Origin of the sequence: Sinorhizobium sp. 8-89, from assembly GCF_030124325.1 — a bacterium.
Lineage (GTDB): Bacteria > Pseudomonadota > Alphaproteobacteria > Rhizobiales > Rhizobiaceae > Sinorhizobium.
Genome location: NZ_JASKLR010000003.1, coordinates 442,021 through 553,541, shown reverse-complemented (window position 1 = coordinate 553,541; position 111,521 = coordinate 442,021). Strand labels below are relative to the sequence as shown.

Genomic DNA, 111,521 nt, shown 5'->3' with positions numbered 1-111,521 from the left:
AGCGGCGGCAGGTTCATGCTCATGTCGACGAGCCCGCCGCCGGATGGGCGACCGGCGCTCCTTCGCCGCACTTTGACATAGGTGCCCTGCCCGACTCGGCCCTCGATCAGCCCCCGCGCCCGCGCCTCGTTATAGGCGCGGCTGACCGTGGTGAAGTCGATGCCGAGCACGCCCGCGAGCGCCCGCTGCGGCGGCAGGCGTGTGCCCTCCTTGAGTGCGCCGGTCGCGATATCCGCGGCCAATGCATCCGCGATCGCCAGATAGAGCGGCCCGTCCGCCTTGCTAAGCGTCGGCTCCCAGGAAAGACTCACACGATCCTTGTCCATCGACAACATCCCAATACGATAATGTATGGATATTGCATGGATAAAGAATGCGTGCAAGCACGCGCGAACGAGTCTCGTTCGTTGACCTAAACCGCCTCGCCGCAAGCGCGGCGGAAGCGGCGCACGGTCTCCGCCATGCCGTATTCCAGCGCATCCGCCGTCAGCCCGTGGCCGATCGAAACCTCGGCGAGCGCCGGGATGTGCTTTGCCAAGAGCGGCAGGTTGGCTACGGTCAGGTCATGGCCGGCATTGACGGCGAGGCCGAGGCCGAGCGCGATCTCCGCCGTTCGGCCGAGTTCGCTGGCGATCCGTTCGGTCTTCTCGGGATCATCGTAGCAGCCGCCATAGGGGCCGGTGTAAAGCTCGATCCGGTCCGCCCCGGTCTCCTTGGCGATCTTCAGCGCCTCCGGATCCGGATCGCCATCGGCGAACAGCGAGACGCGGAACCCCTTTTTCTTCAGCCGCCCGACCACATGCCCAAGCAGGTTATGGTTCTTGCGAAAATCCCAGCCGTGATCGGAGGTCGCCTGCGCCGGATCGTCCGGCACCAGCGTCACCTGCTCCGGCTCGTGCCGCTCGACCAATTGAAGGAAATCCTCGTTCGGAAAGCCTTCCATGTTGAATTCCGCCTGCGGAAACTCGTCGTCGATCAGGTTGCGGATCGGCTGCAGGTCGGAGAACCGGATGTGGCGCTGGTCCGGGCGCGGGTGCACGGTCAACCCGCTCGCCCCCGCCTGCAGCGCGATGCGGCCTAGGCCGGTAACGGACGGCCACGGAAGATCGCGCCGGTTGCGCAACATCGCGACGGCATTGAGATTCACGGACAGTTTTGCTGGCATGTCGAAACTTTCAGAGAGGCGGGCAACGTCATCGGTGCCTGTTCTACCCCAGATTTTACAAAACCGGAATCGCCGTTTTGCAGGTTTTGTCCGCGCCTTTCTGACAAGGGCAAAGCGTTTTGACACAAGTAGATTATGTTGATATCAACGTGTTTAGCCTACTCGAGGCAGGATGAAGGTAAATCGCAGAGAGCGAGAGGAGAGCGATCATGACGACCACACTCATCCCGGCGCAGGAACTGGCGGCGAGGAATCACGCCAGCCTTCCCAACGAAAGTGCGGAGTATCGGCGGGCGCGCAACGCGCTACTTGCAGAGGAAATCGAGCTCAGGCGCCATATCGAGCGCGTGGCCGGCTTGCGCCGGCAATTGCCGCCCGGCGGCGAAGTCACCAGGGAATATCGTTTCGTGGGCGAGAACGGACCCGTCATCCTCGCCGACCTTTTCGGCGACAAGGACACGCTCGTCATCTACAGTTACATGTTCGGTCCGAAGCGCGAAAGACCCTGCCCCATGTGCACCTCTTTGATGGGAGCATGGGAAGGCAAGGTGCCTGATATCGAGCAGCGCGTGGCGCTCGCCTTGGTCGCCCGCTCGCCGATCGAGCGGCTGGTGGAGGCCAAGAAGGCGCGCGGCTGGACTCAGTTGAAGGTCTATTCCGACGGAGACGGCGCCTTCACCCGCGACTATGTCAGCGCCGAGGATGCTGATGTCCCCGGCTACACGGTCTTCACCCGCCGCGACGGCACCATCCGGCATTTCTGGAGCGCTGAGATGAACGACAAGATGGCCGACCCCGGCCAGGACCCGCGCGACGCACCGGACCTCGACCCGCTGTGGACCCTTCTCGACACCACGCCTGAAGGCCGCGGCAAGGACTGGTATCCGAAGCTCGACTACCGCAACGGCGGGTGAATGCCGAACAGCGCGCGCCGCGCATTCCTCGCGCCCAGGCGTTGCGTTCAAGATCGTGAGTCGCGCTCTCGGGGCGGTGCGGGCATGCGGCCTGCCGCCCCCGCAGCATGCGGTGAGTCGCACTTAAGAAAAGTGCGACTTATCGCCATCGAACCTGACAACCGCCATTTTTGGACTTAAGCTCCGAATCAGATTTAGGTTGTTTTTTCCCGGCGATCTCTGTCCCGGCATTCCGCCGCATCCCTTGGAGCAACATCGATGACGCCAGCCGAAAGGCCCTGCGACGAGACGATCCGGCTGGCGCTGCGCCGGATCCTCGACAGCCGCGGCTTTCGGCGGTCCGAAAGACTGCGCGCTTTCCTTGCCTACGTCGTCGAGAAGGAAATGATCGGCGAAGGCGCGCAACTCAAGGGATATTCGATCGGCGTCGACGTCTTCGGCCGCGATCAGACCTTCGATGCAGATGGCGACCCACTTGTCCGCGTCCATGCCGGCAAGTTGCGCAAGCTGCTCAAGACCTTCTACGACACCGACGGCGCCGACGAAAAGTGGCAGATCACCATTCCGAAGGGAACCTATGTCCCGGAGTACCGCCGCGTGCATGGCGCCGCTGCCGAGACGGTCGCGGCTTCGGTCCAGCAGGAAAAGAGCGCCCGCCGACCGTCATCCGGACGCCGTGCTCCCTGGCAGCCGGCCCCCTTCTCTTCTCCATGGGCGGTGCTGAGCGTCCTGCCGCTGCTGCTCTTTGCGCCCCTGCCCTCCCCCGAGATGACGCTGGACATCGACGCGGAGGCCAAGCTCGTCGACGGGCCGATGGCCGCCATCCGCGGCTTGCCATCCGTCCGCGTCAGCGTAACCGGCCCCGAACACAAGGGCACCAGACATTTCGCAAAGGCGCTGCGCGAGGCCGCACTTCGCCATAAGACGCTTGCCCGGGCGAGCGCGGTCGAGGGCGAAGGCGCCCCCGCCTCCAGCAATCAGGCTCTGGCCTTCTCGATCAATCTCACCTGGTACGACGCCCCTGCAGCGGGCATCCGCATCACGCTCTCGCATGACGGCGAAGGCATTCCGCTGCGGCACGATTTCATCACCGCGGAACGGCTGACGAGCGAGCCGGACATTCTCTACGAGAGTACCTCGCTTGCCGCACAGCTTTTTGCGCTTAATGGCGAGATATACGCCCATGCCGCCGCTGAGAAGGTTCAGAGCACGCTCATGGAATGCATGACCGCGACGGCGCGCTACCGCCGGCTGCTCACGCGCGACAGCTTCCAGAAGGCCTGGGACTGCCAGCAGAAGCTCGGTCCGCTCAAGGGCGACGAGCCATTCTTCATCATTTCCGCCAACAGCCCGCTCAAGATCATCGGCCACTAGAGCATCCTGCTTTCAGGTGGTATCGCTGAAAGCAGATGCTCTACATTTGAAGTTCTAGAGCACCCTTTGCGCGTTCCGCTGCACACGCGATGCTTTTGGCTCTGCTGGTGCGACGCGTGAGAGCGCGTTTTTCCCTGCAATATTAAGACTGTTCATTTGCGTGATTCGCACTTACCGTGTGTGCGTGCGTTGGATTTCATGCCGGGTTGCTCACTGGAGCACCGCGCGTTCGGCGAACGCGTAACGGGGTTCCAGCTAGTCGGACCTGCGGCGTCTTGGGTTTGGTCGCAGGCATGCACATTGGTCAGCAGTAACCGCGCCTTGCGCGGATGTGTCCCACGAGCAGCAGGTGTCGAGGTCGGCGACCGGCCGGACGCTTGGCTGGAGGAGAAGGTCTTGATCGGCGGGTTGCTACGCCTTCCAGACGCTCAAGTGGGGGACATTGGACATGCCGCAAGATTCCTGGAAACAGGCGGGCGCCAAGGACGATCCTGTCGGCTTCCTGCCGCAACTGCCCGTTCCATACCATGGCCCGGACGACCGGCTCGCCATCGCCGAGATGGCGGAGGTCTTCGGTGTGACGCACCGGACGTTGCATTTCTACGAAGAGAAAGGCTTGCTGACCGCCGCCCGCATGGGACCGATGCGCGTCTATGGCGAGGATCACATCCGCCGCATGGCGGTAATTAACGCCTGCCGGGAAATCGACATGCCGATCGCCGCGATCCAGGAACTGATGGCGGCACTCGACCGGGCGGAAAACCAGGAGCAGGCCGACGAAATGTTCGACGCCGCCCTGCAGGCGCGCCGCCGCGAGCTCGCCGCCCAGCAATCGATCCTGCGCCGCCAGATGCAGAAGATCGCCGAGTTGCTCGAAGGGAGATCGGTGGAAGGCGACGACGTCGCGACGGCAGCGGAGCATGCCCATCTGTCGCCGATCGAATCCGACTGCCTGGGCTTCATGGCCGAAGGTTATCCGGCCTCGCGCATCGCCCGGCTGATGGACATGGACCTTACCGCGGCGCTCACGCTTGAATCCGGGATCATCCGCAAGTTCGGCGCTCACAATCGCTTCCAGGCTGTCGCCAAGGCGGTTCTCGCCGGGGTGATCGCGTCGGAATAGAGATCGAACGAAGTGATAACGCTGACCACAGACCGATACGGCCTGTCGCAATATTTGACGAGCAGAACAGGCCCGCGCAGTTGTCATCGCCCCTGCGCAGCAGTAGTATTTTGCCCGCAGCCGTGTACGTCTTTATCCACCGACTGCATGTCTTGTCAGCAATATGCTTCTGATCGAGCAGAAGAGCCTCTCGAAATTCGAGAGCCATATTCAGAAGCTTATTTCCATCCGGCGCCAGTAAATGGCGTGTCCGCCGATCTTTATTGAATTCGGCCGGATATACTTGGAGGAAAAAATGAGCAAGCTCACGACAATTGTCATTCTCGCAGGCGGCCTCGCCCTGTCTGGCTGCCAATCTGTGATGACAGGATCGACCGGACGCGCTACCGAGTTCGGTTGCATCGCCGGCACGGTCGGCGGCGCGGTCGTCGGCGGCTTTGCCGGCGCGGCGATCGGTTCGGGAAGCGGTCAGCTCTGGGCCGTCGGCAGCGGCGCCGCGCTGGGCGCGGCGGGCGGCAATGCCTTGACCTGCTATTGATACGAAGGGCCGGAATGATGAAAAGACTCGTCCTGCTGACTGCATTCGCATTCTCGCAGGCCCTTGCGGCCGTGGCGCAAAATCAACCGGCGGCCATGAACCAGGGCCATATGGATCGGCTCGACCGTGACAGGAACGGCGCGGTCGACCAATCCGAATACCAGGCCTTCATGACCTCGGCCTTCACGAGTCTGGACAAGAACAAGGACGGCAGCCTGCGCTCCGAAGAAGTGACGCAGGTTCTGAACACGCAGCAGTTTGCCGCTACCGACGCCAACCGCGACGGCAGGCTCAGCCAAAACGAGTTCCTGAACCGGGTCATGGCCGACTTCAAGACAGCCGACCGCAGCGGCGACGGCAATCTTCAGTAGAAGACGTGCCGGCGCATTCGGCGAGCGCGATCAGCCAACGCTATCGGCCGTTGCGCGCCTACTGCATGTTTCCTTGACGAAGCCGATTTAAGGAAAACATGCAGCAACTCAAAGCGCTACAGCGCCGCGCGTCTGATAAGATGCGCGGCGCTGTAGTGCTAGCCGCCTTACGGCTTCTGGCATTCGGGCAGGCGCCGCGGCTTTTCAAATTTGCCCAGATGCTCCTCTGTAAGACAAAGCGGAAAGCCCGCCAGCCGCATTGTCTCCACAAGGCGCCGATGCTCGGCCTCGTTGTAGCCCGGATCGTTGTTCATCAGCTCGGCGTTGAGGTCTGGAAAAACCTTCAGCGCCTGCTCGACCCAAGACTTCGCCTCGGCGGTTCGCCCGAGAGCGGCTAGGGAGCCCGCCTTTAAGACCCATTTATCGCGGTTGTAGTTGGCCGTCATCAGACGGTCGAGCATGCGGAGGCTGTCTTCGTAACGGCCTGCCATGAAATAGGCATAGGCAAACGGGCCCGAGGCCCACATCGGATAGTTCGGATCGAGTCTTATCGCCTGTTCGATCAGTTCAGCGCCACGCTCGGCTTCGCCAAGCGTTGATGCCAAGCCGATATAGAAAATCAGGATTTCCGCCGCCCCCGGCGCCAGGCGAAGTGCGGTGTCGAATTCGGCCTTCGCGCGCACAAAGTCGCCCCTCCCTCCCAGGCTCATCCCTAGAACCGCGTGCGCTTCGGGGTCGCCCGGGTCAAGTCGAACCGCCATTTCTGCGGCTTCGTCGGCCTTGCGCGTTGCCGTGTCCCAGTCGGCACCAAAGCTCCGCCATATGCAATAGGAGTGGAAGAGCTCCGCCCAGGCGCGCGCCAGCCCGGGATCGATTTCAACGGCGCGCGTGAGGAGCCGGATGGCTTCTTCCACGTCGGCCTTGGTGAAGAGTTCCAGTTTCTCGGTACCCAGCAGATAGAGCTCGTAGGCCGATAGATTTTCCGGTTGTTTGCGGCGGGCGGCATTGCGCCCCGTCTCTTGTATAAGCCCCGCGCCGCCGCCGAGCCGGTTGGCAATTTGTTCGGCGATTTCGTTCTGGATGGCGAAGATATCCTTGTCCGGCCGATCCCAACGATTGGACCAGATGTCTTCGCCGCTGGCCGCATCGATCAGGCGTGCGGCAATGCGGGCTCGACCTGCCTCCCGCTGGATCGAGCCTTCGATGACATAGCCGACATGCAATGCGGCTGCGACTTCCCGCGGATCGACGGCTTTCCCTTTGTAGGCGGCCGTCGAGTTGCTGCCGATGACTGCGTATTCAGGAAAGCGCACCAGATCGGTAATGATGTCCTCGGTGAGCCCGTCGGCAAGGCGCTGGGCGGCCTCGTCGCCGATGCTATTGAATGGCAATACGGCGACCGACGGCACGCGGCTGCGCTGCGCGTCATCACGATCGGGCCTGAGGAGCGGCCAACCGACAACAACGGCGATCATCGCCAAGCAAATCGCCGCAACGGCCGCCTTCCACCTCCACCGTTTCGGCGGAACCCGAGCGGCCTCGGCTTGCGACACAGACAGCATATAGCCCCGTTTCGGCACCGTACGGATGACCGTATGCGCGTTGTCGCCGAACGCCCTGCGAATGTCGGCGATGCATTGCACGAGGCTGTCGTCGGTCACCGCGACACGACCCCACACTGCTTCGATCAGTTCGTCTTTGGTCACGACCCGTCCGGCATGGTCGGCCAGATATCTCAGCACGGCAAAAGCCTGCGGCCGCAACGTCACGTCGCGACCTTGACCATCATGCAACAGCCCCACGCGAAATCCGCGGTTATGCCGTTGCATGTGAAGGCATCAGGTAACCGGGCATCCATGCCGCGTCCTCCGTCTGCCGGGCAATTCTTGGAAACGCCGCGTCCAAATATTAGCAAACACTTGGGCTGCCTGAAATGCCGCCCGATGTGGTGCTTCGGGATAATTTCGGCAATTGATCGGCGCCCCTTCGTTACTTCATCCGCGCAATCGACACAGATTGATTGATCCGGCACATCAGTCCGGATCGAGGGACTCGGATGATCCAAACGCCAACAATGCCTTCTGCCTTGTTCGCAGCCGGAGCCTTTCTTGGCCTCCTCACTCATGTCGAAGCGCATCCGACCGCCAGCGACTGGACCTATCCGCCGGCATGCTGCAAGGGCGATCATTCCACCGGTGACTGCCAGGCCATTCCAGGAAGAGATGTCAGCAAAGGCCGACATGGATTTACGGTGGTACTCCATCCAGGCGACCACCACCTGGTGACGAAAAAGCAGCGCTTCCTGATCCCCTATGGAGACGAAATTCCATCGGGCGACAACGACTATCACATCTGCCTTCACCCCACGGAGGAGCACATGAACTGCTTCTTTGCGCCCCCTGACGGAGTTTGAAGCATTGCCGTGCGTCTTTTCAGACGCACGAAGGACGCTATAGCACTTTGAATTGCTGCATGTTTCTTTAAATCCGTTACGATTTAAGGAAACATGCAGTAACGCGAAGAACCATCTTCGAAGATGAGTGGCAAAACGCCGGAAACAACTTGCGCTCATCTTCATCCGTTTAACGTTAAATCAATATTTTTAGCAAACTCTGGTTGCACAGATCGGGGACGTGGAAGACGCTTGGACGGCTTCGACCGCCTCGCGGTCGGCGCCGCCATCATCATCGTGGCGGCGGCAACCATCGGCTGGATTCGCGACAGGACGGGGGCGACGACTCGGATCGTCACCGCAATGGCCCACGCGGCCACCGTTGCCCTTCTCGTCTTTGCTTTTTCAGGCTCGCCGCTGCAGATCGACATGCATATGTATTTCTTCGCCAGCCTCGCGATCTGCGCCGCCTGGATCGACTGGCGTGCGATCGTCGGCTATGCGGCGCTCGTCAGCGTTCATCATCTGCTGCTCTATTTTGTCTCGCCTTTCGCGGTTTTCCCGCAAAGCTCGGATTTTTCGCGCATGCTGCTCCACGCCGTCATCCTGACGCTGGAAAGCGCGGTTCTCATCGCGATGGTCTTTTTCCCTGGTTTCCGCGTTGGTTTCGGCGGAAAAGGCGACGCACGAAGCCGAAGAAGCCCATCGTCAAAACACCGAGATGGCTGAGCAAGCGAGAGCGGCCGACTTCCAGGCCGAAGCCGAGCGGGTTCGCCTCACGGCGGAAGCGGAAGAGGCCGCGCGCATGCGTCTGCAAGAGGCCACGTCCGGACTTGGCGCCGGCCCTCGCCGGCTGGCAGCGGGCGATCTTGCCTTCCAGCTCACCGAGCCTTTCGCACAGGATTTCGAGGCGCTTCGCCACGATCTGAACGGGGCGGTCTCGCAACTCAGTGCGACCTTGAAAGGCGTGGCGCGGGCTGCCGGCGCCATTGATGGCAACTCGCGCGATATCAGCCGGAGCTCCGGCGAACTCTCGACGCGCACCGAGCGGCAGGCCGCGTCGCTGGAAGAGACCGCAGCCGCCCTCGGCCAGATCACCGTCAATGTCACTCACGCGTCCAAGCGGGCGGAGGAAGCTCGCGTCGTCGCGGCGCAGGCCAATACCAGCGCCTTGCAGTCCGGCAGGATCGTCTCCGAAGCCGTCGACGCCATGGGCCGGATCGAACAATCGTCGACCCAGATCTCCAGCATTATCGGCGTCATCGACGACATCGCCTTCCAGACCAATCTGCTGGCCTTGAATGCCGGCGTTTTGGTCGCGCGAGCCGGCGAAGCGGGCAAGGGATTTGCCGTCGTCGCACAGGAATTGCGCGAACTGGCGCAGCGCTCCGCCCAGGCTGCCAAGGAGATCAAGGAACTCATCCGCAATTCAAGCGCCGAGGTCCAGAACGGGGTCAAGCTGGTCAGCGAGACCGGTGCGACGCTGAGCGCGATCGAAACCTATATCGTGACCGTCAACGAGCACATGGACGCAATCGCGCTCGCCGCGCGCGAACAGTCCTCGGAACTCGCCGGCGTCAACGCCGCCGTCACCCAGATGGACCAGGTAACGCAACGGAACGCAGCCATGGTCGAGGAGGCGACCGCCGCAGGCGCAGCGCTTGCCGACGCGGCGGCGCAGATTCGCGAACTGATCGGACATTTCCAACTGGGGGATACGGCACGGAACACCGCGGCGGCGCACCGCGTCTCCGGGCTCCAGAAGGTCGCCTAACGCTTGGCGATCCCGGCAATGCTTTGTCGGGATCGCAATAAGCCCCCTACGGCGCGGTGCAAAACTGTATTTCAATCAATCGCGATGCCGCCGCGCCTGAAGGCGAGACTGAAGCGCGGTCGAGGCTTGCGAAGGCATTACCGGACGATCGTCAGCCGTTCCGCCGCGCGGGTGATCGCCGTGTAGAGCCAGCGTTCGCGCGTGTCGCGAAAGGCATAGCTCTCGTCGAAGAGCACGACATTGTTCCACTGCGAGCCCTGCGCCTTGTGCACCGTCAGCGCGTAGCCGTAGTCGAACTCGTCGTAGCGCTTGCGGGTGGACCAGGGGATTTCTCCCTCGACATCCTCGAAGACCGCCTTCAGGAGCTTGATCTTCGCCGCGCCGCGATCCATGTCGTCGTCTTCCGGGCGGATCATCAGGTTGATGCCCGGCTTCACGGTTTCCTTCGACGAGCTCATCACCTGCCAGAGCGAGCCGTTGAGCAACCCCTTGGCCGGGTCGTTCCGAAGGCAGACGAGCTTGTCGCCGGATTGCGGATATTCGCTGGTGAAGCCTTTCAGCTCGCGAAGCCGCTGGTTGTAGCGCCGCCGCGTCCGGTTGGTGCCGACGAGCACCTGGTCGGCCTCGAGCACCAGTTCCTGCGTCACCTGCCCGCGCCCTATCACCTGCGCGGTGCCGTAGTCGCCATGCATGATCTCGCTGCCCTCGCGCACCTGCATGGCAAGCTGGATGATCGGATTGTCGCGTGCCTGCCGGTGGATATCGGTCAGCAGATAGTCCGGCTCCTGATTGGTGAAATAGCCGCCGCCCGAAACCGGTGGCAACTGTCCCGGATCGCCGAGAACGAGGATCGGCGTGCCGAAGCTCATCAGGTCCTTGCCGAGCGCCTCATCGACCATCGAGCATTCGTCGACGATCATCAGCGCCGCCTTGGCCACCGGGCTCTGCCGGTTGATCGAGAACATCGGCGCGATCGAGGTCTTGCCGGTTTCCTCGTCCTCCACCTCCTCCTCGCCGCGCGGGCGATAGATCAGCGAATGGATGGTCTTGGCATTGCTCGCGCCCTTGGAGCGCAGCACCTGCGCGGCCTTGCCGGTGAAGGCGGCAAACAGCACCTCGCCGTCCACATGCTCGGCGAAATGGCGGGCAAGTGTGGTTTTGCCGGTTCCGGCATAGCCGAACAGCCGGAAGAGCGGCGAACGCCCTTCCTTCAGCCAGCGCGAAACGGCCTTCAGGGCCTCATCCTGTTGCGGAGCGAACTGCATGGCCCGCAGTGTCAGGATTCGGGGGCCGTGCGCAAGTGCGGAATTCTCATGACCGCTTACCCCCGGGCGGCAAGCCTAAAAAAATCCCGGGGCGACTGTGGCACTTTTTTGCAGTGCGCCTTGAACGTCGGTCGCCAATGCTCCTACTGTACAGTGCAAGGGATGCTGGGCACTTCGAAACCGCGCATATGCTTTTTCCGAAAATCGATTTCCGATTTTCCGGTTATGGGCTACCAACCGTTGCATAGCTGCGCCGCCATGTCGTTCGTCCGCCGCACCCGCCGGAGAACACCCGGAGAAGGCCCTTGAGACCGGAACACCCCGCAATCCCCTCCCCGCAGGAAAATGCAGGGATCGGTCGGCTGCCGTCTGGGCTGCAGTGGTGCGTGCTCGTGCCCCTTTCGCTCGTCTTCGCGGCGATCCTTGAAACGATCGGCATGCCGGCCGCCCTGTTGATGGGGCCGATGATCGCCGCCGCGCTCGTCGGCGTGAATGGCGGCACGGTCCGCCTGCCCCGCCAGTTCTACTTCTGCGTCCAGTTCATCCTCGCAATGATGATCGCCGGCTCGATGAAGCCAGGCCTGCTGGTCGCCTTTTCCGGCAACTGGCCCCTCTTCCTTGCCGTCGTCCTCTCCGTCATCGGCGTCAGCACGCTTTGCGGCTGGACCATGACGCGAATGCGCATCCTGCCGGGCACGACCGCGATCTGGGGCTCTTCGGCTGGCGCCGCCTCGACAATGCTCCTAATGGCGGACGCCTATGGTGCCGATGCGAGGCTTGTCGCTTTCATGCAATATCTGCGCGTCGTCTTCGTGGCGAGCGCCGCGACCTTGGTCGCGCACATGTGGGTCACCGGCGCCGAGGTGCAGACGGCGACCGACTGGTTCGCGCCGATTGCCGGCCTCCCCTTCCTGGCAACGCTTGCCGTCGGGCTCGCCGGCGGCTTCCTCGGCAAGTTCCTCCGCGTGCCGGCCGGCACCTTCCTCGTGCCCTTCGCTATCGGCTCCGTTCTCAACATCACCGGCACGCTGACGACCGAGCTGCCGCAATGGTTGCTGGCGCTTTGCTCCATCATGCTGGGGTGGAACATCGGCCTCGGCTTCACCCGCCCGATCCTGACACATGCCCGCCGGGCGCTGCTTCCGACGGTCATTTCCATCCTCGTGCTGATGACCTTTTCCGGACTGCTGGCGGCCCTCTTGATCGTTGCCGCTGGCATCGATCCGCTGACGGCCTACCTCGCAACCAGTCCCGGTGGCCTCGATTCGATCGCCGTCATCGCCACGTCGAGCAATGTCGACGTGTCTTTCGTCATGGCACTGCAGACAGTGCGGGTGCTGATCATCACCCTGCTCGGTCCGACGCTCGCCCGCTTCATCGCAGATCGAGCTTAGTCGCGCGCATTGCCTCGCCGGGCAGACGAAGAGCTCCCCCACAAGGCGTCGGTTACGCCCCCTGGGCAACGTCGCCGCAACCATCACGAGCGCCGAGGGAATAAATCCGCTACCCTCCGTGTCTCACCTGCGAACCTGCCAGAAACATGGTTCCGTTTCGGCGGGAGCGGGATGATGAAACCCTCGCCTCCGCCGCAGAAATCTATCGAGGAAGGAAAGCTCCCATGAGAACGTTTCCATTAGCCATCGCTATTTGCCTTGCTGCAAGCGCTTCCGCCCTTGCCGCGCCGCCGGTCAAGACCGTCGAATCGGAAAAGGGCAATGTGCTGGCCGCAGCGAACGGCATGACGCTCTATACATACAGAGACGACCAGAAGGGCGTCTCCAACTGCTATGATGCCTGCGCCAAGAATTGGCCGCCTTTCATGGTGGAAGGCAATGCGACAGCTGAGGGCGCCTATTCGATCGTCGAGCGCAAGGACGGCGCCAAGCAATGGGCGAAGGACGGGATGCCGCTTTATTTCTGGGTGAAGGACAAGAAGATGGGTGACGTCACCGGTGACGGCGTGAAGGGCGAATGGGATGTCGCACGGCCGTGACGGTCAGGAGGGCAGCACGGGGACGGAACCTTCCGTCCCCGACCCATTCGAAGAAAATGTCCTTGCCTTGATGCCGGCGCTTCGGCGCTATTCGCGCAGCCTCACCCGGTCCGATCCGGACGGTGAGGACCTGCTCCAGGACTGCGTCGAGAAGGTTCTGGCGCGGCGCGCGCAATGGCGGGGGGTGAACCTGCGCGCCTGGGCCTTCACGATCATGACCAATCTCTACCGCAACCGGCACAGGCATTGGGTGCAGCATCCGGAAGTGGAGCTCGATGACGAACTCGGCCTCGCTTCCGAGGCAGACGACGCCGACCCGCTGGAGAAGTTGCGTCTCGAACGCGCGCTGGACCGGCTTTCGGCGGAAAACCGCTCGGTGCTGATGCTGGTGGTGATTGAAGGCTACCGGTACCAGGACGTGGCGGACATGATGGCGATCCCGATCGGCACGGTGATGTCGCGCCTGTCGCGCGCCCGCCGCCAGCTTGCCGAAGCGATGAAGGACGACAATGTGATTGCCCTGCGGAGACCGAAATGACGGACGAATTCAATACTGTCTCCGAAGACGAGCTGCACGCCTATGTCGATGGCCACCTGAGCCAGCCGGAGCGCAATCGCATCGAGGCATGGCTCGAAAAGCATCCGGCCCGCGCGGAGGAAGTGCGTCAATGGCAGGCGCAGGCCACAGCCCTGAAATCGCATTTCGCCAGCTATGCCCGCAGCGACGAACGGGACCGCTCTCTTTTGGCTACGGGCCGGGCAAGAGCCAGGACGGGGGCGACATCCCGCCGTCATATCCTTGGCCGCCTCGCCGCCGGTATCCTGATCTTTGCCGCCGGCGCGCTCACAGGCCTCTATGCGCCCGCGACCATCGCCCCCGACCGGCCGCTTGAGATCGCTCAAGGCCCGGATACGCTGCCGCGGCAGGCGCAGTCGGCCTTCCTCATCTATGCGAGCGAGGTGCGCCACCCGGTCGAGGTTGGCGCCGACGAGCGGGCGCATCTCGCCACCTGGCTCGGCAAGCGGCTCGATTACCAGCTGAGGATTCCCGATCTCTCCGCGCTCGGCTTCTCGCTCGTCGGGGGCCGGCTGGTTCCGGTCAACGGCAAGGCGGGCGCGATGCTTATGTATGAGGACGGCACCGGTCAGCGGCTGACCGTCCTTCTCGGCCGCAACACCGACAACCGCGAAACGAGCTTCCGTATTGCGAGCCAGGGCGGGGTCGAGACCTTCTACTGGATCGATGGCACGATAGGCTATGCCGTCACCGGCGAAGTACCGCGCGACCTTTTGCAGAGGGTCGCCGACGAATGTTACCGGCAGTTCGAGGGCTCATCGGCGTCGTAAGAAGAGCATCGTGGCGGCATTGCCGGGCGGCCGGATGACGGCAAGGACACCTCACCGGCTTCGGCACGTTCATCTCAACGGATCGTTCTCGATAACGATGGGCTTGCCGTGCGGCGTGGCTTCGGCCGCGCGCTGCCAGCTTCGGGTCAGCGCTTCGAGTTCACGCCCGGAAGCAATGGAGAGCTCCGTTACCAGGCGGGAAAGCGCGGCGACCCAGCAATCGTAATAGTCGCTCGCGTCGGCCTTGCGGCCTGGCCTGTAGAGCTCGGCCGAGAGCGTTTCCGCCCACTCGCCCCAGGAAAACACGCCCTGCTCGTGCAGCCGGACGGTCATGGCGAAAACGGTCGCCTGCCAGGGCTCGGCAAAGACCGGATCGCCGTCCGCCGACTTCGGCAGTTCGGCGGAGGCGAGCAGCGGGGAACGAGGAAAAGTAGACACCGGTTTGCCGTCCGTATTCTCTTCCAACGAACTGGTCTTATACCCGCTCAAGATAACTCTCCCAGGCATCGATCGAGACCGTCAGCATCGGGTCCGCCCCCTCGCCCCAGATCTCGCCGCCGTCGAACACGACCGTATAGACCCATTGCGGGTTCTCGCCCTTGCCGTGAGCATTGTCATCCGGAAACACGAAACTGCCCTGTACCGCCTCCACCACGCCCATCTTGGCGCGGGCATAGCGCGGCAGGCGCGTGTGGGTTTCGGGATTGAAATTCTTGGTGCGCACCCTGTCGCCGGCGGCGAAGCGCGGCGGCGCCTCGACCGGACGGTCGCAGGGGCCGCCCCTGGCGAGCACGCCCGCCACCATCTCGGCCTTCAGCACCCGCTTCGGCTCCGTCCCTATCTCCAGCATATGGCCGGCATCGAGTTCGGCCTGCGTCACGAAGCCATGGCGCTTGAGCAAGATCTCCAGCGCGCGGGTCCATATCTCGTAGTAGCTTGCCGAAAGATAGGTCGCAGGCGGCAGGCATTCGCGCGCATGCCGGCTCTCGTCGATCGTCCAGGCGCCGAAAGCACCGCAGGAGAGCGTTACGCCGAGCGCCCGCTTCTCCCATTCCGCATGGAAATAGGGTTCGTCCTTTTCGGGCGCGATCGGCCCAAGGCCATGCTGGCCGCCAAGGTCGTGCGGCCCGTTCATCGCGCGGCCTCCGGCGAAAGCGCAACCCCGGCGCCGATCATCGAGTCCCGCGTCACCAAGTCGGCCAGTTGCTCCTCGTTGAAGCCTTCGGTTCCGTCCGGCCGCTCGGGCACGACGAGATAGCGCAGTTCCGCCGTCGAGTCCCAGACGCGGATCTTCTTTCCGGCCGGCAGTTCGAGCCCGAATTCGGCCAGCACGCCGCGCGGGTCGATGATCGCGCGCGAACGATAAGGCGGCGCCTTGTACCAGATCGGCGGCAAGCCGAGCACGCTCCAGGGATAGCAGGAGCAGAGCGTGCAAACGACGAGATTGTGCGTGTCGGGCGTGTTGAACACGGCGCGCATGTGCTCGCCCTGCCGGCCGGTAAAGCCTAGGCTCGCGATCGCCGCCGTCGCGTCGCGCTTCAGCCAATCGGCAAACTCCGGATCGCTCCAGGCCCTGGCGACGACGCGCGCGCCGTTTCTCGGTCCAACCTTCGTCTCGTAGGTCTCGACGATCGCATCGATCGCGGCCGGGTCGATCAGCCCCTTTTCCGTCAGCACCGTTTCCAGCGCCTTCACCCGCGCTTCCATGTCGGTGAAATGGTTGTCGTGATGGTGATGATCGTGGCCGTGGCCATGATGACCTGACATTCCGCCACTCCTCTGCCGGAAACGCTGTTCTTTCTAGTGCATTAGCACAGGAATCGGAATCGATTTCTGAGCGGATCACGACCGGAAGTTGCCGCGTATTTCAGTTGTAGCCGCTGCTCCTATCTGACAGCAAATTCGCGGGGCTTTTGCCCAGGAACTCATGATGGAGCAAGCCCATCATCACGTCGTCGTGCCATGCCCCGTTGACGAATGCGGCCTCGCGCTCTCTCCCCTCGACAACAAAGCCGGACTTTTCATACGCCCTGATGGCCCGTTTGTTGTAGCTGAGCACGCGTACTCCAATTCGATGCAGCCCCATTGAACCGAAGGCGTGTTTATGCAGAAGGTCGATGGCCTCGCTGCCAAACCCACGCCCGAGCAAGGCGCTGTCGTATATTCCGATGGCCATCGAAGCGTGCCGATCATGCTGGACGACGCGGTCCAGCCTGATCTCACCAGCGCACGCCCCCTGAATTTCAATGATCCAGGCGTGCGGGTGCTCACCTAAATTCCGGACCCAGGCTGCCGCTCTTTCTCTCGTTATCGGCCGCACGTCTTCTTTGCTGGCGGCGAACATTGCAGCGATGTCCGGATCGCTCCCTAAAAGTAAGCGCGCCTCGATATCCGCTTCACAAGGTGGCCTTAGCCTGATGTTCGGTCCTTCGAGAATGGGTGGCACCGTTCATCTCCTCGTTTCGTCTGTTCCGCCGGAATGACTTCGCCGGCCTGTTCTGGCTGGCGGTCGTCTGGATCCAGATCCGACCGCGAAGCAGGCTGTCAGCGGAGGCGCCCCTGCCGCCGGCCTTCGACCGCCTCTATCGCAACTGGTTTGCCTGCGGGTTTCCTGCCTTCGCCGCCGTTGTCGCCATTTTCTGGCTGATGCTGACGAAGCCCGACATCACCCTATTTTAGCATCGGCCAGAGGCTGACGACGAGCAGCACGGCCATGGTGATGTTGAACCATTTGAGCCGCGACGGCTCGGAGAGCCACTGCCGCAGCGCCGAGCCGAAGCCCGCCCAGGTCGAAACACTCGGCACGTTGACGAGGGCAAAAACGAGGCCGACGACGAGCACGCTCAGAAGATAGCTGTCGCTGCTGGTATAGGTGGCCATGGCAGAGACTGCCATCACCCAGGCCTTCGGATTGACCCATTGGAAGGCGGCCGCCTGCAGGAAGGTCATCGGCCTGGCACTCGCCTTGCCCTCGCCGAGCGAACGCGAGGTCCCGATCTTCCAGGCGATCCAGACGAGATAGGCGCCGCCGGCAAATTTCAGCGCGGTGTAGATGAGCGGCACCGAGTGCAGCAGCGCGCCAAGCCCGAGCCCAACGGCGATGAGAAGCACGAAGAAGCCGCCGCCGATGCCGAGCATATGCGGAATGGTGCGCACGAAGCCGAAATTCACGCCCGAAGCGAACAGCATCATGTTGTTCGGCCCCGGCGTGATCGACGTCGTGAAGGCAAACAGGAACAGCGCCAGAAGCGTATCAGATTGCATGCATCTCCTCCTGCCGGCGCGGCGCCGCCGTGGCGACGCGCCCCCTGTATCGCTGACTCGTTATGGCATCGGTCCACAGCGCCGCGCGTCTATCAGACGCGCAAAGGACGCCGTAACGCGTTGAATTGCTGCATGAAGCTGGAATCAGGTTCAGCGCAATTTGCGTCAGCCTAGCTGTCGCAAAGTCAAAGACCAGCCAATTCTTGTCATGGTGACAAACCGGACTTGATGGCCGTTTTCGGCGGGAAGGTCCCGCCCACGACCGCTGCCTTGACAACGCCCCGGCCTCGTGAAAGTTGGCGCCCAAGCGTAGGCGCGCCGCAACTTGGCGCGACATCATTGCGCGCCACGCGTAACCCGCAGCCTCGCCGGCAACGGACGGGGCTCTATTTCGGGGTACGACGCGCCCCGTCCATCTGCCATCGGTGGAGACGTAAATGGCACAGAATATCTACGACAAACCGGAATTTTTCGCGGGCTACAGCCAGCTCGCGCGGTCCGTGCACGGCCTCGACGGCGCCGCCGAATGGCCGGCGATCCGGGCCGTGCTGCCGGACCTGAAAGGCTTGCGCGTGGTCGATCTCGGCTGCGGTTTCGGCTGGTTTGCGCGTTGGGCGCGCGAAAGCGGCGCGGCCCATGTGCTGGGATTGGACCTTTCAGAAAACATGATCGCGCGGGCGCGAAAGGATACGGACGACGCGGCAATCGATTACCGGATTGCAGATCTCGATCATCTCGTGCTGCCCGAGGCGAGCTTCGATTTCGCCTACAGCTCGCTCGCCTTTCATTACGTCGAGGATTTCGACCGGCTGGTGCGGACCATCCATGCAAGTCTCCTGCCCGGCTCGCAATTCGTCTTCACGATCGAGCATCCGATCTACATGGCGCCGACCAATCCGGGCTGGTCCAGTGACGCGGACGGCCGCAGGATCTGGCCGCTCGACCGCTATTCGGTCGAAGGGGAGCGCGTCACCGACTGGCTGGCCAAGGGCGTCGTCAAATACCACCGCACCATCGGCACCACTTTGAACACGCTGATCAAAGCCGGCTTCTTGATCCGCCATGTCGAGGAGTGGAGGCCGATGCCCGAGCAGATCGCCGCCAATCCCGATCTCGCGGAAGAGGTCGACCGGCCGATGATGCTTCTCGTCGCCGCCCAGCGTTAAAGCGACAAGCATTCTTTTCGGGCTACCTATTTGCGTTTTTGCGCTTTTCGCTTTTCTTTGGGCGGGGCGACAGAATTTGCCGCCGCCTCTTCGGCTTCCTTTTCCAGTCGCAGTTGCTTGAGGCGGGCCGTCTTCTTGTGTCGGGCGGCTGCTTCCTGCTCCACGATAGCGCGCGAAGCGATTGTAGCCTGATCGGCGCGGTCGGACGGGTTTTTCTTGGCCGGCTTGAACACGCTGTTGGTCTGGCTTTCCTTCATCAATGTTCCTCCTTTCCGAAGGCAATAAAAAAGGCCGGGCGAACCCGACCTTCCTCTTCATCATCTCAACCGGCCAGTGCCAGTACATCCGTGGTCAAAGACCGGGAGATGACAATTTCATGGAGCGCGATCATAGAGCACAATCGCAAGCACGCACTCAAAGGGCGCGCAGGTTTTCCGCGGACGTCTTGCCCGTGCGGCGATCCTGGGCGAGTTCGAAGCTCACCTTCTGACCGTCCTTGAGAGTGGACAGGCCGGCACGCTCGACGGCCGAAATGTGTACGAACACGTCGGAAGCACCATCATCCGGCTGGATGAACCCAAAGCCCTTGGTGCTGTTGAACCACTTTACTGTTCCAGAAGCCACGTTGATATCCTTTCAATCGCTCATGGAAAAACAACACCGCGTTTCCGCGATGTATTGAAACCGATTTTGTCAGGATCTTCGTGACGAAGCGCCGCAGCGCAGAAACAAATCTCGTCGATCAATATCGATTTCATCTATGTAGATTACAATTGTGTCCCTTGCAAGGCCGTGATTTTGTTTTTTCCTTTGGAAGAAATTACCGCTGCCGACCCGCATATTCAAGCCTCCTCCTGATGTCGAAGCCAGGCGGCGGCGCGACGGAGATTGAACGCAATCAGCCGGTTGCTGGCGTTCCCGCCCATTCGTCGAAGCTGCATCAGCTTCCATGGGAGCCTTCCGGACGTTCGGCCTCCCGCCGGGACCAGATCCCCGAACCGGAGCGCCGCGGCGGCTCGGTGCAGCAGGTTCTCCTTGCGCTCCATCGTCAATGTCCCGATATCCCGAGCGGCCACTTCCAGATCAGCAATGAAAGAGTCCAGCACGGATTTCATTCGGCGTCTCCCGACGGGCCAGTGACGACGATGGTCGCGCCGCATCCGGATAAGATCCCTGGCGCGGCAATTTCAACGCAAAGACTGGCAATTCGTTTGCCGCGCGAACCTGGTGTCGAAGATAATATCTTATTGCACCCCATCAAAAGATGCCAAATAAATATGACATGAAATACAACATTTTATAAGCCTCCAAGCCTCGCGCGATCTATGATTGTTCCGTTTTTCATTGCGCAATTCGTCATCGAGCGTATGATTTTTAGCCGAAGATAAGATTATCGCAGATTGTACGATGATTTTTCTTCGCGTTAGCCGCTCCATCATCGAAGATCGGCCGACGCCTATCGGTCTGCGCGAGGCGATGCAGGCCGCGAGAGGATGCTATGCGGTGGATGTCTCCTCTGAACGCCTTTGTGGCCGGCTGGGCGAGATCCGACGCCATTTGTTTCGCGGCTGCGATGACATTTGTCATCATACTCGTCTGCACCTGACAGCGCACCGACGCTGCCATTCCCACAGGCCCGATTCATGCCGGAAGCGTCACGGGAGTTACCTCATGAGCGATACGTCCAACATCTTCCATGTATTTCCGAAGAAAGCGAAAAGAAGATCGGAAGAACCCGACATTGAGACCGCCGTCACCCAAGCACTATCATCGACGGGCGCGCTCGACGCGAGCTATGTCTTCGTCACGGCCGACGGTGCCGAAGTTACCCTCGCAGGCTGGGTTCACACCCGCAGGGAAATTGCCACGGCGATCGACATCGCTTGCTCGGTGAGTGGCGTGAGCGCCGTCCGCAACGAGCTTTCGCTGGACTAGAGCAAAAGAAGCACACGGCTTTCGCCTGCGGGACGCGCCTTCAAAAGAAGCCCGCTTTGCCGCCTGGATCGTCAGGCGGTGCGGCCGCCGCGAACGAGGCAGAGCCGACCGGCTTATGGACATTCTTGCACCGAATTTTAATCTTGGAGTGTCGAACCAACCTTCAGGGCGATTTCCGATGCACGATCCGATCCCGACAACGAGCTTTCCCGATGGCCGCAAGGTTCCCGTGCTTGGCCAAGGCACCTGGCGCATGGGCGAGAACCACGTAAGGGCGGCGGCGGAAATCAGCAGCCTCAAGGCTGGCATCGACCTCGGCATGACGCTGATCGACACGGCCGAGATGTACGGCGACGGCGGCGCCGAGCGCATTGTCGGCGAAGCGATCAAGGGCCGGCGCGACGAGGTCTTTCTCGTCAGCAAGGTGCTGCCTTCCAATGCGAGCCGTTCAGGCACCATCGCCGCCTGCGAACGCAGCCTCAAATATCTCGGCACCGACCGGATCGATCTCTATCTTCTGCATTGGCGCGGCGGATATCCGCTCGCCGACACCGTTGCCGCCTTCGAAGCGCTGAAAAAGGGCGGCAAGATCGTGGCCTGGGGCGTTTCCAACTTCGATCTCGACGACATGGAGGAACTGGAAGGCGTGCCGGACGGCCAGAACGTCGCGGCCAACCAGGTGCTCTACAACCTCGCCCGTCGCGGCATCGAATATGATCTCCTGCCCTGGTGCCGCGACCGCGGCGTGCCGGTGATGGCCTATTCGCCGCTCGACGAGAGCCGGCTGCTTCACAACGCCGACCTGATCCACATCGCCAAGGCGCATCAGGCGACGCCGGCGCAGGTGGCACTAGCCTTCCTCAAAAGCCGCCCAGGCGTCATCTCGATCCCGAAGACCGGTTCGGCCGAGCGCGCCCGCGAAAACCGCGACGCGATGGACATTCACTTCACGGCGGAAGAGCTCGCCGAGCTCGATGAACTCTTTCCGCCGCCGAGGAGGAAGATGCGGCTGGAAGTTATTTGACGCCAGCTATCATCCTTCGTTTTGAAACTGCCCCTCATCCGGCCTGCCGGCCACCTTCTCCCGCCTGCAGGGAGAGGGCTAGGGTGAGGGCAATTCCCACTACAACGTAGCGTTCCGCCTCACATCCCCTGCGGACCGCGGTTCATCGCGGCGATGCCGGTACGGCAGACCTCGATCAGACCGAGCGGCTTCATGATGGCGATGAACTGCTCGATCTTCGACGGCTTGCCGGTGATCTCGAAGACGAAATGCTCGATATTGGCGTCGATGACCGATGCACGGAACGCATCCGCCAGTCTCAGCGCCTCAACCCGGTGCTCGCCGGAGCCGTGCACCTTGACGAGCGCCAGTTCGCGCTCGATCGGCCGGTCGTGGCCGAGGTCGGCGGCGCGAACCGTGAGGTCCACAACCCGGTGCACCGGCACCAGGCGCTCAAGCTGGTGCTTGATCTGTTCCAGGACATGAGGCGTGCCGCGGGTAACGATGGTGATACGCGACAGATGCGCCTCATGTTCGGTCTCGGATACCGTCAGGCTCTCGATGTTGTAGCCGCGGCCGGAAAAGAGGCCGATGACGCGGGCGAGCACGCCCGGCTCGTTGTCGACCAGAACGGAGAGCGTGTGCGTTTCCGCAAGCTCCGTCTCCTTGGCGATGAAATAGGCAGAGCCCGTCGGCTGAAGATGTGCACTCATTTGTTCTTTCCTACCTTTTCATCAGACGAGCTGGCGGCCCTTGGCGTCGATCGCATTGGCGACCACCTCGTCCGTCGCCTCGTCGGGCAACAGCATTTCGTTGTGCGCCTTGCCCGACGGGATCATCGGGAAGCAGTTGGCGAGGTTGGCGACGCGGCAATCGAAGATGACCGGCGCCGGCGTGTCGATCATCCGGCGGATCGCCTCGTCCAGTTCGCCGGGCTTCTCGCAACGGATGCCGACGCCACCATAGGCTTCGGCGAGCTTGACGAAGTCCGGCATCGCCTCCGTGTAGGAGTGCGACAGGCGGTTGCCGTGGAGCAGCTGCTGCCACTGCCGGACCATGCCCATGTACTGGTTGTTGAGGATGAAGATCTTGACCGGCAGGCCGTACTGCACCGCGCAGGACATTTCCTGGATGCACATCTGGATCGAGGCGTCGCCGGCAATGTCGATGACGAGGCTCTCCGGATGCGCGACCTGGACGCCGACGGCGGCCGGGAAGCCGTAGCCCATGGTGCCGAGGCCGCCCGAGGTCATCCAGCGGTTCGGCTGCTCGAAGCCGAAGAACTGCGCCGCCCACATCTGGTGCTGGCCGACTTCGGTGGTGATGTAGGTGTCACGACCCTTAGTCAGCTCGTAGAGCCGCTGGATCGCGTATTGCGGCATGATGACGTCGTCGTTCGGCGTATAGGCCAGCGAATTGCGCGCCCGCCACTTGGCGATTCCGGCCCACCAGTCTTCGAGCCGCGCCTTGTCGACGGTCTTCGACGCGGCGCGCCACAGGCGGACCATGTCCTCGAGAACGGTCGCGACATCGCCGAGGATCGGAACGTCGACGCGGACGTTCTTGTTGATCGAGGACGGGTCGATGTCGATGTGGATCTTCTTCGAGTTCGGCGAAAACGCGTTGAGGCGGCCGGTGATGCGGTCGTCGAAGCGGGCGCCGATGCAGACCATGACGTCACAGTCGTGCATGGCCATGTTGGCTTCGTAGGTGCCGTGCATGCCGAGCATGCCGAGCCAGTTCTTGCCGGACGCCGGATAGGCGCCGAGGCCCATCAGCGTCGAGGTGATCGGAAAGCCGGTGAGCTCTACCAGCTCGCGCAGGAAATGCGACGCCTGCGGGCCGGAATTGATGACCCCGCCGCCGGAATAGATGACCGGCCGGCGGGCATTCTTCATCAGCTCGACCGCTTCCTCGATCTTCTTCAGATCCACTTGAGTCTTCGGCTGGTAGCTCTTCTGCGTCGGAACGGCGGAAGGCGGCGTGTAGGTGCCGGTCGCGAACTGGACGTCCTTCGGAATATCGACGACGACCGGGCCTGGGCGGCCGGACTGCGCGACGCGGAAGGCCTCGTGGATGATGCGGGCGAGATCATTGACGTCCTTGACTAGCCAGTTGTGCTTGGTGCACGGCCGCGTGATGCCGACCGTGTCGCATTCCTGGAAGGCGTCCGAGCCGATCAGCGGGGTCGGAACCTGGCCGGAGATGCAGACGAGCGGGATCGAGTCCATCAGCGCGTCCTGCAGCGGCGTGACCGCATTGGTCGCGCCGGGACCGGAGGTGACCAGCATGACGCCGACCTTGCCGGTGGAGCGGGCATAGCCCTCGGCCATGTGGCCGGCGCCCTGCTCGTGGCGAACGAGAATGTGCTCGATCTCTTCCTGCTGGAAGATTTCGTCATAGATGGGAAGCACGGCGCCGCCGGGATAGCCGAAAATATGCTTGACGCCATTGTCCTTCAGAGCCTGGAGAACAATCTCCGCGCCTGTCATCTGGTTTTCTGTTCCGCTCATTGGCCTGCTTCCGTCCCTTTTCAAGGTTTGGGTGTGATTAGCTTTTCTCAGGGCATAAAAAAAGGCCCCTTCAGGAGCCTCGTTCAGCGCATGGGTGGCTACTGCCGGATGGTTACACCATCCTGCCCATGCGCCGTCCCACCACAAGAATAACCGCGAAATTTTTCATGGGGCGATTTGATAAACAGAAAAGCCCTGCCCGTCAACGGGCTTTTGGACGCCATTCCGACCGGATCGAACGGGGACATCCGCGCGCTATTCAGCGAAACGACTTGTTAAACCGCGGTTGTTACCCTGGAGCGTGATCTGGAAAAGTGGAGATGGTTTCCGTTCGGCCAGATTTGGCGCCATTCGCGCGAGGTGCAGCTTTGCTCGACAGAGAACTCAATTCCTCGAATCCTGCGGGAGTAGAGGATCGTCGTGACGTCTTGAAGCCGGGCAACCGTTTCCTCGGTCGCGTCGTTGCCTGCAGCGGCTCGCGCGCAACGATCGCCGCGATCGCCGAAAACGGCGAAACCTCGCTGACGGAGCTCTGGTCGGTCGGCCGCCTGATTTCCATTTCCGTCGGCGCGAACCGCGTCGTCGCACTCGTCTATGCCATGCAGACCGTCTCCAGCGAATGGGGCGAGCAGGCGAACAACACCTTCCGCATCGAGGTCGAACTGATGGGCGAGGTCCACATCGGTCCGGACGGACGCGAGTCGTTCTCGACAGGCATCAGCCAATATCCCTATCTCGGCGCTATCGCCCACCGCATCCGCGCCACCGACCTCGCCCGCATCTACGAGTCCAGCCAGACGGACAGTTGCGTCATCGGCAAGCTGACGCAGGACGAAAGTCTCGACGCCACGATCCATGTGCCGTCGATGCTCGCCAAGCACTTCGCCATCGTCGGAACGACCGGTGTCGGCAAATCGACCGCGGTCACGCTGCTCTTGAACAAGGCGATCGCCGCCGATCCGAAGCTGCGCGTGCTGATCCTGGACCCGCACAACGAGTTTGCCGCCGCCTTCCCGGAACATGCGGTCGTCATCGACACGGATACGCTGGACCTCCCCTTCTGGTTTTTCCGGCTGGAAGAATTCGCCGAGGTCGTCTTTCGCGGGCGGCCGCCGGTGGCGGAAGAGCTCGACATCCTGCGCGACGTCATTCCCGAGGCGAAGAAGGCCTTCAAGGGCGGGGAATCCGGGCTGATGCGCCGCCAGAACGAGAAGAGCTCGATCACCGCCGACACGCCGGTGCCCTATCGCATCGCCGATCTTCTGGCGATGATCGACGAGCGCATCGGCCGCTTGGAAGGCCGCACGGACAAGCCGCATCTGCGCTCGCTCAAGACCAAGATCGTCTCCGCGATCAACGATCCGCGCTACCACTTCATGTTCTCCTCGAACACGATCACCGACACGATCCAGGATACGATCGCCAAGATTTTCCGCATTCCCGGCGAAGGCCGGCCGATCGCCACCTTCGAACTCGCCGGCATTCCCTCGGAAGTCGTCAATTCGGTTGCCTCGGTGCTCTGCCGCATGGCCTTCGAAATCGGCCTGTGGAGCGATGGCGGCGTGCACATGCTGGTCGTCTGCGAAGAGGCACACCGCTACGTGCCCGCCGATCCCTCGCTCGGCTTCCTGCCGACCCGCCAGGCGATCGCGCGCATTGCCAAGGAAGGCCGCAAATACGGCGTCTCGCTCGGCATCATCACCCAGCGACCCGGCGAGCTCGATCCGACGATCCTGTCGCAGTGCTCCACCGTCTTCGCCATGCGGCTTGCCAACGATCGCGACCAGGAGATCATCCGCTCGGCAATTTCGAATTCGTCGATCTCCACGACCAGCTTTATTTCGTCGATCGGCAACGGCGAGGCCATCGCGTTTGGCGAGGCGGTCGCCGTGCCGATGCGCATGCGCTTCACCCGCGTCGACGACCGGCGCCTGCCGCGCGCCCACGGAATCACCGATAAGGTCGACGAGGACGAGTCCCCGAGCGTCGACCTGCGGTCGATCGTCAGCCGGATGCGGGCGGTATCGGGGCCCGACATTTCGAGCTTCCAGCAGAGCTATATGGCGGCGCAGAGCAGCAAGGCTCCGATCCTCGAGGATGATGATGGGCCAAGTCAGGCGGCGGCCGCCCACGGCGCCGACCTGCCGGAGGCCGAAGCCTGGAATGAGGCGACGTTCGAGCCCTACCGGCCGGACATGCTTCCGCGCCCGGATCCGGTCAATCCACAACTCGAGCGTTTCAATCAGATCCGCGAGCAGCTCCTGTCCGGCGAGAAGGAAGCAGACGGCAGGCCGCATGCTCCGGATCCGCGCCCCGCGCACCCGCCAGCCGAGCCTCGCCGCGAGGGCTCGCTGCGCGAAAGCCTGCTCAAACGTCCGCTCGGCAGCCTGATCCGCAAATAGGCTGCGCGGACGCGGCAAGCTGCGAATGGCTGGAAGGGTAACCCTATTCCCGTGCTCGTCGACGAGCGCAGCCACCGCGCCGTCAACGACTCCGGAAAACCCGCCAACCCGGTCTTGCAATCGTGAGTTGACATTCCTGTCACGCGGACGAATCCTTTTGCAATATCGAGGCGGCGGAACTTCAAGGAATGCATCGACTGGGCAGCAGATAGCGGCGGCAATTCCCGGGAGGAGTAAATGTCCGTTTTGTCGACCATGCCTCCGCGCAAGCTCCGGATCTTCGCCTTCGACCCGAGCATGGGGCGGCGACACGAAACGCTGCCGCTCAATGAGGTGATCGTTTCGATCCCCTGGGAAATGGACAAGCTCGATCCCGGCATGCCGTTCGTCGGGCCCGTCGGGGAATATATCGAGGTGATCGACTTCGATCCGTCGCTCGATCTGGTCTACGCACCGGTCAACCTGCACGATCCCGGCCTGCTTGCCGACAATGGTCTCCGACCGGCGGAATGGAACCCGCAATTCCACCAGCAGATGACCTATGCGGTGGCGATGAACACCATCGTCAATTTCGAAAGTGCCCTCGGCCGGGTCGCACTCTGGGCGGGGCGCGACCGGGACGAGAAGGGCCGGTGGATCAATCCGCAATATGTTCAGCGGCTGCGCATCTATCCGCATGCGCTGCGCGACGCCAACGCCTATTACAGCCCCGAGAAGAAGGCCCTTCTCTTCGGCTATTTCGCAGCCGGTGAAGGCCAGTCGGGAGCACCTGCCGGCACCATCATATTCACCTGCCTCTCCCACGACATCATCGCCCATGAAACGTCGCACGCACTGCTCGACGGCATGCATCCCCGCTTCAGCGAGGCGACCAATCCGGACGTGCTCGCGCTGCACGAGGCCTTCGCCGATATCGTCGCGATCTTCCAGCATTTCTCCTATGCGGACGTGTTGAAGGATCAGATCGCTCGCACGCATGGCGACCTCGAAAGCCAGAACCTGCTTGGCCAGCTGGCCCAGGAATTCGGCCAGGTGCTCGGCCGCGGAACGGCGCTGCGCGACGCGCTCGGCGGCTGGAAGGACGGCGTCTGGCGGGCGCACGAGCCCAATCCGAGGCTTCTGCGCGAGACGGAGGAAGTGCATGACCGCGGCGCCATTCTGGTGGCCGCCGTGTTCCGGGCATTCCTGTCGATCTACCGCGCGCGCATATCCGACCTGCTGCGCATCGCGTCGAGCGGCACGGGAATCCTGCCGGCAGGCGCGCTGCATCCCGACCTCGTCAACCGGCTGGCGCGCGAAGCATCGAAATCGGCCCGGCACATCCTGCAGATGTGCATTCGCGCGCTCGATTATTGCCCACCAGTCGACGTTACCTTCGGCGACTACCTGCGCGCGATCATCACCGCCGACCACGATCTCTATCCCGAGGACGAGCACAATTATCGCGTCGCGGTGATGGAGGCCTTCATCGCCTGGGGCATCGTTCCGCGCGACATGCCGATCGTCTCGGTCCAGACGCTGCTCTGGCCGACGATGGGCGAAGCGGCCGCCGACTACAAAGCCGCCTTCCCACGTCTGACCGATCTCAAGGGCGAGGTCGCCTATCTGCTTTCCCGCCCGCTCGAAATGATCGATGAGCTCAAAACCCGCGGCGACTTCACCGACAGCGAGGGCCAGAAATTCCTGGACGGTCTGGACCGCACCGCACGGGAAATCTTCGAGGAGCTGAACAAGGCGATGGGCAACCGCCTGCCGGAGAGCGCCAAGCGGCCGAAATCATCGCTCCGGGAAATTCTCAGCCGCAACCTTCTGGAGCTCGGGCTCGAGGCAGATCGCAAGGTCGAATGGTTGGCGCGCGACCTCTACGGGCGGCTGTTCTGGGGGCTCATCACCGAAGCCAAGAACGCGCCGCTTCGCGACATCATCCGCATCAGGACGGATGCCGACGCGCCGGCCACCATCAGGCGCAGCAAGATCGTCGCGGGCCCGGCAATCGAGGTGCACAGTGTTCGCATGGCCGCACGCCGCGGCAATCGCGACCAGATCGAGCGCGAATATGTCGTCGAGCTGACGCAGACCCGCCACGGCTACCTCGACCCGAAGATGCAGGAGGCAGCGGACAAGGGCAAGCCGCCGAAAGGCCCCTACGATTTCTATTTTCGCCGTGGCTGCACGCTGCTCATCGACGCCGAAACCTTCGAGATCCGGCGGGTCATCCGCACGCCCGGCGACATTTGCGACGATGCAGCGCTCGAACGAATGCGCGCATATCTCACAAGACAGGCGCGGAGCCGGGAAAACGCCTTCACCACCGGCGGAAGCAAGCCCCTCCGACCGGAGATTTTCGCTCATCTCCACCGGCAGCGGAGCTGACCGACGAGAGAATTCGACACGGCTTGCCGTCCGCCAAACGGATTTGAGGAGGAACCGATGCCCAGAATGCAGGCCCCCGCGTCCGGCGTCACGGTACGCATGTATCGGCAGGGCCATGGCGACTGCTTTCTTCTGGCGACACCCAAGGCCGACGGAAGTCCCTTCTATATGCTGATCGATTGCGGCCTGTGGACGAATTCCGAGGTCAAGCCCGAGCAGACGATCGACAAGGTGATTGCCGATATCGCCGAAGCCACGGGCAACCGGCTGGATCTGGTACTGGTGACCCATGAGCACATGGATCACGTCAACGGCTTCGCGGCAAAGGATCCCGCGACAAGAAAACCGTGCTTCGACGCGATCGAGATCGGCGAACTCTGGCTTGCCTGGACCGAGGACGACGATGATCCGTTTGCCAACAGCCTGCGGGAACGTTTTCACGATACGCTGCTCGCTCTGATGGGCGCCGACGAGCGCCTCGATCGCGCGGGCTTCGGCGTCCATTCGCCGAATCGCACGATGCTGCGCGATCTTCTCTCCTTCGAGACGGGAGAAGATGCCGCCGACGAACTTCGCGAACGGCTGAAAGAGGTCAGGCGTCGCCACCCCGCCCTCTCGGCCCGAAGGCAGGGAGCGCTCGCCATCGAAGGGATCACCAATAAGCGCGCCATCAAATATCTGCGCGGACGGATCGCCGGTGATCCTGTTTTCCTGCGGCCGGACCATGAGCCCTATCAGTTGCCGGGCGTGGAGGGCGTGTGCGTCTACGCGCTTGGACCGCCGCGCGACGTCGAACTGCTGCTGTCGCTGGAGCCGCAGGACGAGGAAGAGTTCAGGCTGTCGGCCGACGGCCCGACACTGAGCCTCCTCGCGGCTACGGTCGAGGGCGACCCGGAAAGCGCCAGGCGCTCTTTCGATCCGCGCTTTGGCATTTCCCGCAGGGACGTTGAACGGAGCCGCGACAAGTTCCTGAAGGCGTTCTTCGTCGACCACTATGGCGCGAAGGGCAAGAGCGGCCCCACCGGCTGGCGGCAGATCGACAATGACTGGCTCGAGAGCGCGGAAACGCTGGCCCTCAGATTGAACGACGAGGTGAACAACACGAGCCTGGTCATCGCCATCGAGCTCCGCGGAACCGGCAAGGTGCTGCTCTTCACGGGCGACGCCCAGCGCGGCAACTGGATCTCCTGGGCGCCGCTGAAATGGACGGTCGATGGCAGGACCGTCACCGCGCGCGACCTTCTCGGCCGCACGGTGCTCTACAAGGTCGGCCATCACGGCAGCCACAATGCGACGCTCGACGGCAGCGCGGCGGCGGATTATGCCAACCTGTCCTGGCTGGCAAGCGAGGCCTTCCAGGACGAATTCGTGGCGATGATCCCGGCCAATACGTCCTGGGCGGCGCACAAGGACAACCCGTGGGAGCATCCGCTCGGCTTCATCGAGGACAGGCTGAAGCAGAAGGCCCGCGGCCGCGTCTTCCGCAGCGATCTCGACCGGGTCGCAAAACCGGCTGACGTCAGCGCCGCAGAGTGGCATAAATTCCAACGGGTCGAGACCGACCTCTTCTTTGAATATACCGTGTCCGACAGCCCGACGTGAGCAATATTCGGAGAACCGTCATGGTAAAAAGCGTGAAACCTTTCTTGATGTTCCAGGGCGAAGCCGAGGCAGCGATGAACCTCTATCTGTCGCTGTTCTCCGGCGCGAAGATCGTGAGCATCAATCGCTACGGACCGGGTGAGGTTGGCGCGGAGGGTTCGGTCATGCAGGCGGAACTGTCGATCGCCGGCGAAACCATCATGTGCATCGACAGTCCGGTGAAACATGAATTCGGTTTCACGCCCGCCGTCTCGCTGTTCGTCGACTGCGACGACGAGGACGAACTTGAACGCCTTGCTTCGGCACTCGCGGAAGGTGGTGGGGTGCTGATGCCGCGCGCCAATTACGGCTTCAGCCGTCAATTCACCTGGATTAACGACCGATATGGCGTCTCCTGGCAGTTGAATCTGCCGTAGACGCTGGATCCTTGCACCCTCTCGAGCGTTGACGGCGTAGCCGCACCAAGAGCAACGGAGGACGGCATGGACGACGCTCACGCCTGGGATCTGGAGCAACGGCTTTGGCTCGAAGGCTTGGACACGTATCGCAAGCTGCTTGATGAGCAATGCATCATGGCGTTTCCTGCTCCGGTCGGTCTCATGCGGGTGCCCTCGATCATCGATAGTCTGGAGAGCGCACCCCGATGGGATCGCGTGATCATGGCCGAAAGATCGGTCGGCCGTCCGGCGCATGGCTGCTTAGTTCTCGGATACTGCGCCGAAGGCTATCGCGCGGGTACAAAGCCTTACGGCGCCTATTGCACCTCGACCTATTGCGATACCGGCGCGGGCTGGAAACTCGTGCAGCACCAGCAGACGCCGATCGAGTGATCGCGGCTCGCGGGCCGGTGCTTTACAGGAACCGCGCGGCACGGCAGAGCGTTCTCATTCAATCTGTTCGACGAAATTCAGGACCAGAACGATGGAAGAGACCCTCCGGCGCTTCTTCGCGCGATACGAAACCATGGCCAATCGGGTGCTTGCCGACGAAATGGATGTCGGCGAGACGACCTTCGCTTTCGCCTCGGAGTTCATCGCCGCCTCGCCTGCAGGCGTTCTGGCGGGCAAGAACGACGACAGCCTGAAGGTGTCGATGGCACAGGGCTATGCCCGCTATCGTGCGATCGGCACCAAGGCATTGAAGATCCGCAAGACCACGATCACGCCGATCGACAACCAGCATTTCCTCGTCAGGATCGATTGGCGATCAACCTACGATATGAAGAGCAGGCCGGACGTCACCATCGATTTCGAGGTCCACTATCTCGTCCAGGTGCGCAACGACGAGCCGAAGATCTTCGGCTGGATCAGCGGCGACGAGGAGGCTGTGCTCAAGGAACACGGCATCGTCTGAGCGCACGCTCCCTTAGAGCACGGCGTCGGGCGTCTCGATCCGCTCCCAGCTTTCATCGAGCTGATTGCGGAACCAGGTCATCTGGCGCTTGGCATATTGCCGCGTCGCTGCTGCCCCGGTGGCGATGACTTTCTCCTCGCTGATCTCGCCTCTCAGCATCGCTGCGATCTGCTGGACGCCGATCGCCTTCATCACCGGCATGTCGGGCGAGAGGTCGAGCGCAAGCAGCGCGCGCACCTCGTCGACGGCGCCGCGTTCAAGCATGATCTCGAAGCGCCGATCGATGCGGCGATGCAGGACGGCACGATCCGGCAGCACGACGATCTTCCGCGCCCGGTCGGGGTCGACGATCACCGGGCCACGGTTCTGCTGAAAGAAGTGGATGGGCTTGCCGGTCGCCTCGATCACTTCGAGCGCCCGCACGATCCGCTGTCCGTCACCGGGTCGCAATTGCGCGGCGGCTTGGGGATCGCGGTCGGCAAGCTCCCCATGGAGCGCCTCGGCGCCTTCGTCCCTCAGCCGCGTGCGCAGCGTGTCGCGGATCGCCGCCGGTACCCCCGGCATATCCGAAAGCCCGCCCGTCAGCGCCTTGAAATAGAGCCCGGTGCCGCCGACGAAGACAGGCAACCGCCCCTCCTTGCGCAGTCGCTGAACCAGCGCCTCGGCCTCGCGCAGCCAGGCACCAGTCGAATAGGCGGCGCCCGCCGGCACGTGTCCGTAGAGAAAATGCTCGATGCCGCCCATCTCCGCCTCGTCCGGCCGGGCAGTCAGGACTTTCAGCGTGTCGTAGACCTGCATGCTGTCGGCATTGACAACGACGCCGCCATGCCGGCGCGCAAGCTCCACCGCAAGCGCGGACTTGCCGCTGGCGGTCGGCCCGGTTATCAGGATCGCGTCCGTATCTCTTTCAAGGTTCTTGATCATGGCTCTCGTTGCCACGCTTATCGCCAATCCGTCAAATCCTGTTCTGACGCCTGCGCTGGCGGAGGCGGCGGCGAGCGCTGTAAAGGCGTCCGGGCTCTATTGGCTGGCGGACGGCATCGCCTGCGACATCGCGCTCACCGACGGCACCGATCCGGACGCCGCCGAGACGCATCTGCGCGCCGAGGTAAACGGTTTCGCGGTCGACGTCGCGGTGCAGGATGCCGAAAGCCGTCGCAAGAAGTTCCTGATCGCCGACATGGACTCCACCATGATCGGCCAGGAATGCATCGACGAGCTTGCCGCCGAAGTGGGTCTGAAGGAAAAGGTTGCCGCGATCACCGCCCGCGCCATGAACGGCGAAATCGCTTTCGAGCCGGCGCTGATCGAGCGCGTGGGCCTGCTGAAGGGCCTGCCCGGCAGTGTCATCGGCGAGGTGATCGCCAAGCGCATCACGCTGACGCCCGGCGGCCGCGAGCTGATCGCGACCATGAAGGCCAAGGGCCACTACACCGCCCTCGTTTCCGGCGGCTTCACCGTCTTCACCGGCCCTATCGCTGAAAAACTCGGCTTCGACGAGAACCGCGCTAACGTGCTGATCGAAAAGGACGGCATGCTGACCGGCGAAGTCGCTCACCCGATCCTCGGCAAGCAGGCCAAGGTCGATGCGCTCATCGATATTTCCCGCAGGCTCGGCATCTCGACCGCCGAGGTGATCGCCGTCGGCGACGGTGCCAACGACCTCGGCATGCTGCAGCTTGCCGGCAGCGGTGTGGCGTTGCACGCAAAGCCGGTGGTGGCCGAGCAGGCGAAGATCCGCATCGACCATGGCGATCTGACGGCCCTCCTTTACCTCCAGGGCTATCGCAAGACGGATTTCGTCGCGTGATCATCCGCGCAACCGACAGACTGCGCATTCGCGGCTGGAACGAGACCGATCGTGACCTCTTTGCCGAGATCAACAGCGATCCGAAGGTCATGGAATTCTTCGCCTTCCGCCGCAGCCGGGCGGAATCTGACGCACTGTTCGATCGCATCGGCCGCGGCATCAGCGAAACCGGCTTCGGCTTCTTTGCGCTCGCACTGCGCGACAGCGACACCCCGATCGGCTTCTGCGGCCTTGCCCTTACCGATCTGGAACCGCATCTGCCGAACGGCACGATCGAGATCGGCTGGCGGCTCGCCCTGCCCTTCTGGGGCAACGGGTACGTGACCGAGGCGGCAGCGGCACTCCTCGACTACGGCTTTGCCGAACGGAGCCTCGGCGAAATCGTCTCCTTCGCCGTGCCCGCGAACACCCGCTCCACCGCCGTGATGAAACGGCTCTGCATGCGGCCGGACCCGAGCCGCGACTTCGACCACCCTCGCGTGCCCGACACACATGCGCATCTGAAACGACACGTGCTTTACGCGATCACGGCGGGCGAGTGGACGCGCCTCGCCGGGGAAGCTGGCGTCTAGCCATTCGGCCCCGCACCTGATCCCGCATCAGCCCGCCGCCTGCTGAACCACGATGAACGGCGGCGGTCACTGAACCAACGGGTTCCCCGAAATGCTATGCTTGATGCGCGGACATCAGAATCAGGTGCTTTCCAAATGCTGCATTCTGCAGGCTTTGATTTCGAGGTTGAGGCGAGAAGCCCGGACAATCCGCCAATGGTTCTTCTTCATGGCAGCAGTGGAAGAGAAACGGACTGGACCGATTTCGCCGAGCAGGTTGCTCCCAACTCCACATGTTTCAAAGTCCGCGGTCCGATCGCTTGTGAGCACGGCTTCACCTTCTTCCGACGTAATCGGGATCGAAGTTTGAGTTTGGAGGAACTAACCGACAGAGCGGCAAAGCTCTGCGTGTTCGTAGAGACGATAACGAGAGAATACAGGCTTGCCCAACGTCCGCTTATCGCAGGTTATTCGAGTGGGGCTATCATCGCCGCAGCCGTCGTGTGTCGTCGGTGCACCCTTACGTCCGGAGCAATTCTCCTGCGACCGCAGTCGCCAGACCCGCAAACGCCTTTCCCGAGATTGGAGCGATATCCGGTGCTCATCCTAGCCGGAGCACATGACGATCGCCGTGAGCGTTACGATGCGCCGGTCATAAAAGAGCAGTTCCGCATTGCCGGAGCAAATGTCGCCTACCACCTGCTGGACGCGGGACATGATTGGGAGCCAACGGGGTTAGCCAGAGCGCTTTCGAAGGAATGGTTTGCGAGTTTGTTTCATGAGGCAAGCGGGAAAACGCGCTTGTCTAAACCGGGACGGCGACCTTTTGGCGTCGGAAATGACGCCAAAAGGTCGCTGCAGTCTGCGAAGATCAGCCGCGATGATCCTGAAATGACTCAAGAAAAAGCCATCGCGCCAACAAGGCAGTCCGCGGCTACTCCACCCGCACGGTGACGAAGCGCAGCTCGCCGGTCTTGTTGGCGATCATCAGAAGCGCGTTGCGGCGGCCATCGTTCTTCAGTTTCTCGACCCGCGCCGAAACATCGTCCGGCGTGTCCATTGCCTCCTGGCCGACCTCGACGATCACGTCGCCGACCGCGACGCGGCGCTCGGCCGCGGCGGAATTCGGCTGGACTTCGGTCACCACCACGCCTTTGACGTCATCGGCAATGCCGAAGGTCTTGCGGCGACCCTCGTCGAGCACCGCGAGCTTCATGCCGAGCACGACGTCGCTCGCCGGCAGTTGGGCCGCGGGCGGCTCATTCGGCTTGGCACCTTCGCCGTTCTGGCTCACCGGGGCATTTGCAAGACGCTCGCCATCCTCAAGACGGCCAAGCGTGATGTGAACCGTCTGCTCCTTGCCGTCGCGAATGATGACCACGTCGACAGCCTTGCCGACGGGGCTCTCGCCGACCGCACGCATCAGATCCCGGATCTCCGCCACATCCGTTCCATCGAAGCGGACGATGATATCGCCGGCCTTGATCTCGCCCTTGGTGATCGGTCCGCCTTCAATGATGCCGGAGACAAGCGCGCCATGCGGCGTCTCCATCTTAAGGCTTTCGGCAATGTCGTCGGTGACCGGCTGGATGCGGACGCCGAGCCAACCGCGGCGCGTCTCGCCGAATTCCTTGAGCTGGCTGACGACGTTCATCGCCAGTTCCGTCGGCACGGCGAAGCCGATGCCGACCGACATGCCGGTCTGCGAGAGGATCGCGGTGTTGATGCCGATCACCTCACCCTGCATGTTGAACAGCGGCCCGCCGGAATTGCCGCGGTTGATCGCCGCGTCGGTCTGGATGAAGCTGTCATAGGGGCCGGCATTGATGTTGCGCCCGCGCGCCGAGACGACGCCGACCGAAACGGAAACGCCGAGGCCGAACGGATTGCCGACGACCATCACCCAGTCGCCGATCCTGATCTTGCGCGAGTCGCCGAAGGAGACCGCCTTGAGCGGCTTCTTCGGCTCGACCTTGAGCAGCGCCAGATCGGTCTTGTTGTCCGTGCCGACCAGCTTCGCCTTCAGCTTCGTGCCATTCGCGAAATTGACCTCGATATCATCGGCGTCCTGGATGACGTGGTTGTTGGTGACGATGAACCCCGTCGGATCGATAATGAAGCCGGAGCCAAGCGAATTGACTGTTCGCGGCCGGTTACCGTCGCCGCCAGGCCCCCTGAAGAACTCGTCGAAGAATTCCTGATGCGGCGATCCTTCCGGCACCTGCGGCATCGGCGCGTCGTCGTCATCGCTCTTGACGTTCTGGGAAATGGAAATGTTGACGACGGCGTCGAGCAGACCTTCGGCGAGATCGGCAACGGATGGCGGCCCGGCCGCCGGTCGCGAGGTTGCCGTCTCGGCGAGCGCCGTGTTGGAAAGAAGCAGTGCCGTCGCGGCCGCAAGCACCAGGCCGCGGATGAATTCGGGTCGTGTCGACAAGTCGCTAGGCTCCTATCATTCCTCTTGGATTACGCCGGCGTTGGGATTGTCACAATCCGGGACTGCCGCGTAATCGATTCCCTTCAACCGAGCGCGGTGCGCCGCTGCCGCCGCTCCGCACACAAGCGATCTTCCCTTGAAGATACGGCGGAATTCCGGAGCGTCCAGACACGATTTCCTGATCCGCCCCAGGAAAACCGAGCGTCGGCGATTCCGGTCAGCCCTCGCTTCGCAGCATTCAGCCGGTGACCTCGTGCCCGTGATCCTTCAGTGCCTGCACGGCCTTTTCAAGATCGGACCCGGCGACGAAAACATAGTCGGTGCTGAAGGTCGAATTGGCGAAGACGCCGACACCGGCCGCCGAAAGCGGGCGCAAGACCGAAGACAGGACACCCGGCACGTCGAAGCTGAAATGCTGCTCGATGCGGAAGCAGCGCCATCCGAGCGAGCTCTGCACGCTCGACGGTACGCGGGCGGCGCGACAGACCAGCGTCATTTCCTCGCGCGAGCTGGACACCGTCCAAAAACCCGGCCCCGGCAGCCACTCCGGTATCGCGGACCCGACATTGAGACGGGTAATGGCATATTCGGCATCGATCAGCCGGATCAGCAGTTTATGTGGCATTTCGCATTATCCTCGAACCAACCATACAAGTCCGACGCCAGCCGCCACCGAAACGAGCCCGGCCAGTCGGAGCTGATGCTCCGGGACATACGGTAAACGCTTCGCCAATTCCACCAAAACCAAAGGGGCCAGCGCGTACACCAGCCCCTCGATGATCAGGAAGAAACCAAACCCGATCAGGAAATCGGACATTGTCCGCTCAATCTCCGGTGGCAGGCGCCGCCGGTGCGGTCGGCGGCAATGGTGAGGCCACCCCGTCCGCGCTGTTGAAATAACGGAAGAATTCCGAATGCGGCGATAGCACCACGGTTGTGTCCGGATTGCCGATGGACTGCGTATAGGCCGCCATCGAGCGGTAGAATTCGAAGAAGCCGGGGTCGCGCGTGAAGGCATCGGCAAAGATCCCGGTCCGTTCGGCTTCGCCCTCGCCTCGCAGGATTTCCGAATCACGCTGGGCTTCCGCCACGATCTCGACCACCTGGCGGTCGGCGATCGCGCGGCGGCGCTGGCCCTCTTCGTTGCCGCGTGCACGGATCAGTTCGGCCTCGGCCAGACGCTCGGCCTTCATGCGGTCGAAGGTCTGCTGCGAGACTTCCTGGGTGAGGTCCGTCCGGCGGATGCGGACATCCTCGATGTTGAGGCCGAGCGATTCGGCGTCAGCCCTGAGGTCTGTCCGTACTTCGCGCATCATCGACGCGCGTTCATCCGAAAGGGCCGCCTCGAACCCCCTCAGGCCGTAGACACGGCGTAACGACGCGTCGAGACGGGTCCTGAGCCGCGCCTCGGCCGATTCCCGATCGCCCGAAACCGTCTCGCGGAAGCGGCGGGCATCGGCGATCCTGTAGACGACGAAGGCATCGACCTCGTAGAACTTGCCGCCGGAGACCTGCACGCGGATATTGTCGAGATCGAAGCGAAGCGCCTGGTCCTCTACAAATTGCACGCGGTCGGCGTCCATGAAGGCGAAGGGCAGCTTGAAATAAAGGCCGGGCTCCGTCTTGACGGCGCGGATCTCGCCGAAGCGCACGACGATCGCCTGCTGGCGCTCGTTGACCACGAACACCGACGAATAGACGACGACGAGCACTGCCGCGAGGACGATAAGGATGACTGAACTGCGATTGTTTATCATTGGGTACCTCCCGACTGCGCGGGTCGGCCGATTTCGGTGAGCGGCAGGTAGGGCAATACGCCCTGCCCGTTCTTCTCGTCGAGAATGACCTTCCTCGACTTGCCGAGAACATCCTGCATGGTTTCGAGATAAAGCCGCCTGCGGGTGACCTCCGGGGCCTTGGAGTAGGCGTCATGGACCGAGATGAAGCGCTGTGCCTCACCCTGCGCCTCCTTGACGACGCGGTCCTTGTAGGCGGCCGCCTCTTCGCGGATCTGTGCCCCCTGGCCGCGCGCCTTGCCGAGCACCTGGTTGGCGTATTGGTTGGCTTCCTCAACGAAGCGGTCCTCGTCCTGCTCGGCGCGCTGCACCTCGTCGAAGGCATCGGCGACTTCGCGTGGCGGCGCTGCGTCCTCGATCGCCACCGTGTTCACCGAAACGCCGGCGGCATAGCTGTCCATCGTCGCCTGGATCGTGCTCTTGACGTCGGCGGCGATTGCCTGGCGATTGTCGCGGAAGATGTCCTGCGCCGGTCGACGGCCGACGACCTCGCGCATGGCGCTTTCGGCTACCCGCTGCAGGGTGTCGGAGGGGTTCTCGACATTGAAGAGATAGGCCTTCGGGTCGGTCACCGAGAACAGCACCGAGAACTGCACGTTGACGATGTTCTGGTCACCGGAGAGCATCAGCCCGGCATTGGACTGGCCGGCGGTGCGGCCGCCGATATTCTGCTGCTGCTCCGTCACCTTGACGATCTCGACCGTTTCGAGCGGCCAGAAGTGATAGTGCAGGCCGGGCATGGAGATTTCCTCCTTAGGCTTGCCGAAGCGCATCTCGACGCCGCGTTCGTCCGGCTGGACCGTGTAGATCGAATTGAGCAGCAGGAAACCGACGATCAACAACCCGACGATGGCGAAGACGCCGCCGTTGAAGCCGCCCGGGACCACATTCTTCAACTGGTCCTGACCGCGCCGGATGATCTCCTCGAGATCCGGCGGCCCGCCTCTGCCGCCTCGCGGGCGATTAGGCCCTTGGCCCCATGGCCCTTGATTGCCGCCGCCGCCCCACGGACCGCCGCCGCCGCCATTCTGATTGCTCCAGGGCATCAAAACCTCTCTTCAAGAAAACTCTTTCGCCGACCGCCAGCAGGCATATGCAATCGGTCGCGATGTGAACCCGTTATAGGTATCACATGCATTGCTTTCAACGCGATACGGCCGAGTTCACCGTAAATGGGTTAAAATAGTTGGCGGACCCGCCGCGGGAACAGGTGAGAGCGGGATCGGGGCGGAAAACCGCGCCGCACTTTTCCTCAATCCAGCTTCTTGGTCTTACGCGGAATGCGGGCGGAAAACCGCTTCGCACTTTTCCCCATTCCAGCTTCTTGGTCTTACGCGGAATGCGGGCGGAAAACCGCTTCGCACTTTTCCTCATTCCAGCTTCTTGGTCTTACGCGGAATGCGGGCGGAAAACCGCTTCGCACTTTTCCTCATTCCGCTGTCTCCCGCCGACGCCAGGTCACGAAATGCATCGCATGGCTGTCCTTCTCGCCGCGCGGCAGATCCTCCTCGAACACCTTCTCGAAAGCCACGGGATCGATCGCCGGAAAGCGCGTGTCGCCGTCGACCTCGGCATGCACTTCCGTCACGTGCAGCACGTCCGCGAGGCCGATGGACTGGCGATAGATCTCTCCGCCGCCGATGATGCAGATCTCGTCCGCGCCGATCGCCGCCGCGTGTCGGCGCGCCAGCTCGAGCGCCGCCTCCAGCGACGACGCGACCTCGGCCCCTTCCGCCGCGAAGTCGCGATTGCGGCTGATGACGATGTTCGGTCGGCCCGGCAGCGGCCGCCCGAGCGAGGCCCAGGTCTTACGACCCATCACGACCGGCTTGCCGATCGTCAGTGCCTTGAAGCGCTTGAGATCGGTCGAGAGCCGCCATGGCAGGTCGCCCTCGCGCCCGATCACCCCGTTGGTCGCGACAGCGACGACGATCACGATTCTCGGATCGGCGCTCATTTCGGTCTTTGCGTCAGTCATGGAAACCACTCGGCTTGCTGTCGATCTCGCGCGCACGCTCCAGAGCCGCCCGGTCGGTCACGACGCGAATGTAGCGGTCGATCACGTCGCTTTCCGGCAGGATCTTGCGCATCCATTGCAGCGCGCTCGCCAGCAAGAGGTCGGCCGCACTCATGGTCTCGCCGAGCAGATAGGTCTGGCCGCTCAGGACGCCGATCACGTGGGCGCACATTTCGCTGTAGAGTCTGGCGAGCGCCGGGTTGTTGACGGTCACGCCGGAGATATGGGCGAGCGCCGTCGGCTCGATGACGCCGGCATAATAGGCGAGCCAGGAAAGATAGGCGCCGCGTTCGGGATGGCCGGGCGGCCGGCCGAGACTGCAATCCGGATAGAGGTCGGTCAGATATTGCACGACGGCGGCCGACTCCCAGATCACCGCGCCGTTGTGCAGAAGCGCCGGCACCTGCTTGTGCGGATGCGGATTGTTCTCGTCCGGCCCGCCCGAGCCGTCCCATCGACGGATGTTGACGTAGCGAATCTCGTATTCGGCGCCGATTTCCTCGAGCAGCCAGATGATGCGCGACGAGCGCGAGAGCGGCGCATGGATAAGCGTCAGCATCGAAACCTCCCTGTTCCGCCGGAACGCCGGCGGCCTTATTGGGAAACGCCGCCCACGCGCCCAGAGGAACGCGGACGGAAGCTCCCGGTTTTGTAGTTCCAGAACATAGAGGCCGCTTCAGGCAATTTCACCTGACCCCGCGCGCCTGCGCCGATCGGCGCAAGCGCCGCCGGAAGCAGCCTCATCGCGTCCCATTCTAGACGGCGACCGGCGCCTTGATATGTGAATCGGCTTCGTAGCCGACGAGCGTAAAGTCCTCGAACTTAAAGGAAAATATATCCCTCACTGCCGGATTGATGCGCATTTCCGGCAGCCGCTTCGGCGTTCGCGTCAGTTGCAAGCGCGCCTGTTCGAAGTGGTTGTGATAGATGTGGGCGTCGCCGAGCGTGTGAACGAAATCGCCGGGCTTCAGTCCCGTCACCTGCGCCACCATCAGCGTCAGCAGCGCATAAGACGCAATGTTGAATGGAACGCCAAGGAAGATATCAGCCGACCGCTGGTAGAGCTGGCAGGAGAGCTTGCCGTCCGCCACGTAGAATTGAAACAGGCAGTGGCAGGGCGGCAGCGCCATCTCCTCGACCAGCGCCGGGTTCCAGGCCGAAACGATGTGGCGCCGGGAATTCGGATTGGTCTTCAGGCCCTCGACGAGGGTCGCGATCTGGTCGATGTGCCCACCGCCCGGCGTTGGCCAGGAACGCCACTGATAGCCGTAAACCGGTCCGAGTTCGCCACTCTCGTCCGCCCACTCGTCCCAGATGCTGACGCCGTTTTCCTTCAGATAGGCGATATTCGTTTCGCCCTTCAGGAACCACAGGAGCTCGTGGATGATCGAACGCAGGTGCAGCTTCTTGGTAGTCAGCACCGGGAAGCCTTCCGACAGGTCGAAGCGCATCTGGTAACCAAAAACCGATCGCGTGCCCGTGCCCGTCCGGTCGCCCCGGTCCGTTCCCACTGTCATCACATGTTCGAGGAGATCGAGATATTGTCGCATGCTTCTTCGCCGACGATTCGTTCGCTTCGCTCAAAATAGGACGAACCCTCGGGCGAACCAATGGCTACGGTGCGTTTTCCCGCAATTTGATGTCCGAACTTCGAGCAGCGCTATGCATGGCCTCCGCCCACGCTGGGCGACCGCTGTCAAGGGAACGCAGTCAACGGAACGCACTCAAGGGAACGCAGCAGAGGTTCCCCGCGTTCTTGAACAAGAACGCTTGCGCTGGTCTACCCGGATCATGCCCGAAACCGCACTCGTTTTTGTGTTCGGCACCTTGAAGAGAGGCTTTCCGCTGCATCGGCGAGGTCTCGCCCGGGCGCGCTTTATTGGTTTTTATCGGACAACCAGGAAATATCCGATGCTCATTGCCGGGCCGTGGCTCGCTCCGATGATGCTGGACGAACCGGGTCAAGGCCATCACGTCAGGGGCGAGCTTTATCAAGTCGATCCGGCCACCCTCCATCGACTTGATCGGCTGGAGGCGGTAGGGCGGCCGTGGAATTTTCGAAAGCTGATCAGTGTCATGCCAGCGAGATCCGGCGCAACCTGCGACGCATTCGCCTATCTCAAAGCGAGGCTTTTGGCTTCCCCCGCACACACGGGATATCTCGCTTCCTATGACGACAGGCGCTTCGTGCCGCCGTGGCGGCGCTAAAGTTTATGTGTTTCGGAGCAGCGCCGCCGCCCGTCCAATCATTTCGCAGGGCGCCGGTTGCCGGCGTGATCCTGGTATTGCTCGTTTCTCACTGCCTTTTCATCGAGGCCACGTGCATCGGAATGCTGCGCTTTGTCTCGATTGGAAAGAACGTCGTTCTCACCAAGAACGCCCCTTTTCACTTCGGTCTGTGCACCGCTGCCCGAACCCTTGCCTTTGTCCGGCTTGCCCACATGCTTGCGACTGGCGTGAGCCATGGTCCGTCTCCTTTCATTATCTCGGATGGCGCTAAGAGAAGTCTTAGCCTCAGTTCTCCGCACCCTTGTGATGCCTGCTTTCCTGGTTCTTTCCGCGCGTCATGCTGCGCTCGTCCGGCTCGCGTGCATCGGCGTGCTCGGCATCCAGTTCCGCCCCCTTGCGATGAGCCTTTCGCAAGGCGTCGGAGCGCCGGAGCTTCTCCGCGGCGCCGAAATCCTTGCCGGCGTTCGACGTATCCTCGCGGCCCTGAAGCACGCGCTGTTGCTGTTCATGCGTCTTCTTGCCGACCATTGCCTTTCCTCCTATTTATTCGTCCGGCCGCGCTGGCGCGGGTTCGCACCGCCCTGCGTGGTCGTATCGTTCTCGACATCGCCTTCGATGGTGTTGCCGCGCTTCAGCATTTCGTAGTCGGATGGGCCCTGGATGCCCTTGCTCCGGCCGATTCCCGGATCCTGCTTCAGATCCTTGTCGCTGGGGCGGCGTGTCTTCTGATGCTTGGAAGATGTCATCGGACTTCCCTCCGTATCTGCCCTTTCGTGTTTTGCTGATCATGTTCTGCCCGACCTGCGTCATCGTTTCGGCCGGGCATATCTACTGGCTTAACCCGGCGGACCCGCGAAGGTTCCGAGATTGGCGGCGAGTGCGAGCCCGTTTCCTCCGCATTCGAGTGCGCTGGCGGGATCTTCTCGGTCAAGCGACGAAACAAACTCCGCCGCCTCGGGTTAGATCTTTGAGTTATCAACGATCGACCGCGAGAGAGGTGTGACGATGAGTGCGACAGGCCTCGAAGTTTTCGACAAAACCCTGCAAACCACCAATATCTGGCTCGGCGAGATCATGGAGCATCATGGCCCGAACCGCAAAGTCGCCTGGCATATATTGAACGTCGTGTTGAGGGCGCTGCGTGACAGGATTCCTCCGGAGGTGGCCGCGCATCTTGGCGCGGAGCTGCCGCTGCTCGTGCGGGGCGCCTACTACGATCAATACCGACCGAACCATCGGCCCGACAAGGCGACGCGGTCGCTCGACGAATTTCTGCAATGTGTTACGGATGGACTGAAACCCGGCCGTCCCGTCAATCCCGTCGAAGCCACGAAATCGGTGTTTCAGGTTCTCGCGCGGCACATAGATCTCGGCCAATCGGTAAAGGTGCGAGATACGCTGCCGAAGGAAATCCGAGCTCTCTGGCCCGACAGTGTCGGCACCAAGGAGCAGGCGTAACACGAAACGGTCAGGCGGCTTCCGCTCGCCTTCCATTTGGCGTGAACCGGCAAAAATACATTCCGTTCGTGATCCCGGGCCGTTCGGCCGGGATCACGAAAAAATTTCCCCGATTCAAACCACTACAGCGCCCCCCTGCGTACCCGACGGGTCGCGCGGTGCCGGGGAATCCGGAGAATCCCTACGAATCAGAGGACCTGGAGCTTGCCGAGGTTCTTGGCCACCAGGTAATAGAACGTCACGCGTGACTTGGTGCGGTCGTCCGCCATCGCCTTGGCCGTGGCGGCGATTGCCGCGTCAGCGTCCGCACCGCCGACGCCGAGCTTCTTTTCACACCACTTTTCCTTGACGCGGTCGAGTTCCTTGGGGTCCGAGGCCGAAACGAGAGACGAATCCTTGTTGCGAAGGGCGATGCCGAGATGGCGCACGATCTTGTTGACAACAGCTTCGTCGGCGCCGCTGTCGTATTTCTGCACGTCTGCGAGATAATCAGTCATGATGCCTCCAGTTTGCACTTGCTCTCAAGCGGCTGCCCTTTTCGCGAACCGCGTGCAGCAGCGGGAGTTTTTCACGCTGATCGGGTATGTCAAGGCGTTTCAGTAAGGGCCGTATCCGGGATAATATATCTGTCATATTCTCCCTCGCGGCCCTTTTCTTGGCCTGCGGAAAGACCTATATGACGTGTGCCGTCTTCGGGCGGCTATGGCAATAAACGGGCGATGCAATAAACCCATTGGACCCGGGGGCGGTACCCGGCGCCTCCACCAAAAACCGGCCTGGAAATGCGGACCGGCTTTTGATGGGGGCGAAATAGGATCGACAAGGGCGTAAAGATCGACTTTTTGCTCGGCATTGTACCACCGTTATCGGGCTAAACTTATAGTTGCAAACGACAACTATGCTGAAGCACGTCTCGCTGCCTAACGGCGGTGCGGCACTTCAAATCAAGTCCTTCCGGGTAGCACCGTAAGGCGGGGTCCGAAGGCACCTGGCAACAGAAGCCTTCACCTTCTCCCCTGTCGCGAAATGGTCTATAGATGCTTGATAATTGACTCGTCATAAGCGGACGGGGCAAAGGAGTGTCCGTACAGCGCTGCATACCGCTTCGGTGCGCAAGAGTTGCTGTGGCGTGACATGCAGCAGTTGAGTCTAAGAGAAGACGGGGATCACATGGGCCAGGACCACATACGCTACGACATTCTGGCGCAGGACGCGCTTCGCGGTGTCATTCGCAAGGTGCTGGCCGAAGTCGCAGCCACGGGTCATCTGCCCGGCGACCACCATTTCTTCATCACCTTTCTGACCGGCGCCCCCGGCGTACGCATCTCGCAGCATCTGAAGGCGAAATATCCTGAACAGATGACGATCGTCGTTCAGCATCAGTTCTGGGACCTGAAGGTCAGCGACGCCGGCTTCGAGATCGGCCTCTCCTTCTCCGACACGCCGGAGAAACTTGTCATCCCCTTCAATGCCGTCCGCGGCTTCTACGACCCGTCGGTCAATTTCGAACTGGAGTTTGACGTCGCCGCCACCGAGGAAGAAGAGGAAACGGCGGAGATCACCGCCTATCCCGTCAGCGAAGGTGACGACGAACCCGCCGAGAAGAGCACTGAAAAGCCGGGTGAACCGAAAAACGGCGGTGCCTCGGTCGTCTCGCTCGACTCCTTCCGAAAAAAGAACTGACCGATACGGAGGCGGCCCATGGCCGGCGAGATCGTCAATCTGCGCCAGTTCCGCAAGAAGCAGGCCCGCTCCGAGAAGGAAAAGCAGGCCGAGCAGAACCGTGTTGCCTTCGGCCGCACCAAGACTGAAAAGTCGCTCACCCGCGCCCTGAACGAAAAGGCATCGAAGAAGCTCGATCAGGGCCGGCTGGAAACGCCGGCCATCGCGCGTTCAGCGGACGGCGCCTCCGACACGGAAAAGACCTGACTGGCACCGCGCGTCAAAACAGACGCTCGCTGCAGCATCCGCGTCGTCACCACCCAAAAACGATTCGACCGCAAAGACTTGAGCCCGGTTCCGGAATCGGAGTGCCAACACCTTGAATCGGTTTATAAGCGATGACGATCGTCAAGCATTCCGCCACCCTGCACGGACATAGAACGAGCATTACCCTCGAAGAACCGTTCTGGCAGGAATTGAAATCGATCGCGCAGATCCGTGGCATGCCGCTTGCCCGGCTGATTGCCGAAGTCGACGACGGGCGCAACCCTGACGGCAATCTCTCCTCGGCGCTCCGCGTCTACGTCCTCGCCTGGGTAAAATCGCACGCTACTGCATGATTCCTTAAATCGGGATCGATCTAAGGATAAATCAGCAATTCAAAGTGTTACAGCGACCATCGTGCGTCTGAGAGATGCACGGCGGAGGCAACCGAAGCCCCCTAACGACGCTGTAGGGAACTGCATGGATCAGCGCCCTGCCAGCTACCACGGCTGACCGCCCTCTCCTGTGCGTTCCGCGCGCGGCCGGGCGTCGAACTCCGCAAAACCGCTGCGCAATTGCTCGGCCATGGCGCGTATGTCGCTTGGCGTGTGCGAGTGCTCCATCATGCAGATACAGTTCCGCCCGGCGCCCTTGGCGAGATAAAGCTGGTCGTCGGCAATCTTGAAAATGTCCTCGTAGACGGCCGGATAGGTGAAGAGGGCAATGCCGATGCTGACGGTGACCGCATCTGTGCAGCCGCCTTCCGGCAATCCATCCTCTGCGACACCAAGGCGGATGCGCTCCGCCAATCCGCCGACCGCGCCCGGATCGGTCGAGCGCACGAAAACCCCGAATTCCTCGCCGCCGAGCCGCCCGACCACACCGTCATCGCCGATGGCACCGCGCAGTACCGCAGCAATTGCGACGAGCGCCGCATCGCCGGCAAGGTGGCCGTGGCAATCATTGATCTTCTTGAAATGGTCGGCATCGAGGATCAGGAGCGCCGATGTCGGCGGAAACGGCGTGAGATCCTGCTTCGCGAAGAAGTCGATGACATCAGCAGTGAAGGCGCTGCGGTTGAGGCAACCCGTCAAGCCGTCATAGCGGCTTGCCTGCACGAGGAGCCGGTTAGCCAATGCCAGTTGCTGCATCTTGACGCCGATGAAGGCAAAGAGCGGAATGGCGAGAAGCAAGGGAATGTAGAAGGCAAGCCTGAGCGTGGTGGCCATCACCTCCGCACCGAAGCGGGCAGTGCAATAATAGGTGATGAGCATGGCGATCGCCGCGCAGCCGACGGTGCCGCCGAGGGTACAGTTCACGATCCGGATGACTGCGCGGCGATCAAGCCCCAGCTCAAGCGATTTCATCTCGCAACCCCAGTTGTAGGCACATTGTGACCGAGGGATGCTAATGCGGCTTCAAGTGGGCCACTAAAATTCTAGGGATGTTTGCCGATTTTTGGCGCCAAGGGTGCTGGATGCGGGCGGAAAACCGCTGCGCACTTTTCCTCATCCCGCTTATTGCACCGTGATGTCGGGCAGCATGTCGAAGTTCAGGCCCTGCCCGGCCGGCGGGCCGGCATTCTCGTCGGTAACGCTGCCGCCGGTTGGCGGCGGCGGGTTGACGCGCTCAACGTTTTGCGCGGGCGGCTTCTGCTCGACGGCACCGCGCGGCGGAAGTTGCCGCAGGCGCAGGCGCAACTCCTCGGCTGCGCGCCGTTCGGCGGCAGCGCGCGCCTCGGCTTCGGCCTTCATCCGGGCCGCCTCTGCGGCCGCGGCCTGGCGGTGGCGTTCCTCGGCGATCGCCCTCCGCCGGGCAATCTCGCGTTCGGTCGCGCGCGCCTTGTAAAGCGCCACCTCTCGGCGAAGCCGCTGCTTCTCGAGCACATTCGCCTGAAGCATTTCCACGCGCCGCCGCTCCCGCTCGAAGGCCCTCAGCGACAGGAAATTCGAAAGATCGGTGACGTCGACCGTAACACCGGGCGCATTCAGCGGCCCGCCATAGCCGAAGCGCACACGCGGTTCGGCGCCGGCAAGCGCCTCTTCGCCCGGCCGGAACACCAGGTCGATCACGCCGTTCATGTGTTGGTCGGCAAGATCGAACGATGCCTCGCCGGTGAACGCGGCGTTGCCATCGCCGGCCGTGACGTTCTGCGCTCTGACCGTGCCGCCGGCAACGCTGAAAGGCACCTTGACGACACCGACGACCGACTGGCCGGTGAAGAGCAGTTTCTCTGCCGCCTTGCGGATCGCCTCGGGCGAGATCTCGGTCTTCATGGCATCGGCGGCGGCCATCAGCGGCGGCAGCGCTGCCGTGTTGATGCCGTTCAGCGTAACGCCGTTGAACGTCGCGGTTCCCGACCCGCTCGCCGAATGCGCCATCGCGCGGGGGGTCGCGCCCGAAGCCTCCATCGCAACCGCCAGATCGAACCGGCCGGTCGCCACCGGGCCACTTTCGCGCGCCCATCCGGCAGCGGCGAGATCGGCACCCTTGAGATCGAAGCGCGAGCGCAGGAAGCCCGAGCCATTGGCGTTGCCGATTTGCAGCCGCCCCTCGAGCTTGCCCCCCAACCACTCGCCGGTGGCACCGCTCACGGCAATCTCGTCGCCCTTCCATTCGAGTTTTCCGGCAAAGCCGGTGACGGGACCGTAGACGCCAGGCCAGAACTGCTTCGCGGTGACGTTCAACGCGACGTCGAGCCCGGACCAGGCCGGCTGCGCGACCGGTGCCCTCGACAATCCGCCGGTCGACACATCCTCGAACTGACCGAGGATGCCCTCGCCGAGCCAGGGGAGGTCGAGCGTATCCAGCGCAAGTTCGCCGACGGCCTTGCCGGCCGTCTTTCGATCGATCGCGAGCGCGCCGGTAAAGGCATTCTGGTCGGCCTTGCCTTCGATCGCCGAGAGGGCGATCTTTTCCGCATCGGTGGTGATGTCAGTCGACAGCATCACCGGCAGTCCGCTGCCCATCTGCGGCAATCCGATTCCCTGAAGAAGCAGGAATGGCTCCAGATCCTCCGTCTGCAGCGTCAGCTTCGCCTGACCCTCGAGATAGTGGTCGCGGGCAAGATCGAAGACACCCTTGGTGGCGAGCGACGTCTTCTCGGTGGTAAAGGTCAGCGTACCGTTCGCCTTCGAACCCTCGGTGCTCTGCAGCTTTATCGCCAGGATACCGTTGGCATCGGCGTCGAACGGCAGCGGATCGAAGCCCGCCTGTCCGATGAGGACGGGCGTGTGCGGATTCTCGAGCGTCGCCTCCAGCAGCATGCCCTTGCCGGCGAGCGCCTGGGCGACATCTGGTGCCTGGTAGCTTGCGGCGATCTTGCCGCCGTTGGCGGTGCCGATCACGCCGAAGGTGACGGGCGCGCTGCCCTCGTTGCTGCCGGCTGTCAGCGTCACGTCGAAGGCGGCATCGGAATAATAGGGGCCGGCCTTGATCAGCCGTTGCAGCGCCGGATGGGCGACCGTGTGCCGGCCGATCATTTCAAGAAAGGGCGTCAGGTCCTTTGCGGCGAGCTTCATCTTCGCCGAGAGCACCGGCTGATCGAAGCCACCGCTCATCCGGCCGGAAAGGGCAAGCTGCGCGTCGGAAAGCGAGCCGATCGCCACCCGCTCCGCCTGCAACTGTCCGTTCTTGAGCGTCAGCACCGCCTGCACGTCCCGCGCCTCCTCACCAAAGGCGGAAAAAGCCTCGGCAGAGAGATCGGCAGCGATCGCGTGCTGCAGCAGGGTTCCGGTCGACGCATCACCGGCGACGAGACCGGCCAGTGCCTGCAGCGCCTCCAGATCGATGCGGTTGCCCTTGAGCTGCAGCGAAAGGCTCGGCTGCTGCTCCGCGAAGGACTGGCGTTCGATCCGCCCCCGGAGCGTCGCGGGGCCTGCCGCTACCTCAAGGCTCTCGAACTGCTGCAACGTATCCGTCAGGTTCACGGTGGCGGCAAAACCGGCTGTCTTCAGCTTGCGGATCGCCGGGTCCACCGATCCCGCCAGCCAGTTCGCCAGTCCCGAAGGCTGGTTGGAGGCAATCAGGATGTCGCCGCGGAAGGCGCGCTGCTCCTTGAGGTTCAGCCGCCCGCTGGCTTCCATTTGCGTCCGCCCGGGCAGCAGCGCCACCGCATTCTCCACGATCCAGCCGGCGCCGTCCGGCCTGACGTCGAGCCGCACGTCGCGAAGCGTCGTGTCGCCGATAACGATCGCCGGCAGCTTGAGGCTGGCCCGGCCCGGCACCTGCGGGATAGGAATATCGGCGGCGATCGCCAGCATCGCTTCGACCCGCTGACGCAGCGAAATGGCGGGGTCGCGGCCGGTCTTGCCTTTGCGGCCCGAATTGCCGATGCGGCTGACGTCGATCTGCTGGCCGTCGGCGATCAGGAGGAATTTCTGGTCCTTGCCGGTGTCGAGCGTCGCCTCGCCCGTGACGATATAGGGATCTTCCGGCGGCCCAATCTCGAAACGGTATTCCGGAACGCGGATGCTCTCGTTGGTGAGCTGGAAATCGCCGTTGATGCGCAAGGCGGCGCCACTTTCCTCCGCCTCTTCCGCCGGCCGATTTTCCGTCAGCGTGAACCGGCCGCCATAGACCGGCTTGAAGTCGACGACCTTGAGATCGCCGTCGAGCTCGACGCCGAACGGCCGCTTGTCCGGCGTCAGCCGCGCCCGGAGGCTCAGCGCCCCCTCCTCGTTCACCTCGTTCGTAGAAAAGGCGAAACTGCCGGCCTCGCCGTCGAGCGCCGCGCGGCCCTCGATCTTCCACGGACCGGCAAGAGAGCGCGCCGACAGATCGGCGGAAAGATCGCTGACGCGGCGGGTACGCCCCGTCTGCTCATCGATGAACTCGATCTCGCCATCGACGATCTCGACCTTTTCGAGAACGACCGTGCTTGCCGGGATCGATGCGCGCCGGCCGCGCGCCCAGTCGAGGGTACCGTCCGGCTGGAGGCGGATCCTTGCCTTCGGACGGTCGAGCCGCATGTCGAAGATCAGCGCCTCGCCGCTCAGGAACGGCGCCAGCTCGGCGCTCATCGAGAACTGCGCGACCTGGATGATCGGTACGCCACCCTCTGCCGGGCCGACGCGAACGTCGTTGAGGGTCACCGTCGGGAACGGGAGAAGCCGCGCGTCGACACTGCCGTGAACGACCACCGGCTTGCCCATGATCCGGCTTGCCTCGCGCTCGAAATCTTTGCGGAAGTCGGTCCAATCGATGAACAATGGCGCGATCAACGCCGCAAAAAGCGCGACGACAAGCAGCCCACCGATGGTAACCAGAATTCGCGCCAGCACCGTGTCACATTCCCGTCTGTCTCATTCGCGCCCTACTCGCATCGTTAAGCGGCCGCCCCACACTGTCAGGCAAAGATCTTGCCCGGGTTGAAGATATTGTCCGGATCGAGCGCGCGCTTGATCTGCCGCATCAGATCCAGCGCATCGCCAAGTTCCGCCTTGAGAAACGGCATCTTGCCCTGCCCGATTCCGTGTTCGCCCGTGCAGGTGCCGTCCATCGATAGAGCCCGCGCGTTCAGCCGCTCGACGAAGGCTTCCGCCCGCGTAACATCGGCTGGATCCTTGTCGTCGAAAAGCAGCCCGACGTGAAAGTTGCCGTCGCCCGCATGGCCGACGATCGGTGCGACCAGCCCATGTGCCGCGATATCCTCATGCGTCGCCGCAACGCAATCGGCAAGCCGCGAAATCGGTACGCAAACATCTGTCGAAAGGATCGCGGCGCCGGGCACCAGCCCCTTCTGTGCCCAATAGGCGTTGTGCCGCGCCTTCCAGAGTCGCGACCGCTCTTCCGGATTGGTCGTCCAGATGAAACCAGTAGACCCCAAATCCGACGCTATTTCGGCGAACTGGCGCGATTGTAGCTCGACGCTCTCGGCGCTGCCGTGAAACTCGACGAAAAGCGTCGGCGTCTCCGCGTAGCCCAGGTTCGAATAGGCATTGCACGCCTTCATCTGCAGCGCGTCGAGCAGTTCGATACGCGCTACCGGAATACCCGACTGGATCGTCAGGATCACCGCATTGCAGGCGTCGGCAATCGTCGGGAACGGGCAGACGCCGCCGGAGATCACCTCCGGTATGCCTTGCAGGCGCAGCGTGATCGACGTGATGATGCCGAGCGTGCCTTCCGCGCCGACGAAGAGCCGCGTCAGATCGTAGCCGGCCGAGGACTTGCGCGCCCGGTGGCCGGTCGAGATCTCGCGACCGCCGGCGACGACGGTCGTCACCGCGAGCACGTTTTCCTTCATCGTGCCGTAGCGCACTGCGTTGGTGCCGGAGGCACGCGTCGACGCCATGCCGCCGATCGAGGCGTTCGCCCCCGGATCGATCGGAAAGAAGAGGCCGGTATCGCGCAGATACGTGTTCAGCTCTTCACGCGTAATGCCGGGTTCGACCGTGCAATCAAGATCCTCTGCATTGACGGCGAGAACGCGGTTCATCCGCATCATGTCGACCGATATACCGCCGTTCGGCGCATTCACGTGCCCTTCCAACGACGAGCCCGTGCCGAAGGGGATCAGCGGCACGCGGTGCGCACTGGCGATCTCGACGACCTCGCGCACTTCGGCGGCATTCTCGGGAAAGACCACGGCATCCGGCAATTGTGCCGGAATATAGGTGGTCGTGTGGGTGTGCTGGGCGCGGATCGCCTCGCTCGCCTGGAAGCGGTCGCCGAATCGGACGGCAAGAAGCTCCTTCGCCGCAACGATGCCGCTTTCGTTTCTCGTTCCCGCTTTGATTGCCTTCAACGCCACGAAAACGCCCCTTCCCTCCAGCGCCTCGCGTCTCGGCCAGTCGCGCCAGGTCACTGTAACATTCTGAATTGCCGCCGATTTTATTCCCAATTCAACGCCGAATTAAGGAATTATGCGGCAACCGGCCCCGCCCGAGCACAGCGCCCAAGCGAGGGGACAAAGATGGTCATGACCTCCGGGCCCGAACGCGCACTCTCGCCTTTCCGTGGTTCCACGTCGCGACGAAAAGCTCCGGGTCGGATCGGAAGCGCTGACATTTCAAGGCGCTACTGTGCAAATTGGAATCAATTTGTCCAGAAGTTCACACGGTGCCGAGCCTTCGCGGAGCACGAAAACACAGGTGGTGATACCGGCTTGTCACAAGTGCGCCGGCGGGCGTGCCGTGCTCCTCCTCGTTTGGCAGCAGCCGGTGCTATGATACATCTATTGCAGGGCCACCCGTTGTCCGCGCTGAGGGAGAAGGTCGCATGCTTGGATTGCTCGCCCTGCTCACGGCGTCCGTCTTCTTCGGCGCCGCCATTTACATCAACGTCGCCGAACAGCCGGCGCGGCTCGGGCTGGATGACCGCGCGGCGCTTGCCGAGTGGGGTCCCGCCTATCGGCGCGGCTTCGAAATGCAGGCTTCGCTCGCGATCGTTTCCGGCCTCCTCGGCGCCTCGGCATGGTGGCAGACGGGCAATCCGCTCTGGGGTCTCGGGGCGGCGATTATCATTCTGAACTGGCCCTACACCCTGCTCGCCATCATGCCCGTCAATCGGCGCCTGGAAGCGACGCGCCCGGAAGAGGCCGGGGATGAGACCCGTGCGCTTCTCGTGCGCTGGGGCACGCTCCATGCCGGCCGAAGCGCGCTCGGCGCGGTAGCGGCGGCAATCTATCTGATTGCCGCATCGCGCGGGTTCTGAGCCGTCATCAAACCGTCATGAATGGCGACTAACATATCCATAAATCTGGATTTCTGGATATATGAAAAAGAAAACAGCCCTCGCCGCGCTCGCCGCCCTTGGCCAGGACACCCGGCTCGAAGTCTTCCGCCTCCTGGTGCGCGCCGGACCGGATGGCGTCCCGGCCGGCGAGATCGCCGCGCGGATCGGCACCGTCCAGAACACCACGTCGGCGCATCTGAAGGTGCTCGACCAAGCCGGTCTCGTGCACGCCGAACGCGACGGGCGGACAGTGCGCTACGTCGCCGACATGACCGGCTTCCGCGACCTGCTCGCCTATCTCATGGAAGACTGCTGCAACGGCAATCCCGAACTATGCCGTCCGGTCATCCAGGCCGTAACCTGCAATTGTTGAGGAGGAACAATCGTGACCGACCATAAGCCATTCAACGTTCTTTTTCTTTGCACCGCCAATTCCTCGCGTTCGATCATGGCCGAGGCGCTCCTCAATCGACTCGGCCAAGGCAAGTTCAAGGCATTTTCGGCCGGATCCCAACCCAAGGGCAAAGTTCATCCCCTCGCCCTGGAACTCCTTCAGAGCCTCAACTACGACACTTCCTTCGCGCGCTCCAAAAGCTGGGACGAGTTCGCAACTCCGGATGCGCCGAAAATGGATTTTGTCTTCACCGTCTGCGACGATGCTGCCAATGAAGCCTGCCCCGTCTGGCCGGGGCAGCCGGTATCTGCGCATTGGGGCGTGCCGGATCCGGCCGCGGCGGAAGGCAGCGAGCCGGAAAAACACTTTGCCTTTGCTGAAGCCTATCGGATGCTGAACACCCGGATCTCGACCTTCATCAGCCTGCCGATGAGCTCTCTCGACAAGCTCGCCCTCAAGCAGCGCCTCGACGAGATCGGCCGCGATAGGCCGAACGCGGGCTGACCGACGATGGCATTCGATCTCCCCCGCCGCCTCGCGGCCGAAGCGCTCGGCACCGCCATGCTCGTCGCCACCGTCGTCGGCTCCGGGATCATGGCTGACAGGCTCACGGATGACGTGGCGCTTTCGTTGCTCGGCAATACGATCCCAACGGGGGCGATCCTCGTCGTGCTGATCACCGTTCTCGGACCACTCTCCGGCGCGCATTTCAACCCGGCCGTGACGATGGTCTTTGCGCTCCGGCGCAAGATCGAGGCGAATGCGGCACTCTTCTATGTCGTCGCGCAGATCGTCGGCGGCATCGCCGGGTCGGTCGTCGCGCACGCCATGTTCGAGCTTCCGTTGATCCAGATTTCCGCGACCGCGCGCACCGGTACCGGCCAGTGGCTCGCCGAGGCAGTCGCCGCCTTCGGCCTCGTCCTCACCATCCTCGCCGGGCTTCGGTTCCGGTCGGATGCCATTCCATGGCTGGTCGGGCTCTATATCACGGCCGCCTACTGGTTCACCGCATCGACCTCCTTCGCCAATCCGGCGGTCGCGATTGCGCGCGCACTGTCGGACACCTTTGCGGGCATCCGCCCCGTCGACCTGCCCGGGTTCATCCTCGCCGAGATTTTCGGTGCATTGCTGGCGATGGCGCTTGCCGGCTGGATGCTGACGGAGGAGAAACCGAGAATTCAAGCGCTCAACGAGCTGAAAGGTGCTGAATGACCATGGACGTCAAGATCTATCACAATCCCGCCTGCGGCACCTCCCGCAACACGCTGGGGATGATCCGCAACGCCGGGATCGAGCCGACCGTCATCGAATATCTGAAGACGCCGCCATCGCGCGACGAACTCGTCCGGATGATCGCCGATGCGGGCCTGACGGTGCGTGAAGCGATCCGCGAGAAGGGCACACCCTATGAGGAACTCGGCCTCGACGATCCGGCATTGACGGACGACCAGTTGCTGGACGCGATGCTCGAGCACCCGATCCTGATCAATCGGCCGTTCGTGGTGACGCCGCTCGGCACCCGACTCTCGCGGCCCTCCGAGCTTGCTCGAGATCCTGCCGGACACGCACAAGGGGCCGTTCAGCAAGGAGGACGGTGAAAAGGTACTGGACGACGAAGGCAAGCGCATTGTCTGATCTGCCAGCAGCATCCCCGGAGCACCTGCGCCTTCCCGACAGGGAGGCGCTGCGCCCGCCATTCGCGACGCATCCGCCGCGCATCCTCATCCTCTACGGCTCGCTGCGTGCGGTTTCCTACAGTCGGCTGCTGGCGCAGGAAGCGGCGCGTCTGCTTACGCATTTCGGCTGCGAGGTGCGTATCTTCGATCCGGCCGGGCTGCCGCTGCCGGATGGCGCGCCCGTGAACCATCCCAAGGTCCACGAGCTTCGGGAGCTTTCCCAATGGTCGGAGGGCCAGGTCTGGGCGAGTCCGGAGCGTCACGGTGCGATGAGCGGCATCATGAAGGCGCAGATCGACTGGATACCGCTTTCGGTCGGCTCGATTCGCCCGACGCAAGGAAAGACACTGGCCGTCATGCAGGTGTCCGGCGGCTCGCAATCCTTCAATGCCGTCAACCAGATGCGCGTGCTCGGCCGCTGGATGCGGATGATCACCATTCCCAACCAGAGTTCCGTCGCCAAGGCGTTTCAGGAATTCGACGCCGACGGCCGCATGAAGCCTTCCTCCTACTATGACAGGGTCGTCGATGTCTGCGAGGAACTGGTCAAGTTCACGCTTCTCACCCGCGACGTCTCGGACTATCTGACCGACCGCTACAGCGAGCGGAAGGAGGAGGCCGCCAAACTCGAGCAGCGGGTTTCGTTAAAGTCGATTTGACGCGGTCAAGGCTATTTCGAGTTCCATCGAAATAGCCTTGACTCCATCTTCAGCGCTGTTACGCTTGTTTCCATGAAACTCGAAAAAGCAGCCGCCCAGCTCGAAGCACTGGGCAATCCCACCCGCCTGCAGCTCTACCGGACGCTCGTCCGGGCGGGCGAGGACGGGCTTGCCGTCGGGCGCATCCAGGAGAAGCTCGAAATCGCGGCGTCAACGCTCTCGCATCACCTCAAGCGCCTGGTCGACACCGACCTCGTGACGCAGGAGCGGCAGGCAACGACGCTGATCTGCCGCGCCAATTATCCCGGTATGCAGGCGCTGGTCGGCTATCTCGTCGACGAATGCTGTGCCGATTCCCGATGCGGGACGGCCGAGAAGGAGGTCGCGGCCTGACCCCTTTTTTTGCCCCGATAATTCGAATATACCGGAAATATGGAAGGAGAAGACATGAGCAGTAGTGCCGCACTTCCCGTTGCCGTTATCGGAGCAGGCCCGGTCGGTTTGGCGGCGGCCGCACATCTCGTCGCCCGCGGCATCGAGCCGATCGTCTTCGAACGCGGCGACGTAGTCGGGACCTCTCTACTGGAATGGGGCCACGTCCAGGTCTTTTCGCCCTGGACCTACAACATCGACCCCGCCGCACGCTCGCTCCTCGAGGCTGCAGGTTGGCAGGCACCCGCCGGCGACGGACTGCCGACGGGAAGCGAAATCGTGCGGGACTACCTGACCCCGCTTGCCGCCCTGCCCGCGATCGCGCCGAACATCCGCCTGGGCTCGACCGTCGTCGCCGTCACGCGCGAGGGGCTGGACAAGGTCTCCTCGGCCAACCGTGCCACAGCCCCCTTCATCGTCCGCTTTGCAGACCATAACGACAACGAAGAGCAGGTCCGCGCCCGCGCAGTCATCGACGCCTCCGGCACCTGGACGCAGCCCAATCCGATCGGCATCGACGGCCTGACCGTCGCCGGAGAGGCTGCGGCGCGGGATCAAATCGCCTACGGCATTCCCGACGTCGGCGGCGCGCGGCGCATGGACTATGCGGGCAAGCGCGTGCTGGTCATCGGCGGAGGCCACTCGGCCATCAACACGGCCCTGGCGCTGATGGAGCTTCAGAAGACGGCGCCAGGAACGGAGGTTCTCTGGGCGCTCCGTCGCAAAGGCGTCGAGCGGCTGCTCGGCGGCGGGCTGAACGACCAGTTGCCGGCCCGCGGTGCGCTCGGCCTTGCGGCCAGACGGGCTATGAACGAGAACCGGCTGACCATGCTGGCCCCCTTCGCCGTCGAACGCATTTCGCTCCGGGAACGTCGCCTCGCCGTGATGGCACTGCTCGATGGCAAGCCGTTCTCGATCACCGTGGATCGAATCGTCGTGGCGACCGGATTCCGGCCTGACTTCTCGTTCCTGCGGGAACTGCGGCTTGCGCTGGACCCAGCCGTCGAAGCGCCGCCAGCGCTCGCTCCACTGATCGATCCGAATTTCCATTCCTGCGGCACAGTTCCGCCTCACGGCGCTGTCGAACTCGCCCATCCGGAGCCGGGTTTTACGATCGTCGGCTCAAAATCCTATGGACGTGCGCCGACTTTCCTGATGGCGACCGGATACGAGCAAGTGCGCTCCGTCGTCGCCGAGATCGCCGGTGACCACGAAGCGGCACGCGAGGTGCGCCTCGTGCTTCCGGAGACCGGTGTTTGCAGCGCCGACCATATTGTCGGCTCCGATCGTTCCGCCGGGTGCTGCGGCGGGCCGGCGCCCGCAGCCGTCGATGCCTGCTGCGCCGCGGATGCCGAAGCGAAGGCGGTCAACAGGTCAGGATGCGGTTGCGGCGGGCCCGCGGAGATGCCAAGGAGCGGCGGAACCGACCGGATCGTGGAAACCGCCGGATGAGCGAACGCAGGATACCCGCCGCGGCGCTTTGGGCCTTGGGCCTGACGCAGATCGTCGGCTACGGCACGCTGTATTACAGCTTCAGCATTCTCGCGCCCGACATGGCGCGCGAGCTCGAATGGCCGGAGCAATGGGTCTTCGGCGCGCTCTCCGTCGCGCTGCTCATCGGCGGTCTCTTTGCGCCGATCGCGGGAAAATGGGCGGACAGCCTCGGCGCCGGCCGCATCATGACACTTGGATCGGCCGGCGCGGCCGTGGCGCTTCTTGCCTGCGCGGCCGCGCCCGGCCGCTCGGCCTTCGTGCTCGCGCTCGTGGCGATGGAACTCGCGTCTTCCTTCGTGCTCTATAGCGCCGCCTTCGTCGCAGTCGTGCAGTTCGGCGGCAGCAATGCGCAGCGAAGCATCACCCACCTGACCTTGATCGCCGGCTTCGCCTCAACGCTCTTCTGGCCGCTGACGAGCGCGATGCATCAAAGCTTCTCCTGGCGAGAGGTTTACGTCGCTTTTGCCGCGATGCACCTTGTCCTCTGCCTGCCGATCCATGCCTGGATCGCGCGGTTGACGCGCCGCGCGGCAGTCGCCGCTCCATTCTTGGCGGCAATTGCGACGGCAACGCACGAACGACCGATCGCCGTCGCATCACAAGACCGCTCCATCGTTTTCCTACTGATGCTCACCGGTTTTGCGGTCGAAGGCTTCGTCCTGTCGTCGATCCTCATCCACATGGTGCCTTTGACGTCGGCGCTCGGCATGGGAACGGCCGGTCTTCTCGTCGCCAGCCTCTTCGGGCCGGCGCAGGTGGCAAGCCGGCTGGTCAACATGCTGTTCGGCCGCGGGCTGCGGCAGGTCTGGCTGGCGCTCATCGCCGCAACCTTGCTGCCGCTCGCGCTCATCGTTCTCTTGACGACGAACCCGTCGATGCCCGGGGCAATCGTCTTCGCAATCCTGTTCGGACTTGGCTCCGGCCTCACCAGCATCGTCGGCGGCACGCTGCCGCTCGAGCTGTTCGGCCGCGAAGGATACGGTGCCCGGCTCGGCTGGGTTACCGCTGCCCGGCAGGTTTCGTCGGCCCTCGCTCCCTTCGCGCTGGCGCTGGCGATGGCTGGGACGGGCGTTACCCCGTCGCTCTGGGCAATGGTTGCGCTCGGCGCGATCGGCGTGGCGACCTTTTCAGGGATCGCCTTGATCAGGCGGAGGCACGAAAGCGCGGCTGGAGACCGGGCGCCCATCGGCAGCGACGCCCGCATCCACTTGCAGCTTTAAGCAATTCCAGGTGCGTAACGGTTTTCCGTCCGCTCGTTTCAGAGTTAGACGCGGGATTACAGCGCTTCAACCGCTGCTGCGGCAGCGTCCATTTCCTCGTGCAGCTTGCGCTCCTCGTCCGCGTGCGGCTTGGTGAAGCGTGCGATGACGAGATAGGCGACCGGCGTGAGGTAGAGGGTCACGATCACCGCAAGGCCCAGCCCGCCGACGAGCACCCAACCGAGTGCGATGCGCGCCTCGGCCCCTGCCCCGCTCGCCAGAACCAGCGGTACAGCGCCGACGACGGTCGCGATCATCGTCATCATCACGGGTCTCAGGCGGATATTGGCGGCGTTCTCGATGGCGCTGCGCACATCCTGGCCGCGGTCGCGCAGCTGATTGGCAAACTCTACGATCAGGATGCCGTTCTTCGCCATGATGCCGACCAGCATGACGAGCCCGATCTGGCTGTAGATGTTCAGCGTGTTGCCGGTCACAATCATCGCGAAGACGGCGCAAGCGAGCCCGAGCGGCACCGTCGACATGATGATGACACCGCTGATGAAGCTTTCGAACTGTGCTGCGAGCACCAGGAAGATGATGACGATCGCAAAGCCGAAGGTGATGAACAGGCCATTGGCATTCTCGTCGAGCGTCGCGGCTTCGGCCAGCGGCATCACGCGCGATCCCGGTGGCAGCAGCGGTTCCGCCATCTCCTCCACCATCGACAGCGCCTCGCCGAGCGCCAGGTCCGATTTCAGGCCGGCCGAAAGCGACACGGCGCGAAGCTGTGACTCGCGCGAGAGCTGGGGCGCCACGGCCTTTTCCTCGATCGTCGCGATGGTCGACATAGGCACGATGCGGCCGTCGCGGGCCTTGACGAAGATGTTCTGCAGGTCCGTCGGGTCGTTGAGCGGCGTGGTCGACGAAAGCAGCTTGACCGGATAGGCATCGCCCTCGACGAAGATATCGACAACGCTGCTGCCGTCGAGCATCGCTTGAAGCGCCCAGGACAGGCCGCTGATGTCGACGCCGAGATCAGACGCGCGCTCGCGGTCGATCGTCACCGACAGTTGCGCCTGGTTGGCCTCGTAGTTGAGCCGCACGTTCTCGAAGCGGCCGGTGTCCTCGATCGCGCGAAGGAGCTTTGCCGCCGCGTCGCCGAGCTTCGTATAATCGTTGCCGACCAGCGCCACCTGGAGGCCGCTGCCGGCACCGCGAATACCGAGGCTGTTCGCCTGGATGGTGAAGGCGCGGACGGAAGGAATGGCCGCGGTCACCTTGTTTATGTCGGCGACGATCTGCTGCTGCGTGCGCTCCCGCTCCTCCCACGGGGCGAGCGTCAACACCATGAACCCGCTATTGGCCGAGCCGCCTTGCCCGGAGATCGAAAAGACGTTGCTGATCTCGCCGGACCGGACGAGCGGCTGAAGCCCCTCCTCGATGCGACGCATCTGGGCCTGCGCATATTCGAGCGAGACGCCCTGCGGCGCGTTGATCCTGAGCATGACCTGCGAACGGTCTTCGTTCGGCGTCAGCTCTGATTTGAGCGTCAGGAACCCTGCCGCGCCCGCCATGGTAAAGAAGGCAGCGACCACGAAAACAATGAGCGGGGCGTTGAGGCACGCGCGAAGCGTCGTGCGATAAAAGGCGGCAGCCCGCGCGCCGAAACGCTGCATCACACCCTCATGTGCGTGGGCCTCCTTCGTCAGCATGCGCGAGGCGAGCATGGGGCACAGCGTCAGCGACACGAAGGATGAAAGCAGGATTGAGAAGGCGAGCACGAAGCCGAATTCACGGAAAAGCCCGCCCGTCTGTCCCGGCAGGAACGAGAGAGGGACGAAAACGGCGGCAAGCGTCGCCGTCGTCGCCAGCACCGCGAAGAACACCTCGAGTGTGCCGTGCACGGCGGCAGCGCGGGGGCCAAGCCCTTCCGCCCGGCGCCGGACGATGTTTTCCAGGACCACGATGGCATCGTCCACGACGAGGCCGGTCGCCAGCACGATCGCCAGCAGCGTCAGGATATTGATCGAGAAACCGGCGAGATAGATCGCCGCGAGCGTGCCTATCAACGCGATCGGCATCGAAATCGCCGGTATCAGCGTCGCCCGCCAGTCGAGCAGGAAGAGATAGATGACGAAGGTGACGATGAAGACGGCGACGGCAAGCGCGATCTCGACCTCGTGGATTGCGCCGTTGATGAACACCGCATCATCGCTGGTGATCTTTAGTTCCGTCCCCTCGGGAAGGATGTCCGATGAGATCGTGGCGACCACGTTGCGCACGCCTTCGGAGATATCGACCGTGTTCGACTGGGCCTGGCGGATGATGCCGAGGCCGATGCCCTGCCGTCCATTGGAGCGCAGCGCGGTCGTGCCGGTGTCCGGGCCGAGCGTCACGGTCGCGACGTCGCGCAGCCGGACATTGTCGCCGAGAATGAGATTTTCGAACTGCTCGGGTGTCTGCAGGTCCGCCGTCGCGCGGACCGAGATGTCCTGGCTGGCGCTCGTCAGCGAACCGGCCGGCACGTCATAGGAGGCGTCGGCGAGCGCCTCGCGAAGATTGGCGACCGTGACGCCGCGTCCGGCGAGCTTCGCCTGATTGACGTCGATGCGGAAGATCTTTTCCTGCTCGCCGTATGCGGTGACGTCGGCGACGCCCTCGACAGCCGCCAGCCGATCGCTGATCTCGTTCTCGACGAGCAGCGTCATGTCCTCCATCGTCATGGTATCGGAGGTCAGCGCCAGGCGTATGATGGGCTGGCTGTCGGAGTCCGCCTTCACGATCCGCGGCTCCTCCGCGTCATCCGGCAACTGGCCCGCGATCCGGCCGAGTGCATCGCGGATATCGTTCGCCGCCTGGCCGATATCAGTGGTGTCGGAGAATTCGAGCGTCACGCGACTGCGCCCGAAGGAGGAGCTGGAGGAAATGCCCTTGATGCCCTGGACGCGCGAGACGGCCCCCTCGATCACCGAGGTCACCTCCCGGTCGATGGTCTCAGGCGATGCGCCTTCGAACTCGGTCGTCACCGACACGACAGGCTGGTCGACCTGCGGCAGTTCGCGAATTTCGATGCCGTTCCAGGCGGCAAGGCCTGCAACGACGATCAGCGTGTTGACCACCAGCGCGAAGATCGGCCGGCGGATGAAAAGCGCGGTAAAGCCGGTCTTTCCCCCCTGGCCTCCGCCCTTGCCGTGATGGCCGCCGATTCCGAGGTTCATTGCGCCTCTCCCGCGACCTTCTGCTGAGGATCGGGCCGGTTTTCACCGGCAATGCGCACCGCGCCGCCGTCGCGCAGGCGCTGCACGCCCTCGGTCACGATGCGGTCGCCCTCGGCAAGAGACGCGTCGACAAGCACCTTGTCCGGATTGCGCTGGATGATCTTGACCGGCACCCGCTCGCTGCGGTCACCGTTGACCCGCCAGATATAGGATCCTTCCGAGCTCCACTGGATCGCGAGCGGATCGACCGTCGGATAACGGTCCCCGTCGAAAGCCATGGTGACCGAGAAGGACATGCCTGCCCGCAGCATGTCATCGGGATTTTCGAGCCGCGCGCGGACTCTAAGCGTCCGGCTCGCCTGGTCGAGACGGTTGTCGATCGCGTGGATCACGCCTTCGAGCTGCCGCCCGGCTTGAGCGATCGCGTTCGCCATCACCGGCTGGCCGACGAAAATCTTGCTGGCGAAGCGTTCCGGCACCCAGAAATCGACAAGGATCTGCGAGCGGTCGTCCACCACCGCGATCGGCGTCGACGTCGTGACGTAGTCACCGACATTGACGGTGATGATGCCGACGACGCCCTTCGAGGGCGCGACGATATCGCGGCGTCTGAGATCGAGCTCTGCCGTTTTCAGCGCCAGTTCTGCCGCCTGAAGCGCGATTTCCGCGTCGCGGACCTCGACTGCCGTCACCGCCCGTGCCGTGCTGAGATTGCGATAGCGCTGCACCTTTTCCTGCGCGCTGTCGCGCGTGAGCCTCGCCTGCTCGGCGGCAATCCGCTGGTCATCGCTATCGAGCCTGGCGATCACCTGGCCCTCTGCGATCCTGTCGCCGGACCTTACCAGGATTTCGGTGAGATTGCCGGTCGCTGTCGGCGTCACGGTGACGGAGTGGATCGCTTCACCATTGCCGATGGCGTTGAGCCTGTCGTTGACGATCGCGCTTGCCGACGGCCTGACGACGACCAGCGCCGCATCCCCGAAGCCGCCCTGGCCACCCTGCCCGCGCCCGCCGTTGCGCCGTCCACCGCTTCCGCCTTCGCCATCCTGCGGCTTCGACAGTGCATCGATCAGCGGGTGCGAAACGCCGATGGCCGCCAGCGTTTCGCCCGCGCCGGGCGCGAAACGCACCCAGGCAACCGCGCCCACGGTGAGCACAACGAAGCTGACAGCCAGCTGCTTCCAAAGCCGCATTCACATCTCCAAATGAAAAGCACGCTCCAGCGCGGCCCGTGCCGGCGGAGCGTTCCGATATGCGCCCGAGTATCGTTATTTGCGTGCCTTCGGGCAATCTCGGAATGCCATCATTACGCAATTGTAATAAAAGCGAATTTGTTGGCGGCATGATGGCGCGCGCCATCAAGCAGCGATTGCAGGAGTTTTACTGGACAACCGATATTTACAGGCTTCGCGGCTGGGCTATGCTGTGTTCGGCCTCACCATTTCCGATCGGCTTCCTCGTTCAGCTCATTCTGGGAGAAGAACAATGTGCGATGCATGCGTCATGGAATCGGTAAAACAGCGAATGCTGTCGCGGCGCGGCTTTTTCCGCGCCGCCGCGGCCGGCACGGCGGGTATCGCCGCCGCCGGCATGGGAATAGCACCGCCGGCGCTTGCGGCCGGCCACACAAGCGTGACCGATCTCACCCATGAACTCTACGAGGAGTTCCCGACCTACTTCGGTCAGCAGCAGTTCTTCCGCGAGCAGAAGTTCAGCTACGCCAAGGAAAAGTTCAACCTCTTCGAACTCCGGGTGAACGAACATACTGGGACCCATGTCGATGCGCCGCTGCATTTCTCCGCCGACGGCATGTCGGTCGCAGAACTGCCGGTCGAGAAACTCGTGGTGCCGCTCTGCGTCGTCGATATCCGAGAGAAAGCGGCAGGCAATGCCGATGCGCAGATAACGCCCGACGACATCAAGGCATGGATCGGCGTCAATGGCGACATCCCGGAAAACGCCTGCGTCGCCATGCTTTCCGGCTGGGCCGGCCATCTCGGAACCGATAAGTTCCGCAATGCCGACGCCGAAGGCAAGCTCCATTTCCCGGGCTTCCACGTAGAGGCTGCCAAGTTCCTGCTCGAAGAAACGCAGGCCGCCGGCATCGCCGTCGATACGCTTTCGCTCGATTTCGGCGCCTCGCCGGATTTCGCCACCCATTATGCCTGGCTGCCGCAAGGCCGCTGGGGGCTCGAGGCCGCGGCCAATCTCGACAAGTTGCCGGTCAAGGGCGCGACCCTGGTGCTCGGTGCACCGAAGCACCGCGGCGGCACCGGCGGCCCGGCCCGGGTCTTCGCCCTCGTCTGACAACCGGTCGCGCAAACGCAATGTAAGCTCGGAGAGAAAGCATGAGCACTGTCGTCCCGCCGCCCGATCCAGAAGCCGACCCGCGCATAAAGGCGGTCTTCGACGACATCCGCGTCACGCGGAAATCGGATTTCATCAACAATATGTGGCTCTGGCTCGCCTTCGACATGGAGCTCCTGGAACGAACCTGGGCGGAAGTGAAGGCGGTGATGGCGACACCCTCCGCCCTCGATCCGCTGGTGAAGGAAATGCTCTATATCGCCGTTTCCGTAACCAACGGCTGCGGCTACTGCATCCACTCCCACACGGCAGCGGCCAAGGCCAAGGGCATGACAGAGGCGCAGCACACCGATCTCCTGCGCGTCATCTCGCTTGCCGCCAAGACCAATCAGTTGGCAACAGCGCTGCAGGTCCCGGTCGATCCAGCGTTCGATGCGGCAGGCGAAAATTGATGACTGCGGATGCAGCAAAACGCCACTACATGTGTCCCCAATCGGAATCGATTAGGGACAGAAACATGCTGCAATTCAAAGAGCTACAGCGATCTTTTGTGCTTCTGAAAAGAAGCACGGCGCTGTAGTCTTTCCACAGGCTTGCTCTCGCGCTTGAAGAATCCGGAATAAAAGAGGAACATCCTTTCTGGCCTTTCGGTCCCGAATCACTACATTGGGCCGCATGACCAAAGGTTTTGACGACATTCCCTTCTTCGACGAGGAGCCGGCGCCGCGCAAACCCGCCGCCGCCGGCGGTATCGCCGCGCGCGCCATGGCCGCCCGCGACAAGGCCAAGCGTCCGGACTACCTCTCCGGCCTCAATCCCGAGCAGACCGAGGCTGTCGAGACGCTCGAAGGCCCTGTGCTCGTGCTCGCTGGTGCCGGTACCGGCAAGACCCGCGTTCTGACGACCCGCATCGCCCATATCCTTTCGACCGGCCGCGCCTTCCCCTCGCAGATCCTCGCAGTCACCTTCACCAACAAGGCCGCGCGCGAGATGAAGGAGCGTATCGGCGTGCTCGTCGGCCATGCGGTCGAAGGCATGCCCTGGCTCGGCACCTTCCACTCGATCGGCGTCAAGCTCCTGCGCCGCCATGCGGAGTTGGTCGGCTTAAGGTCGGATTTCACCATCCTCGACACAGACGATGTCGTGCGGCTGATCAAGCAGCTCATCCAGGCTGAAGGGCTCGACGACAAGCGGTGGCCGGCAAAACAATTCGCCGGCATGATCGACACCTGGAAGAACAAGGGCCTCGACCCCTCGCAGATTCCGGAAGGCGACGCCCGCGCCTTCGCCAACGGCAAGGGCCGCGAACTCTACGCCGCCTACCAGAACCGGCTCCTGACGCTCAACGCCTGCGATTTCGGCGACCTGCTGCTGCACCCGATCCGGATGTTCCGCGCCAATCCGGACGTGCTCCGGGAATATCACGGCAAATTCCGCTACATCCTCGTCGACGAATACCAGGACACCAACACTGCGCAGTATATGTGGCTGCGGCTCTTGGCGCAGCGTCCGCAGGGCAAGGCTGCCGTCGCGAGGGCCGCGCCCGCTGGCGAAGCCCGAGCCAGCCAGGGCTGGCCGGACGACGTTTCGTCCGCCCCCGCGGAGCGCAGCCGTGCTAGCGGCGACAGCGCGAGCGCAAACAAACAGCAGCAGATAAACATCTGCTGCGTCGGCGACGACGATCAGTCGATCTATGGCTGGCGCGGGGCGGAGGTGGACAACATCCTCCGCTTCGAGAAAGACTTCCCCGGCGCCAGGGTCATCAAGCTCGAGCGCAACTACCGCTCGACCGAACATATCCTCGGCGCCGCCGCGCATCTGATCGCCCATAACGAAGGCCGGCTCGGCAAGACGCTCTTCACCGAGCGCACCAATCCGGACGACGAGAAGGTGCATGTGCATGCCGCCTGGGATTCCGAAGAGGAAGCCCGCGCCGTCGGCGAGGAGATAGAACAGCTCCAGCGACAGAAGCATAACCTGAATGACATCGCGATCCTGGTGCGCGCCTCGTTCCAGATGCGCGAATTCGAAGACCGCTTCGTCACCCTCGGCCTCAACTATCGCGTCATCGGCGGCCCGCGCTTCTACGAGCGGCTCGAAATCCGTGACGCCATGGCCTATTTCCGCCTCGTCTGCCAGCCGGCCGATGACCTCGCCTTCGAGCGCATCGTCAACACGCCGAAGCGCGGTCTGGGCGACACCACGGTGCGCACGCTGCACGACTATGCCCGCGCCCGTGACATCCCGATGCTCGCCGCCGCGACCGAGATCATCGAGACCGACGAGTTGAAGCCGAAGGCGCGCAAGGCGCTCTTCGACGTCGTCACCGATTTCCGCCGGTGGCAGACGCTGCTCGAAACGACGCCGCACACCGAACTCGCCGAGCAGATCCTCGACGAGAGCGGCTACACCGCCATGTGGCAGGCCGACAAGTCGGCGGAAGCCCCGGGGCGGTTGGAAAACCTGAAGGAACTCATCCGCTCGATGGAGGCCTTCGAGTCGATGCGCGGCTTCCTGGAACATGTCGCGCTCGTCATGGACGCCGAGCAGAACGAAGACATGGATGCCGTCTCGATCATGACGCTGCATTCGGCCAAGGGCCTGGAGTTCGACACGGTGTTCCTGCCGGGCTGGGAGGAAGGCCTCTTCCCCCACCAGCGCGCGCTCGACGAGGGCGGCCGCGCCGGCCTTGAGGAAGAACGCCGCCTCGCCTATGTCGGCATCACCCGCGCCAAGCGCCGCTGTCATATCTGGTTCGTCTCGAACCGCCGCATCCACGGCCTCTGGCAATCCACGATGCCTTCGCGTTTCCTCGACGAACTGCCGATCGACCATGTGGAAGTCGCCGAGCAGGACGTCTCCTACGGCGGCTACGGACGCGGCGGCTATGGCCAATCGCGTTTCGACAAGGCCGATCCCTTCGAGAACTCCTATCAGACCCCCGGCTGGAAGCGGGCCCAGCAGCACCGCTCGGAGGCCACCCGCGACAATTGGGGCACCCGCTCCGGCCACGCCGTCGAGCGTATCGGCTACGGCGAGTCCGGCCCCCGCACCCGCATGATCGAAGGCGAATTGGTCGCCAAGTCGACGACCTCTGAGCCCTCCCGCTTCAACATCGGCGACCGCGTCTTCCACCTCAAATTCGGCAACGGCAACATCGCCGCGATCGAAGGCAACAAACTGACAATCGACTTCGATCGAGCCGGACAGAAGCGCGTGCTGGATGGGTTTGTCGAGCGGGTGTGATCAAGCCGATCCGTCCTTCACATTGGACGGATCACGGCGGCATCAAACGCAACGCTCGGCCATTCACCGCGCCGATGCGCCGTGGCTTGGTGCCGCCGATTCCACCGTTACGATCTGCACAGGGGGCACTCAAATCATCATCTTGTACATGACGAAGCCGGACTTCTGCGCCACCTGGTCGTAAAGCCGCATCGCCTTGACGTTGCTCTCGTGCGTCAACCAGTAGACGCGCGATGATCCTGCCCGTCGCGCTGCGTCAAAGACACCGTTGATCAGCGCCTGGCCGACGCCTTTGCCGCGCGCGGCATCGTTGATGAAGAGATCCTGGAGATAGCAATTCGGCTGGATCGAGGTGGTGCTGCGGTGAAAGACATAATGCGTCAGCCCGATCAGCCGGCCCTTGCTTTCGGCAACCAGCGCATGCATCGGTTCATAGGCATCGAAGAAGCGCGACCAGGTCATGAGCGTGATGTCCGACGTGAGCGCGGTTTCGCCCAAGCGGCCGTAGAAGGCGTTGTAGCCTTCCCAAAGCGGCAGCCATCGATCGTAGTCACTGCGCACGACGGGCCGGATGGATAGGTCTTCGGTCATTTTTTCGAACCTACGGAAAAGGCCCTGCAGAGGGCGAGAGGATAAACCCTGGCACCGATCCGGTCTATGCGGCGGTGGGATGCCCTCTCATCGCCCCGACAATCTCCTCCACGTCGCTGAGGATGGCGTCACCCATATAAGCGATGTTGTCGAAGGATCGCTCGGCCGCCTCCTGATGCCCCGCTCCGCAGGCGTCGCGGATGACGATCGGAACGAAGCCGAGGTCCGCGCCGTGGCGCACGGTCGGATCGATGCCGATCTCGGTAGCGATACCGCAGATCGCGAAGGATGTTATGCCGAGATCACGCAGGATGATCGAGAGCGGCGTGCCTTCGAAGGCCGAAAAGGTGATCTTGTCGAGGATGGCCTCGTTTTCGCGGGGCGCTAGTTCGGGAACGATTTCGAAGCCTGGCGTGCCACGCAGGAACCAGGGCGTGACCGCGTCTGGATCGTCCGTGCCCTGCCAGGCCATCGCCTGACGAAGCTGGAACGCGCCCATCAATTCGCGCGGCATCGACATGTGCCGCAGGAAAATGACCGGATAGCCGCCGTCGCGGGCGGCCTCGATGACCTTCAGGACCTTGGCAGTGATCTCCGCACCGTCCTTGACCTGCTGGACGATGCCGGCCTGCATGTCATAGACGACGAGCGCCATCCGGTGCGGACGACAAAAATCCCGCAACGTTCTTCCAATTCCAAGTCCAGCGATCATCAGCCTCTCCTCTCCTTTGTCAAAGACATGAGGCGGGCGTTCGAAAATTCAAGCTGGACCACAGCGCCGCGCGTCCTGTCAGACGCGCAAAAACTGTAACACTTTGGACTGCTGCATGTGTTTGTTCTTACGGCTACGATATGCGGCGGGACGGAATGTCGTCGCGGCCGGACGATCTTGTCCTGCCGGAAGCTCACGGGCCATCGCCCCTCGCCTCCTTCAGGAGCGCAACCACCTCCGCGTCCGTCGTCTGCTCGAAATCGTCGTAATAGATGCTGACCGCATGGAACGGGCTGGGGCTCGCAAGACAGACGATCCGATCGACCTGCCGGCGCAGGCTGGCGACGGCGCTCGGCGGCGCAACCGGAACGGCGAGCATCAGGGCCGCAGCGCCCTCCTGCCGCAGCGCCTGGATTGCCGCCTTGGCGGTCCCGCCGGTGGCGATACCGTCATCGACGAGAACGACGTTGCGTCCCTTCGGCGAAAGGCGCGGCCGGTCGCCGACGTAGAGCGCCCGGCGACGCGTAAGTTCAAGCCGCTGGCGCTCGGTTTCCGCCTTCACATAGGCTTCGGGTGGACGCACGAGGCGCATCGCCTCCTCGTTCAGCACGAGTTGCGGCTCTTCGCCGTCGACGAGAGCGCCGAGGCCGAACTCGGAATGCCCGGGCGCACCGACCTTGCGCACGATCAGGAGTTCGAGCGGCGCGCCGAGATAGGCGGCGACCTCGAAGGCCACCGGAACGCCGCCGCGCGGCAGCGCCATCACCACGGGATCGGCAAAGCCTTCGCGCTCGATTGCGCGAGCGAGCTTTCGGCCCGCATCGACCCTGTCCGCAAAAGGTATGCTTTCACCGGACATGGCACCCGCTCCTTTCGGCCCTTCCGCTTCGGCTCTCCCCTTCCGCAAGGACAACCGCATCGCGGTCAACCAATCGCTAAAATTGCATCAAAATTCGCCGGCTTTCGTTAATGCGCCACAGGTACCAATGACGTCCATATTGGCTGGAACGCAAGCCGCCTTTCTATTTTAGCACAGGCCGTTTCGAAATGAGCTTTCTCCCTGCCATATCGTTCATTGCGCTTTTGCTGGTTCTGCCGGTTCTTTTGTCGCTGCGGCGCTCGACAGTCGCCGGGGTGCAGTTCTTTTGCCTGGCCTGTGCACTCTCGGCGCTCGCAATAGCGTCCATGATGGCGGCGGAAATAACCCGGGCCTTCCTTCCCGCCATGCTCGGCTACGCCACGCTGATATCCGCGAGCCTCTTCATCCTTCTGGGATTCCGCGGCTTCCTCGCGCTGTCGGCCCCTGCCTCCCTCTTCCCGGCACTGGCACTCGCGGCTGGCGCGGTTGGTCTGGTTGTCTCGTTGAATGGCTACGGTGGGCTCGGCGCCCGCGTGCTGATTGCCGCAGGTACTAATTCTGCCCTTCTCCTCGTTGCCGGTCTCGCCATGCTCGATCGCTGGCCGAAGGCGCACCCTCTGAGCCACGCGGTCATCGTCGCCTCCACCGCGATCGGCTGCGCGGCTGTCGTCTATGCGCTTGGCCCCTGGCATCAGAAGGCAGCGGGTGCTTCCGCTTCCCATGCAGCGATCGCCTTCGAATTCGGGCTTGCCGCGATGCGGGTCGCTTTTCTGCCGCTCCTGTTTCTCGCCGTGATCCTCACGGTCCAGAGCCGCGTGATCGCCAATCTCAGGATCACCATCGCCCGCGACGGACTGACCGGTGCCCTGTCGCGCGGGGCGCTGATCGAGGCGGGAGAGCGGATTTTCGTGGATTGCCTGACCCGGCGCCGGCCGCTTGCCTTCCTGCTGCTAGACCTCGATTATTTCAAGCAGATCAATGATCACTACGGCCACGCCTGCGGCGACATCGCGCTCACCCATTTCGCCGAGACGGTATCTGCCTTCCTCGATGGCCGCGGTGCCTTTGGCCGGATCGGAGGCGAGGAGTTCGGCCTGATCCTGCCCGACCACACGGAAGAGCAGGCGACGGCGCTCGCCGAGGCAATCTGCCGGACCGTGCGTGAAACGCCGGTCGGCCGCGTCCACCAGCGCATCCGGCTGACCGTCAGCATCGGCATCGCGGCCGCAGCGCCGGGCGATACGATTACCGACGTGATGATCCGCGCCGATCTGGCGCTTTACGATTCAAAGGCGGATGGCCGCGACCGCTGTACGATCGCTAGGCAGCGCCAGATCGACGCCAGCGCCCGCGCACTCGCGGCAGCGGCGGCGCAGTTGCGCCAGTCCGATATCCCGGAGCGGGAAAGTGTTGCTCCGCGCCGCATGACGCGCCGGCATCGATCCTGACATTCAAGCCCTGCCGCCTGCTTTGGCAGGCAGCTGCGGGCCGCACCTTCGCCTTGTTTTGCCGCGTCCGCCACCTATCTCAACGCTGCAATCCATCGGAGAATATTCATGTTCCGCCCCATCCGCATCCTGCTCCTTGCCGCCCTGGCCGCCTGTGCCATAGCGTCCCTCCCCGCGCGCGCCGAAACGGTCGGCGAAGTGGGCGTCGACTGGCTCGGCAACGACATCAAGATCGACGCCGTCCGTGACCCAAAGGTCAACGGTGTCACCTGCCACGTCACCTATTTCGACCGCAGCGTGATCGACCGCCTGAAGAACGGCAACTGGTTCGAAGATCCCTCCAACAATTCGATCGCCTGCCGGCAGACAGGGCCGATCACCATCGGCGACATCAACCTGTCCAGGGATGGAGAAGAGGTCTTCCGCTCCGGTCTGTCGCTGATCTGGAAGGATCTCCTGGTGACCCGCATCTACGACAAGGCCAATGACACGCTGATCTACCTCGCGCATTCGCGACAATTGACGGACGGATCGGCCAAGATGTCGATCACCACCGTTCCGCTCTTTGGCCAGACGGTCACCTGGGAGAATGGGCGCCCGCAGTAGCCCGCTCAAAGGCAATGGCGCTCAAAAGGAAAGGCGGGAGTCCCATCCCGCCTTGAGAATTGCTCACACTAGACGAATGTCAGGGTTTCGGCGGGACGATACCGCGGTAATAATCGCCTTCACCCGGGTCATAGCGTTCCTGATAGGTTCCGGTATTCGGATATATGACCCGACCATTGTCGATGCTGCCTGTCGGCGCCCGGTCGATGCTGCCTGTCGGCATCTCATCGACAGGAGCGGGGCTTTGCGGCATCGCCGTGGTTCGCATCTGGTTCAGCGTGCCCGGAGGGTTGTTCGGGTCGATGCCCTGGTAATAGGAGTCCGCAAAGGCTGGCGCCGCGGCGCCGACTACGGAGGACAGGGCAAATGCAACAAGTGATGTTTTCAGCGAAACTTTCATGACATTGGCTCCTATGTTCATTACGCATCCGGCCTCCAACGGACGCGGAAAGGATAACACCATTTTGAAGCGGTTGTTGCTTGCAAGCGGTGACGTTTTGTCACGAATGACTCATCCAACCGTGATGGAACATTACGCAACTTTAACTTGACGCCGCACGAAACGGACCGCCTATGGCCCGCCTGCCTGGTCTGCATACGCGTATTGGGAGCGCGGCGCCCTTCCCGACAAACAGCCGTCTGGCAAGCAGGTAACGCCGCGGCGACGAAGCTCTTCCGGAGTTGGAAAACCGCCCCTGAGCGCTGGCCCGCTAGCCAGCGCCGGAGAACTTTATCGGTGAGTTGGATTGATTATCCGCTTAGGGAACCGGTGCCGGGGGCATGATACCCTGATAGTAGTCGCCCTCACCGGGACCGTGGTATTCATTCCTGTAGTGCTCACGCACCTCGCCAGGGGCTCCACTGACGCTGCCTGTCGATCTCGGATCGACGTAAAGGCTGCCTGTCGACATCGGATCGACGTAGATGCTGCCCGTGGGCATTTCATCGACATAATAGGGCGCCCGCTGCGTCGGTACTAGCATTGTTCCTCTGTTCTGGGTCCCTGGAGGATTATGCGGGTCGATGCCCTGATAGTAGCTGTCGGCAAAGGCCGAACCCGAGACACCTGCAAGGGCGCTTGAGAGGACGATTGCAGCGAAAGATGTTCTCATGGAAACTCTCATGGCATTCTCCTGTGTCGCTAGCAGCATCCCCCTCCTAACGGATACTGCGTTTGTCACAATTGGTATAACGCCTTTGGCGGGCACGTGTTCCTGGAAAGCAACTGACGATTTGCCCGTCCTGCCCTGATGCCCGCCGCGAAAACACGGGGCTCGCCCGAGAGCAACCTACATCCCTTTACGCGGAAAGGCCCGCCGAAGCGGGCCTTGCGATAACCAGAGCTTGCCTTCGGGCTATGCCGCCTGCGCCAGCTCGTCGGCGATGACGGTATCGAGGTTGAGGAAGCAGACCATTGTCTTTTCAAGCGCCACGATGCCGCGGCAGAAGGCGCGCTGCGCTTCCGGAATGATCTCCGGCGCCGGCTGCAGGTCTTCGCTGCGGATCGTCATCATGTCGGAAACCTGCTCGACCAAGAGGCCGACAAGCTTGCCGTTGATGTCGGTGACGATGATTGCCGAGCGTTCGGACGGTTCGGTCATCTTCATCCCGAGACGGCAGGCCATGTCGATGACCGGGATCACCGCCCCGCGGAGATTGATGAGGCCAAGCACATAAGACGGCGTATGGGGCATCGGCGTGACCGGCGCCCAGCCACGAATTTCGCGGATCGCCATGATGTCGATGCAGAACTCCTGGTCCCCAAGGTGGAAGGAGACGATTTCGAGATAGGCGCCGGACTGCTTGATAGCGTTGCTCATGATCAGAATTCTTCCCAATTGTCGCCGGATGCCGTCACGGACGGTGCAGAGCCAGGTTTGTTGCCGAAAGCGCCCGCCAGCTTGCCCATCAGGGCCTTGGCGGGGGATGGAGCTGGACGGGTGGACGCCTGCGCCGCCGCAGGTTTACGCAGCGGCACCGGCTTTGCGGGAGCGGCGGCGGCGCCGGCGCGGACGGACGTGTTCGCCCTGGCTGGCATGCCTGTCTTGATCGAGGGCTGAGCAGGCGCTGCCGCGCGGACCGCTGCCTCGCTCACCTGCCCGTTGCGGAATTGGCTGACGAGTCCGCTGAGCTTCTCGGCGTCCTGCGCAAGCGTGTGGCTCGAAGCATTGGTCTGCTCGACCATCGCCGCGTTCTGCTGCGTCATCTGATCGAGCTGGCCGACCGCGGTGCTGATTTCGTTGAGCCCGGTCGACTGCTCGCGCGCCGCCATCACGATGGAACTCATATGTTCGTTGATGCGCGCGACGTCCGCGCCGATACGGCCAAGCGCCTCACCGGTCGCCTGCACCAGCTTCACGCCGGTTTCCACCTCGTTGCCGGACCGTGTGACGAGCGCCTTGATGTCCTTCGCCGCGCCGGCCGCGCGCTGGGCGAGCTCCCGGACTTCCTGGGCAACGACGGCAAAGCCCTTGCCGGCCTCGCCCGCCCGCGCCGCCTCGACGCCGGCGTTGAGCGCCAAAAGATTCGTCTGGAAGGCGATCTCATCGATGACGTTGATGATCTTGCCGATTTCGTTGGAGGCCCCCTCGATGCGAGCCATCGCGGAGATCGCCTGGGCGACGATGCGGCCGGATTCTTCCGCATTGGTGCGCGTGTCGTCGACCATGCGACTCGCCTCCTCAGCACGCTCGGTCGCGGTCTTCACGGTCACCGTGATTTCCTCCAGCGCGGTCGAGGTCTGCTCGAGCGACGCCGCTTGCCGTTCCGTCCGCCGTGCCAGATCATCGGCGGCGCTGCGCATCTGCCTGCCGTTCGATTCGATCGAGACGGCATTCTCCTTCACGTTCGAAAGAACGTGGCTCAGCTGTTCGACCGTGTTGTTGAAATCGCGGCGCAGCGTATCGAGATCGTCGGCGAAAGGCTCGCGGATCGCGACCGCCAGATTGCCCTCTGCAAGCTGGTTGAGGGCCCGCCCGAGCGCATCGACCGCGGCTTTGATGCGATCGACGGCCTGATCGCGCTCTGTTTCCTGGCGCCGGCGCTCCTCTTCGATTTCCTTGCGGCTCACCGTCGCGTTCTGTTCGAGAGTGCGCTTCTCGATCGCCGATGCCCGGAACAGGTCGACCGAGCGCGCCATCTCACCGATTTCGTCACCGCGCCCGAGCCCGGTAACATTGGAGTTCAGATCACCCGAATGGATCCGTTGCATGCTTTCGCGTAAGCCCAGGATTCCCCGGCGCAACATATTGCCGTGAAACCAGATCAGGCCCAGCAAGGTCGCCATCGCCACCAAGCCGGCAGCCGCCTGCAGAATGAGTGCCTTCGTCGATGCGGCCTGTGTCTCGGCGATGCGTGCGGACGCGAGATCGGCGGCGGCTTCGCTCAACTGCGCGAGCGCGGCGGCTACGCGCTCTCCGCCACCGTCGATCGCATCGTCGATGCGGGCGAATTCCTCCGCTTGCGCCCCCGCCTCCACCAGCGCCTTCAAGTCCACTTCGATCGCCTTGCGCAGTTCTGCGAGGTCGGCATCGAAGCTCGAAAGCAATTCGGGTTTGCCGAGGAGACGCGCCAGCGCCTCGACATCGGCTTTCTTGGTACCGAGCGCCGCGAGAGAAGCCCGGATCTGGCCCGCGCGCTCAGGCAGAATCTGGCGCTCGTCGCGATCGACAATCGTGTCCATCGCCGCAAGCGTCAGTTCAAGACCGGCAACCCGCATTTCCTCGACCGTTCGCATGCCTTGCTGCGCGGTGATCGCCTTTTCAAGCGTCTCCTCCGACCGGCGTTCCTGGTACAAGCCGACGGCGAGCACCGAGCCGAAGCCGAGAAAGGCAGCGCCCGCAAGCGTCGCAAGTCGCTGGCTGACAGAAAGGGTGCGTTCGACGGATGGGAAGGTATTCATCAACTGGCAGTCCATTGCATTGGACCCGCCGCGGCAGGCGAGGTCGTCCGTTACGATCGATGCGGAAGGCCGGGCTCGATCAACCGGATGACCTCATGTCATGTCGAAGTGGTGCACTTCTCCGCGTTCGCCGACACTGGCAAACAGACCTTAAACATTCGCTAAAACACGGCTGCCAAGTTGCGGATGAACTGCCGACGATCTGTCCCGGGGCCCTTTCCTTGTCGCCCTGCAGTGTTATGATTTGTTTCATGCGCACGGATACGAAGAAATCGCTCTCGCCCCTCGTTCTCGCCTTTGTCGCGGGCGCGTTCGCGCTCGTCGCCGTTCTCGCCTTCCAGGGCTGGATCGCACATGGCGCCGACATCTTCCTGTCGCTCGCCCAAGCCGGACTTTCGTGGTGCTTCTGATACGTGTTCGCACGCGTGCCGCGTGACCCGACGGGTCCCTGCGGCAATTCTCCCTTTGCGCCGGTGGTGGCGACGCGGTATCACAACGCCACGTTCATTGACGGCCCGCCGCGGCCCACAACAGACCGGTACCAACGATGAAATCCATTCGCATTGCCCTCTGGGCGGCCATCCTCGTCATGGTGGCGATCCTCGGCTGGCTCACCTACGACATGACGCAATCGAAGCAGCAGGCATCCTCCGGCCCCTTCGGCGTGCCCTTCACGCTTGTCGCCCAGGACGGCAAGCCGATTACCGAAAAGGCGTTCACCGGCAAGCCGACCGCGCTTTTCTTCGGTTTCACCCATTGCCCTGAAGTCTGCCCGACCACGCTATTCGAGATGAACGGCTGGCTCGAAAAGGTCGATCCCGACGGCAGCAAGCTGCAGGCCTATTTCATCACCGTCGATCCGGAGCGCGATACGCCGGAGATTCTCGGCCAATACGTCTCCAACGTCTCCAAGCGTGTCACCGGCATTTCCGGCCCGCCGGACAAGGTCCTCGAAATGGTCAAGGGCTATCGCGTCTACTACAAGAAGGTGCCGGTGGACGAAGAGAACCCGGACGGCGACTACACCATGGACCACACAGCCTCGGTGTTCCTGCTCGACGCGAACGGGCACTTCAGCGGTACGATCGCCTATGGCGAGAACCCGGAAACCGCCGTCGAGAAGCTCGAGAACCTGACAAAGGGCTGAGCTAACAGTTCATCCGACCTTCTTGGAAGCGCAGTGCCTGCAGCGCCGCGCGTCTTTCGAGACGCGCAAAGGACGCTGCAGCACTTTGAATTGCTGCATGTTTTTACCCTCAAGTCGGAGACGATTTAAGGAAACATGCCGTAGCGGCGCTTTGCGTTTGCGCCCCATTCATGATAGCGGCGAGACCGATTGCAGCCGAAGGACAGACCGTTGAGCGAGATACGACTTTTCGTCACCAGCACCGAGAAACAGGCCGAGGCCGTGCTCGATGTGATGAGCGTGGTTTTCGAGGACGAAGACTACGCCATCGCGACGATGGAGATCGACGAGAAGTGCGACGTCTGGGAAGCCTCTATCTACATGATGGCTGATGAGGAGGATGGCGTGAGGGCGCGGCTTGCCGAAGCGCTTGCCGCCGATTTCTCCCGCCTTTCCATCGAACGCGAGGTACTGCCCGATATCGACTGGATCGCCAAGTCGCTGGAGGGGCTTGCCCCCGTGCGCGCCGGCCGCTTCGTCGTCCATGGCTCGCACGACCGCGACAAGGTCAAAACCGGCGAAATCGCCATTGAGATCGACGCTGGCCAGGCCTTCGGCACGGGCCACCACGGCACGACGGCCGGATGCCTCGAAGTGCTTGCCTCCGTCGCGCATACGCGGACCGTGCGCAACGTCCTCGACCTCGGCACGGGAAGCGGCGTGCTCGCGATCGCCGCGTGGAAGCTCCTGCACGTACCGGTGCTTGCTACGGACATCGACCCGATCGCGACCCGCGTCGCGCGCGAAAACGCCCGCCGCAACGGCGTCGTCAACGGCATGACCTTTGCTACCGCCCCCGGTTTCCACTCGACGGCCTTCAGCGCCAACGGCCCCTTCGACCTGATCATAGCCAACATCCTGGCCCGGCCGCTGATGAAGATGGCGCCGCAGCTCGTCGCCAATCTCGCCCCCGGCGGCTCGGTCATCCTGTCCGGCATCCTCGCCGAACAGCGCTGGAAGGTGCTTGCCGCCTACAACGGCCAGCATCTCAAGCACGTGCGCACCATCTGGCGCAACGGCTGGGTCACGATCCATCTGACGAAATAGCGGCTCGCTGGCCGCACAAGACAACTCGTCCGCGTGGCGCTTTGCAAAGCAACGTCCTTCGCCGCTTGCAACACCGTATCGCGGAAAACGATAGCATTAATTTGAGAAAGTCCAGAAACGAAAAAGGCCACCCGGTCCATCATGACGGGCGGCCCTTTTCGAAACAAAGGCGATGCCAGAGGCATCGCCTGTTGGCCGGCTTGAACACCGACCATGCCCGCGAGCCTGAGGAGGAGGAGCGCTCAAGCGGGCGTCTACCGTTCTGAAATTGGCCACCCTTGAGGGAGGAGGAGAACAGAATGACCAACTATTCTCAGAACCGCAGCTTTTTGAACCACCGGATGTTCGTCCGTGTTCGTTGAGCGGGCTTATAAACCATTATTCCGATAGAGATAGATGCTTTGCAGCATGGGTGCCATGCATGCGGTGCATATGTCCGCAGGATGGGCAAATGCCCTGCCTTCACGCCTCAGGCTCCGGCGGTGGTTCGGCCGCTTCCGTCTGTTCACGGCCGGATATCGCCTCTTTCCTCCGCAGCGGCCTTTCCGCTAACATGGCGATCATCTTAGCCGCGGATCTCCGCCAGATTACCGGAAATATCCATGTTTCAGTCCTTCGAAGTCACCTCCACGCCTCAGTTCGGCAAGGAGCGCACCGCCGCCCTGCGCGCCGCTTTCCCGGCCCTCGACATTGACGGCTTCCTCGTGCCGCGCGCCGACGAATTCCAGGGCGAATACGTGCCGGCCTCGTCCGAGCGCCTCTCCTGGCTGACGGGCTTTACCGGTTCTGCAGGCGTCGCTCTCATCACGCAGCGTAAAGCGATCGTCTTCGTCGATGGACGCTACGTGACTCAGCTCAAGGAACAGGTGGACGGCAGTGTCTTCACGGGTGGCGACCTCATCGGCGAACCGCCGCATGTCTGGCTAGAGGGTCATGCCCCGAAAGGCTTCCGCCTCGGCATTGACCCCTGGCTTCACACCGGTGCCGAGGTCCTCAAGTTGCAGAAGGCGCTCGCCGCTATCGGCGGCGCGCTCGTCTTCCTCGACCACAACCCGCTTGACCGGATCTGGACTGCCAGGCCCGCCGCTCCGCTTGGCCGGGTGACGATCCAGCCGATCGAGCATGCCGGCCAACTGGCAAAGGAAAAGATCGCCGCGATCGCCGCCGGCCTCGAAAAGACCAAGGCCGCCGCCGTCGTGCTCACTGACCCCTCCTCCGTCGCCTGGACCTTCAACATTCGAGGCAGCGACGTGCCACACACGCCGCATCCGCTCGCCCGCGCCATCATCCATGCGGGCGGCCGCGCCGAGATCTTTCTCGACAAGCGCAAGACCGGTATCGAGCAGGAAGCCTATCTCACCCAACTTGCCGATATCGCCGCACCGGCGAGCTTCGAAGACCGGCTGGCGGCGCTGGCTGAGACCGGCGCAGCGATCATGATCGACCCGGACCTTGCGCCTTTCGCCATCGGCGAACTGATCCGCCAGAAGGGCGGTTCGGTCATAGGCGCGGTCGATCCGGCCCGCCTCCCCCGCGCCCGCAAGAATGCCGCCGAGATCCAAGGCTCAGTCCGTGCCCATCTACAGGACGGCGCCGCGATGGTCGAATTCCTCGCCTGGCTCGACCAGACGGAACCGGGCAGCGTAACCGAGATTGCCGCGACGGAACGTCTGGAGGCCACACGCGCGACCGTCGGCGAACGCATGCAGAACCCGCTGAAGGATATCTCCTTCGATACGATCGCAGGCGCCGGCTCGCACGCAGCGATCATGCACTACCGCGTGACGACGGATACGGATCGGACAATCGAGCCCGGAACCATGTTCCTCATCGATTCCGGCGCGCAATACATAAACGGCACGACCGACATCACCCGAACGGTCGCGATCGGTTCCGTTCCGGAAGAGCAAAAGCGCTTCTTCACGCTGGTGCTGAAAGGCATGATCGCGATCAGCACAGCGCGCTTCCCCAAGGGTTCGCGCGGCGTCGATCTCGATCCGCTCGCCCGCATCGCGCTCTGGAAGGCGGGCGCCGAGTATGCTCACGGCACCGGCCATGGCGTCGGCTCCTATCTTTCGGTGCATGAGGGGCCGCAGCGCATTGCGCGGCTTTCGACCCAGGAACTGCTGTCGGGCATGATCCTTTCCAACGAGCCCGGTTACTATCGCCCGGGCGCCTTCGGCATCCGCATCGAAAATCTCGTCGTCGTCCGCGAGGCCTCGGAGATCGAGGGCGGCGACCTGCCGATGCTCGGGTTCGACACCCTGACCTACTGCCCGATCGACCGGCGCCTCGTTCTCCCCGCGCTCCTAACGGACGACGAACTTGCCTGGCTGAACGCCTACCACGCGGAAACGCGCGAGAAGCTCATGCCGCTGCTCGCCAGCGACGAGACGCGCAACTGGCTAAAGGCCGCCACGGAGGCGATCGCGCGTTAGCGCGATTCCGGGAAAGGTGTGCAGCGGTTCTCTGTCCGAATTGCGTAGGTTCAATGAGTTGGCTCATTTCATTGTTTCAATGAGACAATGAAATGATCTGGCACTCCAGTATGCCGAACAGGCGAAAGGCCTTTCCGCGCCGGTTGCGCCGCGGAAGCCGGCGAATCGTTCGATCATGGCTGGTTGCGGGAGGCCCGGCATAGGTTGGGGGCTGGGGCAGCCGGGCCTCCGTTGGGAGGTTTATAGTCTCTACCAACAACAACTTTATATTTCCCGCGACGCCCGAGCGTAACCCGAAAATTCTACTGGATTTGACAATCATCAATCGTTTGCGCCTGAAACGGGATGCCGTCCGTCCGCATGCCGCGCCCCCACTGGCGAGGCCGGCGGCTTCGCCGCCCGCAGTCGACACAGGGCGCGGACGTCAATATTCCAGGCACGACACCGAACCTGCGGCTTAACCGATCGGTCGCGGATTTTCTCGGGAACTGTAAAGCCGGGGGTAGCCCGGCTCCTCAATTCAGATTCCCAACATTTTCTTTGCTTCGCCAAGCGCTGCCCCGGAACCGGCGTGATCGCCAGCCTTGTGCAGGTCTTCGCCCTGCTGGCGCAACTGTTTGACCTTGGCCATGTCGGCCTCGGAAAGGGAGGCTGACGGCAGGGCCGCGTCGATTGCGGCCATCTGCGAGGGGCACGAATTGGCGAAGGCGGTCACAGGCGCGATCGCTAGCAAAAGGGCAATCAATATCCTGATCATCATGGTCGCTCCTCCACGGCCGGAGCGCCGATGCCTCTCCGGCAATGAAAGAATGATAGTCCACTAGCGCTCCAACGCCAATGGCGGCCGGAAGCTCTCGTTTCCTGGAGGTCTACAGAACCAGGTGCCGAATCGCCATTACCGCGACCCAGCCGACAAGCAGCATGCGAAGTGTCGAGAAGCGCAGCCCGATTGCAAAGGCAACGAGCATGGACGCCGCGACGTCGAAGCCGCCATAGACGAAGGCTGGCGCAACCAACGTCGTCAGAACCGCCGCCGGGACGGCATTCAGCGCCGCCTCGAGCCGCGGCGGAATGCGCTTCAACTGAGTGATCAGCACATAGCCGCCGAACCGGGTTGCGAAAGTTGCGAGTGCGGCGGCGACGATCAGGTAGATGAGGTTGAGGTGCTGGGCATCCATGGCTCACGCCTCCTTTTCAACAGCCGCCAGCCCCTGCCGCGGGCGGGGCTCCTGCGGCAGGAAAGCCGCGAGCAGGATGCCGGCAAGCGCGCCGATGCTGACATGCCAGGGCGAGCCGACGAAATGCATGGCGGCAACGGAGGCGACGGCGCTGATCGCAACCACGGGCAGGAAGCGATCGCGCGTGCGGAAACCGAGCACGAGGCCGAGGAAATAGATCGGCAACAACACATCGAGGCCGATCGCCTTCGGATCGCCGATCAACTGCCCGAAAAGCGCGCCGACAAGCGTGTTGAGAACCCAGGGAAAATAGATGACGAGGCCGAAGCCGAGATACCAGGAGAAGGTGACAGGCAGGCCCCGCTCGCCACGCTGCTCCGTCTCGGCATATTGCGGATCGACCAGCAGGAAGAAGGCGAGAAGCTTCTGGATGAGCGTGAAGTGGCGGATATGCTTTGCGATCGAGGCCGAATAGAGCACATGGCGGAAGTTAACCGCAAAAACCGAAAGCACGACCAGCCACGGCTGGACATTGTTGCCGAAGAGTTCGATGCCGACCATCTGGCTGGCGCCGGCATAGACGGTCGCGCTCATGAACACCGCATCGGCAACCGAAAAGCCGTTGTCGACCGCGAGCGCCCCGAAGAGCGCGCCAAAGGGCGACGCGGAAAGCATAACGGGAAAGCCGCCGCGCAGGCCCGCCCGGAAATCGTCTCTGTTCATGATCATCCTCCGCCGAAACCGGAGGCACGTCCGCGACCCGGCATGGGGACAGATAGGCGCTGCCACACGCCCCGACAATTCAATTACGCTGATGCAGTGATTGAATTTTCTGATGGTTAGGGGTGTCGCCTCTCTTGCTCCGACGACGGGGCAGCGACCCTTGATCCGATCGCTCTGCGTCATTCGTTTCCGCCCCTCATCCCGCTGCCGCGACCTTCTCCCGGCATGCGGGGAGAAGGGACTCGCCGCACACTCCCAGTCCCCTCTCCCCGCATGCGGGGAGAGGGCTAGGGTGAGGGGCAAAAGATTACGATCGTCCGTGCGATCAGCGCTTCAACTGAAAGGTATGCTCGATACCCGGGAAGGTCCGCGCCTTCACCTCGTTGGCATAGTCTTCGACGGCCTTCGAGATCGCCGGCGCGAGTTCGGCGAAATGCTTGACGAAACGCGGCTTGAAGTCGTTGAAGAGGCCGAGCATGTCGTCCGACACGAGGATCTGGCCGTCGCAGGCGGGCGATGCGCCGATGCCGATCGTAGGCGCCCGCAAGGTCGCGGTGATCTCTCGGGCGACGGGTTCTACCGTACCCTCGACGACGATCGCAAAGGCACCGGCGTCGTCGATCGCCTTCGCGTCGCGGCGGATCTTGGCCACTTCCTTTTCGTTGCGCCCGACCGAACGGTAGCCGCCCGTGGTGTTGACGAGCTGCGGCATGAGGCCGACATGGCCGAGCACCGGAATGCCGCGGCTGACCAGGAAATCGACCGTCTCGGCCATTTCCGCCCCACCCTCCAGCTTGACGGCGCTGCAGCCGGTTTCCTTCAGGATACGGGCGGCGCTACGGAAGGCCTGCTCTTTCGATTCCTGATAGGAGCCGAAGGGAAGATCGATCACGACGCAGGAGCGTTCGGAGCCGCGCATCACCGCCTGGCCATGCGCGATCATCATGTCGAGCGTGACGCCCACGGTCGTGTCGAGGCCGTAAAGCACCATGCCGAGCGAATCGCCGACGAGCAGGAAATCCACATGCGGGTCGAGCAGGCGCGCGATCGGCGTCGTATAGGCGGTGAGGCTGACGATCGGACGTTCGCCCTTCAGCGCTTCGATACTGGCGGGGCTCAGCCGCCGCTTCGTGGTTTGTACGCTCATTCTCAGGCAACCTTTGCAAAACGGGCGGATTTCGGAGCGATAACACGGTTATCGAGCAACTTCGTGGTACCGAAGCGGACAAAAAGCAGGAGAAGAACCGGCTTCTCGCCGATTTCCTGGATCGGTTCCAGCGTTTCCGGATCGCGCAGCGCGACGACCTCGGGCCGGGCCAGCGGTTCCGTGGACAGGAAGTCGATGACGCCCTTCTCGACCGCGGCAGCGTCGATCAATCCGCCGGCTATCAGCCGCTCGGCCTCGTCCAGCGCCTTCGGAACGATCCCGGCAGCGCGGCGCTCGTCCGCGGTCAGATAGACGTTGCGCGATGAACAGGCGAGACCGTCGGCTTCGCGCACCGTCGGTATGCCGATCACCGAGACGGGCTGCGCCAGATCCTCGACCATGCGGCGGATGATCTGGAGCTGCTGAAAATCCTTCTCGCCGAAATAGGCGCGATCCGGCTGCACGATGTTGAAGAGCTTGGTGACGACGGTCGCGACACCGGCGAAATGGCCGGGCCGCACCGAGCCCTCGAGTTCCGAGCCGAGCTTCGGCAAGTCGACAACCGTTTCCATCCGACGCGGATACATGTCGGAAACGCCAGGCGCGAACAGAAAATCGACGCCGCCGTCGGCGAGCATCGCCTCGTCGCGGGCAAGGTCGCGCGGATATTTGGCAAGATCCTCGTTCGGCCCGAACTGCAGCGGATTGACGAAGATGCTGGCGACGACAACGTCGTTCTCGCTGCGTGCGCGGCGCACGAGTTCCATGTGACCGGCGTGAAGATACCCCATCGTGGGGACAAGACCGATGGTCTTCCCCGCCCGCCTGTGCTCGGCAAGGGCTGCGCGCAGCTCGGTGATGGTGGTAATAGTTCTCATCTCCGGATCCTCCAATCCGCCGGGGCACTGAGTGGCGCGCCCCGTTTCGCCGATATGGCTACTGCACGACTCCTTAAATCGGAACCGACTTAAGGAATCACCCACCAACTCAAAGTGCTACCGTGAACCTTGCGCGTCCGGTAGGACGCGCGGCGCCGTAGCAGCCAGCCCCGCGAAAAGGCAATTGCACAAATTTTGGCTGCAAAAGCTCTATCTTGTGCAGCGCAAAAAGACAAATGGAAATGGTGTGGGGAAGGATCAGCCGAGGCCAAAAGGCGGGCCGGATCGTCCGGCCCGCCTGATCTTGGATCATTTCATTTGTTGAAATGATCCAATGCTTTGGAACAACGCCATTCCGGACGGAAACCGTTACACAGGTGGAATTACTCTAGTCGAACTTCACCAGGTTGAGCGCCGGCAGCGGGCCGCCCGGGAACTGCGCGAGCTTTCCACCAATGGAGAGCGGGCCGAGATCGATGCCGAAGAAGCCCAGCCGGTCGATCAGGCGCGCAACCTCCGTCTTGGCGGCGTCGTCATCGCCCGAGAAGAACAGGACGCGGCGCCCGCCTTCCGCATTCGGATTGCCCGAGACGAGATGCGGCTGCAGATGATTGAACGCCTTGACCACGCGGGCGCCGGGGACGAGATCGGCAAAGATCTCGCTCGAAAGCCGCCCGTTGAGCTCGGCGGGCTGGAAGAGCGGCGCCTCGATCGGATTGTTCGCGTCGATGACGATGCGGCCGTCCCAGTCCGGCAGGCTGGCAAGCGCCTTTGGAAGTTTCGACCAGTTGACGGCGACAAGGACGATATCGGCGCTTGCGGCCTCCTCGCGCGTCCCAGCGGTGATGTAGGGGGCAAGTTCGCCGGCAAGCTCTTTCAGGCTCTCCGGCCCGCGGCTATTGGAAATGACGGCCGGTACGCCGGCTCTCGCGAGCGCCCGGGCAAAGGCCGATCCGATATTGCCGGATCCGATGATGCCGATGGACATGGCACGTTCCTTTCGATGTTCCCGTTTGTTGCGACGTCAGGCCGTGAAGCCGCCGTCCGCGACAATGTCGGCGCCAGTAACGAAAGCTGCTTCGGGGCTCGACAGATAGGCCACGACGCTTGCGATCTCCTCCGGCTTGCCGTAGCGGCCTATCGCCATGCCGGGACGGACGATCTTCGAGACCGGCCCGCCATCCGGATTCATGTCGGTGTCGGTGGGGCCGGGATGCACCGCGTTGACGGTGATGCCGCGCGGCCCGAGGTCGCGCACCAGGCTGCGGTTGAAGCCGGCAACGGCACCCTTGGTCAGCGTGTAGAGCGAGGCGGTCGGAAAGGCCGCGTAGCGCACCATCGAGCTGCCGATGTGGATGACGCGCCGCCGCTCTTCATGTGGCGCAGGGCCTCCTGCGTGGCGACGAAGACGCCGGTGACGTTTACCGCAATCATGCGATTGTAATCCGCCTCGGTAATCTCGTCGATCGGACCGCCGAGGGCGATGCCGGCATTGTTGACAAGTATGTCGAGGCCGCCGAACATCCTGACCGCCTCAGTGACGGCGGCGCGCACCGCCGTAGCGTCACCGGCATCGGCCCGGATGGCGGCGGCGCGGCCGCCCTCGACCTTGATCGCGTCAACCACCGCGGCCGCCCTTTGGGGCGAACCGTGATAGGTGATGGCGACGGCGGCACCGTCGTTCGCAAGGCGTTTGACGATGGCAGCGCCGATCGAGCGGGAGCCGCCTGTGACGAAAGCGACCTTTCCTTGAAGGTTCTGGCTGGACATTGTCTTCACTCCATTGAGGGTTTCGATGGAGTGGATATTGCCATCTCATTCAGCTAGGATAAGTCGGTAATCACTTTCAGCATTTTCAACGATCACTTGAAAATTCTATGGAAACGCTTGTCAACCTCGAATCCTTCGTCCGTAGCGCCGAGCATTGCGGCTTCTCCGGTGCCGCCCGGCGTCTCGGCCTGACACCCGCCGCCGTCAGCCGCAACGTCGCCATGCTCGAAAAAACCCTCGGCATCCGCCTCTTCCATCGTTCGACCCGCAAGCTGACGCTGACGGAGGACGGCGAGCGCTTCCTGGCCGCGATCCGCGACAATCTCGAGGGACTGCAAAGCGCGATCGCCGAAGCCGGCGGCGAACGGGGAGGACCCGCGGGCGTGCTCAAGGTCAGCCTCAGCCCGACCTTCGGGATCGACCACATTCTGCCGCTGCTGCCGGACTTCCTGAAGCAGTACCCGGCGATCCGGATCGACTGGCAGTTCGACAACCGGCAGGTCGATCTCGTCGCGGAAGGTTTCGACGCGGCAATCGGCGGCGGTTTCGAGCTGTCGCCCGGCATTGTCTCGCGGGTGCTGGCTCCCGCCCATATCATCGCGGTCGCCTCTCCTGCTTATCTCGCAGGGCGAAGCCCGCTGCTCGAACCCGCCGGTCTCGCCGATCTCGACGGCATCGTCATGCGTTCGGCACGCACGGGCCGCATCCGGCAATGGATGATGCGCAACGCCGCGGGAGAGGAAATGGCCGCCGCGCCGAAGGAGACGATCGTCATCAACGATCCGGCCGCCATGTGCCGCGCCGCGCTCCTCGGCCTCGGCGTGACCTTGGTTGCCGTGCCGGACGTACTGCCCCATCTCGAATCCGGCGAGCTCGTCCGCGTCCTGCCCAAATGGTGTGCCGATGCCGGCCCGATATCGGTCTATTACGGCAGCCGCACGCTTCTACCCGCCAAGACACGCGTCTTCATCGATTTCGTCGCCGATCATTTCAAACGGCACAGGCTTGCGGAACGTTTTGCCGGCAGCCGTGGCTGATCTTCTTGAAAGTAGTCACCGCGACGCCAGTTAAAATTCGCTTCCGCCTGTCGGCTGGCGAAACCGGGCTTCGTCCTTGTTGCGTAGAAGCAAACATCCTTCACGAGGAACATCCCATGCGCATGATTTTCGTAAACCTGCCGGTCAAGAACCTGGAAGCCTCCAGGACTTTCTTCTCCGCCCTCGGCTTCACCTTCAACGAGCAGTTCTCGGACGACACGGCCGCCTGCATGGTCATCGACGACAACATCTTCGCCATGCTGCTGACCGAGCCGAAATTCCGCGGTTTCATAACCGGGGAGATCAGCGATACGGCGAAGGGAACGGAAGTCATCACCGCCCTTTCCGCCGCAAGCCGCGCCGAGTGCGACGACATGCTGGCCAAGGCGCTCGCCGCTGGCGGCAAACAGTGGAAGCCGGCAATCGACTACGGCTCGATGTACGGTATCAGCTTCCAGGATCTTGACGGCCATGTCTGGGAGTTCATGTGGATGGACATGTCGGCTGAGCAGGCGGCGTGACTGGCTGAGCCGCAGCGAAGAATACCGGCAGCCGGTGGGACGAAGGCGTACCGATCTCGTCTACATCGCTGTCTCGCCGATGGCTTTCCCTTTGCTCCGTCATCCTCGGGCGTGTCCCGAGGATGAAAGAGGGTGGTGCTCTCCGCATTTCTGCACCGGCAGGCGGGTCGCCACGACGCGCTGTCTACCCGCCGATCAGCGCCAGCCACTCGTCCTCGTCCATGGTCTGGATGCCGAGTTCGCGGGCCTTGTCTAGCTTGGAGCCTGCACCCGGACCGGCCACGACGATGTCGGTCTTTTTCGACACCGAGCCCGCCACCTTCGCGCCGAGGCTTTCTGCCTTCGCCTTCGCCTCATCGCGCGTCATCTTCTCGAGCGAGCCGGTGAAAACCACCGTCTTGCCGGCAACCGGGCTGTCGGTCACAACCGGCATCTCGGCACTTTCCGGCGTCACTTCCTCAAGAAGCCGCGAGACGACCTCGACGTTACGGCGCTCCTTGTAGAACTCGACGATGGCACGGGCGACGACCTCGCCGATGCCGTCGATGCTGTTGAGCTCGTTCCAGGCGTCGCCGGCAAAATTGCCCGCCTCGACCATGGCTGCGCCAAAATGATCGTAGCTGCCATAGGAGCGCGCAAGCAGCTTCGCCGTCGTCTCTCCCACGTGGCGTATGCCGAGCGCATAGATGAAGCGGTGAAGGGCGATCGAGCGACGGGTGTTGATCGCCTCGAACAGCTTTCTGACGCTGACCTTGCCGAAGCCCTCGATGTTTTCGAGCTTGGTGAGCGAGGACTCCTGGCGGCGCTCCAGCGTGAAGATTTCCGGTGCGGTGCGGATCCTGAGGCTCTCGTCTTCGCTTTCGAAGAAGAATTCGATTTGTTTGGAGCCAAGCCCTTCGATGTCGAAGGCGTTGCGCGAGACGAAGTGTTTCAGGTGCTCGACCGCCTGGGCCCGGCAGACGAAGCCGCCGGTGCAGCGGCGCACGGCATCGACCTTGCCGGTCTTCTCGTTGATATCGCGCACCGCATGGCTGCCACAGACCGGGCATGCGGTCGGGAATCTGTATGGCTCCGCACCCTCCGGCCGCTCGTCCATCACCACGTCGACGATCTGCGGAATGACGTCCCCTGCCCGCTGGACGATGACCATGTCGCCGATGCGGATGTCGCGCCCCTCGCGGATCGGCTCGCCGCTGTTGCCGATACCGCGGATGTAATCCTCGTTGTGCAAGGTCGCATTGGTCACCACGACGCCGCCGACGGTGATCGGCTCCAGCCGCGCGACCGGCGTCAACGCCCCGGTACGGCCGACCTGGATGTCGATGCCTTTGAGGCGTGTGAAAGCCTTCTCAGCCGGGAACTTGTGTGCCGTCGCCCAGCGCGGGGAGCGCGAGCGGAAGCCGAGGCGGGCCTGCAGATCGAGCCGATCGACCTTGTAGACGACACCATCGATATCGTAGTCGAGGTCCGGCCGCTCGCGCTCGATATGATGATAGTGTTCCAGCAATTCGTCCGCGGAGGAGAGGCGCTGCATCAGCGGATTGACCGGGAAGCCCCAGGCCTTGAAAGCTTCGACCATGCCGAATTGCGTGTCCGCCGGCATTGCCGACATCTCGCCCCAGGCATAGGCGAAGAACCGGAGCTTTCGACTCGCCGTCACCTTGGCGTCGAGCTGGCGGAGCGAGCCGGATGCCGTGTTACGCGGATTGACGTAAAGCGGCCTGCCCTGCGCCGCCATCTCGGCATTGAGCGCCGCGAAGTCCGACTTCGCCATGTAGATCTCGCCGCGGACTTCGACGACACCCGGTGCGTCGGCGGGAAGCGTCTTGGGGATCATGCCGATGGTGCGGACATTGGCGGTGACGTTCTCGCCGGTCGTGCCGTCGCCGCGTGTCGCTGCCGTCACCAGCCGGCGGTTTTCGTAGCGCAGCGACATCGAAAGTCCGTCGATCTTCGGCTCGGCCGTAAAGTCGATAGAATGATCCGGAAGTCGTCCGAGGAAGCGATAGATGCCGGCGAGGAAATCGCGGGCGTCCTCGTCGGAAAAGGTGTTGTCGAGGGAAAGCATCGGCCGCGCATGGACGACCGGCTGAAAGGTGAGCGAGGGTGCCGCGCCGACCTTCCGCGAGGGGCTGTCCTCACGGATGAGTGCGGGAAACCGCGCTTCGATCAGGTCGTTGCGCTGCTTCAGCGCGTCGTAATCGGCATCCGAGATTTCCGGTGCGTCCTGCCCATGATAGAGCGCGTCATGGCGGGCAAGCTCGCTCGCGAGGAACGCAAGCTCCTCGGCGGCTTCCGTTTCGGTCAGTTGCTCGACGGGTTTCAGTTCGCTGGACATGCATGACGACTCCGGATTCGCGAGTCGTTTGTACTGCATGATTCCTCAAATCGGAATCGATTTGAGGAGCAACGTAGTGGGTTTGGCGGATGCTTTTTTCGCCCTCGTGCCTGTGCTCGTCACGGGGATGCGAACAGCGCCCCAAGTCTGCGGTGCGGAAGAGTCTTTTCAGCCCAAGGCTTTGGCCGGCTGAATTCCTGTGACGACCACAGGAACGAGGATCGGAGGAGAAGCCTTGCCCATCACAACCGACGAGGCAACAGCAGGCTGCGGTCGTGTACTGCGCCTCAAAAGACGCGGCGCTGTGGTGACGCGAAGGAAAAAGTGTGCGCTCAGCCGTTGCCGGCGAGCAGCCGCGCCGCCGCCGCCCTCGCCTCCTCGGTGATCGAGGCGCCGGCGAGCATGCGCGCGATCTCCTCCGTGCGCGCCCTGTCGTCCATGCGGGCAACGCGGGTTGCGATTGTCTCTGCCTTTTCCGCCGACGGCCCCTTGGAAATCAGGAGATGGGTCGCAGCACGCGCGGCAACCTGCGGCGCATGGGTAACGGATAGCACCTGGACATTCTTGGAAAGCCGCTTCAGCCGCTGGCCGATAGCGTCGGCCACGGCGCCCCCGACGCCGGTGTCGATTTCATCGAAGACGAGCGTCGGCGCCGAACCGCGATCGGCAAGCGCCACCTTCAGTGCCAGGAGGAAACGCGAAAGTTCGCCGCCGGAAGCGACCTTCATGATCGGCCCGGGTCGCGTGCCAGGGTTGGTCTGCACATGGAACTCGACGAGATCGATGCCATCGGCCGACGGTGAATTGGGATCGCTTGCGACCTCGACCATGAAGCGCGCCCGTTCGAGTTTAAGCGCCGGCAGCTCCGCCATCACTGCAGCCGAAAGCGCATCCGCCGTATGGTGACGCTTCTCGGAAAGCGACCGGGCCGCGGCATCGAAAGCCGCCCTCGCCTCTCCCATCTGCACTTCCAACTGCTTCAGCTTCTCCTCGCCGGCATCCAGATCGGCGAGGTCGGCGATCATGCGAACGGCAAGCGCCGGGAGTTCAGTGACCGGAACGGAATATTTGCGGCTTGCGGCACGCAGTGCAAACAGCCGCTCCTCGGCGCGTTCCAGTTCCTTCGGATCGAATTCGGTGTTGCGCAGCGCCCGCTCCACCGCCATCTGCGCGTCCGAAAGCTGGTTCAGCGCCCCGTCCAGAAGCTCCACGGTCTCTTCGAGCAGACCGGGGGCCTCGTGGCTCTTGCGCTCGAGACGCCGGACAAGCGAGGCGATCAGCGGAACCGGCGACGTATTGCCGTTTAGGAACTCCGACGCCTCGTTGATATCGCCGGCGATCCGCTCGGCCTTCATCATCCGCGCCCGGCTCTCGGCAAGCTCCTCCTCTTCGCCGTCACGCGGCGAAAGCGTCTCCAGCTCTTCGACGGAGGAGCGCAGATAATCGGCTTCGCGCGCCGCCGCCTCCACCCTTTCGCGGTGTTTCTTGAGACTGCGTTCTGCGTCGCGCCAGCCGCGGTAAAGCGCGGCAACGTCTTCCGCCGCGTCCGATGTGCCGCCGAAAGCGTCGAGCAGCGCGCGATGCGCGTCAGTATCGACCAGAGCCCGGTCGTCGTGCTGGCCATGGATTTCGACCAGTGTCTGGCCGAGCTGCCGCATCAGTTGCACGCTCACCGGCTGGTCGTTGACGAAAGCCTTGGTGCGGCCGTCCGTCGACTGCACGCGGCGGAAAATCAGATCGCCGTCGTCATCGATGCCGTTTTCGCGCAGCATCAGCCGCGCCGCATGGCCGGCAGGCACGTCAAAAACGGCTGTGACCTGCCCCTTGTCCTCGCCGTGGCGCACAAGCGAGCCGTCGCCGCGGCCGCCGAGCGCCAGCGACAGGCTGTCGAGAAGGATGGATTTGCCGGCGCCGGTTTCGCCGGTCAGCACGGAGAGCCCGGCATCGAAGGTGAGGTCAAGCCGTTCGATCAGGACGATATCGCGGATCGAGAGCTGGGCGAGCATCCGGTTTCATATCTTCCTTGTCGAGCGCCGAGGCTATCAGGCGCCGATGAGCCTCTTGCCTGCGCGCGCGATCCAGGACGTGCCGGTTTCGCGCGGCTCAAGCCCGCCCGATTGCAGCAGCTTGAAGGAATCGGCATACCACTGGCTGTCCGGATAATTGTGGCCGAGCACTGCCGCCGCAGTCTGCGCTTCCGTGGTTACACCCATGGCGTAATAGGCCTCGACGAGTCGGGCAAGCGCTTCTTCCACCTGGTTCGTATTCGGATACTGCTCGACGACGACGCGGAAGCGGGAAACGGCGGCAAGATATTCCTTGCGCTCGAGATAGTAGCGGCCGACCTGCATTTCCTTGCCGGCGAGCTGGTCGCGGGCGAAGCGGATCTTCGACTGCGCGTCCTCGACATAATCGGAGTCCGGATATTTATCGACGACGGCCTGCATCGCATCGATCGCCTTGGCGGCCGCCTTCTGGTCCTGGGTCACCGAGGGAATCTGCTTCGTATAGGCGAGGCCCTGAATGTATTGCGCATAGGCCGCGTCTTCCGACTGCGGGTAGAGGTTCAGGTAGCGGCTCGTCGCGTTGATCGCGTCCTGATACTGGCCATTGCGGTAGGCGACGAAGGCGTTCATCACCAGCGCCTTGCGGGCGTATTCGGAGAATGGATGCTGGCGGTCGAGTGCTTCGAACTTGCGCGCCGCTTCGGTCGTCTTACCGGCATTGAGGTTGGCAAGGCCCTGGTTGTAGAGCACCTCCGGCGGATCGGTTTCCGCCGCAAGCTTGGTGATGTCGATATCCGGATCGTTCTGGCAGGCTGTGATCAGGCTGCTGCCAGCCACAGCCGCAATAACGACCGCGGCGACGCGCACCGATTTTCTTATGTCGACCGAAACTGCAAGAACCATCGAATATTCCCGTTTCACTCGGCGGACCGCATCCCGCCAGACCTGCGCGTTTTAGAGCAAGTTGCCTCAAGATCGCAACGTCATGATCAGCAATTCATGCAAATTTGTGGCGGTATGCAGTGCTTTACGCGTTTTCCACCGATGAAAGCCGCCCAATACTTTGCGTGAAAGCATATTCCCGGCCTCGATTCCGCTTCGGGGAATCATCCGGCGCAATGAAAAAGCCGGCCTTTCGGCCGGCGACTGGAGAAGAACTGACTCGTGTTGTTATGCGGACCAAGGCGCGAAACCGGGGGCAGCGACGGCGACCAAATCGCGCGAGCGGGTGCGCTGGCGCGGCGTTGCCGTTTCGACGACCTCGTAAGCGCTGTTGTCGCTTAACAGGGCTTTCAGTGCATTGGCGTTCATCTTGTGGCCGCCGCGATAGGAACGATAGCAGCCGATGAAGGGAGCGCCGGCCAGCGAAAGATCGCCGACTGCGTCAAGGGTCTTGTGGCGAACGAATTCGTCCGCATAGCGCAGGCCCTCGACATTGATCACCGTGTTGTCGTCCGAAATCACCACCGAATTTTCGAGAGATGAGCCGAGCGCGAAGCCACCTGCCCACAGCCGCTCGACATCACGCATGAAGCCGAAAGTACGGGCCCGCGACAGTTCCCGCTTGAAGACCGAAGGCGTCATATCGCCCTTCCAGGCCTGGCGGCCGATCAGCGGGCAGTCGAAGTCGATCTCGACCTCGAAGCGCATGCCGTCATAGGGTGTGAACTCCGACCAGGAGGCACCCGATTCGATACGCACCGGCTTGATGATACGGATATAGCGCCGCTTCACCGCAAGCGCCCTCAGGCCGACCTGTTCGATCGCGTCGATGAAGGGCTCGGAGCTGCCGTCCATGATCGGCATTTCGGCGCCGTGAACTTCGACGAGCAGGTTGTCGAGACCGAGCGCATAGATCGCAGCCATCACATGCTCGACCGTCGCGACAGAAGTCGCCGGCGAGAAGCCGAGAACGGTGCAGAGATCGGTGTTGCCGACCTGCGACGAGACGGCCCGGAACTCGGCGACGCGGCCGCCGGCGAGAACCCGCTGGAAGACGATGCCAGCGTCGGCCTCGGCCGGATGGAAGGTGATCGACACTTCCACGCCGGAATGGACGCCAATTCCCTTCAGCGTTACCGGGCTTGCAATCGTCGTCTGAAACCCGAGGAGTTCAATTCCCATTCTCGTCGTCACTTTCACTCAATGAGGCCGCCTGGGCCAAACGCACGAAGGATGCAACGATGTTCAAAGGCACAAGTCAGATACCCGAGGATTCGCGCCTGTCGGCCGAAACCTCGATCTTTTGAACTAACAGCGCCCGATCGAATCGTATGCGTCCCCAATTCCGATGCTGAAAATAAGATTTTGGAGGCACCATTCCAAATCACTGTTCGTTTCGCATTGTTACGCAATTGTCATGCGCACAACTTAAGTGGCAAGCGGTTGAAATCACGAGGAAAATCGAAAAATGCCCGGGCTGTCGCCCGGGCATTCGGCAAGGTGAAGGAACAGTCCTTCAAAATCAGTTCGACTGCCGGCGAAGGAACGCCGGGATTTCGAGCTGATCATCTTCGTGCGAGCGCGCCTGCGGCGAGACGCGGCCGTGATCGTCAAGCTGCCCGCGACGCGGCGCATAAAGGCTCGCTTCCGGCGAAAGCGGGCGGCGCTGCTGGGAGGCGGCGCTCGGTGCTGCGGCCGTCATGTCGGCCGAGACGCCGTGATCGTCATCGTCGCGACGGGAAAGCGAATTGGTGATTCGCTTCAGGAGTCCCATCGGGCCGCGCTCTTCCTGGTGAACGGGTGCGGCATGCGCGCGGTGATCGATCTCGGCCTTAACGACCGGCGGGAAGTCCTCGACCTTCGGCATGCGCACCGGTTCGGCCTGCTGGCGCACGACCGGAGCAGGCTCGTGACGGACCGGCTGCGGCTGCATTTGCGGCGGGACGTGTGCCTGCACCGGCATTTCGACCGGACGCTGCACCGGCGGGGCCTGACGCACTACGGGAGCGGCCTCCACCGGGGCGGCGCCGGCGAAAAGCTTGCTTTGGGGCCGAAAGGCTTCTTCCTGCACCTGCTGCACCTGCTGCACCTGCTGCACAGGCGCAGCGACCTGGGTGCGGGTGGCGATATCGAGCTCGCGCTCCATTTCGGCTTCGCGGATTGCGAGCGCGATCTGATCGACCGTGTTTTGCTGCTGCACGGGCTGGGCAACCGGCTGCGGCTGTGGTGCCGGCTGGTGGTGCTGGGCGACCGGCTGAGGCTGGGTCGGGATTGCGGCGGACGGGCGAACGACCGGCTTCGGCGCTACCGGACGAAAGTCAACCGTGCGACCGGCTACCTCCGCAGCCGTGCGATCGATACCGGTTGCAACGACGGAGACGCGGATCAGGCCTTCGAGTTCTTCGTCGAAGGTTGCGCCAAGGATGATGTTTGCGTCGGGATCCACTTCCTCGCGGATGCGCGTTGCAGCCTCGTCGACCTCGAAGAGCGTGAGGTCGCGACCGCCGGTGATGGAGATGAGCAACCCTTGAGCGCCCTTCATCGAGGTTTCGTCGAGCAGCGGGTTGGCAATTGCGGCCTCGGCGGCAGCCATTGCGCGGCCTTCGCCCGATGCTTCGCCGGTGCCCATCATGGCGCGACCCATCTCGCGCATCACCGAGCGGACGTCGGCGAAGTCGAGGTTGATCAGGCCCTCCTTGACCATGAGGTCGGTGATGCAGGCAACACCCGAATAGAGGACCTGGTCGGCCATGGCGAAGGCGTCCGCGAAGGTCGTCTTGTCATTGGCAATGCGGAAGAGGTTCTGGTTCGGTATGACGATAAGCGTGTCCACCGACTTCTGCAGTTCGGTGATGCCCTGATCGGCGAGGCGCATGCGGCGCTGGCCTTCGAAGTGGAAGGGCTTGGTGACGACGCCGACGGTCAGGATGCCCTTGTTGCGGGCAGCCTGGGCGACGATCGGAGCCGCGCCCGTGCCGGTGCCGCCGCCCATGCCGGCGGTAACGAAGCACATGTGCGTGCCGTTCAGGTGATCGATGATCTCGTCGATGCACTCTTCGGCGGCTGCGCGGCCGACTTCCGGCTGCGAGCCGGCGCCGAGACCTTCGGTGACTGCCACACCCATCTGGATGATCCGTTCAGCCTTGGTCATGGTGAGCGCCTGCGCGTCCGTGTTGGCGACAACGAAGTCGACGCCCTGCAGGCCCGCGGTGATCATGTTGTTGACGGCGTTGCCGCCGCCGCCACCGACGCCGAACACCGTGATGCGGGGCTTCAGCTCGGTGATATCCGGCTTTTGCAAGTTGATGGTCATATCACTGTTCCTTCTCGTTTTCTGGCCGCCTTGCCGAGCCGGCCAAATCCTTCAAAACTCAAACACCTGTTTCGCCCGGCGCCCTGCGAGGCCGGCGAAGCTCAGAAACTCTCTTTCAACCACTGTCCCATGCGGGCGATGCGGCTGTTGCCGCCGCCGAAGGTGGAGAACATGCCGCCGTGGGCAGCATGGGTCTCGAGATCGGCGACCTGCGGATAGATCATCAGCCCGACGGCCGTGGAAAAGGCGGGCCCTTTGGCAGCGGCCGGCAGACCGGACACGCCGAGCGGGCGACCAATGCGGACGTTGCGGGCGAGAATGCGCCGCGCCGCTTCCGGCAGGCCGGTCAGCTGGCTGGCACCGCCCGTCAGCACGATGCGTTTGCCGACGATCGGGCTGAAGCCCGAACGCTGGATGCGATCGCGAATGAGTTCGAGCGTCTCCTCGATACGGGCGCGAACGATGCGCGACACCAGTGCGCGCGGCACATGGGTCGGCTGGTCGCGATCGTCTTCGCCGATCGGCGGGACCGATACGATGTCGCGCTCGTCGGCGCTGTTCGGCAGCGCCGAACCGTGCACGACCTTCAGCCGTTCGGCATCCTCGATGCGCGTCGAGAGCCCGCGCGCAAGATCGGTGGTGACATGATGGCCACCGAGGCTGACGGCGTCGGCATGAACCAGCTTGCCTTCGGCGAAGACGGAAATCGTCGTCGTGCCGCCGCCCATGTCGATGGCCGCGCAGCCAAGCTCGACCTCGTCGTCAACGAGTGCGGCAAGACCGCTGGCGTAAGGCGTCGCAACGATGCCCTCGACCGAGAGGTGAGCGCGGTTGACGCAGAGCTCGAGGTTCTTGAGAGCCGCGCGCTCGACCGTCAGCACGTGCATATCCACGCCAAGGACATCGCCAAACATCGCCAACGGATCGCGGATGCCGCGCTCGCCATCGAGCGAGAAGCCGGTCGGCAGCGAATGCAGGATCGCCCGGTCGGAGCGCTGCGACTGCTGGCCGGCGGCGGCGAGCACCTTCTTGAGATCGCTTGCATCGACCTCCTGCCCGCCGAGATCGATCGTTGCCGTGTAGACGTCGCTCTGCAGGCGGCCGGCGGAAACATTGACGATCAGGCTGTCGATCGTCAGCCCCGCCATCCGCTCCGCAGCGTCGACAGCAAGCCGGACGACACCTTCCGCCGCGTCGAGATCGGCGATCACGCCGTTCTTCACACCGCGTGACTTCTGGTGGCCGATGCCGATGATTTCGATGTTGTGGGTGCGACCTGGCAGGATCTGGCTTTCGGCGCGCGGCGTCAGCCTGCCGATCATGCAGACGATCTTGGTCGAGCCGATGTCGAGCACCGAGACGACGTGTGACCGCTTGGACGAAAGCGGCTTCAGACGCGGAAGGCCAAAATTGGCGGACCCGAACAAACTCATATCCGCTTCTCCTGGGCTTTCAGCATCTTCTCCCTCGCCTTCAACGCGACCTCTCGCCGGGCAACGGCTTCCGGCGTCAATTGTACCGTGGTGCGGTCTTCAAGCCTCAGATCGACGGCGGCGATGTCGCGCTCGAGAAGCTGGTGCTTCTCCTCCATCTCGGCGAGAACCTCCATCGCCCGGGCGACGTCGTTTTCCGGAAGCTTGACGATGATGCCGTTGTCGAGGCGCAGGTCCCACCGCCTGCCGGAAACCCGCACGAAAGCCTTCACGCGGGAGCGGAACTCCGGCCAGCGCGAGAATTCGTCGTAGAACCCGGCCGCCGCCGTCTCTGCATCGCGACCGACGAACAGCGGCAAAGCGGCGAACTTGTTGTCGCGAAGCGGCGCGATGACACTGCCGCTGCGCTCGATAAGCGACAGGTCGGAGCCATGCTGCCAGATGCCGAAGGCCTTGCGTTCCTCGAGGTTGACCTCGATCGTGCCCGGATAGACCTTGCGCACGGTCACGTTCTGCACCCAGGGCAATTCGCTGATCAGCCTGCGCGCCTCAGCAATGTCGAGAGCGACGAGCGACGTCGCGCCATCGAGCCCGAGCTGCTGGAGAATATCGATTTCGGAGGTTTGCTCGTTGCCGGAAACCCGAACGTCCTCGATGGCGAAGCCGGCTGCCGTCGTCGAGGCCTGCGCGAAATCCTGCGTGTGGCCCCCAAGCGACATGCCGTAGAAGCCCGTCGCCGCAAGGAAGGCGGCGGCCGACACAGTACCGGTGTACGCGGGAAAGAGGATGCGGCCCGTGCCAAGGCTGACCAGGAAACGCACGACCTTGCGCAATGGACGCGGCAGCACGAACGTCTCGTCCGCCTCGCCGGCGACGCCGAGCGGGTGACGCACCCTTCTGCCCCTTCTGCCCCTCAACGCAAACACGATGCGTCCTCCACCATCCACCTGAGAAACTCACCAAACTGAAGGCCCGCATGCTGCGCCATCTCGGGCACCAGGGAGGTCGGGGTCATGCCGGGCTGGGTATTGATTTCCAACCAGATCAACTCGCCCTCGCCGGGACCGCGATCGTCGAAGCGGAAGTCGGATCGGCTGACGCCGCGGCAACCGATTGCCTGATGCGCCTTCAAAGCGAGTGTTTGTATTTTTTGGTAAATATTTGGTGAAATCTGCGCCGGAATGACGTGGCTCGAACCACCTTTTACGTATTTTGAATCATAATCGTAGAAGGCATGCCCTTGTGGAATGATCTCGGTGACGCCAAGCGCGACATCGCCCATGACGCCGCAAGTCAGCTCGCGGCCGGCGATATAACGCTCGACCATGACACGGTCGCCGTAGCGCCATTCGCTGGACGTGATCACCTGCGGCGGATGCGACTGATCCTCCTTGACGATCACGACGCCGAAACTCGAACCTTCGCGAACCGGCTTGACCACATAGGGCGGCGTCATCGGATGCCGGTTGCCGAATGTGCGCCGATCCATGATCAACGCATCGGCGACCGGAATGCCGGCAGCCTTGGCGACATGCTTGGCCTGTGCCTTGTCCATGGCGAGTGCGGAGGCAAGCACGCCGGAATGGGTGTAGGGGATCTCGAGATATTCCAGGATGCCCTGGATCGTACCGTCTTCGCCGAAGGGGCCGTGGAGGGCGTTAAAGGCGACCTCCGGACGCAGATCCGCAAGAACCGCGGCCACATCGCGCCCGACGTCCACGCGCGTAACGCGATAGCCTTCGGCTTCAAGGGCATCGGCGCAAGCAGCCCCGGAAGACAGGCTCACCGGCCTCTCCGAGGAAAATCCGCCCATCAGGACAGCAACATGCCTGCCGCTCATCAAAACCCCCAAACAATACGCCACTATCACTATTCTTGCTTGCGTCTGGCTGGTTCCGGCTGCCGAGTCGCCGGCGCCCGAACAGCGTCACTAGAACGGCATTATGGTTAATGAATCGTTTACTTTGGTTAACTCTTCTCATGAAGCGCGTCAGCTTTGCCGCCGAAAATGCCTCCCAAAACAAGGCAATTAGCCGCGAAATCAGCAGTTTGTACGGCTGCGTTGAGAAAGTGAGTGCGGACGGCGAAAATGAAGCCCTTGGATATGCCGGGGTTCCTGGCAAGGCTCTCGTCGCTTGCCTAAGCCCTCCGCCCACCCGGGGCACGATCGCTTTGAAAATCTTGCAAACGGCGGTGACTACCGCAAAGGAATGTTTCCGGCACCTGCCCATTCCGGAAAATTGAGACGTCGAGCGGGCAGATCATGCCGAGCCGTGCGCCGGCGGAATAATGCTGCGCCCGCCGCATTTTTAGTTCGCATTTCTTACTAATTCAGACTTTCCCGCAATCGAAACTTGCGCTAAGACCCGCCGACCGCCTCCCAAGACGGCATGACAATCACATCAGGAACAAGACAATGACAGACGCGACAACCTCGCTGTCGCCGAAGGATAGTGCGTTGCATCAGCCGGCAGTGAACTCGCCTGCACGGGTGCTGTTCGCCAGCCTCGTCGGCACGACTATCGAATTCTTCGACTTCTATGTTTATGCGACCGCGGCGGTGATCATCTTCCCGCATCTCTTCTTCCCCTCGGCCGATCCGACCTCGGCGATGCTGCAGTCCTTCGCCACCTTCTCGATCGCCTTTTTCGCCCGCCCCTTCGGTGCGGTGGTCTTCGGCCATTTCGGTGACAAGGTCGGCCGCAAGGCGACACTCGTCGCGGCGCTGATGACCATGGGCATTTCGACCGTCGTCATCGGTCTTCTGCCGACCTATGCGACGATCGGCATTGCCGCGCCGCTGCTGCTGGCGCTCTGCCGCTTTGGCCAGGGTCTCGGGCTCGGCGGCGAATGGGGCGGCGCCGTGCTGCTCGCCACCGAAAACGCCCCGGAAGGCAAGCGGAGCTGGTACGCGATGTTCCCGCAGCTCGGTGCGCCGATCGGCTTCATCCTTTCCGCCGGCACCTTCCTTGTGCTCGGCGAGGTGATGAGCGACGAAGCTTTCCTTGCCTGGGGCTGGCGCATTCCCTTCATCGCCAGCGTGCTCCTCGTCATCGTCGGCCTCTATGTCCGCCTGAAGATCACCGAGACGCCGGAATTCCAGAAAGCGATCGACAAGCACGAGCGCGTCCAGGTTCCGGTCGCGGCAATCTTCCGCTCGCACAAGCGCAGTCTCGTACTCGGCACTTTCGTGGCGCTGGCGACCTTCGTTCTGTTCTACCTGATGACCGTCTTCTCGCTCTCCTGGGGCACGGCGAAGCTCGGTTATTCGCGCGAGCAGTTCCTGGTCGTCCAGATGGCGGGCGTCGTATTCTTCGGCCTGATGATCCCGGTCTCGGGTATTCTTTCGGATCGCTTCGGCCGGCGTCTTGTTCTGGTGCTGACGACGATCGGCATCGGCGTCTTCGGCCTCGTCATGGCTCCGCTGATGACGAGCGGCCTTGGCGGCGCCTTCGCCTCATCGATCATCGGCCTCGGTCTGATGGGGCTCACTTACGGACCGATCGGCGCAGCACTCGCCGCCCCCTTTCCGACGGCAGTGCGCTACACCGGCGCGTCGATGACCTTCAACCTCGCCGGCATCTTCGGCGCGTCGCTGGCGCCCTACATCGCCACCTGGCTTGCAACCAACTACAGCCTCGGCCATGTCGGCTACTACCTGCTGGCCGCCGCGCTGATCACGCTCGTCTGCCTGCTGCTCTCGAAGGAAGAGGAAGTTTCCGGCTGACGACAACACCGAATTGAAAAGCAGAAAGGGCCGCGACGGCAACCGTCGCGGCCCTTCCTTTGAATGTTTCCCGGCTCAGGCGATGCCGCGGCCGAGGAATTCCTTGATCTCGTATCCCGGCATGAACTTGCCGATGCGTTTGATCTCCCATTCGAGGCGAATGCCGGAATGTTCGAGCACGCGGGAGCGCACGGTCTCGCCGAGATATTCGAGCTCGTAGCCGGTCGCCTGTCCGGTATTGATCATGAAGTTGCAGTGGAGCGGAGACATTTGCGCGCTGCCGATCATCATACCGCGGCAACCCGCCTCGTCGATGACCTTCCAGGCGGAGTGGCCTTCCGGATTCTTGAAGGTCGAGCCGCCGGTCTTCTCGCGGATCGGCTGCACCGTCTCGCGATGCTGGCGCACGGCGTCCATGTCGGTGCGAATCTTGTTCTTGTCTTCCGGATAACCTTCGAAAATCGCATGCGTGAAGATGAGGTCCTTCGCCGCTGCAGTGTGACGATAGGAATAGCCCATCTCGGCATTGCTCAGCACATGCTTTTTGCCCTTGCGGTCGACCGCATGGACCTCCACGACCCGCTCGCGCGTCTCGCCGCCATTCGCGCCGGCGTTCATCCGGAGCGCACCGCCGATCGAACCCGGGATGCCATAGTAGAAATAGAAGCCGCCAATGCCGTGGTCGAGCGCCATGGCGGCGATGTTCTTGTCCGGGCAGATGGCACCCGCCTTGATACGGTTTTCGCCGACGATCTCCAGATCGCCGAAGCCCTTGGCCGACAGGCGAATGACGATCCCTGGAATACCGCCGTCGCGCACGAGCAGGTTGGAGCCGACGCCGATCACCATGACCGGCACGCTCTCCGGCACGAGCTTCAGGAACGTGACGAGATCGTCCGTGTCGTGCGGCTGGAACATGAGCTCGGCAAGCCCACCGGCGCGAAACCAGGTCACGCGGTCCATCGGGGCATCGGGCGTGATGCGTCCGCGAACTGCACTGACGCCGCTTCCGAGCGCTTCGAGAAGTTTCTGACCGTTGACCTGTTTCATGCTCAAATTCCTGAAATATTCGCGAGTTCCTTGGGCAGGGCTGCAGCCCAATAGGTAATGCTGCCAGCCCCCAAGAGAACCACAAAATCGCCCGCCTGCGCAATCTTCGAGACGATCGGTGCGATTTCCTCCTGCCCGGCGACATAGCGCGCGTCGCGGTGGCCCGCCGCCTTGATGCGATTGACCAGCACTTCCGAATTCACGCCGTCGATCGCGTCTTCGCCGGCCGCATAAACGGGCGCGATCAGGATCGTGTCGGCATCGTTGAAGCAGGAAGAGAAGTCCTCGAAGAGGCTCGAAAGACGGCTGTAGCGATGCGGCTGATGGACGGCGATGATCCGGCCTTGGCAGGCCTCGCGCGCCGCCCTCAACACCGCCTTGATCTCGACCGGGTGATGGCCGTAGTCGTCGAAGATGCGCGCACCGTTCCACTCGCCGGTGAGCGTGAAGCGGCGCTTGACGCCGCCGAAAGCGGCAAGCCCGCGCGCGATATCCTCCGTCCTGATGCCGAGGCGCTGGGCCACCGCGATGGCGGCCGTGGCATTGGACACGTTGTGGCGCCCGGGCATCGGCAGCCGCAGATCCTTCATCGTGATCACCTGTCCGGTGCGGCGGCGGCGGATCTCGATATCGAAGACGGAGGTCGCGCCGTCCATGCGGATGTTATGATAGCGCACGTCCGCCTGTGGGTTCTCGCCATAGGTGACAACCTTGCGGTCCTCGATCTTGGCGACCATCGCCTGGACCTCGGGATGGTCGAGGCAAAGCACGCCGAAACCATAGAAGGGCACGTTCTCGACGAACTGCCGGAAGGCCGCCCGCACGGCGTCGAAATTGCCGTAGTGATCGAGATGTTCCGGATCGATATTGGTGACGACGGCGATGTCGGCAGGCAGCTTCAGGAAGGTGCCGTCGGACTCGTCCGCCTCGACCACCATCCATTCGCCGGCGCCCATGCGCGCGTTGGTGCCGTAGGCGTTGATGATGCCGCCATTGATGACGGTTGGATCGAGCCCGCCTGCATCGAGCAGCGCTGCGACCATCGAGGTCGTCGTCGTCTTGCCGTGCGTGCCGCCGATGGCGATCGCATTGCGGAAGCGCATCAGTTCGGCCAGCATTTCGGCGCGGCGCACCACGGGCAGGAATTTTTCGCGCGCGGCGATCAGCTCGGGATTGTCCTTCTTGATCGCGGTCGAGACGACGACAACCTCGGCATCGCCGAGGTTTTCAGCCTTGTGGCCGACGGAGATCCTGATGCCCTTGTCGCGCAGGCGCTGCACGTTGGCGCTGTCCGACTGATCCGAACCCTGCACCCGGTGACCGAGATTATGCAGCACCTCTGCAATGCCGCTCATGCCGATGCCGCCGATACCGATGAAATGTACGAGCCCGATCGTCTTCGGCATTTTCATGAGCGTGTTTCCTTGAATTTCTCGACTGTCAAACCGCTGGCAATAGCCTCTACGAGGGTCGCAAGCAAGCGCGCGGCGTCCGGCTTGCCGGTTTCGCGGGCACTCGCAGCCATCTGTGCCAGGGACTGTGGATTGTTCATGGCATCGGCGAGGATGCCCGAAAGCCGTTCGGCGCTGAGCTCGGCCTGCGCGATCACGCGGGCGCCGCCCTTGCCTGCAAGCGCGGCCGCATTCGCCGCCTGATCGTGATCGAGCGCATACGGATAGGGCACAAGGATTGCTGGCCGGCCGATCACGGCAAGCTCGGAAACGGTCGATGCGCCCGAACGGCAGATGACGAGCTGGGCCGCCGCGATCCGCGCCGCCATGTCGTTGAAGAACGGGGCAACCTCGGCCGGAACGCCAAGTTTCTGGTATGCCGCGATGACACCTTCCCGATCCTCGGGGCGCGCCTGCTGCGTGACCCGCACCCGCTGGCGCGCGGTGTCGTCGAGACGGCAGACCGCCTGTGGGACCGCCTGCGAGAAATATTGTGCGCCCTGGCTGCCGCCGAAGACGACCAGGTGAAAGAGCGCATCGCTCGCCGAGGTCGCATAGGGCATGCCCGCCGCCTGGAGGACGGCGGGGCGAACCGGATTGCCGGTGGCCACCGTTTTCGTTGCGAAGCCGCCGGTGCCCTCGGGCAGAAAGCCCCCCGCGATTGCCTGAACGCGCGAAGCCAGCATCTTGTTGGCTCGTCCCATCACGGCGTTCTGCTCGTGGATCATCGAGGGGACGCCCATGCCGGTCGCCGCCAGCAGCGGCGGCACGGTCGGGTAACCCCCGAAACCGATCACCGCCTTCGGCTTCAGGCGCGCGATCAGCCGCCGCGCCGCGCGCAGGCCTGTCCAGAGCTTCCAGACCGATTGCGCCAGTTTGATCGGGTTCTTCGAGCCGATCGTCGCCGACGGCACGACATGGATGTCGTCCGCCGGAAACCTGCCGGCAAAGCGCTCCGCGCGGCTGTCCGTCACCAGATGCACGGAATAGCCGGACGCCTTCAGCTCATGTGCCAGCGCCTCCGCGGGAAAGAGGTGACCGCCGGTGCCGCCGGCGGCGAGAAGAATGATGCCTTTGCTCATGACTTACTCCGCCGGCACACCTACGCCGGATCGAAAGAGACTGCGCTCCACGGCGCGCTTCTCCGGTCGGTGACGGGTCAATGCCAGAATGAAGCCGGCCGTCACGCAGATCGCCACCATCGACGAGCCGCCGTAGGAGATCAGCGGCAGCGTCATGCCCTTGGCCGGAAGAAGTTCGAGGTTCACGCCGATATTGATCAGCGACTGAATGCCGATCTGCAGGACAAGCCCGGCGACGGCGAAGCGATTGAAATCGTTGCGCTCCCGGAAGGCATGGCTGAGGCCGCGCATGACGAGGAAGGAAAAGACCAGCACGATGGCCATGCAGAAGACAATGCCGAACTCTTCGGCGGCCACCGAGAAGACGAAGTCGGTGTGGCTGTCGGGAATGATGCGCTTGACCACGCCCTCGCCCGGACCGCGGCCGAACCAGTCGCCGCGGATGATCGCTTCGCGCGCGGTGTCCACCTGGAAGGTGTCACCCTCGCCGGTCAGGAAGCGGTCGATACGGCCGGCGACGTGCGGCAGCATGGTATAGGCGACGAAGAAACCGCCAACCGCAGCGCCGGCGAGCACGATGATCCAGAGCCACGGCATGCCCGCCATGAAGAACATGCCACCCCAGACGGCCGTAGTCAGGATGGTCTGGCCAAGATCGGGCTGGGCGACGAGAAGCGCGCCGACGATACCGAAAAGCAGGATGGCGAAAAGATTGCCCGGTATTTCCGGCTGCCTTGCGTGCTCGGAGAAGAGCCAGGCGCAGACGACCACGAAGGCCGGCTTCATGAATTCCGAAGGCTGAATGGAAATGCCGGCGACCGAAATCCAACGCAGCGAGCCCTTGACCTCCTGACCGACGAAGAGAACCAGCACCATCATCCCGAGAGAAATTGCGAGCAGGATGATCGCTGCGCGCCTGACCTGGCGCGGCGAAAGAAAGGAGATGCCGACCATGACCGCAAGCGACGGCAGGAGGAAGAGCGCGTGACGCTTGACGAAGTGGAAGCTGTCGAGGCCGAGCCGTTCGGCGACCGGCGGGCTCGCCGCGAAGGAGAGCATGAAGCCGACGCCCATCAGGAGGACGAAGATTGCCAGAAAAAACCTGTCGATCGTCCAGAACCAGTCGGCCACAGGGCCACGTTCGGCTCGGCTTACCATCTGTCTGTCCCCTTTTCCGGCGCACATGTGCGCCACGTCAATAGTTCGGCCCAACTCCGCCCGTCAGATGAGCATGGTCACGCCTTCGAGCGCCGCCACATGCCCGACGAAGGCATCTCCGCGCACCTCGAAATTCTTGTACTGGTCGAAACTTGCGCAAGCCGGTGAGAGCATCACGGCCGACGGTCCGCCCTCGTCCCGTGCGGCATCCGCCGCCGCATGCGCCACGGCATTCTCCAGCGTTCCCGAAATCTCGTAGGGCACGGCCTCGCCGAGCGTCGCTGCAAAGGCGGGAGCCGCCTCGCCGATCAGATAGGCCTTGACGATCTTCGGGAAGAACGGCGTCAGCGACGTGATGCCACCTTCCTTCGGCAGACCGCCGGCGATCCAATAGATCCGATCGTAGCTCGACAGCGCCGGCGCCGCGGCATCCGCATTGGTCGCCTTGCTGTCGTTGACGAAGACGACGTCGCCCTTTTTCCCGACCGGCTGCATGCGGTGCTTCAGCCCCGGGAAGCTGCGGAGACCGTCGACGATGTCTTTCTCCTCGACGCCGACCGCGAGGCAGGCAGCAATCGCCGCAGCCGCGTTCTGGGCGTTATGCCCGCCCCGCAACGTCTGGATACCGCCAAGATCGGTGAAGAGCGAAGACGTGCCGCCATGGGCGCGCATCAACCGCGAGCCTTCGGCATAAAACCCGTCGGCAAGCACGTGCCGGCGCGAAATGCGAACGACCTTGGTGCCGGCACGCTCCACCCGATCGGCGATCAGTGCCGAGAAGCTGTCGTCGACGCCGACGATCGCGGTGCCGCTTCCCGCCACCAGGCGCTCCTTGATGTTGGCATAGTTCTGCATGGTGCCGTGCCGATCCAAATGATCCGGAGTCAGGTTGAGCAGGATGCCGGCCGTCGCGTCGAGCGTCGGCGCAAGATCGATTTGGTAGGAGGAGCATTCCACCACGAAGAAACGCCCGGCCTTCGGCGGATCGAGCGTCAGTACCGCGGTGCCGATATTGCCGCCAAGCTGAGTGTCTCGCCCGCTTTCTCTGAGGATATGGGCGATAAGCGCCGTCGTCGTCGACTTGCCGTTGGTGCCGGTGATGGCAATGAAAGGGCAGGCAGGCGCGTGCGCCCGGCGTTCGCGGACGAAAAGTTCCACGTCGCCGATGATCTCGACACCCGCTTGATGGGCAAGATCGACCGTCCAATGCGGCTTCGGATGCGTCAGCGGCACGCCGGGAGAGAGTACGAAGGCGGCAAAACCGGACCAGTCGACGCCGCGCAGATCGGCCGTCGAAAGCCCCGCTGCGGCGGCCTTGGCGACGCTATCGGGATTGTCGTCCCAGCCGACGATGTCCGCCCCGCCCGCGACCAACGCCTGCGCCGTCGCAAGGCCGGAACCGCCGAGCCCGAAGAGTGCGACCTTCTTGTCCTTGAATGTGGAGACCGGGATCATCGCGCACTCACCGCAGCTTGAGCGTCGAAAGGCCGATCATCGCGAGGATGACGGCGATGATCCAGAAGCGGATCACCACCTGGCTTTCCGTCCAGCCCTTCTTTTCGAAGTGATGGTGGATCGGCGCCATCAGGAAGACGCGGCGGCCGGTGCGCTTGAACCAGAAGACCTGGATAATCACCGACAACGTCTCGATGACGAAGAGGCCGCCGACGATGATCATCACGACTTCATGCTTCGTGGCGACGGCAACCGTGCCGATGAGGCCGCCCAGCGCCAGCGAGCCGGTATCGCCCATGAAGATCGCGGCGGGTGGCGCGTTGAACCAGAGGAAGCCGAGGCCTGCGCCGATGACGGCGCCGAGGATCACGGCGAGTTCACCGGTGCCCGGTACGAAATGGATCTGCAGATAGTTGGCGAAAACGGCGTTACCGGCGAGATAGGCGATGAGCCCGAAGGCGGCGGACGCGATCATCACGGGCACGATGGCAAGCCCGTCGAGACCGTCGGTCAGGTTCACGGCATTGCCCGCACCGACGATGACGAAACCGCCGAAAAGCACGAAGAAATAGCCGAGATTGAGCATCAGGTCCTTGAAGAAGGGGAAAGTAACCGAGGAACCGAAGGTGGAGCCCGCGGTCCCCGCCGAAAGCGCGGCCCGCATCATGAAGAAGACGGCGATCGCCGCGATCACGAATTCGATGCCGAGACGCGCCTTGCCTGAAAAGCCCTTGTCCGACTGCTTCGTCACCTTGAGGTAATCGTCGTAGAAGCCGATCGCGCCGAAGCCGAGCGTCACGAGAAGGGTCGAGACGACATAGACGCTGGAAAGGTCCGCCCATAGCAGCGACGAGACGACAATGCCGGCAAGAATCATCAGGCCGCCCATGGTCGGCGTTCCGGCCTTCTTGAAGTGAGTCTGCGGGCCATCGGCGCGGATCGGCTGGCCCTTGCCCTGGCGGATGCGAAGCGATGCGATCATCGCCGGGCCGAACAGAAAGACGATCAAAGCGGAAGTGAAGAGAGCTGCACCCGTGCGGAAAGTGATGTAGCGAAAGAGATTGAAGAATTGAAAGTGGTCCGCCAGTTCCACGAGCCAGATCAGCATAAGGGACCTTTCCCCAAAGGTTTTAGAATCGGACATCGTCCAACAGAATCATCTGATAGACGTTACCCGCTTGTGGTCGACTATGTTAGGCCATATCCCCTGGCCGAAGGGCGGTATCCACCAGCACCACAGCGCCGTGCATCCTTTCAGACGCACAAAGCTCGCTGTCGCACTTTCAATTGCTGCATGTTCTTTCCTTAAATCGGTTCCGATCAGGAAACATGCAGTAGTGGCAACGCCCGTTACACTTCCCCGCGCCTCACCGCCTCCTCCGGATAGGCATCGAGAAGAGCCTCAACGATCTTCGCGCAGCCGGTTCCTTTGGACGATTTGACCATCACGACGTCGCCGGCGGCAACCGCCGCGAGCGCGTAATTCGTGAGATCGTCGACGGCCTCCCGATAGACGACCGAAACCTCTGGCGGCAGCGCGTCGCGCAGATGCGCCATCTCGGGCCCGGCTAACCAGACGTCCACAATTCCCGCCTCCACGATCGGTTCCGCAAGGGCGGCATGGACATCGGCCGCGTGCTCGCCCATCTCCAGCATGTCGCCGAGGATCGCGATCCGGCGTCCGCCGACCGGTGGTTCGGCATCGCCGAGCAGCGAGATCGCAGCCCGCATTGAGGCCGGGTTGGCATTGTAGCTCTCGTCGATCAGCGTCAGGTGGCCCGCGCCGACCTTCAGGCGGTGCTGCAATCCCCTGCCCTTTTCCGGCCGCATGGTCGCAAGCGACGCCAGGACCTGATCGAGATCGGCGCCGGCAAGCTTCGCCGCGGCGATCACGGCCAGCGCGTTTTCGGCGATGTGACGCCCAGGAGCGCCGATCGCGACTTCCAGAGTCCTGCCGCCGATCCCCGCCCAAAGCACCGAGCCTTCCGATCCGCCGGCGAATTCGACCAGCCGGAACTCCGCTTTCGGATTGGCGCCGAAGGAATGGATGTAGCTCACCCCTGCCGCACCGGCGGCCCGCTCCAGCAGGCTGTATTGCGGGCTGTCGAGATTGAGGACGGCATGACCGCCGTTGACGACGCCTTCGAAGATCTCGGCCTTTGCCGCTGCGATCTCGTCGAGGCTCTCGAAATTGCCGAGATGGGCGGGAGCGATGCTGGTGACGACGGCCACATGCGGGCGAACCATCTTCGTCAGCGGCCGGATCTCGCCCGGATGATTCATGCCGATCTCGAAGATGCCGAAGTCCGTCGCTTCCGGCATGCGCGCAAGGGTGAGCGGCACGCCCCAGTGATTGTTGAAGGAGGCAACGGAGGCGTGCACGCGGCCGAGCGGCGAAAGCACGTGCCTCAGCATTTCCTTCGTCGTGGTCTTCCCAACCGAACCGGTGACGGCAATGACCTTCGCGGCGCTCCGGTCGCGCGCGGCGCAGCCGAGGCGGATCAATGCCTCCAGCACGTCGTCGACGACGATCATCGGTGCGATCAGCCGGCCGAGTGCAGGAATCTTGCCTTCGCTGACGACAAGAAGGGCGGCTCCATTGGCAAGTGCGATCCCGGCATAGTCATGGCCGTCGACGCGATCGCCCTTGATCGCGAAAAATGCCTCGCCCTTGTTGATCGTTCGGCTGTCGATCGAGATGCCGGCAATTCCCTCTGGCAGGTTTCCGACCGGGCGGCCGTTCATCGCAGCCAGAAGATCGCTGCTTGTCCAGAGCCAGTTCAAATCATAGCCCTCCCAATGCCTTGCGCACTTCCTCGTGGTCCGAGAACGGCAGCGTCACGGAACCGATCGTCTGCCCTTCCTCGTGTCCTTTGCCGGCGACGATCAGCGTGTCGCCGCTCTTGAGCATGCCGACGGCGGTACGGATCGCCTCCGCGCGGTCGCCGATTTCGGTCGCGCCCCTGGCCGCCGCCATGATCTCCGCGCGGATGACTTCCGGCACCTCAGAGCGTGGGTTATCGTCGGTGACGATGACGACATCGGCAAGCCGCGTGGCGATCTCGCCCATGATCGGCCGCTTGCCCTTGTCGCGGTCGCCGCCGCACCCGAAAACGATGATGATGCGG

111 protein-coding genes, 1 other RNA gene and 4 pseudogenes (2 of these 116 only partly in view) are annotated in these 111,521 nt (G+C 62.9%); 55 read left to right on the top strand and 61 right to left on the bottom strand.

Annotation, left to right across the window (positions count from 1 at the left end; translation table 11 throughout):
* Window positions 1–326, bottom strand: partial view of a PLP-dependent aminotransferase family protein gene (locus QN219_RS09985; protein WP_283999458.1) — the beginning only. Its footprint begins 1,072 nt before the window's first position; 326 of the gene's 1,398 nt are visible here — the first part of the coding sequence; its start codon is at window positions 324–326; its stop codon lies off the left edge, out of view.
* 86 nt (window positions 327–412) lie between these two features.
* The gene (locus QN219_RS09980; protein ID WP_283999457.1) at window positions 413–1,165 is read right to left on the bottom strand and encodes a pyridoxine 5'-phosphate synthase; all 753 of its coding nucleotides are present in this window, start codon (window positions 1,163–1,165) and stop codon (window positions 413–415) included.
* Window positions 1,166–1,374: 209 nt separating this feature from the next.
* On the opposite strand from QN219_RS09980, the gene QN219_RS09975 reads away from it, so the two are divergent.
* The 5 genes from QN219_RS09975 (at window position 1,375) to QN219_RS09955 (ending at window position 5,485) form a co-directional block, all read left to right on the top strand.
* Window positions 1,375–2,079, top strand: a complete 705-nt coding sequence (locus QN219_RS09975; RefSeq protein WP_283999456.1) for a DUF899 family protein — start codon at window positions 1,375–1,377, stop codon at window positions 2,077–2,079.
* Window positions 2,080–2,337: 258 nt separating this feature from the next.
* On the top strand, window positions 2,338–3,453 hold the full coding sequence (locus tag QN219_RS09970) for a hypothetical protein (RefSeq protein ID WP_283999455.1): 1,116 nt from the start codon (window positions 2,338–2,340) through the stop codon (window positions 3,451–3,453).
* Window positions 3,454–3,901: 448 nt separating this feature from the next.
* Entirely contained in the window at window positions 3,902–4,576 is a 675-nt protein-coding gene (locus QN219_RS09965; protein WP_283999454.1) for a MerR family transcriptional regulator, read from the top strand.
* Between the two features lie 295 nt (window positions 4,577–4,871).
* Window positions 4,872–5,114, top strand: a complete 243-nt coding sequence (locus QN219_RS09960; RefSeq protein ID WP_283999453.1) for a glycine zipper 2TM domain-containing protein — start codon at window positions 4,872–4,874, stop codon at window positions 5,112–5,114.
* A 17-nt stretch (window positions 5,115–5,131) separates the two neighbouring features.
* Entirely contained in the window at window positions 5,132–5,485 is a 354-nt protein-coding gene (locus tag QN219_RS09955; protein ID WP_283999511.1) for an EF-hand domain-containing protein, read from the top strand.
* 167 nt (window positions 5,486–5,652) lie between these two features.
* Here the strand turns inward: QN219_RS09955 and QN219_RS09950 are convergent, their stop codons facing one another.
* Window positions 5,653–7,287, bottom strand: coding sequence for a winged helix-turn-helix domain-containing protein (locus tag QN219_RS09950; RefSeq protein WP_283999452.1), 1,635 nt, complete (start codon window positions 7,285–7,287; stop codon window positions 5,653–5,655).
* A gap of 272 nt (window positions 7,288–7,559) precedes the next feature.
* On the opposite strand from QN219_RS09950, the gene QN219_RS09945 reads away from it, so the two are divergent.
* From QN219_RS09945 to QN219_RS09935, 3 genes and pseudogenes are all read left to right on the top strand, one after another.
* Window positions 7,560–7,898, top strand: a complete 339-nt coding sequence (locus QN219_RS09945; RefSeq protein WP_283999509.1) for a hypothetical protein — start codon at window positions 7,560–7,562, stop codon at window positions 7,896–7,898.
* Between the two features lie 231 nt (window positions 7,899–8,129).
* On the top strand, window positions 8,130–8,606 hold the full coding sequence (locus QN219_RS09940; protein WP_283999451.1) for a hypothetical protein: 477 nt from the start codon (window positions 8,130–8,132) through the stop codon (window positions 8,604–8,606).
* Window positions 8,554–9,651, top strand: a pseudogene (locus tag QN219_RS09935) (methyl-accepting chemotaxis protein); the annotation flags it as partial. The gene QN219_RS09940 and the pseudogene QN219_RS09935, both read left to right, overlap by 53 nt.
* A gap of 137 nt (window positions 9,652–9,788) precedes the next feature.
* Here QN219_RS09935 and QN219_RS09930 read toward each other — a convergent pair.
* Window positions 9,789–10,916 (bottom strand): ATP-dependent RecD-like DNA helicase, encoded by a 1,128-nt coding sequence (locus QN219_RS09930; protein ID WP_283999450.1) that lies wholly within the window; start codon window positions 10,914–10,916, stop codon window positions 9,789–9,791.
* 305 nt (window positions 10,917–11,221) lie between these two features.
* On the opposite strand from QN219_RS09930, the gene QN219_RS09925 reads away from it, so the two are divergent.
* From QN219_RS09925 to QN219_RS09910, 4 genes are all read left to right on the top strand, one after another.
* A complete protein-coding gene (locus tag QN219_RS09925) occupies window positions 11,222–12,310 on the top strand; it encodes an AbrB family transcriptional regulator (protein WP_283999449.1) in 1,089 nt (362 codons plus the stop codon).
* A gap of 224 nt (window positions 12,311–12,534) precedes the next feature.
* Entirely contained in the window at window positions 12,535–12,909 is a 375-nt protein-coding gene (locus tag QN219_RS09920; protein ID WP_283999448.1) for a hypothetical protein, read from the top strand.
* Window positions 12,893–13,447 (top strand): RNA polymerase sigma factor, encoded by a 555-nt coding sequence (locus QN219_RS09915; RefSeq protein ID WP_283999447.1) that lies wholly within the window; start codon window positions 12,893–12,895, stop codon window positions 13,445–13,447. Before QN219_RS09920 ends, QN219_RS09915 begins: the two co-directional genes overlap by 17 nt.
* Window positions 13,444–14,256: an anti-sigma factor gene (locus QN219_RS09910; RefSeq protein ID WP_283999446.1), complete on the top strand. Its 813-nt coding sequence runs from the start codon at window positions 13,444–13,446 to the stop codon at window positions 14,254–14,256. The genes QN219_RS09915 and QN219_RS09910 overlap by 4 nt, the downstream gene beginning before the upstream one ends.
* Window positions 14,257–14,325: 69 nt before the next feature.
* On the opposite strand, the gene QN219_RS09905 is transcribed toward QN219_RS09910, so the two are convergent.
* The 4 genes from QN219_RS09905 to QN219_RS09890 all read right to left on the bottom strand — a co-directional run bounded on the left by QN219_RS09905 (window position 14,326) and on the right by QN219_RS09890 (window position 16,702).
* The gene (locus QN219_RS09905; protein WP_283999507.1) at window positions 14,326–14,694 is read right to left on the bottom strand and encodes a nitrile hydratase accessory protein; all 369 of its coding nucleotides are present in this window, start codon (window positions 14,692–14,694) and stop codon (window positions 14,326–14,328) included.
* Window positions 14,695–14,731: 37 nt separating this feature from the next.
* Complete coding sequence (nthB, locus tag QN219_RS09900; RefSeq protein ID WP_283999444.1) at window positions 14,732–15,391, bottom strand: nitrile hydratase subunit beta; 660 nt, start codon at window positions 15,389–15,391, stop codon at window positions 14,732–14,734.
* Window positions 15,388–16,023, bottom strand: coding sequence for a nitrile hydratase subunit alpha (nthA, locus tag QN219_RS09895; RefSeq protein ID WP_283999443.1), 636 nt, complete (start codon window positions 16,021–16,023; stop codon window positions 15,388–15,390). The genes nthB and nthA overlap by 4 nt, the downstream gene beginning before the upstream one ends.
* A gap of 100 nt (window positions 16,024–16,123) precedes the next feature.
* The gene (locus tag QN219_RS09890; RefSeq protein WP_283999442.1) at window positions 16,124–16,702 is read right to left on the bottom strand and encodes a GNAT family N-acetyltransferase; all 579 of its coding nucleotides are present in this window, start codon (window positions 16,700–16,702) and stop codon (window positions 16,124–16,126) included.
* Window positions 16,703–16,746: 44 nt separating this feature from the next.
* On the opposite strand from QN219_RS09890, the pseudogene QN219_RS09885 reads away from it, so the two are divergent.
* A pseudogene (locus tag QN219_RS09885) lies at window positions 16,747–16,935 on the top strand (DUF2269 family protein); the annotation flags it as partial.
* On the opposite strand, the gene QN219_RS09880 reads toward QN219_RS09885, so the two are convergent.
* Entirely contained in the window at window positions 16,927–17,520 is a 594-nt protein-coding gene (locus tag QN219_RS09880) for a LysE family translocator (RefSeq protein WP_283999441.1), read from the bottom strand. The pseudogene QN219_RS09885 and the gene QN219_RS09880 sit on opposite strands and share 9 nt — an antisense overlap.
* A 437-nt stretch (window positions 17,521–17,957) precedes the next feature.
* Between QN219_RS09880 and QN219_RS09875 the strand changes: the two genes are divergently transcribed.
* Window positions 17,958–18,686 (top strand): class I SAM-dependent methyltransferase, encoded by a 729-nt coding sequence (locus QN219_RS09875; RefSeq protein ID WP_283999440.1) that lies wholly within the window; start codon window positions 17,958–17,960, stop codon window positions 18,684–18,686.
* A 26-nt stretch (window positions 18,687–18,712) separates the two neighbouring features.
* On the opposite strand, the gene QN219_RS09870 is transcribed toward QN219_RS09875, so the two are convergent.
* Window positions 18,713–18,943 (bottom strand): hypothetical protein, encoded by a 231-nt coding sequence (locus tag QN219_RS09870; protein ID WP_283999438.1) that lies wholly within the window; start codon window positions 18,941–18,943, stop codon window positions 18,713–18,715.
* A 157-nt stretch (window positions 18,944–19,100) separates the two neighbouring features.
* On the bottom strand, window positions 19,101–19,310 hold the full coding sequence (locus QN219_RS09865) for a cold-shock protein (RefSeq protein WP_173509830.1): 210 nt from the start codon (window positions 19,308–19,310) through the stop codon (window positions 19,101–19,103).
* Between the two features lie 80 nt (window positions 19,311–19,390).
* Here QN219_RS09865 and QN219_RS09860 point away from each other — a divergent pair, with 80 nt between their 5' ends.
* The 3 genes from QN219_RS09860 to QN219_RS09850 all read left to right on the top strand — a co-directional run bounded on the left by QN219_RS09860 (window position 19,391) and on the right by QN219_RS09850 (window position 21,645).
* Window positions 19,391–19,972: a hypothetical protein gene (locus QN219_RS09860; protein WP_283999437.1), complete on the top strand. Its 582-nt coding sequence runs from the start codon at window positions 19,391–19,393 to the stop codon at window positions 19,970–19,972.
* Window positions 19,973–20,357: 385 nt separating this feature from the next.
* Entirely contained in the window at window positions 20,358–20,621 is a 264-nt protein-coding gene (locus QN219_RS09855; protein ID WP_283999436.1) for a BON domain-containing protein, read from the top strand.
* A gap of 178 nt (window positions 20,622–20,799) precedes the next feature.
* Entirely contained in the window at window positions 20,800–21,645 is an 846-nt protein-coding gene (locus QN219_RS09850; protein WP_283999435.1) for an aldo/keto reductase, read from the top strand.
* A 119-nt stretch (window positions 21,646–21,764) separates the two neighbouring features.
* Here QN219_RS09850 and ilvN read toward each other — a convergent pair whose 3' ends face one another.
* Entirely contained in the window at window positions 21,765–22,337 is a 573-nt protein-coding gene (ilvN, locus tag QN219_RS09845; RefSeq protein WP_173509826.1) for an acetolactate synthase small subunit, read from the bottom strand.
* A 21-nt stretch (window positions 22,338–22,358) separates the two neighbouring features.
* On the bottom strand, window positions 22,359–24,137 hold the full coding sequence (locus QN219_RS09840) for an acetolactate synthase 3 large subunit (RefSeq protein ID WP_283999434.1): 1,779 nt from the start codon (window positions 24,135–24,137) through the stop codon (window positions 22,359–22,361).
* 320 nt (window positions 24,138–24,457) lie between these two features.
* Here QN219_RS09840 and QN219_RS09835 point away from each other — a divergent pair, with 320 nt between their 5' ends.
* The 6 genes from QN219_RS09835 to QN219_RS09810 all read left to right on the top strand — a co-directional run bounded on the left by QN219_RS09835 (window position 24,458) and on the right by QN219_RS09810 (window position 31,867).
* The gene (locus QN219_RS09835) at window positions 24,458–26,539 is read left to right on the top strand and encodes an ATP-binding protein (RefSeq protein ID WP_283999433.1); all 2,082 of its coding nucleotides are present in this window, start codon (window positions 24,458–24,460) and stop codon (window positions 26,537–26,539) included.
* 237 nt (window positions 26,540–26,776) lie between these two features.
* The gene (locus tag QN219_RS09830; protein WP_283999432.1) at window positions 26,777–28,912 is read left to right on the top strand and encodes a hypothetical protein; all 2,136 of its coding nucleotides are present in this window, start codon (window positions 26,777–26,779) and stop codon (window positions 28,910–28,912) included.
* Window positions 28,913–28,969: 57 nt separating this feature from the next.
* Window positions 28,970–30,514 carry an MBL fold metallo-hydrolase gene (locus tag QN219_RS09825; RefSeq protein ID WP_283999431.1) on the top strand — a complete coding sequence of 515 codons (1,545 nt, stop codon included), beginning with the start codon at window positions 28,970–28,972 and terminating at the stop codon, window positions 30,512–30,514.
* 20 nt (window positions 30,515–30,534) lie between these two features.
* Window positions 30,535–30,930: a VOC family protein gene (locus QN219_RS09820; protein WP_283999430.1), complete on the top strand. Its 396-nt coding sequence runs from the start codon at window positions 30,535–30,537 to the stop codon at window positions 30,928–30,930.
* Between the two features lie 66 nt (window positions 30,931–30,996).
* Window positions 30,997–31,344, top strand: coding sequence for a hypothetical protein (locus tag QN219_RS09815; protein WP_283999429.1), 348 nt, complete (start codon window positions 30,997–30,999; stop codon window positions 31,342–31,344).
* 91 nt (window positions 31,345–31,435) lie between these two features.
* Window positions 31,436–31,867 (top strand): nuclear transport factor 2 family protein, encoded by a 432-nt coding sequence (locus tag QN219_RS09810; RefSeq protein ID WP_283999428.1) that lies wholly within the window; start codon window positions 31,436–31,438, stop codon window positions 31,865–31,867.
* A 12-nt stretch (window positions 31,868–31,879) separates the two neighbouring features.
* Here QN219_RS09810 and miaA read toward each other — a convergent pair whose 3' ends face one another.
* Window positions 31,880–32,791 carry a tRNA (adenosine(37)-N6)-dimethylallyltransferase MiaA gene (gene miaA, locus QN219_RS09805; protein WP_283999427.1) on the bottom strand — a complete coding sequence of 304 codons (912 nt, stop codon included), beginning with the start codon at window positions 32,789–32,791 and terminating at the stop codon, window positions 31,880–31,882.
* On the opposite strand from miaA, the gene serB reads away from it, so the two are divergent.
* From serB to QN219_RS09790, 3 genes are all read left to right on the top strand, one after another.
* Entirely contained in the window at window positions 32,790–33,677 is an 888-nt protein-coding gene (gene serB, locus QN219_RS09800) for a phosphoserine phosphatase SerB (protein WP_283999425.1), read from the top strand. The two genes, miaA and serB, sit on opposite strands and share 2 nt — an antisense overlap.
* Window positions 33,674–34,249 carry a GNAT family N-acetyltransferase gene (locus QN219_RS09795; protein WP_283999424.1) on the top strand — a complete coding sequence of 192 codons (576 nt, stop codon included), beginning with the start codon at window positions 33,674–33,676 and terminating at the stop codon, window positions 34,247–34,249. The genes serB and QN219_RS09795 overlap by 4 nt, the downstream gene beginning before the upstream one ends.
* A 135-nt stretch (window positions 34,250–34,384) precedes the next feature.
* Window positions 34,385–35,182 carry an alpha/beta hydrolase gene (locus QN219_RS09790; RefSeq protein WP_283999423.1) on the top strand — a complete coding sequence of 266 codons (798 nt, stop codon included), beginning with the start codon at window positions 34,385–34,387 and terminating at the stop codon, window positions 35,180–35,182.
* Here QN219_RS09790 and QN219_RS09785 read toward each other — a convergent pair.
* The 8 genes from QN219_RS09785 to QN219_RS09750 all read right to left on the bottom strand — a co-directional run bounded on the left by QN219_RS09785 (window position 35,163) and on the right by QN219_RS09750 (window position 42,028).
* Window positions 35,163–36,665, bottom strand: coding sequence for a Do family serine endopeptidase (locus QN219_RS09785; RefSeq protein WP_283999422.1), 1,503 nt, complete (start codon window positions 36,663–36,665; stop codon window positions 35,163–35,165). The genes QN219_RS09790 and QN219_RS09785 overlap by 20 nt on opposite strands.
* Window positions 36,666–36,903: 238 nt before the next feature.
* Window positions 36,904–37,290: an ACT domain-containing protein gene (locus tag QN219_RS09780; protein WP_283999421.1), complete on the bottom strand. Its 387-nt coding sequence runs from the start codon at window positions 37,288–37,290 to the stop codon at window positions 36,904–36,906.
* A gap of 6 nt (window positions 37,291–37,296) precedes the next feature.
* A complete protein-coding gene (locus QN219_RS09775) occupies window positions 37,297–37,482 on the bottom strand; it encodes a DUF2065 domain-containing protein (protein ID WP_173509813.1) in 186 nt (61 codons plus the stop codon).
* A 7-nt stretch (window positions 37,483–37,489) separates the two neighbouring features.
* Entirely contained in the window at window positions 37,490–38,422 is a 933-nt protein-coding gene (locus QN219_RS09770; protein WP_283999419.1) for a protease modulator HflC, read from the bottom strand.
* Window positions 38,419–39,507: an FtsH protease activity modulator HflK gene (gene hflK, locus QN219_RS09765; protein WP_283999418.1), complete on the bottom strand. Its 1,089-nt coding sequence runs from the start codon at window positions 39,505–39,507 to the stop codon at window positions 38,419–38,421. Before hflK ends, QN219_RS09770 begins: the two co-directional genes overlap by 4 nt.
* A gap of 383 nt (window positions 39,508–39,890) precedes the next feature.
* Window positions 39,891–40,439: a dihydrofolate reductase gene (locus QN219_RS09760; RefSeq protein ID WP_283999417.1), complete on the bottom strand. Its 549-nt coding sequence runs from the start codon at window positions 40,437–40,439 to the stop codon at window positions 39,891–39,893.
* A complete protein-coding gene (locus tag QN219_RS09755; RefSeq protein WP_269282333.1) occupies window positions 40,432–41,037 on the bottom strand; it encodes a glutathione S-transferase family protein in 606 nt (201 codons plus the stop codon). The genes QN219_RS09760 and QN219_RS09755 overlap by 8 nt, the downstream gene beginning before the upstream one ends.
* A 196-nt stretch (window positions 41,038–41,233) precedes the next feature.
* Window positions 41,234–42,028, bottom strand: a complete 795-nt coding sequence (locus QN219_RS09750) for a thymidylate synthase (RefSeq protein ID WP_283999416.1) — start codon at window positions 42,026–42,028, stop codon at window positions 41,234–41,236.
* Between QN219_RS09750 and QN219_RS33955 the strand changes: the two genes are divergently transcribed.
* Window positions 42,027–42,686 (top strand): gamma-glutamylcyclotransferase family protein, encoded by a 660-nt coding sequence (locus QN219_RS33955; protein WP_309486569.1) that lies wholly within the window; start codon window positions 42,027–42,029, stop codon window positions 42,684–42,686. The two genes, QN219_RS09750 and QN219_RS33955, sit on opposite strands and share 2 nt — an antisense overlap.
* Before the next feature lie 38 nt (window positions 42,687–42,724).
* Here the strand turns inward: QN219_RS33955 and QN219_RS09740 are convergent, their stop codons facing one another.
* Genes QN219_RS09740 through QN219_RS09730 form a run of 3 tightly spaced genes read right to left on the bottom strand, consistent with a single transcriptional unit; the run spans window position 42,725 to window position 43,453 of the window.
* Window positions 42,725–42,943 (bottom strand): hypothetical protein, encoded by a 219-nt coding sequence (locus tag QN219_RS09740; protein ID WP_173509807.1) that lies wholly within the window; start codon window positions 42,941–42,943, stop codon window positions 42,725–42,727.
* A gap of 49 nt (window positions 42,944–42,992) precedes the next feature.
* The gene (locus QN219_RS09735) at window positions 42,993–43,235 is read right to left on the bottom strand and encodes a hypothetical protein (RefSeq protein ID WP_283999415.1); all 243 of its coding nucleotides are present in this window, start codon (window positions 43,233–43,235) and stop codon (window positions 42,993–42,995) included.
* An 11-nt stretch (window positions 43,236–43,246) separates the two neighbouring features.
* Entirely contained in the window at window positions 43,247–43,453 is a 207-nt protein-coding gene (locus QN219_RS09730; RefSeq protein WP_283999414.1) for a hypothetical protein, read from the bottom strand.
* Window positions 43,454–43,712: 259 nt separating this feature from the next.
* Here QN219_RS09730 and QN219_RS09725 point away from each other — a divergent pair, with 259 nt between their 5' ends.
* Window positions 43,713–44,165 carry a DUF2267 domain-containing protein gene (locus QN219_RS09725; RefSeq protein WP_283999413.1) on the top strand — a complete coding sequence of 151 codons (453 nt, stop codon included), beginning with the start codon at window positions 43,713–43,715 and terminating at the stop codon, window positions 44,163–44,165.
* Window positions 44,166–44,353: 188 nt separating this feature from the next.
* Here QN219_RS09725 and QN219_RS09720 read toward each other — a convergent pair whose 3' ends face one another.
* Window positions 44,354–44,662, bottom strand: a complete 309-nt coding sequence (locus QN219_RS09720) for a DUF2853 family protein (RefSeq protein WP_283999412.1) — start codon at window positions 44,660–44,662, stop codon at window positions 44,354–44,356.
* Between the two features lie 149 nt (window positions 44,663–44,811).
* Here QN219_RS09720 and ssrA point away from each other — a divergent pair.
* From ssrA to QN219_RS09700, 4 genes are all read left to right on the top strand, one after another.
* Window positions 44,812–45,174: a transfer-messenger RNA gene (gene ssrA / locus QN219_RS09715) on the top strand.
* A gap of 161 nt (window positions 45,175–45,335) precedes the next feature.
* The gene (locus tag QN219_RS09710) at window positions 45,336–45,848 is read left to right on the top strand and encodes an SspB family protein (RefSeq protein ID WP_283999411.1); all 513 of its coding nucleotides are present in this window, start codon (window positions 45,336–45,338) and stop codon (window positions 45,846–45,848) included.
* Between the two features lie 18 nt (window positions 45,849–45,866).
* The gene (locus tag QN219_RS09705) at window positions 45,867–46,094 is read left to right on the top strand and encodes a DUF4169 family protein (RefSeq protein WP_283999409.1); all 228 of its coding nucleotides are present in this window, start codon (window positions 45,867–45,869) and stop codon (window positions 46,092–46,094) included.
* A 131-nt stretch (window positions 46,095–46,225) separates the two neighbouring features.
* Complete coding sequence (locus QN219_RS09700) at window positions 46,226–46,447, top strand: ribbon-helix-helix domain-containing protein (protein WP_283999408.1); 222 nt, start codon at window positions 46,226–46,228, stop codon at window positions 46,445–46,447.
* Between the two features lie 144 nt (window positions 46,448–46,591).
* On the opposite strand, the gene QN219_RS09695 is transcribed toward QN219_RS09700, so the two are convergent.
* From QN219_RS09695 to QN219_RS09685, 3 genes are all read right to left on the bottom strand, one after another.
* On the bottom strand, window positions 46,592–47,458 hold the full coding sequence (locus tag QN219_RS09695; RefSeq protein WP_283999407.1) for a GGDEF domain-containing protein: 867 nt from the start codon (window positions 47,456–47,458) through the stop codon (window positions 46,592–46,594).
* A 150-nt stretch (window positions 47,459–47,608) separates the two neighbouring features.
* Window positions 47,609–51,373 carry an AsmA-like C-terminal region-containing protein gene (locus QN219_RS09690; RefSeq protein WP_283999406.1) on the bottom strand — a complete coding sequence of 1,255 codons (3,765 nt, stop codon included), beginning with the start codon at window positions 51,371–51,373 and terminating at the stop codon, window positions 47,609–47,611.
* A 65-nt stretch (window positions 51,374–51,438) separates the two neighbouring features.
* Window positions 51,439–52,845: an FAD-binding oxidoreductase gene (locus QN219_RS09685; protein WP_283999504.1), complete on the bottom strand. Its 1,407-nt coding sequence runs from the start codon at window positions 52,843–52,845 to the stop codon at window positions 51,439–51,441.
* A 467-nt stretch (window positions 52,846–53,312) separates the two neighbouring features.
* On the opposite strand from QN219_RS09685, the gene QN219_RS09680 reads away from it, so the two are divergent.
* The 9 genes and pseudogenes from QN219_RS09680 to arsK all read left to right on the top strand — a co-directional run bounded on the left by QN219_RS09680 (window position 53,313) and on the right by arsK (window position 59,643).
* Window positions 53,313–53,747, top strand: a complete 435-nt coding sequence (locus QN219_RS09680) for a DUF1772 domain-containing protein (RefSeq protein ID WP_283999405.1) — start codon at window positions 53,313–53,315, stop codon at window positions 53,745–53,747.
* Window positions 53,748–53,808: 61 nt separating this feature from the next.
* Window positions 53,809–54,141: a helix-turn-helix transcriptional regulator gene (locus QN219_RS09675; protein WP_283999404.1), complete on the top strand. Its 333-nt coding sequence runs from the start codon at window positions 53,809–53,811 to the stop codon at window positions 54,139–54,141.
* A 12-nt stretch (window positions 54,142–54,153) separates the two neighbouring features.
* Window positions 54,154–54,666 carry an arsenate reductase ArsC gene (locus tag QN219_RS09670; RefSeq protein WP_283999403.1) on the top strand — a complete coding sequence of 171 codons (513 nt, stop codon included), beginning with the start codon at window positions 54,154–54,156 and terminating at the stop codon, window positions 54,664–54,666.
* 6 nt (window positions 54,667–54,672) lie between these two features.
* On the top strand, window positions 54,673–55,374 hold the full coding sequence (locus tag QN219_RS09665; RefSeq protein ID WP_283999402.1) for an MIP/aquaporin family protein: 702 nt from the start codon (window positions 54,673–54,675) through the stop codon (window positions 55,372–55,374).
* 2 nt (window positions 55,375–55,376) lie between these two features.
* Window positions 55,377–55,797, top strand: a pseudogene (gene arsC, locus QN219_RS09660) (arsenate reductase (glutaredoxin)).
* Window positions 55,790–56,497 (top strand): arsenical resistance protein ArsH, encoded by a 708-nt coding sequence (arsH, locus tag QN219_RS09655; protein ID WP_283999401.1) that lies wholly within the window; start codon window positions 55,790–55,792, stop codon window positions 56,495–56,497. Before arsC ends, arsH begins: the two are co-directional and overlap by 8 nt.
* A 72-nt stretch (window positions 56,498–56,569) precedes the next feature.
* Window positions 56,570–56,890 carry a metalloregulator ArsR/SmtB family transcription factor gene (locus tag QN219_RS09650; RefSeq protein ID WP_283999400.1) on the top strand — a complete coding sequence of 107 codons (321 nt, stop codon included), beginning with the start codon at window positions 56,570–56,572 and terminating at the stop codon, window positions 56,888–56,890.
* A gap of 54 nt (window positions 56,891–56,944) precedes the next feature.
* Window positions 56,945–58,381, top strand: a complete 1,437-nt coding sequence (locus QN219_RS09645) for an FAD-dependent oxidoreductase (protein ID WP_283999399.1) — start codon at window positions 56,945–56,947, stop codon at window positions 58,379–58,381.
* A complete protein-coding gene (arsK, locus tag QN219_RS09640; protein WP_283999398.1) occupies window positions 58,378–59,643 on the top strand; it encodes an arsenite efflux MFS transporter ArsK in 1,266 nt (421 codons plus the stop codon). The genes QN219_RS09645 and arsK overlap by 4 nt, the downstream gene beginning before the upstream one ends.
* A 56-nt stretch (window positions 59,644–59,699) precedes the next feature.
* Here the strand turns inward: arsK and QN219_RS09635 are convergent, their stop codons facing one another.
* Complete coding sequence (locus QN219_RS09635) at window positions 59,700–62,843, bottom strand: efflux RND transporter permease subunit (protein WP_283999397.1); 3,144 nt, start codon at window positions 62,841–62,843, stop codon at window positions 59,700–59,702.
* Window positions 62,840–64,036, bottom strand: a complete 1,197-nt coding sequence (locus QN219_RS09630; protein ID WP_283999396.1) for an efflux RND transporter periplasmic adaptor subunit — start codon at window positions 64,034–64,036, stop codon at window positions 62,840–62,842. The genes QN219_RS09635 and QN219_RS09630 overlap by 4 nt, the downstream gene beginning before the upstream one ends.
* Before the next feature lie 59 nt (window positions 64,037–64,095).
* Here QN219_RS09630 and QN219_RS09625 point away from each other — a divergent pair, with 59 nt between their 5' ends.
* From QN219_RS09625 to QN219_RS09610, 4 genes are all read left to right on the top strand, one after another.
* Window positions 64,096–64,359: a hypothetical protein gene (locus tag QN219_RS09625; protein ID WP_283999395.1), complete on the top strand. Its 264-nt coding sequence runs from the start codon at window positions 64,096–64,098 to the stop codon at window positions 64,357–64,359.
* Window positions 64,329–65,150, top strand: coding sequence for a cyclase family protein (locus tag QN219_RS09620; RefSeq protein WP_283999394.1), 822 nt, complete (start codon window positions 64,329–64,331; stop codon window positions 65,148–65,150). The genes QN219_RS09625 and QN219_RS09620 overlap by 31 nt, the downstream gene beginning before the upstream one ends.
* Window positions 65,151–65,191: 41 nt before the next feature.
* Window positions 65,192–65,602: a carboxymuconolactone decarboxylase family protein gene (locus tag QN219_RS09615; protein WP_283999393.1), complete on the top strand. Its 411-nt coding sequence runs from the start codon at window positions 65,192–65,194 to the stop codon at window positions 65,600–65,602.
* 223 nt (window positions 65,603–65,825) lie between these two features.
* A complete protein-coding gene (locus tag QN219_RS09610) occupies window positions 65,826–68,396 on the top strand; it encodes a UvrD-helicase domain-containing protein (protein ID WP_283999392.1) in 2,571 nt (856 codons plus the stop codon).
* A gap of 129 nt (window positions 68,397–68,525) precedes the next feature.
* Here QN219_RS09610 and QN219_RS09605 read toward each other — a convergent pair whose 3' ends face one another.
* The 3 genes from QN219_RS09605 to QN219_RS09595 all read right to left on the bottom strand — a co-directional run bounded on the left by QN219_RS09605 (window position 68,526) and on the right by QN219_RS09595 (window position 70,558).
* Window positions 68,526–68,987: a GNAT family N-acetyltransferase gene (locus tag QN219_RS09605; RefSeq protein ID WP_283999391.1), complete on the bottom strand. Its 462-nt coding sequence runs from the start codon at window positions 68,985–68,987 to the stop codon at window positions 68,526–68,528.
* Window positions 68,988–69,051: 64 nt separating this feature from the next.
* On the bottom strand, window positions 69,052–69,699 hold the full coding sequence (locus tag QN219_RS09600) for a cysteine hydrolase (protein WP_283999389.1): 648 nt from the start codon (window positions 69,697–69,699) through the stop codon (window positions 69,052–69,054).
* 193 nt (window positions 69,700–69,892) lie between these two features.
* Entirely contained in the window at window positions 69,893–70,558 is a 666-nt protein-coding gene (locus QN219_RS09595; RefSeq protein ID WP_283999388.1) for a phosphoribosyltransferase, read from the bottom strand.
* Between the two features lie 188 nt (window positions 70,559–70,746).
* On the opposite strand from QN219_RS09595, the gene QN219_RS09590 reads away from it, so the two are divergent.
* Together QN219_RS09590 and QN219_RS09585 are read left to right on the top strand one after the other, a co-directional pair.
* Window positions 70,747–72,006 (top strand): GGDEF domain-containing protein, encoded by a 1,260-nt coding sequence (locus tag QN219_RS09590; protein ID WP_283999387.1) that lies wholly within the window; start codon window positions 70,747–70,749, stop codon window positions 72,004–72,006.
* Between the two features lie 108 nt (window positions 72,007–72,114).
* Entirely contained in the window at window positions 72,115–72,612 is a 498-nt protein-coding gene (locus tag QN219_RS09585) for a CreA family protein (protein ID WP_283999386.1), read from the top strand.
* 79 nt (window positions 72,613–72,691) lie between these two features.
* On the opposite strand, the gene QN219_RS09580 is transcribed toward QN219_RS09585, so the two are convergent.
* The 4 genes from QN219_RS09580 to QN219_RS09565 all read right to left on the bottom strand — a co-directional run bounded on the left by QN219_RS09580 (window position 72,692) and on the right by QN219_RS09565 (window position 76,513).
* Complete coding sequence (locus QN219_RS09580) at window positions 72,692–73,012, bottom strand: hypothetical protein (RefSeq protein ID WP_283999385.1); 321 nt, start codon at window positions 73,010–73,012, stop codon at window positions 72,692–72,694.
* 358 nt (window positions 73,013–73,370) lie between these two features.
* Window positions 73,371–73,736: a hypothetical protein gene (locus tag QN219_RS09575; RefSeq protein ID WP_283999384.1), complete on the bottom strand. Its 366-nt coding sequence runs from the start codon at window positions 73,734–73,736 to the stop codon at window positions 73,371–73,373.
* A gap of 231 nt (window positions 73,737–73,967) precedes the next feature.
* The gene (locus tag QN219_RS09570) at window positions 73,968–74,432 is read right to left on the bottom strand and encodes a chemotaxis protein CheW (RefSeq protein WP_283999383.1); all 465 of its coding nucleotides are present in this window, start codon (window positions 74,430–74,432) and stop codon (window positions 73,968–73,970) included.
* A gap of 2 nt (window positions 74,433–74,434) precedes the next feature.
* On the bottom strand, window positions 74,435–76,513 hold the full coding sequence (locus QN219_RS09565; RefSeq protein ID WP_283999382.1) for a methyl-accepting chemotaxis protein: 2,079 nt from the start codon (window positions 76,511–76,513) through the stop codon (window positions 74,435–74,437).
* A gap of 251 nt (window positions 76,514–76,764) precedes the next feature.
* Here QN219_RS09565 and QN219_RS09560 point away from each other — a divergent pair, with 251 nt between their 5' ends.
* From QN219_RS09560 to QN219_RS09545, 4 genes are all read left to right on the top strand, one after another.
* A complete protein-coding gene (locus QN219_RS09560; RefSeq protein WP_173509774.1) occupies window positions 76,765–76,923 on the top strand; it encodes a hypothetical protein in 159 nt (52 codons plus the stop codon).
* Window positions 76,924–77,060: 137 nt separating this feature from the next.
* Window positions 77,061–77,660, top strand: a complete 600-nt coding sequence (locus tag QN219_RS09555) for an SCO family protein (RefSeq protein ID WP_283999381.1) — start codon at window positions 77,061–77,063, stop codon at window positions 77,658–77,660.
* Window positions 77,661–77,870: 210 nt separating this feature from the next.
* A complete protein-coding gene (locus tag QN219_RS09550; protein WP_283999380.1) occupies window positions 77,871–78,746 on the top strand; it encodes a 50S ribosomal protein L11 methyltransferase in 876 nt (291 codons plus the stop codon).
* 602 nt (window positions 78,747–79,348) lie between these two features.
* Window positions 79,349–81,184 (top strand): aminopeptidase P family protein, encoded by a 1,836-nt coding sequence (locus QN219_RS09545; protein WP_283999379.1) that lies wholly within the window; start codon window positions 79,349–79,351, stop codon window positions 81,182–81,184.
* Between the two features lie 520 nt (window positions 81,185–81,704).
* Here QN219_RS09545 and QN219_RS09540 read toward each other — a convergent pair.
* From QN219_RS09540 to QN219_RS09510, 7 genes and pseudogenes are all read right to left on the bottom strand, one after another.
* Entirely contained in the window at window positions 81,705–81,944 is a 240-nt protein-coding gene (locus QN219_RS09540; protein ID WP_283999378.1) for a hypothetical protein, read from the bottom strand.
* A 109-nt stretch (window positions 81,945–82,053) separates the two neighbouring features.
* Complete coding sequence (locus tag QN219_RS09535) at window positions 82,054–82,362, bottom strand: AzlD family protein (RefSeq protein ID WP_269282257.1); 309 nt, start codon at window positions 82,360–82,362, stop codon at window positions 82,054–82,056.
* A gap of 3 nt (window positions 82,363–82,365) precedes the next feature.
* Window positions 82,366–83,085, bottom strand: a complete 720-nt coding sequence (locus QN219_RS09530; protein ID WP_283999377.1) for an AzlC family ABC transporter permease — start codon at window positions 83,083–83,085, stop codon at window positions 82,366–82,368.
* A 325-nt stretch (window positions 83,086–83,410) separates the two neighbouring features.
* Entirely contained in the window at window positions 83,411–84,232 is an 822-nt protein-coding gene (gene panB / locus QN219_RS09525; protein ID WP_283999376.1) for a 3-methyl-2-oxobutanoate hydroxymethyltransferase, read from the bottom strand.
* A gap of 2 nt (window positions 84,233–84,234) precedes the next feature.
* A complete protein-coding gene (gene panC, locus QN219_RS09520) occupies window positions 84,235–85,110 on the bottom strand; it encodes a pantoate--beta-alanine ligase (RefSeq protein ID WP_283999375.1) in 876 nt (291 codons plus the stop codon).
* A 388-nt stretch (window positions 85,111–85,498) separates the two neighbouring features.
* Window positions 85,499–86,098, bottom strand: coding sequence for an NAD(P)-binding domain-containing protein (locus tag QN219_RS09515; RefSeq protein ID WP_283999374.1), 600 nt, complete (start codon window positions 86,096–86,098; stop codon window positions 85,499–85,501).
* Window positions 86,099–86,134: 36 nt separating this feature from the next.
* Window positions 86,135–86,880, bottom strand: a pseudogene (locus tag QN219_RS09510) (3-oxoacyl-ACP reductase family protein).
* Window positions 86,881–86,987: 107 nt separating this feature from the next.
* Between QN219_RS09510 and QN219_RS09505 the strand changes: the two are divergent.
* Together QN219_RS09505 and QN219_RS09500 are read left to right on the top strand one after the other, a co-directional pair.
* Window positions 86,988–87,917 (top strand): LysR family transcriptional regulator, encoded by a 930-nt coding sequence (locus QN219_RS09505; RefSeq protein ID WP_283999373.1) that lies wholly within the window; start codon window positions 86,988–86,990, stop codon window positions 87,915–87,917.
* A 116-nt stretch (window positions 87,918–88,033) separates the two neighbouring features.
* Window positions 88,034–88,438, top strand: coding sequence for a VOC family protein (locus tag QN219_RS09500; protein ID WP_283999372.1), 405 nt, complete (start codon window positions 88,034–88,036; stop codon window positions 88,436–88,438).
* Window positions 88,439–88,622: 184 nt separating this feature from the next.
* On the opposite strand, the gene ligA is transcribed toward QN219_RS09500, so the two are convergent.
* The 8 genes from ligA to QN219_RS09460 all read right to left on the bottom strand — a co-directional run bounded on the left by ligA (window position 88,623) and on the right by QN219_RS09460 (window position 100,310).
* Window positions 88,623–90,776, bottom strand: a complete 2,154-nt coding sequence (gene ligA, locus QN219_RS09495) for an NAD-dependent DNA ligase LigA (protein ID WP_283999371.1) — start codon at window positions 90,774–90,776, stop codon at window positions 88,623–88,625.
* Window positions 90,777–91,108: 332 nt separating this feature from the next.
* The gene (recN, locus tag QN219_RS09490) at window positions 91,109–92,782 is read right to left on the bottom strand and encodes a DNA repair protein RecN (RefSeq protein WP_283999369.1); all 1,674 of its coding nucleotides are present in this window, start codon (window positions 92,780–92,782) and stop codon (window positions 91,109–91,111) included.
* A 36-nt stretch (window positions 92,783–92,818) separates the two neighbouring features.
* Window positions 92,819–93,685, bottom strand: a complete 867-nt coding sequence (locus QN219_RS09485; protein WP_173509759.1) for an outer membrane protein assembly factor BamD — start codon at window positions 93,683–93,685, stop codon at window positions 92,819–92,821.
* Window positions 93,686–93,952: 267 nt separating this feature from the next.
* On the bottom strand, window positions 93,953–94,906 hold the full coding sequence (gene lpxC / locus QN219_RS09480) for a UDP-3-O-acyl-N-acetylglucosamine deacetylase (RefSeq protein WP_283999368.1): 954 nt from the start codon (window positions 94,904–94,906) through the stop codon (window positions 93,953–93,955).
* A 340-nt stretch (window positions 94,907–95,246) separates the two neighbouring features.
* Complete coding sequence (ftsZ, locus tag QN219_RS09475) at window positions 95,247–97,037, bottom strand: cell division protein FtsZ (protein WP_283999367.1); 1,791 nt, start codon at window positions 97,035–97,037, stop codon at window positions 95,247–95,249.
* Between the two features lie 101 nt (window positions 97,038–97,138).
* Complete coding sequence (ftsA, locus tag QN219_RS09470; RefSeq protein ID WP_173509756.1) at window positions 97,139–98,470, bottom strand: cell division protein FtsA; 1,332 nt, start codon at window positions 98,468–98,470, stop codon at window positions 97,139–97,141.
* Window positions 98,467–99,396: a cell division protein FtsQ gene (gene ftsQ / locus QN219_RS09465; RefSeq protein WP_283999366.1), complete on the bottom strand. Its 930-nt coding sequence runs from the start codon at window positions 99,394–99,396 to the stop codon at window positions 98,467–98,469. Before ftsQ ends, ftsA begins: the two co-directional genes overlap by 4 nt.
* Window positions 99,384–100,310 carry a D-alanine--D-alanine ligase gene (locus QN219_RS09460; protein WP_283999365.1) on the bottom strand — a complete coding sequence of 309 codons (927 nt, stop codon included), beginning with the start codon at window positions 100,308–100,310 and terminating at the stop codon, window positions 99,384–99,386. Before QN219_RS09460 ends, ftsQ begins: the two co-directional genes overlap by 13 nt.
* Before the next feature lie 110 nt (window positions 100,311–100,420).
* Here QN219_RS09460 and QN219_RS09455 point away from each other — a divergent pair, with 110 nt between their 5' ends.
* Window positions 100,421–100,714, top strand: coding sequence for a hypothetical protein (locus QN219_RS09455; RefSeq protein ID WP_283999364.1), 294 nt, complete (start codon window positions 100,421–100,423; stop codon window positions 100,712–100,714).
* Window positions 100,715–100,886: 172 nt separating this feature from the next.
* Entirely contained in the window at window positions 100,887–102,197 is a 1,311-nt protein-coding gene (locus tag QN219_RS09450; RefSeq protein WP_283999363.1) for an MFS transporter, read from the top strand.
* A 75-nt stretch (window positions 102,198–102,272) separates the two neighbouring features.
* Here QN219_RS09450 and murB read toward each other — a convergent pair whose 3' ends face one another.
* From murB to QN219_RS09410, 8 genes are all read right to left on the bottom strand, one after another.
* Window positions 102,273–103,247, bottom strand: coding sequence for a UDP-N-acetylmuramate dehydrogenase (gene murB, locus QN219_RS09445; RefSeq protein ID WP_283999362.1), 975 nt, complete (start codon window positions 103,245–103,247; stop codon window positions 102,273–102,275).
* Window positions 103,248–103,249: 2 nt separating this feature from the next.
* Window positions 103,250–104,659 carry a UDP-N-acetylmuramate--L-alanine ligase gene (murC, locus tag QN219_RS09440; protein WP_283999361.1) on the bottom strand — a complete coding sequence of 470 codons (1,410 nt, stop codon included), beginning with the start codon at window positions 104,657–104,659 and terminating at the stop codon, window positions 103,250–103,252.
* Window positions 104,656–105,780, bottom strand: a complete 1,125-nt coding sequence (murG, locus tag QN219_RS09435; RefSeq protein WP_283999359.1) for an undecaprenyldiphospho-muramoylpentapeptide beta-N-acetylglucosaminyltransferase — start codon at window positions 105,778–105,780, stop codon at window positions 104,656–104,658. Before murG ends, murC begins: the two co-directional genes overlap by 4 nt.
* A 3-nt stretch (window positions 105,781–105,783) precedes the next feature.
* Complete coding sequence (gene ftsW / locus QN219_RS09430) at window positions 105,784–106,938, bottom strand: putative lipid II flippase FtsW (protein WP_283999358.1); 1,155 nt, start codon at window positions 106,936–106,938, stop codon at window positions 105,784–105,786.
* Window positions 106,939–107,001: 63 nt separating this feature from the next.
* Window positions 107,002–108,393, bottom strand: a complete 1,392-nt coding sequence (gene murD / locus QN219_RS09425) for a UDP-N-acetylmuramoyl-L-alanine--D-glutamate ligase (RefSeq protein ID WP_283999357.1) — start codon at window positions 108,391–108,393, stop codon at window positions 107,002–107,004.
* 7 nt (window positions 108,394–108,400) lie between these two features.
* Window positions 108,401–109,501: a phospho-N-acetylmuramoyl-pentapeptide-transferase gene (gene mraY, locus QN219_RS09420; protein ID WP_173509747.1), complete on the bottom strand. Its 1,101-nt coding sequence runs from the start codon at window positions 109,499–109,501 to the stop codon at window positions 108,401–108,403.
* A gap of 242 nt (window positions 109,502–109,743) precedes the next feature.
* A complete protein-coding gene (locus QN219_RS09415) occupies window positions 109,744–111,177 on the bottom strand; it encodes a UDP-N-acetylmuramoylalanyl-D-glutamyl-2,6-diaminopimelate--D-alanyl-D-alanine ligase (protein ID WP_283999356.1) in 1,434 nt (477 codons plus the stop codon).
* Between the two features lies 1 nt (window position 111,178).
* On the bottom strand, window positions 111,179–111,521 hold the 3' end of the coding sequence (locus QN219_RS09410; RefSeq protein ID WP_283999503.1) for a UDP-N-acetylmuramoyl-L-alanyl-D-glutamate--2,6-diaminopimelate ligase. 1,118 nt of this gene lie beyond the right edge of the window; 343 of the gene's 1,461 nt are visible here — the last part of the coding sequence; its start codon lies beyond the right edge, outside the window; its stop codon occupies window positions 111,179–111,181.

What these genes read in the sequence shown, in the direction of transcription:
- QN219_RS09980 (WP_283999457.1), bottom strand. Translation starts at nt 1,165, where the DNA reads ATGCCAGCAAAACTGTCCGTGAATCTCAATGCCGTCGCGATGTTGCGC.
- QN219_RS09975 (WP_283999456.1), top strand. Translation starts at nt 1,375, where the DNA reads ATGACGACCACACTCATCCCGGCGCAGGAACTGGCGGCGAGGAATCAC.
- QN219_RS09970 (WP_283999455.1), top strand. Translation starts at nt 2,338, where the DNA reads ATGACGCCAGCCGAAAGGCCCTGCGACGAGACGATCCGGCTGGCGCTG.
- QN219_RS09965 (WP_283999454.1), top strand. Translation starts at nt 3,902, where the DNA reads ATGCCGCAAGATTCCTGGAAACAGGCGGGCGCCAAGGACGATCCTGTC.
- QN219_RS09960 (WP_283999453.1), top strand. Translation starts at nt 4,872, where the DNA reads ATGAGCAAGCTCACGACAATTGTCATTCTCGCAGGCGGCCTCGCCCTG.
- QN219_RS09955 (WP_283999511.1), top strand. Translation starts at nt 5,132, where the DNA reads ATGAAAAGACTCGTCCTGCTGACTGCATTCGCATTCTCGCAGGCCCTT.
- QN219_RS09945 (WP_283999509.1), top strand. Translation starts at nt 7,560, where the DNA reads ATGCCTTCTGCCTTGTTCGCAGCCGGAGCCTTTCTTGGCCTCCTCACT.
- QN219_RS09930 (WP_283999450.1), bottom strand. Translation starts at nt 10,916, where the DNA reads ATGCAGTTCGCTCCGCAACAGGATGAGGCCCTGAAGGCCGTTTCGCGC.
- QN219_RS09920 (WP_283999448.1), top strand. Translation starts at nt 12,535, where the DNA reads ATGAGAACGTTTCCATTAGCCATCGCTATTTGCCTTGCTGCAAGCGCT.
- QN219_RS09915 (WP_283999447.1), top strand. Translation starts at nt 12,893, where the DNA reads ATGTCGCACGGCCGTGACGGTCAGGAGGGCAGCACGGGGACGGAACCT.
- QN219_RS09910 (WP_283999446.1), top strand. Translation starts at nt 13,444, where the DNA reads ATGACGGACGAATTCAATACTGTCTCCGAAGACGAGCTGCACGCCTAT.
- nthB (WP_283999444.1), bottom strand. Translation starts at nt 15,391, where the DNA reads ATGAACGGGCCGCACGACCTTGGCGGCCAGCATGGCCTTGGGCCGATC.
- nthA (WP_283999443.1), bottom strand. Translation starts at nt 16,023, where the DNA reads ATGTCAGGTCATCATGGCCACGGCCACGATCATCACCATCACGACAAC.
- QN219_RS09880 (WP_283999441.1), bottom strand. Translation starts at nt 17,520, where the DNA reads ATGCAATCTGATACGCTTCTGGCGCTGTTCCTGTTTGCCTTCACGACG.
- QN219_RS09875 (WP_283999440.1), top strand. Translation starts at nt 17,958, where the DNA reads ATGGCACAGAATATCTACGACAAACCGGAATTTTTCGCGGGCTACAGC.
- QN219_RS09870 (WP_283999438.1), bottom strand. Translation starts at nt 18,943, where the DNA reads ATGAAGGAAAGCCAGACCAACAGCGTGTTCAAGCCGGCCAAGAAAAAC.
- QN219_RS09855 (WP_283999436.1), top strand. Translation starts at nt 20,358, where the DNA reads ATGAGCGATACGTCCAACATCTTCCATGTATTTCCGAAGAAAGCGAAA.
- QN219_RS09850 (WP_283999435.1), top strand. Translation starts at nt 20,800, where the DNA reads ATGCACGATCCGATCCCGACAACGAGCTTTCCCGATGGCCGCAAGGTT.
- ilvN (WP_173509826.1), bottom strand. Translation starts at nt 22,337, where the DNA reads ATGAGTGCACATCTTCAGCCGACGGGCTCTGCCTATTTCATCGCCAAG.
- QN219_RS09840 (WP_283999434.1), bottom strand. Translation starts at nt 24,137, where the DNA reads ATGAGCGGAACAGAAAACCAGATGACAGGCGCGGAGATTGTTCTCCAG.
- QN219_RS09835 (WP_283999433.1), top strand. Translation starts at nt 24,458, where the DNA reads ATGGTTTCCGTTCGGCCAGATTTGGCGCCATTCGCGCGAGGTGCAGCT.
- QN219_RS09830 (WP_283999432.1), top strand. Translation starts at nt 26,777, where the DNA reads ATGTCCGTTTTGTCGACCATGCCTCCGCGCAAGCTCCGGATCTTCGCC.
- QN219_RS09825 (WP_283999431.1), top strand. Translation starts at nt 28,970, where the DNA reads ATGCCCAGAATGCAGGCCCCCGCGTCCGGCGTCACGGTACGCATGTAT.
- QN219_RS09820 (WP_283999430.1), top strand. Translation starts at nt 30,535, where the DNA reads ATGGTAAAAAGCGTGAAACCTTTCTTGATGTTCCAGGGCGAAGCCGAG.
- QN219_RS09815 (WP_283999429.1), top strand. Translation starts at nt 30,997, where the DNA reads ATGGACGACGCTCACGCCTGGGATCTGGAGCAACGGCTTTGGCTCGAA.
- QN219_RS09810 (WP_283999428.1), top strand. Translation starts at nt 31,436, where the DNA reads ATGGAAGAGACCCTCCGGCGCTTCTTCGCGCGATACGAAACCATGGCC.
- serB (WP_283999425.1), top strand. Translation starts at nt 32,790, where the DNA reads ATGGCTCTCGTTGCCACGCTTATCGCCAATCCGTCAAATCCTGTTCTG.
- miaA (WP_283999427.1), bottom strand. Translation starts at nt 32,791, where the DNA reads ATGATCAAGAACCTTGAAAGAGATACGGACGCGATCCTGATAACCGGG.
- QN219_RS09790 (WP_283999423.1), top strand. Translation starts at nt 34,385, where the DNA reads ATGCTGCATTCTGCAGGCTTTGATTTCGAGGTTGAGGCGAGAAGCCCG.
- QN219_RS09780 (WP_283999421.1), bottom strand. Translation starts at nt 37,290, where the DNA reads ATGCCACATAAACTGCTGATCCGGCTGATCGATGCCGAATATGCCATT.
- QN219_RS09775 (WP_173509813.1), bottom strand. Translation starts at nt 37,482, where the DNA reads ATGTCCGATTTCCTGATCGGGTTTGGTTTCTTCCTGATCATCGAGGGG.
- QN219_RS09770 (WP_283999419.1), bottom strand. Translation starts at nt 38,422, where the DNA reads ATGATAAACAATCGCAGTTCAGTCATCCTTATCGTCCTCGCGGCAGTG.
- hflK (WP_283999418.1), bottom strand. Translation starts at nt 39,507, where the DNA reads ATGCCCTGGAGCAATCAGAATGGCGGCGGCGGCGGTCCGTGGGGCGGC.
- QN219_RS09760 (WP_283999417.1), bottom strand. Translation starts at nt 40,439, where the DNA reads ATGACTGACGCAAAGACCGAAATGAGCGCCGATCCGAGAATCGTGATC.
- QN219_RS09755 (WP_269282333.1), bottom strand. Translation starts at nt 41,037, where the DNA reads ATGCTGACGCTTATCCATGCGCCGCTCTCGCGCTCGTCGCGCATCATC.
- QN219_RS33955 (WP_309486569.1), top strand. Translation starts at nt 42,027, where the DNA reads ATGCTTCTTCGCCGACGATTCGTTCGCTTCGCTCAAAATAGGACGAAC.
- QN219_RS09750 (WP_283999416.1), bottom strand. Translation starts at nt 42,028, where the DNA reads ATGCGACAATATCTCGATCTCCTCGAACATGTGATGACAGTGGGAACG.
- QN219_RS09740 (WP_173509807.1), bottom strand. Translation starts at nt 42,943, where the DNA reads ATGGCTCACGCCAGTCGCAAGCATGTGGGCAAGCCGGACAAAGGCAAG.
- QN219_RS09735 (WP_283999415.1), bottom strand. Translation starts at nt 43,235, where the DNA reads ATGGTCGGCAAGAAGACGCATGAACAGCAACAGCGCGTGCTTCAGGGC.
- QN219_RS09730 (WP_283999414.1), bottom strand. Translation starts at nt 43,453, where the DNA reads ATGACATCTTCCAAGCATCAGAAGACACGCCGCCCCAGCGACAAGGAT.
- QN219_RS09725 (WP_283999413.1), top strand. Translation starts at nt 43,713, where the DNA reads ATGAGTGCGACAGGCCTCGAAGTTTTCGACAAAACCCTGCAAACCACC.
- QN219_RS09720 (WP_283999412.1), bottom strand. Translation starts at nt 44,662, where the DNA reads ATGACTGATTATCTCGCAGACGTGCAGAAATACGACAGCGGCGCCGAC.
- QN219_RS09710 (WP_283999411.1), top strand. Translation starts at nt 45,336, where the DNA reads ATGGGCCAGGACCACATACGCTACGACATTCTGGCGCAGGACGCGCTT.
- QN219_RS09705 (WP_283999409.1), top strand. Translation starts at nt 45,867, where the DNA reads ATGGCCGGCGAGATCGTCAATCTGCGCCAGTTCCGCAAGAAGCAGGCC.
- QN219_RS09700 (WP_283999408.1), top strand. Translation starts at nt 46,226, where the DNA reads ATGACGATCGTCAAGCATTCCGCCACCCTGCACGGACATAGAACGAGC.
- QN219_RS09695 (WP_283999407.1), bottom strand. Translation starts at nt 47,458, where the DNA reads ATGAAATCGCTTGAGCTGGGGCTTGATCGCCGCGCAGTCATCCGGATC.
- QN219_RS09680 (WP_283999405.1), top strand. Translation starts at nt 53,313, where the DNA reads ATGCTTGGATTGCTCGCCCTGCTCACGGCGTCCGTCTTCTTCGGCGCC.
- QN219_RS09675 (WP_283999404.1), top strand. Translation starts at nt 53,809, where the DNA reads ATGAAAAAGAAAACAGCCCTCGCCGCGCTCGCCGCCCTTGGCCAGGAC.
- QN219_RS09665 (WP_283999402.1), top strand. Translation starts at nt 54,673, where the DNA reads ATGGCATTCGATCTCCCCCGCCGCCTCGCGGCCGAAGCGCTCGGCACC.
- QN219_RS09650 (WP_283999400.1), top strand. Translation starts at nt 56,570, where the DNA reads ATGAAACTCGAAAAAGCAGCCGCCCAGCTCGAAGCACTGGGCAATCCC.
- QN219_RS09645 (WP_283999399.1), top strand. Translation starts at nt 56,945, where the DNA reads ATGAGCAGTAGTGCCGCACTTCCCGTTGCCGTTATCGGAGCAGGCCCG.
- arsK (WP_283999398.1), top strand. Translation starts at nt 58,378, where the DNA reads ATGAGCGAACGCAGGATACCCGCCGCGGCGCTTTGGGCCTTGGGCCTG.
- QN219_RS09635 (WP_283999397.1), bottom strand. Translation starts at nt 62,843, where the DNA reads ATGAACCTCGGAATCGGCGGCCATCACGGCAAGGGCGGAGGCCAGGGG.
- QN219_RS09630 (WP_283999396.1), bottom strand. Translation starts at nt 64,036, where the DNA reads ATGCGGCTTTGGAAGCAGCTGGCTGTCAGCTTCGTTGTGCTCACCGTG.
- QN219_RS09625 (WP_283999395.1), top strand. Translation starts at nt 64,096, where the DNA reads ATGCGCCCGAGTATCGTTATTTGCGTGCCTTCGGGCAATCTCGGAATG.
- QN219_RS09620 (WP_283999394.1), top strand. Translation starts at nt 64,329, where the DNA reads ATGTGCGATGCATGCGTCATGGAATCGGTAAAACAGCGAATGCTGTCG.
- QN219_RS09615 (WP_283999393.1), top strand. Translation starts at nt 65,192, where the DNA reads ATGAGCACTGTCGTCCCGCCGCCCGATCCAGAAGCCGACCCGCGCATA.
- QN219_RS09610 (WP_283999392.1), top strand. Translation starts at nt 65,826, where the DNA reads ATGACCAAAGGTTTTGACGACATTCCCTTCTTCGACGAGGAGCCGGCG.
- QN219_RS09605 (WP_283999391.1), bottom strand. Translation starts at nt 68,987, where the DNA reads ATGACCGAAGACCTATCCATCCGGCCCGTCGTGCGCAGTGACTACGAT.
- QN219_RS09600 (WP_283999389.1), bottom strand. Translation starts at nt 69,699, where the DNA reads ATGATCGCTGGACTTGGAATTGGAAGAACGTTGCGGGATTTTTGTCGT.
- QN219_RS09595 (WP_283999388.1), bottom strand. Translation starts at nt 70,558, where the DNA reads ATGTCCGGTGAAAGCATACCTTTTGCGGACAGGGTCGATGCGGGCCGA.
- QN219_RS09590 (WP_283999387.1), top strand. Translation starts at nt 70,747, where the DNA reads ATGAGCTTTCTCCCTGCCATATCGTTCATTGCGCTTTTGCTGGTTCTG.
- QN219_RS09585 (WP_283999386.1), top strand. Translation starts at nt 72,115, where the DNA reads ATGTTCCGCCCCATCCGCATCCTGCTCCTTGCCGCCCTGGCCGCCTGT.
- QN219_RS09580 (WP_283999385.1), bottom strand. Translation starts at nt 73,012, where the DNA reads ATGAAAGTTTCGCTGAAAACATCACTTGTTGCATTTGCCCTGTCCTCC.
- QN219_RS09575 (WP_283999384.1), bottom strand. Translation starts at nt 73,736, where the DNA reads ATGAGAGTTTCCATGAGAACATCTTTCGCTGCAATCGTCCTCTCAAGC.
- QN219_RS09570 (WP_283999383.1), bottom strand. Translation starts at nt 74,432, where the DNA reads ATGAGCAACGCTATCAAGCAGTCCGGCGCCTATCTCGAAATCGTCTCC.
- QN219_RS09565 (WP_283999382.1), bottom strand. Translation starts at nt 76,513, where the DNA reads ATGAATACCTTCCCATCCGTCGAACGCACCCTTTCTGTCAGCCAGCGA.
- QN219_RS09560 (WP_173509774.1), top strand. Translation starts at nt 76,765, where the DNA reads ATGCGCACGGATACGAAGAAATCGCTCTCGCCCCTCGTTCTCGCCTTT.
- QN219_RS09555 (WP_283999381.1), top strand. Translation starts at nt 77,061, where the DNA reads ATGAAATCCATTCGCATTGCCCTCTGGGCGGCCATCCTCGTCATGGTG.
- QN219_RS09545 (WP_283999379.1), top strand. Translation starts at nt 79,349, where the DNA reads ATGTTTCAGTCCTTCGAAGTCACCTCCACGCCTCAGTTCGGCAAGGAG.
- QN219_RS09540 (WP_283999378.1), bottom strand. Translation starts at nt 81,944, where the DNA reads ATGATGATCAGGATATTGATTGCCCTTTTGCTAGCGATCGCGCCTGTG.
- QN219_RS09535 (WP_269282257.1), bottom strand. Translation starts at nt 82,362, where the DNA reads ATGGATGCCCAGCACCTCAACCTCATCTACCTGATCGTCGCCGCCGCA.
- QN219_RS09530 (WP_283999377.1), bottom strand. Translation starts at nt 83,085, where the DNA reads ATGAACAGAGACGATTTCCGGGCGGGCCTGCGCGGCGGCTTTCCCGTT.
- panB (WP_283999376.1), bottom strand. Translation starts at nt 84,232, where the DNA reads ATGAGCGTACAAACCACGAAGCGGCGGCTGAGCCCCGCCAGTATCGAA.
- panC (WP_283999375.1), bottom strand. Translation starts at nt 85,110, where the DNA reads ATGAGAACTATTACCACCATCACCGAGCTGCGCGCAGCCCTTGCCGAG.
- QN219_RS09515 (WP_283999374.1), bottom strand. Translation starts at nt 86,098, where the DNA reads ATGTCCATCGGCATCATCGGATCCGGCAATATCGGATCGGCCTTTGCC.
- QN219_RS09505 (WP_283999373.1), top strand. Translation starts at nt 86,988, where the DNA reads ATGGAAACGCTTGTCAACCTCGAATCCTTCGTCCGTAGCGCCGAGCAT.
- QN219_RS09500 (WP_283999372.1), top strand. Translation starts at nt 88,034, where the DNA reads ATGCGCATGATTTTCGTAAACCTGCCGGTCAAGAACCTGGAAGCCTCC.
- ligA (WP_283999371.1), bottom strand. Translation starts at nt 90,776, where the DNA reads ATGTCCAGCGAACTGAAACCCGTCGAGCAACTGACCGAAACGGAAGCC.
- recN (WP_283999369.1), bottom strand. Translation starts at nt 92,782, where the DNA reads ATGCTCGCCCAGCTCTCGATCCGCGATATCGTCCTGATCGAACGGCTT.
- QN219_RS09485 (WP_173509759.1), bottom strand. Translation starts at nt 93,685, where the DNA reads ATGGTTCTTGCAGTTTCGGTCGACATAAGAAAATCGGTGCGCGTCGCC.
- lpxC (WP_283999368.1), bottom strand. Translation starts at nt 94,906, where the DNA reads ATGGGAATTGAACTCCTCGGGTTTCAGACGACGATTGCAAGCCCGGTA.
- ftsZ (WP_283999367.1), bottom strand. Translation starts at nt 97,037, where the DNA reads ATGACCATCAACTTGCAAAAGCCGGATATCACCGAGCTGAAGCCCCGC.
- ftsA (WP_173509756.1), bottom strand. Translation starts at nt 98,470, where the DNA reads ATGAGTTTGTTCGGGTCCGCCAATTTTGGCCTTCCGCGTCTGAAGCCG.
- QN219_RS09460 (WP_283999365.1), bottom strand. Translation starts at nt 100,310, where the DNA reads ATGAGCGGCAGGCATGTTGCTGTCCTGATGGGCGGATTTTCCTCGGAG.
- QN219_RS09455 (WP_283999364.1), top strand. Translation starts at nt 100,421, where the DNA reads ATGAATCGTTTACTTTGGTTAACTCTTCTCATGAAGCGCGTCAGCTTT.
- QN219_RS09450 (WP_283999363.1), top strand. Translation starts at nt 100,887, where the DNA reads ATGACAGACGCGACAACCTCGCTGTCGCCGAAGGATAGTGCGTTGCAT.
- murB (WP_283999362.1), bottom strand. Translation starts at nt 103,247, where the DNA reads ATGAAACAGGTCAACGGTCAGAAACTTCTCGAAGCGCTCGGAAGCGGC.
- murC (WP_283999361.1), bottom strand. Translation starts at nt 104,659, where the DNA reads ATGAAAATGCCGAAGACGATCGGGCTCGTACATTTCATCGGTATCGGC.
- murG (WP_283999359.1), bottom strand. Translation starts at nt 105,780, where the DNA reads ATGAGCAAAGGCATCATTCTTCTCGCCGCCGGCGGCACCGGCGGTCAC.
- ftsW (WP_283999358.1), bottom strand. Translation starts at nt 106,938, where the DNA reads ATGGTAAGCCGAGCCGAACGTGGCCCTGTGGCCGACTGGTTCTGGACG.
- murD (WP_283999357.1), bottom strand. Translation starts at nt 108,393, where the DNA reads ATGATCCCGGTCTCCACATTCAAGGACAAGAAGGTCGCACTCTTCGGG.
- mraY (WP_173509747.1), bottom strand. Translation starts at nt 109,501, where the DNA reads ATGCTGATCTGGCTCGTGGAACTGGCGGACCACTTTCAATTCTTCAAT.